Below are 105,025 nucleotides of genomic sequence, written 5' to 3'. Positions count from 1 at the left end.
CCTTTGACGTTTTCAGATTCAACACCCTTACAATTAATGAAAACGATGAAATTATTAATCCAGGTATAATCGGACCAGAAATTGAAGGTTCTGTAGAAATGGCCTATAATTTATTGAAAGGGGAACGGGGAAATTCAATGCCTGATCATATTTTTTCCAGAAAAATTTATGAAGCTTGTGGTGGCTTTGTATTTACTGAATATGCACAGGGAGCTGACTGGGCCACTTCCATTTTATTTTCAAAAGACACTGGTATTTGTGTTATTCAAAACGCAAATATGTACTGGCGTTATAGTGGCATTAATATTTCTTCGATAGCGTCCGCCAACAAGAACAGCATGATCAATGGTCATCTGCAATTTATATCATGGGCACTGAAGCATTTTGAATATTTAAAAACAGCTTCCTTAAATATTTCTTATGAAATGATGAAAGAAGTATTACGGACAAATTTAAAAACGGTTTTGATATACCATTATAAAGGATTTGATTTAAAGCAAACGCTGCCATTATTAATATTTCAAAATAAAAACTTCAAATTATCATATTATGACTCGTTGAAGGAATTAATTGAAATTAAGTTTTCAAATGTTCCGCTTGTCATAAATTTAAAACATCTGAATTTTAGAATTAAACATAAACTGTATAGGATTAAACATAAATTAAATCTAATCAGAGCTGAAAACGATTAAAAAAACACCTCTTACAACTAGCTTTTAGCGCAAAAAATAATGTTACTGGTTAAACTTCAGGGCGGCCTCGGAAATCAAATGTTCCAATATGCATCAGCTAAAGGAATATCAAAAATAAACGAACCTATTTATCTTGATCATCAATTTCTGGAAACCCACAACACTGACAAAGAATATTTTACAGCCAGAAAATATGAGTTGGGTATTTTTGAAAACATCAAAACCCAAAAGGCTTCCACGTATCAATTGAAACTATTTAAGAGCCAATCTCTTTATTTCAGGTTTTTAAGATCCGTTTTCAAGGTTTGCTTCATTAAACAAAAAGAAAATGAGTTCATTTTTCCTCAGGAAATATCTAAATCCACCTATCGTTACATGGACGGCTATTTTCAATCAGAAARATATTTCAAACACATACGAAAGCAGTTGACTGAAGAATTGGAGTTTCCCCCCTTAGATGCCTGTAATGAGCAGTTGAAAAATAAAATAATAAATACCCCCAATGCGGTAAGCATTCATATCCGCAGGGGGGATTATTTAAAATCTCCGGTAACTTATGATATTCACGGGGTTATGCCACCCGGCTATTATGAAAAAGCTCTGAATATTTTAAAATCAAAATATAATAACCTGACCTTGTTCGTTTTCTCTGACGACACGAATTGGGCGCTGGCCAATATAAATGTAGCCGACGCAGACACCTGTTTTGTTACCTGTAACCAATCTGCTGACAGTTGGAAGGACATGGCGCTGATGAGTTTTTGTAAACACCATATCATCGCCAATAGCAGCTTCAGCTGGTGGGGTGCATGGCTTTCTCCCAATGAAGGTGATACTTTTGCACCCGTTAATTRGTTCAACCCGGCAAAGGTTAAGTTCAATATAAATGATTTTGTGCCCAATAGCTGGAATATAATTCAGTATGATTAACCCCTTGGTCTCCGTAGTAATGCCCGCTTACAATGTAGAAAAATATATTGCTGCGAGTATTGAAAGCGTGATCAATCAAACTTATTTGCATTGGGAACTATTGATCGTTGATGACGGCTCAAGTGATAATACAGCTTTAATTATAAAAAAATATCAACTTCAGGATCAAAGAATAAAGTATTTCCATCAGAAAAACAGCGGACAAAGTCAAGCCAGAGATTTAGCCCTTAAAAACAGCACAGGTAAGTACATTGCATTTTTAGATGCTGATGACCTGTGGTTAACAAAAAAACTGTCGATATCTGTTGAGGAAATTTGTAATAATAATTTCGATCTGCTATTTACGGACGCGTATTATTTTGAAGACGGCTGTACTGATGATGTATCTAACCTAAAAGTTCTGGGAGTTCAATCGAATATTTACCAGGGTCAAACGGGTTTATCAGCCTTTTTGGAAAGCAATAAAATACCTCATCTTACCGTACTGGTGAAAAAAGAGGTATTATTGGCAGCTGGTGATTATTTAGAAATAATGGTAGCTGAGGATTATGAAATGTGGCTGCGACTTTTATATAATAATGCCATTTTCAGATCAATAGATTCCCCCCTCTCTATCTATCGCATACGGAAAGAATCGCTCACTGCCAATGACAGGTTAGCGATATTCGAAACTATGGTTATAATTAAATTATTCGCCAAACAGCATATTGAATACAAAAAAGAAATCAATAAGATTTTAAAAAACAAACTTAAATATTGGTTATATAACGGATATAAGCCTACAAAAATCAACTACAGAAAAATATTACTGGGTATGTCTCCAAACCTGATTACGTTTTTTTTATACCTATTAAGTTTTGGGCTATCCTTTAAATGGATAAGAAAAATAACTAATAAAATTTATTTTACCGCTAATTGATATAAAATAATTACCTGATGCCACCCATTTTAGTTTCTATAATTGTCCCTTGTTATAACCAGGGTCAATACTTACCGGAAGCGTTAAACAGCGTATTAGGGCAAAGCTATACAAACTGGGAATGCATCATTGTCAATGATGGCTCAACTGATGGCACGGAGGAAATATCTACTGAATATTGCAGGAAGAACAAACAATTCAAATACATTACAAAACCGAACGGTGGCGTAAGTTCCTCCAGAAATGAAGGAATGAAGCATATCAGAGGAGATTATGTGAAATTTTTAGATGCTGATGATTGGCTGGCTCCCACATCGTTGGAAAAGAGCATCTTGTGCAATAATAACAACGATTTAATCATCAGTAAGGTAAAATCATTCATTGAAGAAGAAAAGGAATTTGTTGATTACTACTTCGATCTGTCAACAATTGAGATTACCTACCAAAAAATACTCTTAAACTGGGCTGTAAACTTTGACATTCCTATACACAGTGCACTCATATCGACAAAATTGCTAACAAATTTCCACTTCAATGAGGAATTAGATATAGGTGAAGACTGGCTAATGTGGTTGCATATTTTCAAACAGAAACCTGCCATTTTCATCATTAATGAGCCATTGGTTTTTTATCGTAAGTGGCACAATAGCGCGACAACCCATTTGAATAAAACGCTGATCAATGAGTTTTGGGCTTATCAATATGTTATAGCACATTTCAATTTAGATCAAACCGAATCAGACATACTTAACAACCGCATTTTAAAAAAGTTAACTGATAAAATCGAGTTCCTTGAACAGAGCAATAATTATATAAAGAATTCTACCTCATTTAAACTTGGGTATTTCTTTGTCAGCCGATTTAAATTTCTTCATAATCTTTTAACGATTAAAAAGAAATGACTATTTATACAAATTCCATCTATAGATATCAATTTTAATGAATATAGCCTTTATTACTGAGATGGCCGGACATCCTTGGGGTGGCAGTGAAGAGCTGTGGTCACGAACAGCAGTCCGATGTAGTAAAAATAACCATAAGGTCTTGGCATGTGTTTATGATTGGGACCCTGAGCCTATTCAAATAAATAATTTGATTGCCGAGGATATCCAGGTTATAAAATTAAAACCTACTTTAAATGCCCCAAAAAGATTCTACAAACGTCTATTCAACCATTTTGCAGGCACTTCCCCCCGTCACGCGCAGGAAAATACGTTAAAAAAAATCCAATCTTTTAAGCCGGACATAATTTGCATATCTCAAGGTGGAACATTTAATATCAGCGCGAATAAATATTTATATAATTTTCTAATGGGTTTGACCACCCCGTTTGTGATCATTTGCCATCACAATAGTGAATATGGCGGGGGATTTTCCGATCAGCAAGCTCGCTATGAAAAATCGCTGTTTAATAAAGCACGATCTGTTTTATTTGTAGCTGAACGAAATCTGGAAACGGCCGAAAGGCAGCTGGGGTGTAAAATCCAAAACGCAATGGTCATCGGCAATCCGGTAAACCTCAAAAATAAAGGCATAAAAAGTAATCATAACAATACGGATCAACTTAAAATGGCCTGCGTAGCCCGTTTGGAAACTGCTTTTAAAGGCCAGGATATATTATTGCAGGCGTTAAATGAGGATCTATGGAAGGATAGGAAATTTCATCTGAAATTATATGGAGCGGGACCAGATATGGAGTACCTCAATCGCCTGATTAAATATTATGATCTCCAGGATAATGTCACCATTGTTGGCCACACCATGGATATTGACAGCATCTGGCAAGAAAATGACCTGTTAATACTTCCATCGATCAGTGAAGGAACTCCTTTAAGTTTGGTAGAAGCAATGTTAAGCGGAAGACCGGCATTAGCAACGGATGTGGGCGGAATATCAAAATATATTATAAACGGCGTTACGGGGTTTTTAGCTCCTACCGCATCAGTTAAGTGTCTGTCAGCCGCAATGGAAGACGTTTGGAACAATAGAGAAAAGTTAAAAAAAATGGGAGAAGAGGCCTATATACATGCCCTGTCCATTACAGACCACGAACCAGAAATGACCCTATTAGGCAAACTGATCTGAAATACCGAACCGGATTTCCACTTATCACAAAACTATGATTAAAGAAGGCATATCTGTTATTATTTGTTGCTACAACAGTGCGGAAAGGCTGCCGGAAACCTTAAAGTATTTGGCTTTGCAGCAAATTCCGCCCGATACGTCATGGGAAATCATCGTGGTTGATAATGCTTCTGTTGATGATACAATGAAAGTTGCAAGGGAGCAATGGAACACATACACTGTACCATATGTTAATTTTAAAACACTGGAGGAATTACGCCCGGGTAAAAATCATGCGTTAGAGACCGGTATCATTAACGCAGCTTATGAACTTATACTCATTTGCGATGATGACAATTGGCTTAGGGACGATTATATCGACAGGGCTTTGCGTATTATGCGAAGTGCTCCTGCAATTGGAGCCGCAGCCGGCCAAAGCGTAGCGGTAACCGATGGGGCGATACCCGATTGGTTTGAAACTGTGCAATACTCATACGCGGTAGGCAAACAAAGCGAGACAACAGGGTATATAGATAAAAAAAAAACGCTTTGGGGTGCAGGCATGGTTTTTAAAAAAGCTCTATATAACAGGGTTTATTTAAATTCCCCATCCTTTTTAACAGGGCCTAAAGCAAACACCCTGGCGCGCGGGGAGGATGTGGAATTTTGTATGCGCTTAAGAATACTTGGTTATGATCTTTATTATGACGAAGACCTTTTTTTTAAGCATTACATGCCACAGGAACGGCTAACGTCGGCGTACCGGCAGCGTTTTTTTGAGGGATCGGATTACGAAAAACGGATCCTAGGTTTATGCGGGTTGCAATTATCAATAAGTAATTTATCAACGCTTAACAGTGCTATACTCCTGTCCGCCAGTATTTTGCGTTACATACTGATCAAAAGCAGCTTTAAAAGCCGCTGGAGCAGCAAACATGAATCGGAAGTCATTTATTTGTTAACCGGAATTAATTTAGAAGCTGTTCCAGAGGACATCAAGCAAATCAGAAAGCTATACCTCGATTTATCGTCGGACAAAAAAAAACAAATGTTTAATATAATATATACCTGAATTTTTACCGGATGCTTTTGGACACCGGGCAATAAGCCTAAGAATACAAGATAAGCAGCGCCATAAAGTATGATACTCATATGTTAAACATATATAAACATTCTCATTTTTTGCCTAACCAATTTGGACATGGAGGCGAAAAACGAACTGCTCAAATCAGTGAAATTGTGAGTAAGGCCGGTATCCCGTTTACCGAAGCCGACTTTTCTGCCTATGCGCCATCAACCAAAAGCGTGCTTCATTATTTAAGAGGAGTAGTCTACAGCAAAAATATTATCATTGGCCTTAAAAGTAACTACGCTATAGGCCGGTATTTAAAACAGTTTGAAGATTTTGTAGCTGATACAAGACCCGACTTTTTTATATGGGAATCAACCGTTGAGTATAATTTATTGCTTGCCGAGGTTTTGCATAAACACAGGGTTCCGTTTGTAGCTATACCTCATAATATCGAATCGTTGGTAAAAGGTGCAACCAGCAGGCTTTCAAAAAAAAAGTCATTTAGTTGGTTAACCGAAGAACTTGGATATTTAAAATATGCCGACCATATCTTCGCTATATCAAAAGAGGAGCAATGGCTTTTGTCTGTGTACGGTATTAACGCCAGCTACCTTCCTTATTATCCCCCCGAGGAATTAAAAACAAGTTTATTAGCTACACGGAGCGAAAGGGGCAAACGCCCACAAATTCAGCAACCCGTAAAACAAATTTTGTTATTAGGTACTTTTTATAATAAACCCACCTACAACGGGTATGTTGAAATTATAAACCAGGTTAAAAAATATCCATCCATACAAATACAGGTTGCGGGCTTAGGCTCCGAGCAGTTAAAGGGAACTTTCAACCGGGATAATATAAAAATATGGGGGAGCGTAAGTAACCAGGAGCTAAATCATTTACTTATTAATTGCGATTACGCCCTGGTGCACCAGGAACCAAGCTCGGGTGCGCTAACCCGCATACCCGAATTACTGCTTGCCGGCTTACCGGTAATAGCAAATAACAGCGCGTCAAGAAGCTATCACGGGCAGCAAGGGATATACACATATCATAACTATACCGAATTAGCTGATTTTATTAACAGTGAATTGCCCGTGCCGCCGGCACCAGACCGACCGGCCGGCGAAAAATATTTCATTGATTATTTAAAAAGCGCCATCGGCCACCTATAAAAACAATTTATTTTCATCAACCAACCTTTGCATATAGCTTACATTTCCTATGAACATCCCTTAGGCATTGCCAGTGGTGGCATTGGCACTTATATAAGCCATGTGAGCAAACTGATGGCGATGCGCAGCCATGATGTAGAAGTTTTTAGCGGAAGCCCAAATGCTACTTCTTCGGTTATAGAATTGGATGGTTATAAGCTACATCTAATAGCTACACAAGATAAAGCCACATTTAAAACAAGCGTTTTGCCTGTTTTTGCCGAATCACATGAGGTGTTACCGTTTGATATTATTGAATCTCCGGAATTTGGGGCAGATGGGTTAGAAATAAAAAAAGCTTTTCCAGCATTACCACTTAGTTTAAAACTTCATACACCCTCTTTTTTAGTAGGCAAATTAAACTCAAATAAAATCACCATTCTTGATAAGTTACGGTTTATAGTAGGCGGTTTAATTCGATTGCAGCGGGTAAAATTTTACTGGCGATACAACAAACACAACGATCCTGAATACGAGTTATTCAATTTAGCCGAATCTGTTGTAAGCCCGTCGGCAAATTTGTCGGCTATTGTAAGGGCCGAATGGAAAAGCGACAAAGAGATACAGGTAGTGCCAAACCCTTTTATCTATAGCAATCACAATTTTAAGGCTGTTATGGCCTCCCCAAAATCAAACACAGTAATAACCTTTATTGGCAAACTGGAAAAAAGAAAAGGAGTATTAGATTTGATGAACGCGATACCACAAATTTTAAAATCATTTCCAGATACGGAGTTTGTTTTTGTTGGCAGCCCCTCTCCATCTCCCAACCGGCACCTGAATATGATTGACTATATGAGCGAAAAATTAAGTAAGTATAGGCGTTCATTGAATTTTTTGGGGTTTCAACCCCACCACAAAATTTCGGCTATAATTGAAGGAAGCGATATTTGCATATTTCCCAGCCTATGGGAAAACTTTCCATATGTATGTTTAGAAGCCATGGCAATGGGAAAAGCTGTTATTGGAACAAACAACGGCGGCATGGCCGAAATAATTAACGATAATTTTAATGGGCTGCTTATTCCGCCCAGGTCGCCAAAAGACATTGTAATAGCGGTAAAAAAACTTATTACAAACCAGCACCTGATAGTTTCATTAGGCAATGCGGCAAGGGAAACACTTGCAACCCGATACAGCGCCGACATCATCGGAAAGCAAACAGAAGATGTTTATTTTAATACTATCGCTCATCAATGATTAAGGTTACAGTAATAGTTTGTACTTATAACCCCGATCCGAAAATATTAAAGGAGACATTGCTTTCTCTTAAAAATCAAACTTTAGATAAGCGGTACTGGGAATTGATAGTTGTTGACAACAATAGCGCTTTTCCCATACCAGAGTTGAATCATCTTGACTGGCACATCAATTCGCAGGTAGTCATCGAACAAAAACCTGGATTAGTTTATGCACGTTTGGCTGGTTTTAATTTATGCCAGCCTGGTTCCCTGATCGTATTTGCCGACGACGATAACATACTCAATGAAAATTATTTAGAAAACTGCCTGGCATTTAGTTTAACCCACCCTCACGTAGGTTGTTTTGGCGGCCGGTCGTTACCTATGTATGAAACCACTCCGCCTGATTGGTTTTTTACCCTCGGCATTAATTTGGGCTGCCAGGATTTTGGCGACAAAGAATATATTTCCCGTTATAATGACATCGATTATAAGCTCAGCCATTATCCTGAAAAGGCCCCTATAGGAACAGGCTTAGTTGTAACCTACGATGCTTTTTTGGCCTATGCAAAAGGGGTGAATGATGATAAATTAAAGTTAGGGAGAAAAGGCGCGGATTTAACATCGGGCGAAGACAACGATATTATATTAACAATAGTAAGCAATCAATTTGAAATAGCCTACGTTCCCACGCTAATTGTTAATCACATTATCCCCAAAAAACGATACAGTTTTACTTACCTTAAAAACATGGCCTACAAAAGTAATATATCATGGATTAAGGTTTTAGAAATGCACCATATCAACCCCCACCTAAGCATCCCCAAATGGACTGTTCCGCTTAGGCAGGCCAAAGCTTGGATTATGCTTAGCGCGTGGAAAAACAAGGCAAATTATATTAAATGGGAGGGTGCTTGCGGAGTTTTCCGGGCTTTATCAGAAATAAACAATGGCTGAAAACACGCCTCTTAAACCAATACCACTACCAGATTATAGTTCATATCAGTCGCGGTTATATGAGTTATATCCTCATGCCTTCCCGTTAAAAGACGTGCCTTTTAGTGCAAAAGGGAATCTAAAACATATTCCATCCCCGCTCCATCAGCAAAAAAATGGCTGGCCGTGGACTATTGAATCAACCGTAAAATTTCAAGACAAAAATAACTGTCCAAAAGTATCAGTTGTTGTGCCCAGTTATCAACAGGGTATGTTCATTGAGGAAACCATCAGGTCTGTGCTTTTACAAAATTACCCCAATCTCGAACTCATCATTATGGATGGCGGATCAGGTGACAGCACGGTTGATGTTTTAAACCATTATAAAGATTTCATAAGCATGGCGGTCAGCGAAAAGGACAGAGGCCAATCGCATGCAATCAATAAAGGTTTTTCAATAGCTACCGGCGAAATATTTTATTGGTTAAACAGTGATGATTATTTAACCATCAACGGCCTTAATAACGTTATACCACATTTTATAAGCGACGCAAACCTTGATATAGTTTACGGCGATGGATTAACATTGGATGACATTACTGGTGATGTAAAAATTCAATATGCCCCGCTTGTATTAGAACGCTATTTGCGTTTCGGCGGTATTATACTTTCGCATTCGGTTTTTTGGCAAAAAAAAGTGCATGCCCAAATATGGGAAGACTTAAACTGTGCCATGGATGCCGAATTATGGCTGCGTTTATTTCCCGGAAGAGCAACCAAGCACATTCGCATCCCTATAGGAACCGCCCGAAAACACGCTGATCAAAAAACCACAGATACTGCCACCTGGTTTAAAGAATGGCAGGATGATTATGACAAATACATTTGGCAATATTATAGCCCGATAAGTAAATCAATTTGGAAATATCGGGTTTACGAATACAGGATCGTTCAGAAACTGTATCATTTATTATATTACAAATCCCTCAAAAGTTAAAACAGTTTGCTTAATAAGATTCTGCCTCAACCTGTTACAGATTTTGCATGCGGTGGCACAGAAGACTTTGTAGCAGCCTATCACCAGGAAGTTATAATGGCACAGGCAGCAACTTATATGATTTGTATAAATTCAATGCCGGGTTATTATATGTTTTCCCAGGAAATTAAAGCTATGCCATTGGATAATGTTGTAGCAAGGCACTACACCAGTAACGTAAGACACCTATGGCGGGATGTTTTTTTCAGGATATAATTTGCCTTTGATACAGTTAATCATTAATGTTTTATACCGTTACCCTAAAGCCAACTTAAAAAGGCTGGCGCGCTTCGGTGGATATTTTGCTTATCGTAAAATGATGCATGGGCAAAAATTAATGATGCAGGCATCAAAGAATCTCCCCCCCGTTCACTCACCTGCCGATGGCTTACCAGTTTACTTTTTAACCGGGAAAAAGTATTTATACCAAACCCTGTTTTGTATTCAATCATTAGTAAAAGTTAGCCGGGCTTCATTTAAATTCATATTGGTTGATGACGGCAGCTTCGACGATCAATTAATTGAACAGATAAACACACAATTGCCCGGGGCAGAAATTGTGACGCGGCAAATGATCAACCAAAACCTCAACAATTCATTGCCAAAGCATCAATACCCGGCTTTACACCACAAACGCGAAGTTTATCCGCATATTAAAAAACTGACGGATGTACATACCATTCCCGGTAAAGATTGGAAACTCGTTTTAGATTCGGATATGATGTTTTGGGGTAATCCGCTGGCTTTAGTTAATTGGCTGCAAAAGCCTGAAAAACCGGTATATATGCAGGATTGCCAGGAATCATATGGCTACACCAGGCAATTGATGGAAGAACTTTGCAAAAACAAGATTCCGGCATTGTTAAACGTAGGCGCTATTGGCCTCAACAGCAATGCAATAAACTGGCACAATTTAGAAAGCTGGACAAAAGGGTTGGAAGACAAAGAAAGCAGCTCATATTACCTCGAACAGGCTTTAACTGCTATGCTATTAGCCAATGTTGAAGCAGTTGTTTTACCGGCAGATGAATATATTGTTAATCCGGATACGAACAGGATTAACCATCATATTGGGGCACTTCATCATTACGTAGATTTATCAAAAAAAGGATACTTTAAGAAAGCATGGAAAGCGATATAAATAAAAATATCCAATCCTTATGGATAGGCGGCCAGTTGTCGAAGGTTGAACAATTATGCATCCAATCGTTTATTGATCACGGGCACAATTTCCAATTGTATGCCTATGAAGAAATAACCAATGCACCTAAAGATACCCAAATTCACGACGCAAGGAGTATTATTGGCGAAGATGCTATTTTCAAATACAAAAACCGGCTGGGGCGCGGGATCAGTATCGGGTTTTGCCGACCTGTTCCGTTTGCTGATGGTTCAGCAAAATGGGGGCTGGTGAGTTGATATGGATATCATTTGCCTCAAAAAATTCGATTTTGAAGCCGATACCGTTTTTTGTTCAAGCTACGAAGGCGAATATGACCAGTTGGTAAATAATTGCGTTTTTAAAGCGCCAAAGGGCAGCGATTTTGTACAATACTGCCTTAACCAAATTGAGCAGATTGATCTTAAAACAATGTCTTTCGGTTTAGCTGGTCCGTTTTTATTTCAAAAAGCGGTAAAAGAGCTGCAACTGGAAAAATTTGTACTTTCGTATCGCTACTTTAACCCCATCGCCTGGAAAAACGTAAGCGAACTGATTTTAGGAAAAATGACCCCGGTTAATAAAATCAAAGAGGTGTTAAGACCTGTATTAAAACCTGATACTATGTCCGGAAGAAAAATAAGCACGGAGTCATATAGCATCCACTTTGGGAACGAGATATGGAATACCGGAAAACTTGATAAAAACGGCCGGTACGATAAAAACTCGTTGTTTGAAAAATTAAAACACAAACTCGGTATAAAACAAAGATGTCAGCGCAAAGTCCATTAGTTTCGGTTTGTATCCCGGCTTACAATTGCGAAAATTATATCAAGGATACCATTGAATCTGTAATAAATCAAACCTATAAAAACATCGAAATAATTATAGTTGATGATGGTTCTACGGATAACACTAAAACAGTATTACAAAAACTCAATTACAAGCATATAAGTATATTCCGTCAAAAAAATGCAGGAGCTGCCGCTGCACGCAATGCAGCCTACAGTAAAGCAACCGGGCAGTATATTAAGTTTTTGGATGGGGATGATCTTATAAATCCGGAGATGATAGAAAGCCAGGTAAAACTTGCTAATGAAAACCAGGGTTGTATAATTTCTGCTAAATGGGGCCGGTTTTATAATAACGACCTGGGAACTTTTAAACTAAGTCCCGAAGATTGTTGGAAAACGCTACCTGCCTGTGAATGGATTTGCTCGTCATGGAAAAACGGCCATTCGATGACCCAATCAGGTATGTTTTTATTACCGAGACAGGTAATTGAAAGCGCCGGCTACTGGGACGAACAACTCACCTTAATTGACGACCTGGATTTTTTTACCAGGGTAATACTAAAAAGTAAATTGGTAGTGTTCGATCCGGGATCGATTTTATATTATCGTTCAGGAAATAGTGGCAGTTTATCGGGGCGTACACAACAGGAAGCTATGCTTTCTGCATCCAGATCATTAGATAAAGCAACAAAAAATTTATTAGCTGTACATTCAACTCCCGAAGCTAAATTGGCTTGTGCTAATGTTTGGCAACATTTTATTTACATTATTTATCCAAGGTACCCGAACCTGGTAAAAACTGCACAAATAAAAGTTAATGAGCTTGGTGGTTCATCGCTTAAATTTATGGCTGGTGGATCAACAAAAATTATGGTCTCCTTTGTAGGATGGAAAATTACCAAGCTGGTGAAGCATTTTATTAATCGTTCATAACTTCACCTAAGCTATCCATGAACCTTTCTGTTGTATACAATCCCTATAAACTTATTAAAAGGTTAGCACTTGAATTAAACAGGAAACGAAGACTTGCAAAACTCCGAAACACTCCGGGGCTCAATCCTAAGCCCGGTCATCTCAATTCGCTTGAATTGCTTGAAAATATCTGCAATGGCAGATTGATAAAAGCTAATCCTGCAATATTTGATATCGGCAACAATACAGGTACCTGGACTCTGTTTGCAAAATCAATTTTGGCATCAGCTATTGTATATACCCAGTTCTTAGACATCGCCAATTGCCTTACCGGTTTTAAATTTCAGCTTTTTGCATTAGGTAATAATACACCTGTGGGTACCGAGCTAAACCAGATCGACGTTTTGTTCAAACGTCTGCCATGAGAATACTGTTATCGTTTTTACAGGATATTGACACTAAACCGCATGCCATACCTGCATACCGTTTCTGGCCCTATTATATCAAAAATGGCATTGAAGAAGCCGGAATGCAATGGCTTGAAGTACCAGGGCTTGACTGGGCCGCTGGTTTAGTCCCCTACGAAAACGATCCGGCGCTACAAAAATGGAAAGAGCAAGCCTGGGAAAAAACCTTAACTTATATTAAGGCAAACCGCCAGCACATTGATATTTTCCTTTGCTATTTATACCCTAAACAAATTGATCTGCAGGCCATAAAACAAATAAGGGCATTAGGGATTCCATGCGTTAATTTCTATTGTGATAATGTTCGGTCGTTTGCCAAACTGCCGCATGAATTTAAAGTGTTCGATCTGGTTTGGGTTCCCGAGTTTGAAGCTTTGGACATGTACAAAAAAGCAGGTGTAGTCCATATCAATCTGCCTATGCCCATGTGGGTTGATTCCCGCTACCGGACCAGCCCTGAACAGGAAACAAACAGCATTTCATTTATTGGTTCAAAAGATTATTTAAGGGCGCAGCTTTTGGCAGATGCCATCAGTAAGGGACTGCCAGTACAGATCAGGGGAACTGGCTGGGATAACTCAACAGTACAGGCAACAACATTGCAGGTGTCAAATTTTTCATCCAAAATTAAAAACCAGGTAAACCTCATCCGTAATTCGGGGGTCAAGGGTTTTGCGGCTTACCATCTTAAACGTTACGAAAAAGTAACACCGGCAAACATACCCGGTGAAAATATATTTGAAAAGCCCGGTTTTGAAGAATACATGAGGCTTACCCGCGAAAGCAGCATAACCTTGGGTATAAACAGGGTGCCGACATTCAATACTTTTAATAAAAATATTTTAACCTATAGCAGGCTCCGCGACCTGGAAGCCCCTATGCTGGGCGCATGCTTTTTAACTGAATATACCGCAGGTTTGCCCCATTTATATGAATTGGGCACCGAGATTGAAACTTATTCCAATGCAGATGAGTTAGTTCTCAAATACAGGGAACTGGCAGCTTCAAAAAGCAAGCGGAAAGAACTGAGAATAAAGGGACAACAAAAGGCACTTAGCGCGCATTCCATCCCTCAATCATTACAAAAAATTAAATCCAGGCTATTCAACTAACAGTAAATCATTGCCTAAAAATATCTGTATTATAACCCAATCGCACCTCTGCCGTAACCCAAGGGTTTTAAAAGAGGCCACTACTTTGGCCACAGCAGGTTATGAGGTTTGTATTTTAACGGGTATTATTTCGGCAGATTTGTACCAACAGGATCTTGACGCCATCAAAGCCTTTCCCAATTTAAGTTTACAGGTAGTGTCTGATCTTTCGGCATCAACAATTTACTCATTTACAGATAAGCTTTTCAATAAGCTCGGCCGCTTGCTTACCCGTAATTTCAAAATAGAAACTGGCTTATCGCTCGGTTATGGGGCTGTCCGTTATTATAACAAAGCTAAAGCCATTAAGGCCCAACTGTACATCTGTCACCAGGAACTGGCTACCTATATTGGCACTAAATTATTAAATGCGGACCTTAAAGTTGCTTTTGATTTTGAAGACTGGTATTCTGAAGATCTGTTACCCGATGCACGCGCCGAAAGACCAATCAATTTACTGCACCGGGCTGAATTGGTAGCCTTAAATAGAGGTGTATTTTGTATTACTACTTCAAATGCATTGGCAAAAAACCTTTCAGCTGTTTATGCATGCCCAACACCACAGGTTGTATACAATGTATTTACATCACCCGGTATTCCATTTAAAAAGGAGTTTTCAAAACCTTTAAAACTGTTCTGGTTCTCCCAAACGATAGGACCAGGCAGAGGGCTGGAGCAATTCATTAAATTGTTAGGTTCAATTAAACCCAGGCTTGAAATACACCTGCTTGGTAATATTGATAATGGATATCGTGAAAAACTGAATGCACTGTTGACAAAACAACACCTTCTATTTTTTCATGACACGGTTGAGGCGCATAAACTGGCCGAAAAAATTGCAGAATTTGATGTAGGGCTGGCTTTGGAACTTGATACCCCCATGAGCCGTAATTATACAATTACCAATAAGTTTTTTCAATACATTCAATCTGGTTTACCTGTTATTACCAGCGAAACCGAAGGGCAAAACGAGGCGTTTGAAATGTTTAAACCCGGCTTTAAGTTACCACTGCAACCAGGCGATGTGCAAATAGCCGGGCTGGAAAAATGGCTTAATGACCCTGTAGAATTACAGGCCGCAAAAAACAGGGCAATTAAAGCGGCCGCCTTTTATAATTGGGAAAATGAATCAAAAAAATTGCTTGCTTTAGTAAAAGATGCTCTTGAAAAATAAGGTTAGCCTCCGGATCAATCTTGCGCCAGGTGATTATCCCCATGCAAAACACATCCTAAAACACCAGTTAGATATACTTTCAAATCAGGTTGATGAGATTATTTTGACTGTAGATACCCGGCAAAGTAAAGGTAAGTTTGCGAAGGTATGGGATGCAAATAAAGATCTGTTAAACCAGTTTCTTTCTGTATTGGTTTTATCACTTATGATATATGTTCCTTTATCAGGCGGCCACTGGACAGGGCTTTGTGGCAAACGGATATACTGTTCATTAAAAAAACTCACCAGCTAAATCAGAATAAATATTGGGATTGAAAAAGTTGCTCATCATTTCACCCTACTTCCCCCCGGTAAACGGCGCTGATATGCAGCGGGTGCGCATGAGCCTGCCCTATTTTGCGGCTAATGGCTGGGATGCCGAAGTAGTTATGGTTGATGAAAAGTATACTGATTTGAATATGGATGGACTGTTAACGCAAAGTGTACCGGCAAATACAAAGATCCATAAAGTTAAAGCATTCAAAAAGCAATTTACCTCTAAATTAGGTCTGGGCAGTGTCGCTTTACGCTCGTTATGGTTTTACAAACAAAAGGTAAGCAAACTTTTAAAAGCTCAAAAATTTGATCTTATCTATTTTTCCACCACTCAATTCCCGGTTTGTATTTTAGGGGTCTACTGGAAAAAACGTTTCGGCATTCCTTATGTGATCGATATGCAGGATCCATGGTTTTCCGATTACTACCAGGATAAGCCAATAACTCAAAGACCACCTAAATATTGGTTCTCCTATCGCCTTAACAAATACCTGGAACCAATAGCCATAAAAAATGTAGATGGTTTAATCAGTGTATCTGATGATTACATCGATGATTTGAAAAACAGGTATCCTAAAATTAAAAACATACCTGCTGCTACCATAACTTTTGGGGCGTTTGAACCAGATATGCAGATAGCGGGGGCAAATAACAAAACATTCGATAACCTACTTACAGAAGGATTAGTCAACATAGTTTATATAGGCCGGGGTGGGGCAGATATGCATAAGGCCATAACGCCTTTATTTAAAGCGCTTAAAACTGCATTACGAAATGAAAATGAGGCTTTTAAATTGCTAAAATTTTATTTTATCGGCACAAGTTACGCTCCAAATGGTCAGGGCAATCCAACTATCCTTCCACTTGCCAAACAGTATGGTGTAGGGGACCAGGTAATTGAAATTACCAATCGGATTAGCTATTATCATACGCTGGCTACTTTGCAACAGGCCGACGCTCTTTTTATTCCAGGGTCTGATGATCCTAAATACAGTGCTTCAAAAATATATCCATACCTGCTAACTCAAAAACCAATATTGGCTGTTTTTAACCCGGCAAGTTCAGCAATAAATATTATGAAGGAATATGGAGTTAAGCATGTTTATGATTATGATACCATATCAGATGCAAATATTAACGCGTTCTTATCAGCTTTGCTTAATGGCAATCCAGAACTGCCCCAATATCACGCCGTAGCTGTAAATAAATATTCGGCAGAGCAAATGACCGTAAACCAATGCAAACTTTTTGATAAGGTTATTAGTGGAAAAAATTAAAAGAACGTTTGGCTTTATATTTAACCACAGTTTAGCTAAAAGGCATCCGGTTAAGGCGCTCACCCGGTTTTTATGGTGGCAAATCCAAAGCAGCTTCAGGCCATCAAAGCTAATTGTAAAGCCTTATTTGGCAGGAATAAATTTTTATGCCCGCAAGGGTTTAACCGGTATTACCGGCAATATTTATACGGGCTTACATGAATTTAATGACATGGCCTTTTTACTGCACTTTTTAAGGCCCAATGATATTTTTTTTGATATTGGCGCCAACGTAGGCTCTTACACTTTATTAGCATCCGGGGTATGTAAGGCCAAAACCATCGCCATTGAGGCCTCTGCAAACACTGCGGTTATTACCAATAAAAATATGGGGCTAAATCGGCTTCAGGATAAAGCTACCCTGATTAACGCTGCAGCCGGGGCAAAAGCGGGTGTACGCACATTTTCAAAAAACGAGGATACTACCAATCATATCATCAGCCCGGACGAGTCCCAAAATACCGAAGTAGAAACAGTAAACGTAATCAGCGTAGATTCACTTACCGTAAAAGATAAACCCGCATTAATAAAAATTGATGTAGAAGGTTTTGAAACCGAAGTATTGAAAGGGATGAATAATACACTAAAACAGGAATCGCTTAAAGCTATCATCATCGAACTTAATGGCAGTGGCACGCATTATGGATTTAATGAAGAGCGTATCCATCAGTTACTCCTGGCAAATGGATTTAAACCTTACCAGTATGACGCTTTCAAAAGGGATTTAAATTTGATTTCCTCATTGGGTATTTATAATACCATTTACTGCAAGGATCCCGACTATATTAATGCGCGGTTAAAAACTGCCAAAGGATTTAAAATTATGGGCGAAACCATCTGATATGCGCCTGGCCATTATAACCACTCATCCCATCCAATATTACGCCCCGGTTTTTAAACTAATGAATGAACGGCAAGGGGTTGAGATTAAAGTATTTTACACCTGGGGCGAAAAAGCTCAGGAAAAATTTGATCCCGGTTTTGGAAAAACTATATCCTGGGATTTACCGCTAATGGATGGCTATCCGTATGAGTGGATGAAAAATATTTCCACCGACCCGGGTTCACATCATTTTAAGGGCATAGTTAACCCCGAACTTAATGATCAAATAAAAGCCTGGCAGGCCGATGCAATATTGATTTACGGCTGGGCATATGACAGCCATTTAAAAGCAATAAGACATTTCAAAAACAAATTGCCGGTTTATTTCAGGGGCGATTCAACTTTGCTTGATGCTCAAAAGGGATTTAACGTGTTATTAAGGTTTGCTTTTTTAAGGTGGGTGTATCATCATATTGACCATGCATTTTATGTGGGCAGCAATAACAAAGCCTATTTTATGAAACATGGTTTAAAAGAACGGCAGCTTAGTTTTGCTCCACATGCAATAGATAACGAAAGATTTGCAGCGGATAGCGCTATTGAAGCCGGCAAACTAAGGCAAAACCTGCGCATTAATGCCGGTGATACATTGATATTATTTGCGGGTAAGCTCGAAGAAAAAAAATCACCTCAATTATTGCTGGATGCTTTTTTAACTTTGAACATGCCAAACACGCATTTACTGTTTGTTGGTAATGGTATTTTAGAAGTTTCACTAAAAACCAATGCCGGCAAAAACAACAATGTTCATTTTATGGGATTCCGGAATCAATCATTAATGCCTGCAGTATACCAGTCCTGCGATTTATTTTGCCTGCCCTCAAAAGGACCTGGCGAAACCTGGGGGCTCGCAGTAAATGAAGCTATGGCCGCAGGTAAGCCTGTACTGGTTTCTGATAAATGCGGCTGTGCTATTGATTTGGTAATACCCGGCTCTACCGGAGAAATATTTGAAGCCGGAAATCTCGCAGATATCACCACAAAACTAAGCGGGCTTGTTAATGATAAATCAACGCTGAAGATTTTAGGCAACAATGCTAAGGATAAAATAGCCTCCTGGAGCTTTAATAACCAGGCCGATGCGATTTTAAACGTAATAAATAATAGCGATGCAAAGTAAACAGGCGCCTGTAGAACGCATCCTGGTATTATTCATCCCCTGGGTTTTAGCTGCTTTGCTGAAGAGTGATTATGAATTATCATACATAATCGCCTGGCTTGGATCATTCCTGATATTTTTTCTGACGCAAACTGGTTGGGTTAAGCCCTTGCCTGATGACAGGAGTGTTGCCGAACAATTAATGCGACCAATTTTTTTAGTACAGATAATTTTTGCCGGATATATGGCCTGTACCTCTATATTCTATTTCATGGATGTATTAGGGTATCAAAACTTTGAAAAAGTAAGCACTACGTTAGTTGACCAAAACAGGCTGCAATTGACGGCGCAATGCCAGCGGTATTACTGTTTAGGGCACGCGGCCTTTATCTCTGGCGTTTTGATCTTTATGGATTATTCGGCAAAACCTAAATATTATGTTGCAAAAGATAAACTGGCAAACTTATTAATGTTGTTAGCTATTTTCAGTTTCCCTGCTTCTATATTGTTTATTAAAATTCCTGGTTTATCGCAATTTGCAAATCAGTTCAGTTCATTGAGTTTTATAGCAGGTACATTAGCTCTTGCATTTGCTATACCACTTAAAAAAATTGGTAATACATTAATTTGTATTTGCTTTTACTTTTTTAACTTTTACCAGGCCCTCATATCGGGTTTTAAAGAACCCATTATTATAAGTGTTTTGGTTTTGGGCGTTTTCCTTTACCCCAACTATAAAAAGTTGGTGGCGGGTATTTTCATCCCCCTGCTACTTCTTCTGTTTATGTTTTTGCCTACTTATAACCGCATATTCAGGCAAAATGCCTGGTCGGGTGAGACTTCCGCAGATGAAGCCAGTCAACTGGCTCTGGATGCCGCATTAGGAAATAATTCCGGAGAGGAAGACAATTCAAACTGGGGCTTCCTTGCTTTCAGGTTAAGCGAGATTGATATGTTTATAAAGTTTACGCAATCAACACCAAAAAACGTCGACTTTTATGGTGCAAAATTGATTAAGCAATCGGGCATGGCCATTATTCCACGTATTTTTTGGCCAGGCAAACTAAGTACCGAAGATTTGATCATGGAACGTGTTTATGATGCCGGTGTGGTAAACAGGGCATCAACCGTATCAGCAAAGCCGGCTTTTGTTGTTGATGCATACCTCACTTACGGTACCGTGGGGGTATTTTTATTCATGTTTATTTATGGGGCAGTAGCACAGCTGATCTCTGTTAAAGCTGAAAAACTTTTTGGCGGGTATATTTTAGGAACGGCCCTCGTGTTTAGCGGGCTATTCCAGGTCATGTGGCGCGGCCTCAGCTTTGAGTTCCTGGTCAATAGCGTATTTTGGAGTTACATCAGTATGCTGCTTATCCATAAAATACTTGTATCGTCTAATATATTAAAAGAGGTTTGAGAATTTTACAGATTTCGCCCTCATACAAACCAGCCTATATTTATGGCGGGCCAATTATGTCTGTAGCTATGCTTTGCGAACAGCTTGTAAAAAGCGGCAACGATATCAGTATGTACGTAACCACAGCTAATGGCCCTCACGAACTCGAGGTAATCCCTAATCAAACGGTGATGGTTGATGGTGTAAGCGTTACCTATTTTAAGCGTATTACTAAAGACCATAGCCATTTTTCTCCCGCATTGCTAAATGCAGTTTGGAAAAACTCCCGGGCCTATGATTTGGTGCATGTACATGCCTGGTGGAACCTTGTTTCGGTACTATCCTGCCTTATCGCAGTAATCAGAGGGGTGCCTGTTTTAGTTTCAACAAGGGGTACGTTAAGCCCTTATTCGTTTCAAAATAAAAACCAGGGTATCAAATCAATCATTCATAATTTATTAGGGAGGCCGGTATTAAAGCGTTGCCATATCCACGCAACATCTCCAAGAGAAAGCGATTCGGTTAACTGTATTATTAATCCAAAAAGTACTACCATAATACCCAATTTTGTAAAACTGCCTTTTTTTCACTCATCTTCTCAAACCGCGATTTCGTGGCCAATTAAACTGATCTTCTTTTCAAGGATCGAGGAGAAAAAAGGACTGGATATCCTGTTCAATGCCCTCGGGATGGTTAATGCCTCTTTTCATCTTACCATTGCCGGCAATGGCAATGAACAATATGTTGAAAGTTTAAAATCACTGGCCATAATTAATGGTATTGCCGATAAAATAACATGGACCGGCTTTATTAATGAAGATAAGTTTAAAATACTACAGCAGCACGATCTGTTTATATTACCGTCGTACGATGAAAATTTTGGCAACGCGGTAATTGAAAGCCTGAGTGTGGGCACCCCTGTTTTGATCAGCGAGGAAGTTGGATTAGCTGACTACGTAAATAAAAACAATTTGGGTTGGCTTTGCAAAACAACCGCAGCATCTGTTGCAGAAACGATTGATCAAATTGCAAACAAGCAGAGTGAACTTTTAAGCATCAGGGAAAGTGCACCCATTATTATTTACAATGATTTTTGTATCGACAGCTTAGTTGAAAAATATATAGGTTTGTACAATAAAATAATCAAGCAGTATTGATCCCGGCATACTCATTCATCATCCTTACTTACAATGAAGAGCAGCACCTGCCGCGTTTGTTGGCATCCATCAGTGAGTTGAATGCACCTCTTTTTATTTTGGATTCGGGCAGTGATGACGCCACTATCGCGATAGCAAAAAAAGCAGGAGCAACAATCTTGCAGCACACTTTCGAGAATCATCCTAAACAATGGGACTTCGCACTTAAAAACTTCGATATTAAAACCCCCTGGATTATTTGTTTGGATGCCGACCAGGTTGTTACCCCGGAACTGAAGGAGAAACTGATCAATTTTAAAGAAGATGAGTACCGCGATGTTAATGGGATTTATTTCAATCGTAAAAATTTTTTTAAAGGCCGCTGGATAAAACATGGCGGTTATTATCCTTTTTACCTGCTTAAAATGATCAGGTACGGGGTTGGCTATTCTGATTTGAATGAGAATATGGATCACAGGTTTATTGTTCCCGGCAAAACCGAAGTATGGAAGAATGGCTATATCCTGGAAGAAAATCTGAAGGAAAATAACATCAGTTTTTGGATAGCCAAACATAATCGGTACAGCGATCTGCTGGCCCAGGAAGAGGTAGAGCGAATGCAAAACATGCGGCAACAAACTATTAAGCCGTCATTATTCGGCCCGCCGGATGAGCGTACAGCCTGGTTAAAGAAACTCTGGTGGCAACTACCACGCTATGCAAGGCCGATGCTTTACTTTATGTACCGCATGATTTTTCAATTAGGTATACTGGAAGGGCGCGTTGGCGTAATATTTCATTTTTTACAGGGATTTTGGTTTAGGCTGATTGTTGATGTTAAAATTGACGAGATTCTGAAAAGCAAGCAAGAAACGGCACAGACAAATCAAACCAACATCTCCCCCTTCAAATTTGTATTTACATTTCTACTCCTGTTCCTGCTGTTCTATTATTTTAATATTTTGTTTTTTGGCATCACCAGCCCGGGCAGCCACTATTATCCTTTTTTGGCTGATTATTTAAACTACATACAAGGGCTGCGATGGATATTGTTAAGCGCTAGTTCACAGGTGCTCGGCTGGCTTGGTTTCACAGCTATACACAATGGCACCGAATTATTGGTAGCCGGCAAGGGTACCATCGTATTGGTATACTCCTGTCTTGGGCTTGGGTTAATCAGTTTCTTTTCGGCATTTGTAATAGCTTATCCCAAAAAGCCGAAACAAAAAATGTTTTTTTTGATTGCCGGTATTTTAAGCATCGAACTCTTAAATGTTATTCGTTTTGTGCTTTTAGCTTTGTTCTGGAACAAAAAGGCTAACCAGATAGTTGATCATCATACCATTTTTAACATCACTTTGTACATCATCATCATGATAACCCTGTATTTTTGGGTAAAAAAAAATGATAATACAATCAATAAACATGCTTAAAACCAACCTTTCCGCCTATAATAACTACCCTTTCCACCCTGGTGGGAATGCGATAAAAAGGCTTTTATGGTTTTATGTGAACGCTATCTTTTTAAAGACAAGTATTATCCCATCCAGTAGCTTTAAGGTGTTTTTATTGCGGATATTTGGCGCGAGGATTGGCAAAAACGTAACTATTAAACCCTGTGTAAATATCAAATACCCCTGGTTCCTGCAAATAGGCGATGAAACCTGGATAGGCGAAAATGTATGGATCGACTGCCTGGTGATGATTAACATTGGAGCTAATGCATGTCTTTCGCAAGGGGCTATACTGCTCACTGGGAGTCACAACTATAAAAAAACATCCTTCGACCTGATAACCAAAGGGATCATTTTAGAAGATGGTGTTTGGATTGGTGCGGGGGCCATAGTAAACCTCGGTATTACTGCTGCAAGCCATTCGGTACTTAACAGCGGCTCTGTAGCAACCAAAAACCTGGAGGCTTACGGCGTTTACCAGGGAAACCCCGCTATAAAGATCCGCGAACGTGAGATAGGCTCATAAAATACTTCAAACATATGATATTAAAAAAATCACAAACCCATCGAAATATCCTGATAGCATTAGGTATAATGGTATTGGTAATGGGTGTACTGATATTTATTGCCCCTACGGCTATCTTCCCTGACCCAAGCTGGGGCTTCCACGTTTTGCAAAAAATGCAGGCTGGTGGGGGCTTTAATATGGCAACCAAACCAGATCCGGCCGACATCAGTAAAAACTATACCGAATTTTTATCGTGGTGGTCGCCGGGACAGTATTTGGTTCCTTACCTTTTTAAATCTGTTTTTGGTATTAATACCGGGCAGGCATCGGCAATTACCATTACCGTATTTAGTTTATTGGGAATAGCCGGATTTTATATTTTTTTTAAAAAAGCTGGATTTTCTCAGCTTCTGGCAGCGGTTAGCGTGCTGGTAATTGTAATTCAACAGGCTTTTTTTATTCCTTACGTTTTTTATAATGGTGGCGAAGTTTTACTTTTTGGCTTTATTGGGTGGTTCTTGTATGGTTGTATAAGTGTTGATAAAACCACCTGGAAACTTGCACTCTTCCTGCTGCTTTCAGGATGGATAGGCTTTTTCTGCAAATCATCCTTTTTGTGGATGTATGCTGCTGGCTGTTTGTATATCTGGATCAAACTATCCCAAAAGCAATTAAATTTAATGGTGTGGATTAAGAACGGCGCCTGGATTGGAATTCCTGGTATAATATCGATAGGTACTATTATTATTTGCTACCTGTCTAAGGGGGCAAACCCGGCATCAGATTCATCAGGATTATTGCTAAACTGGGAAACTTTTAGCTTCCCGCTGGCCTCCCCTATTTTAGCCGGTTTCTCTTTAGATGATATGGTGAACGGGTTACTGTTCCACGGTAATGGATCTGTATTGAGTCCTTTTTGGTCGTTAATTGTACTGTTATTAGCGGCACTATTAAGTATATTGCTCATCATCAATGTCATCCGTACCGTACCAAGTAAGAACTATACCTTATTGCTTTTTATTTTTTATGTGCTTTCGGTACTGTTTTTTGGTTATAGCTTTTTGCGACAGGCAAATATTTCGTACGAAGCAAGGCATTTTAGGATCATAGGTTTATTGGTAACACCGGGCGTGGTTTACCTGGTAAGCCGGTGGAAACAACCTTTTAAAATAGCGTTCACCATTGTATGCCTGTTTATTGCATTCTGGAGTATCAGGTATTTTGTACCCAGTTACCATCAAAATAAAACATTAAACGCGAGGGGCACATCGGGTATAGCGCAACTATTTATAGATCAGCAATCTCTGGATTATATTATGGATCTGGATAGAAAAACAAAGAATGCGCTATTCGTTTTCATCAGCCCCGACCTGGGCCTGGAGATTAACCATAATCGTTATATCATCTTAGATCCTATCGATTCGGATATCAAAATTGAATATGACAGCTATGTACACTATGGCCATGCCGGACCGATCTACATCCTGCTCCCGGCAGGCTACATGGGGCCAAAATCAAACATTATACGTAAATGCTTCCCAGGTTACAAGGGTTTCCGAATGGATATGCTGAGTAACAAATACGTGCTTTATTCGGCTAAGTAAGTATAGTTTTATTGCAAAAAAAAGAAGTTTTAATCACTTTTAAACAGGTTTTATTTACAAATATTAAACCCGTTTAAATTTTACTTATTTATCTCGGCCCAAAGCAGGTCCTTCAATCCCATCAAGTTTTTTTGTGCTACTGATGAAATAAATATCGAAGGAATACCTTCCGGTAATTCGTTTTGCATTTCTGCCTGCAGTTCATCATCCAGCAGGTCTGTTTTGGTAACAGCTAAAACGCGGGGCTTATGCATTAGTTCGGCATTGTACTCCTGCAGTTCGTTCAATAGTATTTCGTATTCCTCTTTGATGGTGCGGGTGGTATCAGCAGGTACCATAAATAACAATACCGAGTTACGCTCGATGTGCCTCAAAAACCTAAACCCTAAACCTTTTCCCTGCGAAGCTCCTTCTATGATCCCCGGAATATCGGCCATCACGAACGATCGGTTATCACGATAGGATACAATGCCCAGGTTAGGTACTAATGTGGTAAAGGCATAGTCAGCAATCTCAGGCTTGGCAGCAGATACAACAGACAGCAGTGTTGATTTACCTGCGTTAGGGAAGCCAACCAAACCAACATCGGCCAGTATTTTAAGTTCAAGTACGTTCCAGTCCTCTCTGCCGTCTTCGCCGGGTTGGGCAAAGCGGGGGGTTTGCTGGGTTGGCGTTTTAAAATGCCAATTACCTAAACCGCCACGACCGCCCGGTGTTAATATTTTAGTTTCGCCATCCTGGGTTATCTCGAAGATGATTTCCCCGGTTTCGGCATTTTTAATGGTTGTACCAAGGGGCACTTCCAGTATCTCATCCCTGCCGGTTTTACCACTCCGTAATGAACTTCCACCCGAATCGCCATCTCCAGCAATTACGTGCTTGCGGTATTTAAGGTGCAGCATGGTCCACAACTGGGCATTGCCCTTTACGATCACATGACCGCCGCGACCGCCGTCGCCGCCATCAGGACCGCCTTTTGAAGTTAATATATCACGATGTAAATGCGCTGAACCCGCCCCTCCGTGACCACTCCGGCAACAGATCTTCACATAATCAACAAAATTGGAACCTTGCGACATAGTTTTTATTTTTTTGTCGAAAAGTCTGAAAGTCAGTAAAGTCCGGAAGTTTAAGAATTTTAACGTTCTTAACTTTCGGACTTTACTGACTTTCGGACTTTCCCGACTCTTTAATACGCTTCAATAACTTCACCTATCTGACCAAAAATATGGTCGATAGGGCCGATACCGTGTACGCTTTTAAATTTCTCCTGGTTTTTATAGAAATCGGCAACAGGGGCCGTTTTATCATTATACTCTTTAATACGTTTACGGATCACCTCCGGATTGGCGTCATCAGGCCTGCCGGATGCTTTACCCCGCTGCAATAAACGCTGCTCCAGTTCATCATCATCTACCTCAAGCGCTATCATACCAGATATGGCATCACCTTTACTGGTCAAAAGCCTGTCTAAAGCTTCGGCCTGCGCAACTGTACGCGGGAAACCATCAAAAATAAAACCTTTTGCATCCTTGTTGGCATCCAGCTTATTGCTGATCATACCTATAACAACCTCATCCGGAACCAGCATTCCCTCGTCCATCAGCTTCTTAGCTTCTAACCCAAGTGCTGTTCCCTGCGAAATTTCGCCTCGTAAAAGGTCACCTGTTGATAAATGGATCAATCCATGTTTTTCAATAAGCTTTTGCGACTGAGTCCCTTTCCCGGCTCCGGGAGGACCAAACAATACCAGGTTTAGCATGCTCGTAATAAATTAAAAGCCTTTCGGTACAACACAGAAAGGCTTAACGTTATGGGTGCACTTGAAGGGAGTCGAACCCCTAACCTCCTGATCCGTAGTCAGGTGCTCTATCCAATTGAGCTACAAGTGCATTATTTCATCTATCCACACAAAACCGGGTAATCTCCCACTTATGGTGCTTTTTGAAACGGAATGCAAAGATAGGATTTTATATTACCGATGCAAAAAATTTATAAAAAAGTTTATTAAACAACAAAGTTTAGCTGCCCTATACCCAACCTTGTAATCAACAACCTGGTCAATTAAAACTACTTTACAACTGCTGCAATTGCTTCAAAATTTGGCAAATCGGTGGCTACTTCCAAAACTTCGGCATAAATGATGTTCTGTTCCTCATCAATTACAAAAGCGGCACGTTTAGATACCCCTTTTAAACCCATCACAAAATCAGCATATATAGCCCCGTAAGCGGTGGATACTTCTTTATTAAAATCAGACAACAAGTCGAACTGGTAATTATTTTCTTCCTTAAACTTAGCCAGTGTAAAAGGCGAATCAACCGAGATCCCTAATATAGTGGCGTTTAAACCATCATAATAGCCAAAGCTATCGCGCATGGTACATAACTGTGTAGTGCAAACACCTGTAAATGCTAAGGGGAAAAAGTGCAGCACTACTTTACGACCCCTGAAATCGGCCAGTGATGAGCTTTGCAATGATGATGATACTAATGTAAATTGTGGTGCCGCCTGGCCTTCTTGTAATAACATAGCGAATTTATTTTTTGCAAATAAATTGTATTTATGGCGGAGTTGCTAATTACACAGATAATTGAAATGTCAATTTTAGTCCTTTAAATACCCGGCTTGCCTAAACTAACTAATTAGTTTAACTTTATTTAACAAATAGATTACTATTGATTAACTAACTTGGAGCTATAAAACTACTTATGTATAACCGTTTTACAATGTATAGGTTATATATATGCATTCAACCTGTAAAAACTTTGCGGCCATGATTAAAACCTTTATCAAAATAGCACTCAAAAGCCTTCTAAAAAACAAAGCTGTTACCATTATCAACATTTTAGGGCTGGCCATGGGCCTGGCTACCTGCCTGCTGATTGTGTTTTACGTAGTTGATGAATTAAGCTACGATAGGTTTAACGTTAAGGCCGATCGCATATTCCGTGTTAATGCCGACATAAAATATGGGGGCAACAGCAGTTCATATGCGGTAACACCTCCCCCCCTTGCCGCGGCGCTTGGCAATGAGTTTCCTGAAGTTGAGAAAGCCGTAAGGATGATAGCAGCTACCGATATCCGGTTTAAAAAAGGCAATGAGCATGTGAACGAAAGCAAGGTAGTTTATGGCGATGCCGGCATATTTGATGTTTTTACCCTCCCCCTGCTTGATGGCGACCCGAAAACTGCTTTAAAAGAGCCCAATACTGTTGTACTAAGCGAGACAGCAGCCAAAAAATACTTTAACCGCACCAATGTTGTTGGGGAATACATTACTTTAGTTAACAGTAATATCAACTATAAAATAACCGGAGTAGTACAAAACATCCCGGCACAATCGCATTTTAATTTTGACTTCTTCCTGTCAATGTCATCGTTGGAATCGAGCAAGGCCACTAACTGGAATGGTTTCAGTTTTACTACTTATGCTTTACTTAAGCCGGGCGCAGATACTAAAGGATTTGAGAAAAAGGTTGATGACTTGTTCCGCAAATACTTTGCTCAACAACCCGGTTTCAACTGGCAAAACTTCGAAAAAAATGGCAACGCTATCAGCCTGAATTTAACTCCGCTTACAAAGATCCACCTTACCTCAAACCGGCAATACGAACTTGGGGCCAACAGCAGCATGGATTATGTATACATCTTCTCGGCCATTGCATTGTTCGTACTGCTTATTGCCTGTATAAACTTCATGAACCTTTCAACAGCCCGCTCAGCAAACCGGGCACGGGAGGTAGGGGTACGTAAGGTATTAGGCTCGTCACGCAAAAATCTCATTTTTCAGTTTCTGTCCGAGTCCTTATTGATTACATTATTTGCAACAATAATTGCCATTACAGTAGCTTGGTTTCTTTTGCCATTATTTAACCAGGTATCGGGCAAGGAACTTACAATTTCGGTTCAAACAATCCAATGGCTTTTCCCTGCGCTACTTGCAATTATTATAGTGGTTGGGGTAATTGCAGGATCATACCCTGCATTTTACCTTTCCAGCTTTGAGCCCATAACTGTCTTAAAAGGCAAACTATCTACTGGCTTTAAGGGCGGTGGTTTTCGTAACTTTTTGGTAGTAGTGCAATTTTCCATATCGATATTTTTGGTGATAGGCACATTGGTGATCTATAACCAATTAAACTTCATTCAAAATAAAAACCTGGGCTTTGATCGCAGCCACGTATTGGTAATCAGGAATACCATAGGGCTTAACAATGCCAAACTATTTAAGCAGCAGGTTAAGGAAATTACGGGGGTTACTAACGCCTCGTTAAGCGGCTTTATACCAACCAGCAGTCTCAGGCAACCAAACTCGGTGTTTACCAATAAGGTACCGAATTCCAGGAATGCACTATTTACCGAAGTCTGGCCTATTGACGGGGATTATTTAGCAACAATGGGTATGAGTCTTTCAAAAGGGCGCAATTTCTCAGATCAAATGACCACTGATTCGGCAGGTATGATCATCAACGAAACCGCCGCCCGCATGCTTGGTTTTAGTAAAACCCGCTGAACCGTTCATTATATTACATAGCCGACGGCTCAAAAAAAGGTGTACAGGAATACCATGTTATCGGGGTTGTAAGGGATTTTAATTTCAGCTCGTTAAGAGACAATATAACACCGGTGGTAATGATACTGGAAAATAACACTAATGCTTTAAGCATCAGGTTGAATGGAAATAATGTGAAACCATACATACCACAGATAGAAAACAAATGGAACGCAGTATCACCCAATCAGCACATGGCTTACTCATTTATGGATGATGATTTTAATTCGGCATATCATACCGAACAGCGCACTGGCTCATTATTTTTAATTTTTACAACTTTAGCGGTAATCATTGCCTGCCTTGGCCTGTTTAGTTTAGCCGCTTACGCGGCCGAGCAGCGCAATAAGGAAATAGGCATCCGTAAAGTATTAGGCGCAAGTGTTTCAGCCATAGTTACTATGTTATCAAAGGATTTTATTAAACTGGTAGCTATCTCGTTTGTAATTGCCTCCCCCCTGGCATGGCTAACTATGCAAAAATGGCTGCAGGGTTTTGCCTACCGTGATAATGTTCAATGGTGGGTAATAATTATATCAGGCTTAGGCGCTATAACTATCGCATTCATCACCATTTTTACGCAATCATTCAAAGCGGCCATAAGCAATCCCGTTAAAAGCTTAAGAAGCGAATAATCCGCTGTTTTACCGGCTCATTGACAGGTCTTCACCAAGATAGGGAGCTGGTTGCCTGGTATAAATATAACAACGCGATAGCAGATATATGTCCTGTTGACAAATAAAAACACCGTTGAATAAAATTTAGGTAACTTCTTAGCGTTTAGGAGTTGAGTTTACATTTTTCAAGTTAAGAATACATTTGCCGCATATTTATTACCTCTATGAAAGCCGTAATTATAACACAGCCCGGCGGGCCTTCTGTTTTGCAAATAGCCGAAAGACCAAAGCCTGCTTATGGCGATAATGAAGTACTTATACAGGTGATGGCGGCAGGCGTAAACCGCCCCGATGTTTTTCAGCGTAAAGGTAATTATCCGCCGCCGGCAGGTGCACCTGTTGATATCCCCGGCCTGGAAATTGCCGGTATTGTAATTGCAATTGGCTCAACCGTTACCCAATTAATGGTTGGCGATAAGGTTTGCGCACTTGTTGCAGGTGGTGGCTATGCCGAATACTGTAACGCACCCGAAGCACAATGTTTGCCTATACCTGATGACCTTTCTTTTGCCGAAGCGGCATCACTGCCAGAAACATTTTTCACGGTATGGAGCAATGTATTTGACAGGGCTGCTTTAAAACGAAAAGAAACCTTGCTGGTTCATGGCGGCTCGAGCGGCATTGGTGTGGCTGCCATACAAATGGCAAAAACGCTGGGACATAAAATTTATGTAACAGCCGGATCGGATGATAAATGCCGCTTTTGCGAAGCTTTGGGCGCAGTAAAGGCCATCAACTATAAAACAGAAAATTTTGCTGATGTTATTATGGAACTTACCGGCGGCAAAGGCGTTGATGTGATACTGGATATGATAGGCGGCAGTTATACCGAAGGAAATATCAGGTCGCTTGCAGTTGATGGCAGACTGGTATTAATAAATACCATGAATGGCAGTAATGTACAGATTGACCTGGCCCAGGTGATGAGGAAGCGACTGGTAATTACCGGCTCGACGCTGCGTTCACGGGAAGTGGAATTTAAGGGGAAGATAGCCCAAAATTTAAAGGCGACCATTTGGCCGCTTTTAGCATCCGGTGATATTAAGCCGGTTATCCATTCGGTTTTCCAGGCCGCTGATGCCTGCAAAGCCCATGAGCTGATGGAAAGCAGCACACATATTGGCAAAATTATACTCAATTTTGACCATCAGTAACAATAATTAAAGCCGGTATAAATTATCATGCAAAAATGTTGTCTTTGCTATTTAAATATTTGGATAGAAATCATAACTTTGCGCCTCTGAAATAGCATCTTATATTTTTTATATAGAGTTATTAAAAAGGAAAATTTTTTAAACACCAGGTTATATATGCCAAACATTGGAAAAATATCACGGATCATCGGTCCGGTAGTTGACGTAAGTTTCGCTGATGACGCTCATCTTCCCAAAATTTATGATGCGTTAGAGATCACGAAAGATAATGGCCAAAAAATCATTTTAGAAGTTCAACAACATTTAGGCGAAGATCGTGTGCGCGCGATTGCGATGGATTCAACAGACGGATTGCTACGTGGCATGCCGGTTGTGGATCTGGAATCGGCTATTAAAATGCCGGTTGGCGAAAACATTAAAGGCCGTGTATTTAACGTAGTAGGCGATGCTATTGATGGCATCCCTGATCTTGATAAAACCAATGGTCGCCCTATTCACAATATTCCTCCGCGTTTCGAAGATCTGTCTACCGAAACTGAAGTATTGTTTACAGGTATCAAAGTTATCGATTTATTAGAGCCTTATGTAAAAGGTGGTAAAATTGGTTTGTTTGGTGGTGCTGGTGTAGGTAAAACAGTATTAATACAGGAGCTGATCAACAACATCGCGAAAGCTTATGCCGGTCTTTCGGTATTTGCGGGTGTTGGCGAGCGTACACGTGAAGGTAATGACCTTTTGCGCGAGATGCTTGAAGCAGGCATTATAAAATATGGTGATGCATTTATGCATTCAATGGAAGAAGGTGGCTGGGATTTGTCTAAAATAGACAGGGAAGCCATGAAGGATTCTAAAGCGACATTTGTTTTCGGACAGATGAACGAGCCTCCCGGTGCCCGTGCACGTGTGGCCTTATCGGGTTTAACTATTGCCGAATATTTCCGTGACGGAGATGAGGACGGTAAAGGCCGCGATATCCTTTTCTTTATCGATAACATTTTCCGCTTTACACAGGCAGGTTCTGAAGTATCGGCGTTATTAGGTCGTATGCCATCTGCGGTAGGTTACCAGCCAACACTGGCAACAGAGATGGGTACCATGCAAGAGCGTATCACTTCAACCAAACGTGGTTCAATTACATCTGTACAGGCCGTTTACGTACCTGCGGATGACTTGACCGACCCTGCACCGGCAACAACATTTGCCCACTTAGATGCTACAACCGTACTTTCACGTAAAATTGCCGAGTTAGGTATTTATCCTGCGGTGGATCCTTTGGATTCTACATCACGTATCCTTAGCCCCGCTATTTTAGGTGACGAGCACTACAATACAGCTCAGCGTGTTAAAGAAACTTTACAACGCTACAAAGAGCTGCAGGATATCATCGCGATTCTTGGTATGGACGAGTTATCTGAAGAAGATAAACTGGTTGTATCACGTGCGCGCCGTGTTCAGCGTTTCTTGTCACAACCATTCCACGTTGCCGAGCAGTTCACCGGTTTAAAAGGTGTATTGGTTGACATTAAAGAAACCATTAAAGGTTTCAACATGATCATGGATGGCGAAGTTGATGAATACCCTGAGGGTGCATTCAACTTAGTTGGAAGCATTGAAGATGCCATTGAAAAAGGCAAGAAGTTATTGGCTGAAGCCAATAACTAAGATATGAGATTTGAGATATGAGATTTGAGATTTAACATTTCAAATCTCATACTCATATTAAAATAACAAGAGGTATCAGGTATTAGATCGAAGACATTCCAGTCTCACATCTCACATATCATATCTCACATCCAAAAAGAAATGACTTTAGAAATTCTTACTCCCGATAAAAAAATCTATGAGGGCGAAGCCACATCGGTAACTGTTCCTGGTATGTTGGGATTATTTGAAATATTAAACCACCACGCCCCTATCATATCAACCCTTCAGGATGGTAAGCTAACCGTTCGCGGTGGCAGCGCTGTTAAAGAAGAAGTGTTTTTTATAAAAGGCGGTGTTGTTGAAGTACTGAACAATAAGGTCATTATTTTAGCTGAAGGCATTCAGCATAAATAAACTATACCCTTATTTTTAAAAACGTCCGGGTATATTGCCCGGACGTTTTTTTTTGATCATTTTTTGAACAGTGAAACCCTATTGTAACTCTCTTAAAAAAACATAAATTTGTATATAAGCTAAACTAATGGCAACAACATTAAGTATCCGCCAAAAATTAATGACCTATCTCGCCGATGCAGATGATAGTAAAGTAAAGGCTATTTATACCCTCTTGGAAAGAGAGATTAAAGAAGAAGGCGACTTTAAACTAACTGATGAGCAACTTGGTATATTGGATAAAGAACGCGCTATGCATTTAAGTGGGAAAACTAAATCTTATACCCGCCAGGAGGCTACTCAAATTATTAAAGGACAGCGCAGTTTTTAATGTACCAGTTGACTATTAAGCCGCGTGCTATTGAAATGGCCAAAGATGCCTATGAATGGTATGAGGAGCAACAAATAGGCTTAGGCGATTTATTCTTAAAGGAATTGGATCGCTGTTATGACAAGATAGAAGTGTGGCCAGCATCGTACGCCAAAATCAAAAACAACTTTCGTCAAATTATCTTAAGAACATTCCCTTATGTGGTCGTCTTTGAGGTTTTTAAAAATGACGTTGTTGTTTATGCCGTTTTCCATACCAGCCGTAGCCCTAAAAAGAAGTTCAAAAAGTAAGCCTGTATATAAGTTATTGATCTTCGTGAAAATATTAAAGAAGCCGGACAGATGCGTGGGCTTCAGATGTGCGGATATTACTTTTTAAGTCGTGAATTTTAGAATAAGACCTGCGAATTTTGACTTAAAGCAACTGCGTCATCATCTGCATATCTGCACATTTGAAATCTGCACATATAAAGGCATATCTGAACAAACTTTTCCCGTCATCTACCCCATTTCAGGAAGAAAATCGGCAACTTACTATGCATGCATAAAATATGTACCGAATACCGTTTTGAACTTTGGTCTATTCTATTAAAATTTATATATCGAATAAACATGTAAATACATAACTTTGTATCGTTAAAACATAAAATTACAATATAATATACTTTTTTAAAAAATAAATCTTAACTATTGTTATTCCTTGCTGCTATATCTACCTTACGTATATTGATTCAAGCAATCAAATAAACCTGGTCAACAACAAGAATAATTTATAAAGTTAGTTTATCTAAACAAATAAAATGAGTTCATCATCAGATACCATAGCGGCTATAGAATTGAATAAGTATAGCAAGAATTTAACGCAAGACCCAACCCAGCCGGCAGCGCAGGCCATGCTTTATGGCATTGGCTTAACTGATGATGACATGCAAAAAGCACAGGTTGGTGTGGCCAGTATGGGTTACGATGGTAACACCTGCAACATGCACTTAAACGACCTTGCCAAGATAGTTAAACAAGGTATCTGGGATGAAGATTTGGTAGGCCTTATTTTTCATACCATTGGTGTAAGCGATGGCATGAGCATGGGTACCGAAGGCATGCGCTATTCATTGGTAAGCCGCGATGTAATTGCAGATTCAATTGAGGCGGTTTGCGGAGCGCAATATTATGATGGATTGATCACCCTTCCGGGCTGTGATAAAAACATGCCAGGCTCTGTTATAGCCATGGGCAGGCTTAACCGCCCGTCGATTATGGTTTACGGCGGCACTATAAAGCCAGGCCACTATAAAGGTGAAGACCTTAACATTGTATCGGCGTTTGAGGCCCTGGGCCAAAAAATAGCCGGCAACATTACGCCCGAGGATTTTATGGGCGTGGTAAAAAATGCCTGCCCAAGCGCAGGCGCCTGCGGCGGTATCTATACAGCAAATACCATGGCATCGGCAATTGAGGCTTTGGGCATGAGCTTGCCTTACTCTTCTTCGAACCCTGCATTAAGCCCCGAGAAAAAAGCGGAATGCCTTGCAGCCGGTAAAGCGATAAGGGTATTGTTAGAGAAAGATATTAAACCATCAGACATCATGACCCGTGCGGCATTTGAAAATGCTATAGTAACCATCATGGTTCTTGGTGGCTCAACCAACGCCGTACTGCACCTGATAGCCATGGCAAAAGCCATTGGCGTTAAAGTAACCCAGGATGATTTCCAGGCGGTAAGTAACCGCATCCCGGTATTGGCCGATATGAAGCCAAGCGGTAAATACATGATGGAAGACCTGCATAAAGTAGGCGGTGTGCCTGCGGTAATGAAATACCTGTTAAAATTAGGCTGGATAGATGGCAGCTGTTTAACAGTAACCGGCAAAACCATAGCAGAGAATTTGGAAGAAGTTCCTGAAATGGAGTTTGAAAACCAAAAGATCATATTCCCGGCAGAAAATCCTATAAAAGCCACCGGTCACCTGCAGATCTTATACGGAAACCTTGCCGAAGGTGGCAGCGTTGCCAAGATCAGCGGTAAAGAAGGCGAACGTTTTGAAGGCCCTGCCCGCGTATTCGACGGCGAGTTTGAACTTATCCACGGAATCACAAGCGGCCATGTACGTGCCGGCGATGTGGTGGTTATCCGCAACATTGGCCCTAAAGGCGCACCGGGAATGCCCGAAATGCTGAAACCAACAGGCGCCATTTTTGGTGCAGGCTTAGGCGCTTCGGTAGCGTTAATTACCGATGGCCGCTTTAGCGGTGGTACGCATGGTTTTGTGGTTGGCCACATTACACCCGAGGCTTATGATGGTGGTTTGATTGCCTTTGTTAAGGATAATGACACCATTGAAATTGATGCCACAACAAACACCATGACGCTGAAGGTATCCGAAGAAGAAATTGCGGCACGCCGAGTCAACTGGGTACAGCCCGAGCTAAAAGCGAAAAGAGGGTTACTGTACAAATACGCCAAAACGGTAAGCACAGCTGCAGAAGGTTGTGTAACAGATGAAATGTAGCCCCACCCCCTAAAGGGGGAACAGGAAAAAGGGCAAAATATAAACAAAAAATATACACTTAACACTCCCCCTTTAGGGGGCTGGGGGGCAAAAAATGGAGACGCAAACAATAATTCAGGAAATTGGTGAAATCACAGGAGAATCTGAGAAAGCACCAGTAGTTGAAGTTTCAGGATCGGTAGCATTATTGGAGGCATTGATTGTTGAAGGTGTTGAAACCATCTTCGGTTATCCGGGTGGCGCAATTATGCCTATCTACGATGCCTTATTTGATTACAATGATAAGCTGAACCATATCCTGGTCCGCCATGAGCAAGGCGGCATCCACGCCGGCCAGGGTTATGCACGTACATCCGGCAAAGTGGGTGTAGTGTTTGCTACCAGCGGTCCCGGTGCAACTAACCTGGTAACAGGCTTAGCTGATGCACAAATAGATAGCACACCATTGGTATGTATTACCGGCCAGGTTTTCGCGCACCTTTTAGGTACCGATGCTTTCCAGGAAACCGATGTGATTAATATTACTACCCCGGTAACCAAATGGAACTACCAGGTAACCGATGCCAATGAGATCCCTGAAGTGATTGCCAAGGCGTTTTACATTGCCAAAAGCGGCCGCCCCGGACCAGTATTGATCGACATTACAAAGAATGCGCAGATCCAGCTGTTTAACTATAAAGGTTATACACCCTGCAACCATATCCGCAGCTACAGGCCAAAACCTATAGTTCGCCCGCAGTATATCCAGGAAGCCGCCGCTTTAATTAACGAAGCGAAAAAACCATTTATCCTTTTTGGACAAGGTGTAATTTTGGGCAGCGCCGAGCAGGAGTTTAAAACTTTTGTTGAAAAAAGTGGCATCCCGGCAGCATGGACTGTTTTAGGTGCGGGCGCTATCCCAACAGATCATCCGCTAAATGTGGGCATGCTGGGGATGCACGGTAACTATGGCCCAAATGTGTTGACCAATGAATGCGATGTATTGATAGCTATCGGGATGCGTTTTGACGACCGTGTAACCGGCCGCCTTGATAAATATGCAAAACAGGCTAAGGTGATCCATTTGGACATCGACCCGGCCGAGATAGATAAAAACGTAAAATCAACCGTACCGGTTTGGGGCGATTGCAAAGAAACCCTGCCGTTGCTTACTGCATTGGTTGAGGCCAAACAACATACCGAATGGCTTGCTAAATTCAATGAATACACCCGCCAGGAAGTAGAACAGGTGATTGAACCTGAACTAAACCCAACATCGGCAGAAATGACTATGGGCGAGGTGATTAAGCAACTTAACGAAATAACCAAAGGCGAAGCTGTAATAGTTACGGATGTAGGCCAGCACCAGATGGTGGCCTGCCGTTATGCCAAACTTAATAAAACCCGCAGCAATGTTACCAGCGGTGGTTTAGGTACCATGGGCTTTGCCCTGCCGGCTGCCATTGGTGCTAAATTTGGCGCACAGGACCGCACGGTTGTTGCCATTATTGGCGATGGCGGTTTCCAGATGACCTGCCAGGAATTGGGTACTATAATGCAATGCGGCATCGATGTAAAAATCATCATCCTGAACAACCGTTTCCTGGGCATGGTAAGGCAATGGCAGGAGCTGTTCAACTCACGYCGTTATTCGTTCGTTGATATCCAAAGCCCCGATTTTGTGGCGCTGGCAGCAGCATACCGCATCCCCGGTAAGTGTATTGATGACCGCAAAGATCTGCCATCGGCATTAAATGAAATGCTGAGCAACAAAGGGTCATTCCTTTTAGAAGTAATGGTTACCAAAGAGAACAACGTGTTCCCGATGGTACCGCAAGGATGCAGTGTAAGCGAGATCAGGTTAAAATAGAGCCCCTAACCCCCGTTGGCTAACGGGGGAACTTAAAAAAAGAAATCATGACCCAGGATACAGAAAAACAGGAATTTAACATAACGGTTTATACCGAGAACCAGATTGGTTTGTTAAACCGGATAGCTATTATATTTACCCGTCGTAAAATCAATATTGATAGTTTGAATACTTCTCCATCGGAGATAGAGAGCATTCACCGCTTTAATATCGTGATCAACGAATCGGAAGATGTGGTGCGCAAACTTACCCGCCAGATAGAAAAACAGGTTGAGGTATTAAAATGCTATTATCACACCAACGAAGATGTTATTTGGCAGGAAATGGCGTTATATAAAGTATCAACCGATGTTATTGCCGAGAAGGTGAGCGTTGAGCGTTTATTGCGCGAGAACGGAGCCCGTGTAGTAGTGTTGCGCAAGGATTATACCGTGTTTGAAACCACCGGCCACCGCGAGGAAACGGATAACCTGATCAGCATTTTGCAACCTTACGGCCTGATAGAATTTGTTCGCAGCGCACGTGTGGCAATTATTAAAGATAGTGACGGATTTAACCGTAAATTGCGCGAGTTTGAGCGCCTTGAACCGGGCGAAGACGTTATTGAGAACGAATTTTTAAACCAGGGGCAAAAAGTATTTACGATGTAAAAGCCCCCCGGCCCCCTGAAGGGGGAGTGAGAAGCGTAACCTTAAATTAATAATAATCAAAATCGGTGAAATCATCTTTAATCGGTGAAATCCCAACTTTAATATAAACTTTAACAATAAAATCGGTGAAATCATCCTTAATCGGTGAAATCACAAAAAATCAAAAAACAATGGCAAAATTAAATTTCGGCGGTACCGAAGAAAATGTAGTTACCCGCGATGAGTTCCCTTTATCAAAAGCTCAGGATGTTCTTAAAGACGAAGTTGTAGCAGTAATTGGCTATGGCGTTCAAGGTCCAGGTCAGGCGTTAAACCAAAAAGACAATGGTATCAATGTAATTGTTGGTCAGCGTAAAGGCACCAAAACATGGGATAAAGCTATCAGCGATGGCTTTGTACCGGGCGAAACCCTTTTTGAAATTGAAGAAGCTTTAGAAAAAGGAACTGTAATTTGCTACTTATTAAGCGATGCAGCGCAGATTGCCTTATGGCCAACTGTTAAAAAACACCTTACTCCAGGTAAAGCATTATACTTCTCTCACGGTTTTGGTATTACTTTTAACGAGCAGACAGGCATCGTTCCACCTGCTGATGTTGACGTATTTTTGGTTGCCCCTAAAGGCTCCGGTACTTCATTACGTCGCATGTTCCTTCAGGGCCGTGGCTTAAACTCAAGCTACGCCATCTTCCAGGATGCAACTGGCAAAGCATTTGATCGTGTTATCGCTTTAGGTATCGCTGTTGGTAGCGGTTACTTATTCGAAACTAACTTCAAAAAAGAAGTATTCAGTGATTTAACCGGCGAGCGTGGTACGCTGATGGGTTGTATCCAGGGTATTTTTGCTGCTCAGTATGATGTACTGCGTGCTAATGGCCACTCACCTTCTGAGGCTTTTAACGAAACCGTTGAAGAGTTAACCCAATCATTAATGCCTCTTGTTGCAGAAAACGGGATGGATTGGATGTATGCCAATTGCTCAACTACAGCACAACGTGGTGCTTTGGATTGGTGGAAAAAATTCCGTGATGCCACTAAACCGGTATTTGAAGAATTATACAAAAGCGTTGCAACCGGCAAAGAATCACAACGTTCAATTGATTTGAACAGCCAGCCGGATTACCGCGAAAAATTAGATGCCGAACTGAAAGAATTACGCGAAAGCGAATTATGGCTTGCAGGTAAAACTGTACGCAGCTTACGCCCTGAAAACCAGGTTGTAGAAGCGTAATAAAAAGGTGAAAGCCGAAAGGCGAAAGCCAAAAGCCCCCATGTCATTGCGAGCGTAGCGCGGCAATCGCGAACTATGCATAACTACATGCAAGGTTTGCGATTGCTTCGTTCCTCGCAATGACATATTTAATAAAGAAATACTATCATGGGACAAACATTATTTGATAAGATTTGGGATGCGCACGTCGTCAGTAGCAACGAGGGTTTTCCTGATATCTTATACATCGACACACACTTCATTCACGAGGTAACCAGTCCGCAGGCATTTGATGGTTTGCGTGCAAGGGGTTTACCTGTTTTCAGGCCAAAACAAACCGTGGCCACTGCTGATCATAACGTTCCTACAATTAATCAGCACCTTCCCATAAAAGAAGAACTTTCCCGCTACCAGGTTGATATGCTCACCAAAAACTGCAAAGAGTTTGGTATCGAGCTTTATGGTTTAGGTCACCCTTTCCAGGGTATCGTACACGTAATAGGGCCCGAGTTGGGTATCACCCGTCCGGGTGGCACTTATGTTTGCGGCGATAGCCATACTTCAACACACGGCGCCTTTGGTGCCATAGCGTTTGGTATAGGCACCTCACAGGTTGAGCAGGTAATGGCAACGCAGTGTTTGCTGCAATCGCGCCCAAAACGTATGAAGATTGAGGTTAACGGCAAGCTGCAAAACGGTGTTGGCGCAAAGGATATTATCCTGTATATCATCTCCAAAATTTCGGCAGCCGGCGGTACAGGCTATGCGGTGGAATATGCCGGCGACACCATCCGTGCATTAAGTATGGAGGGCCGTATGACCATCTGTAACATGAGCATCGAAATGGGTGCCCGCTGCGGATTGATAGCACCTGATGATACAACCATTGAATATGTAAAAGGCCGCGAATTTGCCCCTAAAGGCGAAGAGTGGGACAAAGCAATAGCTTACTGGAAAACTTTATACTCAGATGCTGATGCAGCTTTTGATGAAGTATTATCCTTTAAAGCCGAAGATATTGAGCCAATGATCACGTACGGAACAAATCCGGGTATGGGTATTGGCGTTACACAACACGTTCCCGAAACTGCTTCGTTCGAGGCAAAAGAACAGGGATCATATAAAAAAGCCCTTGATTACATGGGCCTGCATGATGATGAGCAATTATTAGGTAAACCTATTGATTATGTTTTCATCGGCAGCTGCACCAACTCCCGCATAGAAGACCTGCGCCAGGTAGCCGAATTTGTAAAAGGCAAACACAAAGCAGATAACGTAGTGGTATGGGTAGTTCCCGGCTCCAAACAAGTACAGCAACAAGCCATCCGCGAAGGTCTGGACAAGATCTTTGATGCCGCAGGTTTCCCGCTTCGCGAACCGGGCTGCAGCGCATGCCTTGGTATGAATGAGGATAAGATTCCCGCAGGTAAATATTGCGTATCTACCTCCAACCGCAACTTCGAAGGCAGGCAGGGACCAAACAGCCGCACCTTCCTGGCAAGCCCCTTAACAGCGGCAGCAAGTGCTATTACCGGGAAGGTAACGGATATCAGGGAGTTTTTGTCTGAATCAGAATTAGTTTGAATAGATATGAGACGTGAGATATGAGATTTGAGACAGCTTCAAAAACCTCATATCTCACATCTGATATCTCAAATCTAAATAAAATGATACTTGAAGTTGCCATACTGAATGTGATACCCGGGCAGGAGGATGACTTTTTAAAAGCGTTTTCACAAGCACAGGGCATCATATCAAAAATGATCGGTTACCATTCCCATCAATTGAAAAGATGCATTGAGCACAAAAGCCAATTCATTTTACTGGTAGAATGGGAAAAACTTACCGATCATACAGTGGGCTTCAGAGAATCAAAAGAATATCAGGAATGGAAAGGTCTATTGCATCATTTTTATAACCCTTTCCCTACTGTAGAACATTATACGGATATTGAGATAGCGGGCGAAAATCTCAAATCTCATATCTAACATCTCAAATCTAAAAAAAGATGGCAACCAAAATATTCAAACATATACAAACCAGCGTGGTGCCTCTGCCTATCGAGAACATCGATACAGACCAGATCATCCCCGCAAGGTTTTTGAAAGCCACTACCCGCGATGGTTTTGGCAATAACTTATTCCGCGACTGGCGTTTTGACGGAGACGATAACCCTAAACAGGATTTCGTACTCAACAACCCAAACTACAGCGGTAAAATACTGGTTGCAGGCAAAAACTTTGGTTGCGGCAGTAGCAGAGAGCATGCTGCCTGGGCCATTGCCGATTATGGCTTTGATGCCGTAGTAAGCAGCTTTTTTGCCGATATTTTTAAAGGCAACGCCCTTAATAACGGCTTGCTGCCGGTACAGGTGAGCGATGAGTTTTTAAAGAAGATCTTTGATGCGGTTCATGCCGATGAACATGCAGTTGTAGAGATTGACCTTGTTGACCAGTTCATTAAAATTGTAGCCACCGGCGAGCAGGAAACCTTTGAGGTTAACCCCTACAAAAAAGCCTGCATGACCAACGGTTATGATGATATCGACTACATCCTGAGCAAAAAGGAGCTGATACAGGAATTTGAAGACCAGAGGTAAAAGGTTAAAGCTGAAAGGTTAAAGGCGAAAGGTGAGAAAAACCATACCCGACTGCAAAGACCAATGAACTAATGAACCAGTGAACTAATGAACCAAAATAAAACAATTCAAAGAGAAGGTAAAGGTACGGCGAAGTTGTTTGACGAACGTAGTTTGGCGAATGATTATGCAACGCTCGCATCTGCCCTTAAACCTGGGTTGAAGGTTTTGGACGTGGGTTGCGGTACTGGCGCTATCAGTAAAGATATAGCTGCCAAAGTTGGTTCAACCGGTCATGTTACGGGTATTGATAATACGGAGTATTTTATACAAAGCGGTAAGGAAACTTATGCTGATATTAAAAATCTTGATTTGATCTATACCGACCTGTTTGCTTTTGAACCTGAAGAAAAGTTCGACCTGGTTGTAGCTGCAAGGGTTTTGCAATGGCTGAACAACCCTGTTGAAGCTTTAAAAAAGATGTACTCGCTGTTAAAACCGGGTGGCATAGTGTCTATTTTGGATTATAACCACGAGGCACTGGAATGGCAGCCGCAACCGCCGCCAAGCATGCTGCGGTTTTATGCTACCTTTTTAAGATGGCGCGGTGATGCCGGCATGAACAACCACATAGCCGAAGACCTGCCCGGATATTTTGAAGAAGCCGGTTTTGCCAACATCGCGGAGTTTAACGCCGACGAGGTTTACCAGAAAGGCGAGGAGAACTTTACCAACAAAGCAGGCATCTGGGCAAAAGTGGCCATGTCAAAACAAATGGTTGAGGAAGGTTATATTGATGATGAGCTGCGCTTGTTAGCGATAGACGAGTATACCGAATGGGTAGAAACCGACGCCGAGCGCATGACAATGAAATTAAAAGAAATACGCGGCACAAAACCGCATAATATCTAACTATAAAAAACATTCCTCCGACTACTGGCGGAGGTTAGGGGGCGCATGAAAAAACACATTTTAGTAATACCCGGCGACGGGATAGGTCCCGAGGTTACCACCTGGGGTAAAGCAGTTTTAGAGAAAATCGGTCGGGATTTTGGTCATGAGTTTACTTTCGATGAGGCCCTGATGGGTCACGCGGGTATCGAGGCTACAGGCAATCCACTGCCCGACGAAACTTTAGCAAAAGCAAAAGCCAGTGATGCCATTTTATTTGGCGCCATCGGTCACATAAAATATGATAATGATCCATCTGCAAAGGTTCGCCCCGAGCAGGGATTATTAAAGATTCGTAAAGAACTGGGCTTGTATGCCAACCTGCGCCCCATCATGTTATTTGATGAGCTGCTGGATGCTTCAAGCCTGAAACCGGAAATTTTGAAAGGAACCGACATTCTTTTCTTCCGGGAACTTACCGGTGATGTTTACTTCGGCGAGAAAAAACGCAGCGAGGACCGCAATACAGCGTCCGACCTGATGATCTATTCACGTTACGAGGTTGAGCGCATCGCCATAAAAGCATATGAAGCTGCCATGGTACGCGGTAAAAGATTATGCTCTGTTGATAAAGCCAACGTGTTGGAGGCTTCACGCCTGTGGCGCGAGGTGGTGCAGGAGATAGCAAAAAACTATCCCGAGGTGGAAACCGAGCACATGTTTATTGATAACGCCGCCATGCAATTAGTTAAAAACCCTAAAAAGTTTGATGTGGTATTAACCGCCAACCTTTTTGGTGATATTTTAACTGATGAAGCATCGCAGATTGCGGGCTCAATGGGCATGCTGGCATCGGCATCAATTGGTGATGGTACCGGCTTTTTTGAACCTATCCATGGTTCGGCACATGATATTGCGGGCATGGATAAGGCTAACCCACTGGCATCTATATTATCCGTAGCTTTGATGTTAGAAATTAGTTTCGGCCTAAAAGACGAAGCAAAACTAATTACAACAGCTATTGATAAAACGCTGAAAGACGGTTACCGCACCGGCGATATCGCGGATGCAAATACCGATAAAAGCAAAATTTTAGGCACTAAGGCTATGGGGCAAAAAGTGCTGGAATATTTGTAGCCCCCCAGCCCCCTGAAGGGGGAGCCGGAAAACTTAAATCGGTGAAATCACGTTAAATCAGTGAAATCACCCTAAATAAAATCGGTGTAATCAAAAAACATCGGTGTAATCATAATAGATATGAAGTGGAACGCAGATTTATACGACCAGAAACATTCTTTTGTATTTCAATACGGGGAGGATGTATTGGCTTTGCTGGATGTTAAACCCGGCGAGCATATTCTTGATATAGGTTGCGGCACGGGCCATTTAACCAAGCAGATACAGGATAAAGGTGCGATAGTAAAAGGCACCGATTCTTCGCCCGAAATGATAGCCCAGGCAAAAACTTTATTCCCTGGCGTTGATTTCGCGGTAGAAAATGCTGCCGATTTTTTTACCGAAGAAAAGTATGATGCCGTATTCAGCAACGCGGCCCTGCATTGGGTATTGGATGCCAACGGTGCTATCAAAAGCATTTATAATGCCTTGAAACCCGGCGGCCGCTTTGTTGCCGAAATGGGCGGCAAAGGCAACGTTGCAAAATTATTGGAAGCCATCCGTTTAGTACTGCAAAACCATGGCTACTACCAAAAAGCCGATACCAAAGTGTGGTTCTTCCCATCAACCGGCGAATACGCCAAAATGCTGGAAGAACATGGCTTCAGGGTAACCTTTACATCCCATTATGACCGTAAAACGCCGCTTGAGGATGGCGACCAGGGTGTAGCCAAATGGGTAACCATGTTTGGTGCACAATTTTTGGAAGGCATCCCCGAAGACGAACAAGAGCAAATATTAAAAGAAATAACCCGCAAACTTAAACCCTACTATAACGAAGGCGGCCAATGGTACGCCGATTATAAAAGGCTTCGTTTTGTGGCAGTGAAAGAATAGATATGAGATGTGAGATTTGAGATATGAGATTTTTTTTCTATCTTAACTCAGATGTGAGATTTAAGATATGAGACGTGAGATCTCTCCTTAAATTCAAACTTCTATCTCAATAATAAATTAATAAATACAAAATCAGATAAAACTGACGCAACGTATGAGTCTCAAATCTCATATCTCACGTCTCAAATCTAAAATAAAAACTGATGAAAGAGATGAGTCTCAAATCTCATATCTCAAATCTAAAATCTAAATAATATGTTACATGATCCCAACCGCGTTTATGTTTTTGATACCACGCTTCGCGACGGCGAGCAGGTACCAGGCTGCCAGTTAACCACTCCCGAAAAGATTGAGATAGCTAAAGAACTGGAACTACTGGGCGTGGATATTATTGAAGCCGGTTTCCCGGTTTCAAGTCCGGGAGATTTTCAGAGCGTTGTCGAGATTTCCAAGGCTGTTAAAAACCCTACCGTTTGCGCCTTAACCCGTGCCAACAAAGGTGATATTGATGCTGCTGTCGAATCATTAAAATATGCCAAATATCCACGGATCCATACCGGTATCGGCTCATCAGATATGCACATCAAACATAAATTCAACAGCACCCGCGAGGAGATTCTGGAGCGCGCCGTTGAAGCAGTGAAATATGCAAAAAAATCTGTTGAAGATATCGAGTTTTATGCCGAAGATGCCGGCCGTGCCGATGTGGTGTTTTTAGCGCAAATGGTTGAGGCCGTTATTGCCGCCGGCGCCACCGTGGTTAATATCCCCGATACCAATGGTTATTGCCTGCCAGATCAGTACGGCAGCAAAATCCGTTTTTTGAAAGAGAACGTTAAAAATATTGATAAAGCCATCATCTCGGTACATTGCCATAACGATTTGGGCCTGGCAACTGCCAACTCCATAGCCGGCTTACAAAACGGCGCCCGCCAGATTGAAGGTACCATTAACGGCATTGGCGAACGTGCGGGCAATACAGCTATCGAAGAAGTGGTGATGATTTTGAAAGTACACCAGGTGCTGGGCCTGCATACCCATATCGATGCTAAAAAATTCTTCGAACTTAGCCATATGATCAGTACGCAGATGCGGATGCCGGTGCAGCCTAATAAAGCCATTGTGGGTCATAATGCCTTTGCACACAGCTCGGGCATCCACCAGGATGGTTTCCTGAAAATGCGCGAAAATTACGAAATCATTCGCCCTGAAGATGTAGGCTTTCCGAGCGCCACAATAGTGCTAACCGCGCGCAGCGGCAGGCATGCTCTGAAGTTCCATTTGGAACGCCTGGGTTTCACCTTAGATAAAGTAGAGCTGGCCCTGGTATACAGTAAATTTTTAACGCTTGCCGATGCCAAGCTTAATATAAACGATGAAGACCTGCAGGGCTTAATGGCCCACAGGCTGGTAAAAAATTAATAATGGAAACCGAAACTAAAAACCTGCTCGATTTCGATTCGGCATACGAACGACTGAAAGGGGTTGTTAAACGCACACCACTGGAGTACAACGCCGGATTATCGGCAAAGTACGAGTGCGAAATATATTTAAAACGTGAGGACCTGCAAATTGTACGCTCGTACAAATTACGCGGTGCCTACAACATGATAAGTCAGCTAACCCAGGACCAGCTCGACCGCGGCGTAGTTTGCGCCAGCGCCGGTAACCACGCGCAAGGTGTAGCTTTTAGCTGTAGCCGCCTGGGTACCAAAGGCGTAATTTTTATGCCCGAAATTACCCCGAAGCAAAAGGTTACCCAAACAGAAATGCACGGCAAAGGCAATATCGAGATCATTTTAACCGGTGATACTTTTGACGATTGCCTGCGCGAGGCTTTGATATATACCGAAGCCCACCAGATGACCTTTATCCCTCCTTTTGATAATTACCGCATCATTGAAGGCCAGGGAACAGTGGGCGTTGAGATTTTACAGGACCTGCCCGACATCGAAGCCATCATTATGCCCATAGGCGGTGGCGGCCTGGCAGCCGGAACCGGAAGCTACCTTAAACAAAACGTACCCGGCATTCACCTTATTGGTGTTGAGCCCGAAGGCGCCCCATCCATGCTGCAGGCTTTGGAGCAGGGCGGCCCCGTTGCACTTAAAGAAATTAACCGTTTTGTAGATGGCGCGGCCGTAAAATGTGTAGGCAAGCTCACCTACAACCTGTGCCGCGAAGTATTGGACGAAATGCTGCTGGTACCCGAAGGTAAAGTTTGTACCACCATACTAAAACTGTACAATGAGGATGCCATTGTAGTTGAACCCGCAGGCGCCCTATCCGTAGCGGTACTTGATGCCTGTAAGGATAAAATAAAAGGCAAAAAGGTAGTTTGCGTTATCAGCGGTGGTAACAATGATATTGCCCGCATGCAGGAGATCAAAGAAAAATCGCTGCTGTACGAAGGGTTGAAACATTACTTCATCGTTCGTTTTCCGCAACGCCCGGGAGCGTTAAAGTTGTTTGTAAATAACGTGTTAGGTCCGCATGATGATATTACCCGTTTCGAGTTCATCAAAAAAACCGAAAAAGAAAACGGCCCCGCCCTGGTAGGCATCGAGCTAAAAACAGCCAGCGACTACCCCGCCCTGTTAAACCGCATGGCCGCCCACCGCTTTGAAGTAATTGAGCTGAATAAAGATCAAACGTTGTTTGAGTATTTGGTGTAGGTTTGAGGTGAGGGGTGAGTAGTGAGTAGTGAAAGGTGAATGGTGAATAACGAAAGGTGAATGGTGAAAAGGGCCGGTCATGCTGAGCCTGTCGAAGCACGCGGGCAAGGGCCTCGCCGCCATGTATAACCGCCATGCTTCACCCACCCGTCATTGCGAGAGGAACGAACCAATCACCAACTTACAGAGCAACGCTGCAAATCCGGGATCACCTCCCTCACCGACATTGCGAGGAACGAAACAATCCCCGACTATGCGCCACAGCACATCGGTTACCCCAAATAAAAAAGCCTCCCGAAGCCAAAAACTCCGGGAGGCTTTTGTTTATCGCCATCATCCTCCCCCCAAGTCATGCTGTCCGCTGGCCAGCGGATCAGCACCCCACAGGACAATTCCCCAACATGCAAATCCTTTTGACTTTTGAATTTTAACTTTTGAATTTAAAAACTGCGGGCCGGGTTTTACGTCTACACAGGATAGAGGCACTCGAAATTGGTTTACAATCAAACGAAAACACCTGACTGGCTGAGACCTCAAATCTAAATTTCGTTCAATTTTGGAAAATTGGGGCTATAAATAAGTCGAACCAAACAAAGATATAGTGAAAATTAATTTATAATTTTATTGAAGACTATTTTTAATAAGCATTCTAAATACTTAAGTTTATTGAATTAAAAGTTGCCTAACCTTATTAAACAAAGATTACCATGCCTGACCCACTGAAAAAGCCACTCGATGATGCCTTTGTAAAGGTTATTGTAGGTGTTAATGCAACGGCACAATGGTACGCAGATAAAAAAAGCAAGCAAAGTAACTGGTCGCAATCAATTCGTTTTTTATCCATCATACTGATAGGGCTTGGCGGAATATTTCCTTTAATTGGCAAGATCGAATCTGAAAAAACAATAATTGTCGATTTTACAAATTGGGGCTATGTAACCATTGCCGCCGCCGGAACTTTATTATTTCTGGATAGATTTTTTGGCTTCTCGTCAGCATGGATCAGATATGTTACTACTGAACTGGAAATACGAAAACAAATAAGGGAGTTTGAAATATCGTGGCAAATTGAAATGGCTAAAATTGATTTATGCCTCATTGAGCTTACCTGCGATAAGATGGTACAACTGCTTACTATGCTAAAAGATTTTTCGACAGTGATTGATGAACTGGTAAAGCAAGAAACCACTAATTGGGCTACAGAGTTTCAAAATAATATTTCCGAGCTGCAAAAAATGGCGAGCGCTAAACTATCTGAACTAAAGCCGGGCTCTGTTAAAATAGTGATGAAAAATGCAGCGAAATATAAAAAGATAACCATAAAGGTTGACAATATAGAGCGTAAAATAATTGTAGGAGCCGAAGCCCTGATTGATAACATTAGCCCTGGTTCGCATACCATACTTGCCGAGGGCGAGCCTATTTTAGCAGGGGTAAATAATTTGATCACATCGGTAATTACTGTTGAGGGCGGAAAATTGAATACAGTTGAAATGTCCATGCCCTAATCCCCCTTTACTTTCATTTTTAATAATAATATAATGACTTTACTGGAAATACACCAGCGGCATAAAGAGGAATTACAGCAAGAACTTGTAGATCTGTACAAAGGAAAGATAAACGCCGGCATTGGTACCGTTGGCGACTTTAAAAATAGAATATCGGAGCTTGAAAAGCAGTTTAAAGAGATAGATGAGAAAATTGACAATGAGGCATGGAGCACGTACCCGAAATCCAACAGCCTACCGATGATTTCCAGGTCATTAAAATCTTTCTTGCATCCTCTTCCGAGTTGCGAAGTGAAAGGGATCAGTTTGAGATTTTCATTAACAGGGAAAATAATAACCTCGTTAATAAAAAAATATTCCTTCGGTTAATAGTGTGGGAAGACTTTATCGATGCCTTGTCGCAAACCCGGTTACAGCAGGAATATAATAACCCTTGCTCTCTGAAGTATCCCCGCTGTTCGATTTCTGACTTCGAACGATTATGCCTGTAGTTTACAAAACCGAATTGTATGGTTAAAGCAACGGCACAAGTAGTCTGGAAACTACCTGACATATTGGTTCGAAGTCGGAGGCATTCGAACAGCGTCGGTTTATTTCTGCTAGCTTATTCACGATCAAAAATCAAAATGTTATCGCGGATCTGCCTATTTCAAATATACATTATAGAGCGAACTAAGCGAAGCTAATAATCGCGCAGGAAGGCGTAAACAGCCAATTAACCGAAGGCTATTTTTGCGCATTCTTCGCAAATACTTCCAAGATTTAAATATCTTTATCCGTACCCTATCCCAAATGACACAATGAAAATAATACTAATTGCCCTCATTGCCATATGTCAAGTTTTTATAACAATCATTCCCAACAAGTTTAAAATATCTGATAATAGGCGAAAATTCCCTAAAGACTTTACCTGGACTGGATGGGGTCTTATTATTTTATGTTCCTTGACTATGATCAGCTCTGTATGGTTATTTTTGATATCTGACAATGAACAAAACGCCTCTCAAGCCAGGTTAGATACGAAATTAAAAACGAGGGACTCACTCCATGAAGTTAGTATAAAAACATTAAGTAAAAACTATTCAATTAAGGTCGATAGCAGTTACAAAAAAAGCGAAGAGACTTTTATAACAGTCACAGCCAAATTTGGCCTGCACTATGACTCGGTTAACCAAAGGCTTGAAAAGAAAATTGATACAAGTAAAGTTGAAATTCAACCGGATCTGTCGTTGAGAAGTAGTGATGGCATGATTTTGGACTCCATCAAACGAAATACTTACTTTCTAACAATATATCTACAATCTAAGGACGCTGTTTCTAAAAATATTGATGTTAAAATGTATGTGATTGGTGAAGATAGAAGCAGCAATTTAATTCTACCCTTTAGTTATGTTAACAAAAATAAGTTGATTTCAAAAGGTCAGTGGGTTGGTATTCCTGTTCATTTTGAAGCACATGATTTGCAAATAATTAATTTGTATGTTAAAGGACATTATACAAATTATAATGGAAATAAAATCCACCAAATTGATGAATTTTATTCATGTACTACTGAAAAAAAAGGATCATTTGGCGCACCAGGAAACGCTTACGAAGCCGCATTAAGAAAATTCTTAAAGGACAATCAAGTGCTTTGATATATTATCAATCTTATCCATCGTAAGTTACTCCGCGGTTGTTGGAGTTGCTCTCCAACAACTTGCTTATCAGCCACAAACCCACTGAAACGTAAAGTAAAAAATAATTCTTTTTCTACAGTAATTGGCCTGTTGGTAACAATACCAACAGGGAGCGGGTGATTAGGCCATTAATAGATTAATTGACAATGGTTAAGTTATCGTAATTACAAGCTTAAGTTCGTAAAACCATATCCCTGCTACAATTACTAAACTGTAAGATGTAGCCCAGGCAATAGTTGACGGATAACCTGAAGGATCGTCGTGCCCGAATATTAGCGCGAAGGGTAATGCAGTGAGTACGGTACCAACTATGCTAAGCCATAACTTAGTCGCCATTATATTTAATTTCAACCTGCTGACGCCATATGTAGTAATCCAAAGGATAACGGCGCTTGGTACCGAAAGTATTAAACCATAAGGCACCGAAAGTGCAATAAAAAATAAGGTGCCAGAAAAATCGTCTGAACTCTTTGGCACAAACAAAATATCCGACAAGATGTATATTACCGGCCCTAAAACCACACTGCTAATCCACACTTTAAGTGTATAAAATAAGGTTTCCTTCATTTTAATATTTAATAAACGCATATCCACTCTCCGAAGTCTCCCCGCTGTTCAAAGCCTTCGAACGATTTACCTGTAGTTTGCAAACTACACGTAAATATAACTAAAGCAACGGCACAAGTAGTCTGGAGACTACCTTACATATTGGTTCGAAGTCGGAGGCTTCAAACAGCGCAGGAGGAACACCTATCTGCATTATTTAACAAGGCTCATCATATATGGGCCGTACCTACGGTACTCAATCATCTGCTGTTTTTTATTACCACGGTTAAAACCCGTGGCTACCATACCAGCCGAACCTACAGTTCTGTTTTATTTTGCATTTAATATCAAGAGGGCATAGTGCTGCCGCGATATAAGCCAGGCTATGGCTTTGCTCGCCGGGTTTCAACCCGGCGATTAAAATTAACAACAGCATAGAGTACTGTAGGCACGGTCCATTTTAGTAACCGATACATGTAATTATGTTGAAAATAAAAGAGAGGGTACTTAACTTATATTGTTTGCTTGAAGTTGGCAAATTAATTTAAATTATTGTTGCATAACTTAAAAGAGAGCGTTAAATTTATGTCAATCGCTGTTAAAAAATATATGAATAAAACAGCGAGTAGCGCTAAAAATCATTCATCAACTCACTGATAAATAAATATTTGCGAAAAGGGGGACTCGTTTTGCCATGTGGATAAAGGCTGGTACAGATGCTTTACCCGGCGGATAAATGGATAACATTTCTTATTTTTATTAAGGCTAAACTAATGATGGATATTAAAGCACCGCGTCTCCTTATTTTTATCTTCATGATACTTTATAGCTGTTCATCGCCCCAAAGCAATAATGTAACCGCTGATAAAGTTGCGCTGCAAAAAACCAAAATGGCCATGGGCGCCGCTTTTGCCCGCGGCGATGTGGCAGCAATAGTAGCGCTGCACCATCCGGATGTTGTTAAGTACTTTGGCGGCGACAATGTAGTTACCGGCCGGGCAGCATTGGCTAAACAATTAACGGCAATGTTTCATGCATCCAAAATGGAGCTTATTAAAAACCAAATTGAAAGCACGGAATTCAATGGTAATACAGCGATAGAAACCTGTATTTTTGCTTTCAAAGTAACCCCGGTTAATGGTGGAAAATCATCAATTGCCCGCGGCAGGTCAATGACGGTTTTCGCGAAGTATAAAGACAGCCCTTACGGATGGGTCTCTTTACGGGAGATGACCCAGGCTGCTCCCGCCGCCCCACAATAAAGGCGCCCGGATTCCCCTTTATTGGTCAATTTATATTATTGTTAATCTCCGGTAACCAAGGCTATCGGCCGCCACCCCAAATGTGGCCCCATTCGGGTAACAATTGAATAATACAGCAAATTATTTTCAAGCATCCTACCCATCCCAACGCCTTGCTGTCTGAAGTATTCCCGCCCTTGCTGTCCGACGTCTCCCCGCTGTTCGAATATCTCTGAACGATTATGCCCGTAGTTTACAAACTACCCGTAAATATAGCTAAAGCAACGGCACAAGTAGTCTGGAGAAACCTTACATATTAGTTCGAAGTCGGAGGCTTCGAACAGCGTAGAGTGCAGTGCTTTTTTGTGGTTATCCTGAAAGCTCTCGTGTTCCCTCCCCGTCGGCAGTGGAGCTTCGGGCGAAAGCGGTCAGAACCATGGTGGGCTGTGCGGCTGCAGGGCATAGGGAGTTTTTGCAGAAGTGGGCAAAGCGGGCGAGGGCAAAATAATCCCAGCCCAGGTTCTGGCCGGTTTGCGGGGTAAAGGCCTGTGCGGCAAAGAAGCATTTCTGCCGACAGCCGTTTGGTTACTTTGCGGCTTCAAAGTAACAGCGCTCCCGCGGCGATTGAGCGGGCCAATGCTTGTTGGTTACTACTTAATAACGTTAGTACCTGTACAACTACCCTGTATAGCTTCAAGATTGCCACGCAATCACTTATAATGACGCACTTGCAAATCACTGATTGTCAATGCTATTTTTCAATATAATCTATGTCATTGCGAGGCACGAAGCAATCGCATGCTATACAGGGCGGACCTGCACAGTTCGCGATTGCCGCGCTGCGCTCGCAATGACATGGTTGTTGTTGAGTCCTAAACCCTACACGTCATCCCCATTTTTTCCAGGATTATCCTGGTCGTACTTCTCAACAACATATTTTTGATTTCGAACTTTAGCTTTTTTCTTCCCAACCGCCTATATTCGAATAATCAAAACCATGCTTAATTTACCAATAATACCATGACTGTAGCAGAGATCCTTACAAAATTGGAGGCACTTGGCAACGAGAAGATGCGTGCCCATAACACAAAATTCGGGGCGCATGAAAACCAATTGGGCGTAAAGATGGGCGATATCCGCGCCCTGGCTAAAAAAATAAAGCCTAATAATGAATTCGCTAAAGCCTTATGGGAAACCGGCAATATTGAAGCAAGATTTTTGGCAACACTCATCATGGTTCCAAAGGCATTGTCTGCCGACGAAATAAACAGCATGGTACGATCCGAAACGTTTGCGCAGGTTATCGACTGGCTATATGCCAACGTGATAAAGGAGTATCCCGATAAAGAGCTATTACGCCAGCAATGGCTGTTTGCCGACCACCCCATGGCTGCCCGCTTAGGCTGGAGCCTTACCAGCGGCAGGATAGCCAGGAACCCCCAAGGATTGGATATCCCCGGCATTCTCGACCGCATCGAGACCGAAATGCCCGTTGCCCCTCCCGAAGTGCAGTGGACCATGAACACCACACTGGCGCAAATTGGCATATACCACGCCGCTTACCGCCAACGTGCATTGGATATAGGCGAACGATTGGGCATATACCGCGATTACCCCGTATCAAAAGGCTGTACCTCGCCCTTTGCCCCCATTTGGATCAACGCAATTGTGAAAAGGCAGGGCTAAGCTTAAGTAGTTTAAAGGGCAGCTTTACCAGCGATGATTCCAAATATTTAATAATTGATTTTACCGAATGGGATATATCAATACTCAGTAGCCCCAATGTCAAAAGCTCCGGCATCGGGGCGTTGGGTGCCATAATAATCAAATCCTACGCCGTATGATAAAACGTTTGCCCCGGCATTGATAAGCGGTGAAGATGATTGTAAATGGAAATTATTTGCGTTATAATTTACAAATTTACATGCGCTTACAGCCTTGCCTACATAATTATTTGAAGCTGTAAGCATAACATTACTGCTTATTTTAATTATCGGCTGTACCGATGCCGATTGGATAAAAACATTATTAATAACGGTATTCATGGGGATAGTTTCGGAATTTAGTTTGATACCGCCTAAAACTGAAGCAATAATGGTATTATTGATAAACTGGAAATTAGGGCCCGGCGTATACCTTGAATCTGCAAAAATACCATAGCCTTTTGAGTTTATGATATAGTTGTTAAATACCAGGTTATCCCCAAGCCCCAGAACAATAATGCCATTGCCGGGAGCATCCTTAACCAGGTTGTTATAGCATTTCCCCCCGGTACCTTCGCCTATTTGTATACCGTTATTTTGATAGGCCGAAAAAGGGCTTATTCCCGGCTTCCTGACCGTGTTATTATAAACTTCACATCCTAAAATGGCACTGCCAACCTGGATACCTTCGGCGCCCGTAGAGTCGGTAACGTTTTTGTATATTTTTACATTAACCATATCATTAGGCAAAACCTTACCGCAGGAAAGCGAAACGCCATCGGCATAAAACGAATTGCCGACATAAAGTCCTTCGCCGCCTGTTTTGTGAACATAGTTGTCGTGAATAATTATATTTCGCATCGTAAAGTGGCCGCGCCATGTTGCCGTATCACAAGATGGATCTGTTTTGGCCATAATACCTGCAAAGCCGCTATTACGGACTTCAACATTTGCTATTTCGAAATCTGAGCTCAGATCGTCCATCGTTATACCGATGTTGCCGCCATTTACATCAAAGCCATATTCGATATTCGGATCGCCATTTCCCAGCATCTTAAAATACCGGCAGTTTTGTGTTTTAAACCCGTATGAAGCTGTAACAGATGTAGAAAAGGTTACTTTACCGCCCTTGTTAATAATAACAATGGGGGCAGCCGCAGTTCCTTTAAAGTTTTTAAGCAGCAACGCGCCTCTTGTTCCGGCCGGGATGCACACGATAGAACCTGCAGGTAAATTAGTTCCGTCGACCATCCACTCAGAGGGCTGAACCGTATACGTGCAATCGGTGGTAGCTAAGGTCGAAAATTTGCCATTTGTAACCGTGGGCGGGCTTAGCGTCTGGTCAATTTTATTTTTGGTACACATCGCAAACGATGATAAAACTAATACACCGGCGATGGTGCGCATCAGGTAACCTATATTTTCCATGTATAAATGTATTGGAGCGTTAAATATGACAGATTCAAAGAATCGCCACATACCAGGCTTTCAAAATAAAGCTGTTATACGTTGTTTTTGGAATATAGTTACCGAGGGGCTGGAGGTTCCCAAAATCCGAAATCAAAAATCCCAATTCCGAAATGGCTTCAGGTCACCCATCGCTCAAAAGGTAATTGTCTGAACCGGAATTCACAGAATTAAAGAATTAACAGAATGCATAGCGAAACATTTTATACCCTCCAGGGAACCCAGGCGGGAGGACGTCGAAAGCTCTTGTGTTCCCTTCCCGTCGGCAGAGCAGCTTCGGGCGAAAACGGGCAGAACGATGCGGGGCTGTGCGGCTGCAGGGCATAGGGAGTTTTTGCAGAAGTGGGCAAAGCGGGTTGTTCGATTTATCTCCTTAGTTGTGCAACGGCCACGGCACGTGTACACCAGCGGCGAAGTCCGAAAAGCCGCAACTTGAAATTTTAAGAAATTACATCTAATGATTCGTCTATTAGCCAATTGATTTTTTCAAACTCTTTAAACATCTTTAATCCATTTATTTTATCAATCGAATAAATAAAGGATATCTTACCTATTAACCAGTCCTGAAATCCATAGTGCTGTCTTCCATTTTGATCGTTAGTATTAGCTAAATGCTTCAAATGGTTGATTGGTCCATATTTTTTACAATAATATAAATGTTTAAAAATTTCTTTCCTCTCATGTTTAGAAACATTCGTTCCATGTGTGACGGTCAATCCTGTAACATACTGTTTCATGCCCCTTTTATAAAACTTTACTTTCGACTGATTTATAAAAAAACCTTCATCATGAATAATTTTTTGAATGATGTTTAAATTCGGAAATTCGCCTTCATTTGTAATGGAAAACGTAAGATCATCCGCATACCGAGTATATCGAAATCCTAATGCTCGTGATAAACTTATAAATCGCTCATCCATTCTTGAAGCAATAATATTCGCTAAAGCAGGACTCGTGGGAGCTCCCTGTGGCAGCACATTAGGATTAGTTTTTTCAAAATGTTTTAATTTCGATATTCCAGTTTCATTTACAAAGGCCCAATAACTTTTTTTATGTCTTGATGTGCATATTTTTGCCAAATCATATGCGAGATTCTCAATATATCCAAGTGATTTAAATACTCCAAAAACTCTTTTATCAGTGATTGTGTCAAAAAATCTTAGTAAGTCCACTTTATATATCGCTTTGGCATTCTCATGGACGATTGCATTTTTCAAAATAGAAAAGCCGGGCCTAAAGCCGGTACATGCATCTGACAGATGAACTTGTTGAAGAATGTTATAATTAATCCATCGCTGTACATATTTTAGCTTTTCATTTGGCACCATTATTTCTCTGACACCAGTTCCTGATTTTTTGCTTAAATTAAAATAAGTATAATTATATGATTCTATCAGATTTGATAAGATATCCGAAGGTATATTGAGATGAATAGCTAAATGAATAGTTGAAAAAATAACGGGTAACTTTTTTTGATCTAATTTTTTTGCATAGTCAATAGTAACATCTAAATATTCTTGCGTATGATTTTGTTCCAAAGCATTTTTTCGAAACTCTTCAAAATTAAAGGGCATAATGAATTACTTTTTCCGGTTTACCGGTCTATTATGAATATACATGAATGTTAAACTCATAGTGTATTTTGAAAGCTTGAGTTTTGTTTTTCCTTCCTTTAAAAAACAAATTACAAAAAACAAAAATTAAGCTTTTAAAATGTTGTTAAGTGACTTTAGTATCTCTCAGCCAACTTGCCCGAGAGTAATTATCAATATGCTAATTCATTATGCTTGACCCTTAAATTGCTTTGGAACGAAAATTAAGTTTTTTAATTCAAAATTTTCCCTTTTTTTCGATCTAAATGTCTGCTTATTTGCATTTTTAAGTAACGTTGTAACGAACACATTACCGGCATAAGTCAATGTGTTATCCTTATCGATTAATTTTTTTTCGATGCCATAATTAAAAATCGACTGTAATTCTGACATTGTTATACCTATGATTTGACATATTAATATTTTATCGTATTTTCTTGAAAGCAAGCACATTACAGTTACCAAAGAGTGATCTGATCTTGAGTTATACGTATATGTTCTATCTCCAATCGTTAAACTTTCATCGTCATAAAGGTCTAATTTCAGCATTTTCATTACCCCTATATAAAATGCCACACTTTTTTTTATTTCTTTGGCTTGTTTTATTTTATCATTTGCAAGCCGTGGAAATATTGGATGCCATTTATCTCCAGACCATATTATAGGAATAGTGTTATTGGGAGGACCGTAGTCAAATGAGACAAGTGCTTCAGACATTCCATAACCAAGAGGGTAAAATATTTCTTTCCCTTCTCTTTTAAGAATTACTAGCTTTTGGCCATACTTTAATGCCAATGCCCGCATTTTTCGAGGCCCGTGCGAAATGATAAATGGTGAGTTTTTTTGACAAAAAGCATTGAATCTTACCTCCGCAAAAACCCTTAATTCTGGAATTTTAAAACTTAATAAAACAGTAGCTCTATTCATTACAATTGCGGCCAATAAATAACATTCATAATATATATTAGAATTATTTCCCATAAAAACATCAATATGATGTTCTTTGTAAGCAGTTAAAAATGAGTCTCCAGTTCCGATAAAATCATCTATAAACACAAGGACCGTCTCTTTTTGATACTTATAATCTTTAAAATCTCTAGTTATATCAATTTTTCCTTTTTTTTTCATATCTTGAAAAATCATCGTTTTAGAAATTAAGTAGGCTATTATATCATTGCTCTTTACATATTTAGCAAATGGGATTAACAACATTTTCTGATTTTCAGGAATTGTCTTATTTAATAGTGATAGCTGCTCGGTTAACCTCAATTGAAGTTCATTTAATGTGATAAATTCAAAAAACATTAAAAAATCAATCGCATAGTCAACTTCACTTTCTTCAAAGTTTTCTAGCCATTTTATTATATTACCTATATAACTGGAATATTTTATTTTAGGAAGTACATATTCAATTTTCCGGACATTTTCCGGGGTAAAAGAAAATTTATGTTGGGACATGGTTTAATTATTATGTCTAAATATAATATATAGTTTGAACTTTGTTGCGGTGAATATTAAGGCGTTTTTTGTTGAATTGATACAATACCGCCTTGCTTAGCGCAAGTCTTGAGTGGTCGCCCGGTGGGCGGATGACTTGTGATTTATTTAGAAAAAAATTCCGATCTCCATCAATATAATTACCCGCACTTCGCACGGTCCTGAGCACTACGTCAGGCCGGTATTGTAAACTGATAATTACAATTTTTACAAGTGCAATCATTGGTCTTTCGTACAGCACCTATAAAGGTGTGTAATCCACCATATACAATAAATGGCAATGACAATAAGCTTAGACCGCTTCCATCGCCCAGCCCGATACCCAATAGTACAAGACCAACTACATCGGCAATTATGCCTTTATATAAATGTTCTTGTTTAGCTATTAATTTAACAAAGTATGCTTTACAGTTGGGGCATTGGATTTGACTCATGATAATGGTTTAAGAGCAGCTAATATAATAATTTACTTTGGGCCTTATAAATGCTTACCCTTGCTATCTGAAGTCTCCCCGCTGTTCGAATGTCTCTGACCTCGAACGATTATGCCTGTAGTTTGCAAAACCGGTATATATAGCTAAGGCTGCGGCAACAAGTAGTCTGGAGACTACCTGACATATTAGTTCGAAGTCGGAGGCTTCGAACAGCGCAATGCGTGTTTGCATAACCGCGAGGCCCGGCTTTACAAACACGAACCCCACTCCCCGCAACCCGCTCCCCAAAAAAAACCAAACCCACTTCCATAAACCTCAACATTTGTTGATATTTATTGATTTTTACCAATAGATGCCGGTAATACTAAGGCATTTAAGCATTAAAATAGATGCTGTAGATTTTATAGTGTAAACCTATTTCAGGACAAGACACAAGACATTATTCAAAAGCGAAAAAACGTAACAATTTGATAATCAATACAAATGGCGTTCCATGCTATATTTTGATAAAATCTAAAGAACTGATAATCAGCACGAATGCGTTCCAGACCGTTCCATGCGTACCACCCGTTCCGTTGGAACACCCGCATGTTAATTCAACACCCATATTTTTACCTCATTATCCGGCATTGGGTATTCAATGTTGAATAGGGCCGCCAACAGGCTAAAGATAATTCATACCTTTAGCCTTTAGCCTTTAGCCTTTAGCCTTTAGCCTTTAGCCTTTAGCCTTTAGCCTTTAGCCTTTAGCCCTAAACCCACACATAACCGTCATATTGTTGCAATTAGAAATAATTCGTGAAATTCATGTACCTTATCATCCTTATAAAAAATTAAATTTGCACCTGCAAAACAATCATTCTTTTGGACAGAAAACTGATAATAGGAACAAGGGGTAGCGATTTAGCGCTATGGCAGGCCAATTTTGTTAAGGATAGCCTTGCTGCTTTAAACATAACTGCCACACTAAAGATCATTAAAACCCAGGGCGACCGCATACTAAACCTCAGCTTTGATAAGCTGGAAGGCAAGGGTTTTTTCACTAAAGAATTAGAAGAAGAATTATTGGCCGGCACTATTGATCTTGCGGTTCACTCGCATAAAGACCTGCCAACCGAAAACCCTCCGGGACTCATCATCGCAGCAGTTTCAGAACGGGAAGACCCCTCTGAACTGTTGCTGATATTGAAGGATTGTGTAGATGTGCACCAAAAGCTGTCGGTTAAATATGGCGCAACTGTGGGTACATCATCAAACAGGCGCAAAGCACAACTGCTGGCCTACCGTCCCGACCTGGAGATAGAAGACCTGCGCGGCAACGTGCCTACCCGCATAGGCAAGCTGCGCGATGAAAAATATGATGCCATTATGCTGGCCAAAGCCGGCGTTAGTCGTTTAGGTATTGATCTGAGCGAATTTCATGTAGAAGAACTTACCCCCGCCGAGCTGATCCCTGCACCTGCGCAGGGCGCTTTGGCTATCCAGATCCGCGAGTCAGACCAGGAGCTTTTTGAGGCCCTGCAAGCCCTGCACCACCCCGATGTGGCTGAGGAACTGGCTGTTGAGCGTACGGTACTTAAATTATTTGGCGGTGGCTGCCACCTGCCCCTGGGCTGCTATTGCCGCCGGGACGAGGGCATGTTCCAGGTGTTTACATCCAAAGCTAATGAGGGCGATCAGTTTCCCGACCGCCTGTTTGTAGAGGCCCCAACTACCGAAGGACTGGCGCAAAAGATAGTTGCAAAATTTGCTAAAAACAGGAAATTTCCTTTGAAGGTTTTTATATCAAGGGAACTATCCGAACAGAGCTATTTCAAAAAATCGATGGAAAACCGGGGGATAAAGGTTGAGGCACGTTCGCTGATCCGTACCGTGCCGGTGATGACCAAACTCGATCCTTATATATTAAAAAATATCGACTGGGTATTTTTCTCCAGTAAAAATGCGGTGGAGTACTTTTTCCAGTTGAAACCAACTTTCCCTAAAAAAGTAAAGTTTGGCGTTATGGGCAGCGGAAGTGAAGAGATGCTGCGCCGCAAAGGTTACTTTACCGATTATGTAGGCGAAGGTACAGATACAGCCGAGGTGGCCGAGGAGTTTGCCAAACTGGCCAACGGCACCATAGTATTGTTCCCCGGCGCCGAAAGTCCGATGAGGAGTATACAGCAAGGATTATCTGCCGATACAAAAATTATTGATCTGCCGGTTTACGAAACCGTGCTTGAGGAAGATGTTGAAGCCAGCGGCGCGGATGTGATGGTGTTTACCAGCCCATCAAACGTAGAAGCTTATTTTGCCGGTAACCTGCTCGATCCATATCAGAAAGTGGTGGCGATAGGTAAATCAACCGGCAAAAAATTTGATGAAATGGGTGTAAAATACACACTGCCCTACTCGCCCGACGAAGTTGGCCTGGCAGAGGCGGTGTTTGGATTGTAAGCCCCCTAACCCCCTAAAGGGGGAACATTTAGTGGGTTAATAATATTATAAAAAGAAATTTAAAAACTCCCCCTTTAGGGGGCTGGGGGGCTTATGTTACAAAGACCACGTAGAAACCGGAAAAGTGAAGTGATACGCCAGATGGTGCAGGAAACGCATGTTAGCGCGGCTAACCTGATTTTCCCACTGTTTATTGTTGATGGTACATTCCAGAAAACTGAAGTATCATCGATGCCGGGAATTTACCGTTATTCGGTTGATAATTTGCTGCGCGAGATTGAGAGCTGCCTTAAATTAGGGTTAAACTCATTTGATCTTTTCCCTAATATCGAGGAATCTTTAAAAGACCAGATGGCTACCGAAAGTCACCGTGAAGAAAGTTTGTATCTACGGGCTATCCGCGAGGTAAAGAAGAATTTTCCGGAAGCCTGCATTATTACCGATGTAGCTATGGATCCATACAGCAGCGACGGCCATGACGGTATTGTAAAAAATGGCGAGATCCTGAATGACGAAACGCTGGAGGTATTGGGTAAAATGGCACTTGCTCATGCCCAATGCGGGGCTGACATTATTGCCCCCTCGGATATGATGGACGGCCGTGTAGGTTATATTCGCCACGTACTGGACGAAAACGGCTTTACAAACGTTTCTATCATGTCGTACTCGGCCAAGTATGCAAGCGCGTTTTATGGACCGTTCAGGGATGCCTTAAATTCGGCACCCAAATTTGGCGATAAAAAAACCTACCAGATGAACCCGGCCAACCAGCGCGAAGCATTGATAGAGGCCAACTTAGACGAACTGGAAGGGGCCGACTTTTTAATGGTAAAACCAGCGCTATCTTATTTAGACGTAATAAAACTGATAAAAGATAATACCGAACTCCCTGTAGCTGCCTACAATGTAAGCGGCGAATACGCCATGATAAAAGCCGCCGTACAACGCGGCTGGCTCAACGAGCAGCGTGCCATAACCGAGGTACTTACCAGTATCCGCCGGGCTGGAGCAACAGCTATTTTGACGTATCATGCCAAGGAAGTATTGGAGAATAAATGGATTTAAAAAGCTAAAAACAGAAGGCTTAAAAGCCGAAGCTTTTGCTAAACGATTATAAACAAGCTTTAAGCCTTGTGCTTTTAGCTTTACGCTTAAAAAATGTTAGATTCAATAAAAAAGATGTTTTCGGGTGATACCAATGAGCCGGTAAACACCACGGGTAAGCCAGATATCAGCAGGGAAAAATCTGCCGAATTGTATGCCAGGGCAAAAACCTATTTCCCAGGTGGGGTTAACTCACCGGTAAGGGCGTTTAAATCGGTTTACGGTACACCTTTGTTTATACAAAAAGGCGATGGCAGTCACATTTGGGATGCTGATGGCAATGAGTTTGTTGATTTTTGCTGCTCCTGGGGCCCGCTCATCCTTGGTCACAACAACGTCAAGGTACGGGAAAAGGTAATTGAAGTAATGCATCATGGCATGTCGTTCGGCGCACCAACTGCCCTTGAGAACGAACTGGCCGATCTGATCCTGAGAAACAATAAATTTATTGAAAAGATCCGTTTTGTAAGCTCCGGCACCGAAGCCGTTATGTCGGCCATCAGGTTGGCAAGGGGTTATACCGGGCGCGATAAGATCTTAAAGTTTGAAGGCTGTTACCACGGCCACGTTGATGCATTATTGGTTAAAGCAGGTTCGGGCCTGGTAACCTTTGGCGAAACCTCATCCGCAGGCATTCCAAAAGCCTTTGCCGATGAAACCATCGTAGTATCACTGAATGACAAAGAAGCGCTTACAAAGGCTTTTGAGGAGTTTAAAGACCAGATAGCAGCTGTGATCATCGAACCTGTACCTGCCAATAATGGCTTGCTGTTGCAGGAAAAAGAATACCTGCAATTTTTACGCGAGATCTGTACCAAAAACGGCACCTTATTGATATTTGATGAAGTAATCTCGGGGTTCCGTGTTGGTTTTGAAGGTGCGGCAGGATATTTCCAAATCAAACCCGATATTATTACCTACGGCAAAATCATTGGCGGCGGTATGCCGGTTGGTGCTTATGGCTCATCTGCAGTAATCATGAGTAATATATCGCCCGAAGGTCCGGTTTACCAGGCGGGCACATTATCGGGCAACCCGGTGGCTATGGCCGCAGGCATTGCCCAGCTAAACGAATTGTTACGCATGGGTTTTTACCGCGACCTGAACAACAAAACAGAAGAATTTACCGAGGCCATACAGCGTTTTGCCACGGCCCGCAATTATAAATTCAAGGTGTTTGGCATCGGCTCAATATTCTGGTTTGCTTTTACAGATAAACAGTATATTCGTAAAGCCGAAGACATTGATGCTTCAAGTATGGAGAAGTTTAAAAAGTTTCATCGTGAATTAATTAACCGGGGCGTTTACCTCGGTCCATCGGGTTACGAGGTTGGCTTTATATCATCTGCACATACTAAAATTGATTTAGAAAAAGCTAAAAGGGCTATTTTTGATAGCCTTGATTTGGTGTTTAAGGGTAAGTAGTGGGGATTTTTCAGTGGGCTGATAAAAAACAAGTTGCGCACTGAACACTGCAAAAGCAAACTAAAATGAAGAGGACATTTGTAATTTTTTACGCACTTATTATTTACGCCATTGCCGAGCTGATCTGGTGGGGTTATATGCTGGTTTCGTTGCAGCCAAAGCGCACCGGGATGATAGTGAGCGAGGGTTGCATGTTTATAACGGTATTTATAATTGGTGCTTATAATCTGCACAAATCTTTTAATCGCCAGCAAAAACTATCTGAGCAAAAAAAGAACTTTTTGCTCTCGGTGACACATGAGTTAAAATCGCCCCTGGCATCCATCAAAATATTGCTGCAAACCATCCAAAAGCGTAATCTTTCTAAAGATCAGATACTCGATTTTATTGATAAATCATTGAATGATGTGGAACGCCTGGACGACATGGTAGAGAACATGCTGCTGGCATCAAAAATTGATAACCGTTCATATTCGTTCCCTAAAGCGAGTTTTAGCCTGTCGGTTTTGGTAGATAGTATAGTTAACCGGCTACAGATAACCAAGTGCGATTGCAACCAGCAGATCATCGACGCCGAAATTGAACCTAAGATCGAGATCACCGGCGATAAGTTCGCGCTTACATCGGTGGTAACAAACCTTATAGAAAACGCGGTAAAATATTCAAGCCCATGCTCGGCTGTTGCGGTTAAACTCTTCAAAAAAGAAGAGAAAATTTACCTTGAAGTTGCCGATCACGGCATTGGGATAGCCGACCATGAAAAAACCCGTATTTTTGATAAATTTTACCGGGTGGGCAGCGAGGATACCCGTAATACCAAAGGCACCGGTTTGGGCCTTTATATAGTAAAAGAGGTGCTGGATAAGCATCATGCCAGCATAAGGGTGAAAGACAACCGCCCGGCAGGCAGTATTTTTGAAGTTGTTTTTGATGGATAACATGAATTTATTGAATAACACGAATTTCACGAATGGAGCTAATTTTCATCAATCTGCTTCTATAATTTGCGAGAATTAGTGTTTTAGTTAATTAAAATTGCTTTGTGCAATCCGATATAATTCGTGAGAATTAGTGTATTTAAATTAAAGTCATATGCTTAACAAGAAGAGAATTTTATTAGCCGAAGACGAAGAACATTTGTTAGAAGCCATCAAACTTAACCTGGAGCTGGAAGGTTATAAAATTTCTACAGCTAAAAATGGTAAAAAAGCTTTGCAGTTATTTAAAGAAGAGCGTTTTAACCTGGTGATATTGGATGTAATGATGCCCGAGATTGACGGCTTTGTGGTTGCCGAAACCATCAGGCTGGAGAATACCGAAGTACCTATCATGTTTTTAACTGCTAAAAACACCAATGAGGACAAAATTGCCGGTCTTAAAAAAGGCGCCGACGATTATTTAACCAAGCCATTCAACCTTGAAGAATTAATTCTAAGGGTAAACAACCTTATAAAACGCAGTTTGAAAGGTGATGATCTTAAAGAATTTAACAGCTACAAGATAGGCGAAAAAACCATTCACTTTAACTCTTTTGAACTGGTTAATGAAGACGATTCCATCACTCCGCTTACAAAAAAAGAAACCATGCTGCTTAAGCTCTTAATTGAGCGCAGAAACGATGCAGTATCGCGCGAGCAGATCCTGGAAACAGTTTGGAATTATGATGTATACCCATCAACCCGTACCATTGATAACTTTATCCTAACCTTCCGTAAGTATTTTGAACCAGACCCTAAAAACCCGGTTTATTTTCATTCTATTCGTGGTGTAGGCTATAAATTTACCGATAATCAACATTAATGTTCAGTAATAGGGTACGCATATTCATCGCATTTGTTTTCCTGTTATCATTGGGTTTGCTGCTGTACCTTCGTATTTACGAATTGGCCACAGTAGCAGTATTGATGATCATTTTATTGGTCTGGGATTACTTTAAGCAGGGCACCCTTGTTATTGCCGCCCGGTATTTTCACCATAAGGCTTTTGATAAAGCCGAGGCATCGTTAAAAGAGATCAGCAATCCGCGATGGCTTAGTAAAAAACGCCGTGGTTATTACGAGTATATCTACGGTGGCATCTGCATTCAAAAGCAGGATTTTGAAGCAGCCGAAAAGCATTATGAAATTGCTGCACAATATCCATTACAATCATTAAATGATCATGTGGCTGCACTGGTTACCGTAGCCAACATCAGTATAAGGTTTGGCAATTATGAAAAAGCCAAGGCCTACCTGGAGTTAGCCGAGCAGCATGCCGATAAAATTACCGCCAAAATGAAGGATGTTATTAACAAGCTTCACAAGGAATTAAAAAAACACTATAAAAAGAGTTCAGAATCAAGCGTAAAGAATTAAGATAAGACCAGGTGGTTTAATGATAAAATCGTCCTTAGGATATACTGATGCCGTAAAGCCATCGATCCGATTACAAAAAATCTTAATTCCTTACTCTTAATTATTGGTTCTCTTCCAAAGATATGAGAGATTCGTTATTAATAAAGGCAGCTTTTTCCGAAAAAACAGAACGCCCGCCGGTGTGGATGATGCGCCAGGCAGGTCGTTTCATGAAAGAATACTGGGACATTAAAAACAAGTATTCGTTTTTAGAAATGTGCAAAACACCAGAGCTTGCTGCTGATGTTACCATGTTGCCGGTTAATTTACTGGGTATTGATGCTGCCATCCTGTTCTCGGATATATTGGTTACAGGCGAGGCAATGGGCGGCGACTTAAGCTTTAACCAGGGAGTAGGCCCTAAGTTTGCCAACCCGGTACGTACACAAAAAGATATAGATAACCTGCAAACTGATGTGGGCGATAAGCTGCAATACGTGGCTGATGCCATTAAAGTAATTCAGCAACGTTTAAATTGCAGTATCCCGCTGATAGGTTTTGCCGGCGCGCCATTTACGGTAATGAGCTATTTGGTTGAAGGCGGGTCATCAAAAGATTTCAAGCTTACCAAACTAATGCTGCATAATGAGCCGGAAATGGCTCATCAGCTGTTGTCAAAAATTGCTGTTGTTACGGCAAATTACCTTAATCTGCAAATTGAAGCCGGTGTAAATGCCGTACAGATCTTCGATAGCTGGGCACAGGCCCTGGCCTGGGATGATTATAAAGAATTTAGTCATCACTACATCCAGGAGATCATCAGCAAACTAAACAGGAAAGATATCCCGGTGATATCGTTCTGTAAAGGCAGCTCGGTATTCGCGCCGCTAATGGCCGAAGCAAAACCGGATGTAATCTCGATAGACTGGAATGTTGACCTGTTGAATATTAAAAAGTGTTTACCTGAAGGCATAGCTGTACAGGGCAACCTTGATCCGCATATATTATATGCGGATAAAAAAGTAATTAAAGACCGCATACACCGCTTGTTCGACCGGATGAAGGACGAATCTGGCTTCATCTTCAACCTGGGCCATGGCATTATGCCAGATATCCCGTTTGATAATGTGAAGTATGCGGTGGAAGTAATTAAAGAATACAGGAACTAATAAAACCTTACATGTCATTGCGAGGAACGAAGCAATCGCGAATTTGCATATCAGATTTGCTGAGTCTGCGATTGCTTCGTTCCTCGCAATGACATACTTGATATATGTACGAATACGTTCTTGCCATACATATCATTTTTGTAGTCTGCTGGATGGCCGGGCTGTTTTATATGGTGCGCCTTTTTATTTACCATACCGAAGCGCAAGACAAGCCCGAACCAGATCGTAGCATCCTATCTGCCCAGTTCGAGATCATGGAGAAGAAGCTGTTTAATATTATAACGGCTCCATCGATGCTGATAGTAATTGTTGCCGGGTGTACCATGGTTTACTTGCGTCAGGCATATCTGCATATGGCCTGGCTGCAGATTAAGTTACTATTTGTGTTGGGCCTGGTAGCTTATCACCACATCTGCGAGCACAAAATGAAGCAGATGCGTAAAGGTATTTTTAAATGGACATCAACCCAATTGCGCCTGTGGAATGAATTAGCTACAATCCTTTTGTTTGCTATCGTTTTCCTGGCCGTATTAAAAGATGGTTTCAGCTGGATATTTGGTGTGGTGGGGATAGTATCATTAGGCGTGATATTGATGATTGCGGTGAAAATTTATAAGCGGTTTAGGGAGAAAAAGTGATTTATCCATCAAAGCTCATTACCTTTAATGAAGAGTGTTGGGCTATAAATTGAAAATCTCTGTCATCATTCAATAAAGTAAGCTTATTGCTCATGGCGTAAACAGCAATTAAGCAATCATTTGGTTTACGAATCGTCACACCTTTTTTTCGAAGGTCTCTATACAAATTTGCGGCTTTAACAGCCATATCATAAGAATTTTCGTGGAGTTTAGTCAGGTTGTCAAAATGTGATTTTACTATGCGCTCACTAACGTCAGAGGTTATACCTTGCAATACCTCCTGAACTATAGTTGGGCAGGTGGCAATTACTATATTAGCCAAATTACTCCTTAGAAACTTGCTGGATTCCGTTTCAATACCTTTAAAAAAGTTGATCCATACCGATGTATCAACTAAAACAATCTCCCTATTCAAAAGCCTTGTCATCTATTTCAACCTTGCCCCACAAATCAGCAAGTTTTTGTTGATTTTCAAGAGTTACATAAAGTTTTAGTGCCTCTTCAATTATTGCCTTTTTAGTTTTTAAACTACTTAACTTTTGAGCTTTTTGCATCAGTTCATCGTTTATATCGATATTAGTCCTCATACACACAAATTTTAATAAATATACACATTTTAATTTGAATACAAATGGTTACTTTGCTTATCTGTTTAAAATTGCTTTACATAACATCAGGTTCCAATAATTAAAAAAATATTTCACACCCCATGCAACCATTTAACCTCCACTTTCATCTTGCTATTAAATGATGTTTTTGGAACCTAAATATACTTTTGAACAATTGGTCGACCGCTGCAAAGCCGGCGAACGCAAAGCACAGGAATTGTTGTATAAACAATTAGCTGGCAAAATGCTGGCTGTGTGCATGCGCTATGCTACCGACAGAATGGAGGCCGAAGATATGTTGCAGAATGGGTTTATAAAGGTGTTTCAAAAAATGGTTGATTATAGAGGCGATGGTTCGTTTGAAGGCTGGGTAAGGCGTATTATGGTACACAGCTCTATCGGATACTATCGCAAGCACCATAAAATGATGCAAATGGTTGACATGGGCGATGCGGGTACAGAGCCTTCGGTTAACCCGATAGCAGCCGCAAACCTGGATGCCAGGGTACTGATGGGATTGATACAACAATTGGCGCCGGGTTATCGCATCGTATTTAACCTGTACGCTTTAGAAGGTTATACACATAAAGAAATTGCCGATATAGTGGGCATTACCGAAGGTGCTTCAAAATCGCAGCTATCAAGGGCACGCACAATATTAAAAGAACAAATTGCAAAAATGGAGGGTAAAAGTTATGGATATGCAGGATAAGGATCTGGACAAATTATTTCAATCGGCATTAAACGATTATGAGATAGAGCCATCTGCAAAAGTGTGGGAAGGAATTACCGAAGAATTAAAAGCCGGTAAACGTAAAAGGTCGTTGGCGCCTTTCTTAAGCATTGCTGCGGGCGTAATATTATTGGTAACCGCAGGTATCCTGTTTATCCCTAAGGAAGTCAAGGTAATAAAAACTAAAACTGATGGAATCGTTGCAATTAAACAACCCGTAAAATCCACCCCGATTGCAAAAACCGTCGCAGATGTGCAGCCTGTTAATCAAAGCAAAGCAGACGCAGTTATAGACCCGGTTAATAGTATGGCAGGCATAAAAATAAATAAAACACATAAAGCAATAATTGTTGAAAAGCCAATTATAAATCAGCCGGTAAAAGATGTAGTACGGCCCGAAGATCAGCCGGCATTAGCCTCGGCCACGCATAAGCAGGAGGTAATTAAACCGGTTGCGCCAGATACTGCTACCCAAATAATGATAAAGCATATTGATGAGACCCCTGTTTTTGCAAATGCGCCGCAGATCCAGCCCATACCAACACAGATCGCCGCCACAAACAACAAACAGCCCCCGGCCAAAAAACATAAGATCCGCAGCCTGGGAGATGTATTCAATGTAATGATAGCTGCTGTTGATAAACGCAAAGACAAGATCATTGAATTTAGCAATACCGATGGGGATGATGCCACTATAACGGGCGTAAACCTGGGCATCATCAAAGTGAAAAAAGAAAAATAAAATCTAAAGGATATATATACACAAATAATATGAAACGCTTAATTTTCACAGCAATGCTATGCGTTGCCGCAAGCTACAGCTTTGCCCAAACCACCACAACCGACTCAACCAAAACTACCACAGATACTGTTGTCACCAAAAAAGGATTAAAAGTAAAATTTGGTGTTGGCCAGGATGTGCCTTACGTATCGGTAAATGATAATGATACCACTATCCGTTACCATTCAAAAGCACCCGGCTTTTCCTTCGGTATCACCTTTTCCAGGATCGACCTCGGTTTTGCTACCTTAATTGATAACGGCAGCTTTACATTATCTGATAAAAACAAATTCCTGAGCTACCGCCAGGCGAAAACCGCCAACTTTGGGTTTGACGTTGTACAATTTGGGTATCGTTTTAACAGCGCTTTCAAGATCTATGTTTCGGGAGGGTTCGACTGGACCAACATCCGCCTGCGCCAGGATATCACGATACAACGCAATGCGCCGGTTTTAACCTACGTGCAGGATAGTATCCACTTTAGCAAAAACCGTTTTTCGTCAAGCTACCTACGCATCCCGTTGTCATTTTATTATCGTAGTCATGAAGATAGCCGCGGTAACTACTTCCGCCTGGTTGCCGGCCCCGAAGTTGGGATCTTGCTAAACGGCCGTGTAAAACAGATAAGTGACGAGCGGGGCAAGCAAAAGTTTGATGATGATTACCACTTTGCCAAACTGCGCAAAGGCGTTTTCGTTCGCATGGGCTATGGCATCATGGGCATCTACGCCAAGTACTACTTTAATGATATGTTTGAAAACAGCCCTGAACAGGAGGGATTAAAGAACTTCTCGTTTGGGTTGACGCTGGGATTCTAATAAACACGAATTTCACGAACCAAAACGAATTGCACAAATTTTAGCTACAAGCGGATTTGTGGAAATTCGTCTTCATTCGTGAAATTCGTGTCAATCAAATTCGTGGGATTCGAAATAATTCGTGGCAATTAGTGTTTATGCTATCTTTGTAACACAATGTCAGATACTCCTTTTTTGCAGGCTATTGCGGTAAGTAAAATATATCCCGGCAAGCAGATGGCCGGTGTTAAAACAACAGATATAGCTATTGAGCAGGGCAAAATAACGGCTATTATAGGCGAGAGCGGCAGTGGTAAAAGCACTTTACTACGATTACTTTATGGTTTGCTCTCTCCTGATACAGGTGAGGTTCAATTTAAAGGCGAACGCATCTGGGGGCCCGAAGAAAAGCTGATCCCCGGCCATGACGCCATGAAAATGGTTACCCAGAATACCGATGACCTCAACCTGTTTGCCAAGGTTTGGGATAACGTGGCGGCTATGCTGCCCGCAACCGATTTGAAAGCCAAACAACAAAAAACAGAGCAGGTACTGCAACAACTTAATATGGCCCACATGGCCGATAAGCGCGTGGCCGACCTAAGTGGTGGCGAGAAGCAAAGAGTAGCCATTGCAAGAGCAATAATAACCCGTCCGCAGGTATTATTGCTGGATGAGCCTTTTAACCAGGTTGATACATCGTTCAGGGAAGGCTTACAACACGATATCAGGGAGATAGTAAAGGAAATTGGCCTTACGGTGATCATGGTATCGCACGACCCCGCCGAAGTACTATCTATGGCTGATAAACTGGTGGTGATCAAAAATGGACAAATTGTAGAGCAGGGTCCTCCTAAAACACTCTACCAGCAGCCAAAAAATCTGTATACTGCGCAACTATTAAGTAATTGCAGTGTACTTACCGCTCAGGAAGCCAAAAGCTGTGGTATTAAAGCCATTAGAGATCATGTGGTTATATACCCGGAATGGATCAAAATAAAACTCATTACCAAAACAAAAAAATGGACTGTTAAACAGGTACTTTTTAAAGGTTCTTATGAGGATCTGATCCTCCAAAACGGAAGTATCCTGTTACGCGTAGCCAATGAAGAACCAGGCAGTTATGTTGAGGGAGATATGGTATCGGTACGGGCCGGGAAGTGGCTGGAGTATTAACACATAAAAATCACCTGTGAATACTTCATTTTACACGTTACTGCTACCGTGAGTTTAACGAAGCTGCAACTTGTAGCAGCTATATTAATTGAAGTTATAAGAATTAGTTTTCATTGATCAATATATCCTTAGCCATTATCATAGGCACACTGATATATTTTTTCTCCATGTAATTCATCACCTTTTCCAGGATCTCGCGCGATTGTTGATCCATACCTTGTACCTCATCGGCGAACACAGAATTGATAGCGGTATTACGAATCTCTTTGATCTTTTCGGGCACCTGGCGCATGGCTACTTCAATACGGCGTTGTTTTAACTGGGTTAAAAACTCGGCAATATTTTGTTCAATAATACCTTCGGCGTGTACCAGCTCATGATAACGTTCCTGCAGGTTATGTTTGGCTACCTCGTTTAATGAATGCACCTCGATGAAGTTAACCGGGAATTGCTCCAGCACTTCCGGAGCAGTATCATTGGGAATAGCAAGGTCGACTATAGTTTTCCTACCGGCTTCACCATTTAACAGTGATTTGTATATTTCGGTAGTAATGATGGGCTCAACTGCTGATGTGCAGGTGATAATAGCATCAAAACCTTTATTATATGTTTTAAGCGCTTCGAGGTCATAAGCTTCACCATTCAAATCATCAGCCAGTTGCTGTGCCTTTGAAACTGTACGATTAAAGACTGCAAAGTTGCTAAACTTATGCTTTTGCAGGTATTTGGAAATATTACGGTTGGTTTCGCCGGCACCAATGATGAGTACCCGGGCATTTGAGCAAAGGTTAAGATCTTTAAGCTTGCGGTAAGCCAATGATACAACCGAAATTGGATTTTTTGAAATATTGGTATGTGTATAAACCTCTTTGGCTGTTTTTACCACGCAGTTCATGATCATACGCATAGCATCACCCGTAAGACCAGCCGCTTTGCAATGCTCATAAGCTTTACGCAACTGTGCCAGTATTTCCTTTTCGCCAACTATCAAACTCTCCAATGAACAGGAAGTACGCAGCAGGTGAACCATAGCTTCCTGATCTTCATAAATAGAAGCGCCATCCATAAAAGTACTTAGCGAATGTTCACACAACTCGGTATTAAAAGCTTCAATGAAACGTTTGGCAAAATCCTTATCAACCACCTGCGGGGTAGTCATAACAAATTCCACACGGTTACATGTAGCCAGGTAAAAGATCTCTGGTATCCCAAATTGAGTTTTAACCTGTTGAAGTTTTTCTGTCAGATTTTCCTGGCATACCACCAATCTACCTATTTCCTTCAGTTCAATCTGTTTGTGTGTAAAAGCAATAACCTTTAAATACTTCAAAGCAGTTTTAAATTTGACCGAACAAAAATATCACTATAAAAGCGCAGCAATGTCAACACTTTGTCAAACAGGAGTATTTAGAATGGTTATAAATTAGGAGAAATGACCGGAAAACAACATTTAAACTGCTTAAAACAATATTTAGCAAAATATTGTATATTGACAAAATACCGGGCGGCTTATGGTATCATATTAATGCTGGCAGCCTTTTTGCCGGTTAATATTATGATGACCACTCATACACCGTTTAAATTAGGTAACATAACTATAACGCCATTTATTACCTGCTATTACCTGGGCACAATTAGCTTTACAGCCGGTATTGATGTTGTGGGCCGGAATAGAAAAACATAGTCCAAACAAATAATAAAATATGATCTCATAAAGACTCCGGCAGTTATTAAATCACCTTTATTTATTCTTTGCGACTTCGGGTCTTTGCGGGGAAAATAAAAAACGACAAAACACAAAAACACAATATGGATCTGCAAAGTGTTGAAATGCGAAACCTGGAAGTACAGGATTACCAGGAACTAAAAAAATCGATGAAATCGGCCTATATGGATATGGATGAGGATTACTGGGATGCCAATTCCATTAAAAGGCTCATCCGGATATTCCCCGAGGGACAAATTTGCGTAACCGTTAATGATGTGGTGGTGGGTTGTGCCCTTGCCATTATGGTTGATTACCAAAAATTTGGCGATAACCACACCTACAAACAGATCACCGGCGATAGTACCTTTAAAACCCATACCGAAAAGGGCGATGTATTGTATGGTATTGATATATTTATCCACCCTAAATATCGCGGTTTGCGTTTAGCACGACGCCTTTACGACGCCCGTAAAGCGCTGTGCGAAAAGCTGAATTTGAAAAGCATTATAGCCGGGGGGCGCATTCCCAATTACCAGAAATACCAAAACGATCTTACCCCCCGCCAGTATATTGATAAGGTAAAGTATAAAGAGATCTATGATCCCACCCTATCCTTCCAGTTGGCTAATGATTTCCACGTGCGTAAGGTGCTGAAGAATTATTTGCCCGAGGACAGTCGCTCAAAAGGTTTTGCTACGCTGATAGAATGGAATAATGTGTATTACGAGGAAGTAAGCACCGCCATTAACCAAAAAACCGTTGTACGTATTGGCCTGGTTCAATGGCAAATGCGCCCCTATAACAACATTAGCGAATTGCTGAAGCATGCCGAATATTTTGTTGACGCGGTGAGCGATTACCAGTCGGATTTTATTTTATTTCCCGAATTGTTTGGCACGCCGCTGATGGCAGATTACAACCACATGGATTCGGCAAAGGCTATGCGCGAGCTGGCTAAATACACACAACCCATCATCGAGGAATTTTCTAAACTTGCGGTATCGTACAACGTGAACATCGTAGCGGGCAGTATGCCTACCATCTTCGAAGAATCGCTGTATAATGTATCCTACCTTTTCAGGCGCAACGGCAGTATGGAAGAGGTTTACAAGATCCACCCTACCCCATCTGAAATCAGCTCATGGGGCATCCGCGGCGGCGATGAGGTAAAGGTATTTGAAACCGATGCCGGTAAAATAGGCATCCTGATCTGTTATGATGTGGAGTTCCCCGAGCTATCGCGCATCCTGGCCAGCCAGGATATGCAGATCCTGTTCGTTCCGTTTTTAACGGACACGCAGAACGGCTATAACCGGGTTAAATTTTGTTCACAGGCACGTGCGGTTGAAAATGAATGCTACGTGGCCATAGCCGGCTGCGTAGGGAACCTGCCCAATGTAAATAATATGGGCATCAGCTATGCGCAATCGGCAGTATTTACACCGTCGGATTTTGGGTTCCCTACCAATGGGATACAATCAGAAGCTACTCCCAATAGTGAAATGATAGTAATTGCCGATGTGGACCTTTCATTATTAGACGAATTGCACGAATACGGCAGTGTACAAAATTTAAAAGACAGGCGCACCGATCTGTATAATATTACTTTCAACGGGAAAAAAGTGTAATATTATTTCATTGAAATTACTACGGTTGAAGCGAGAGTTTTAATCTTCCCTGGATCCTTTCCCTTGCACTTATTGCAAACGGGCCCAGGTTACACATTCGCTTATCTGTAAATCAATTCACTATCTTTGCAGCACAATGCAATTAACAGGAGAAACAACACAAGTGTGGGAGAAGGGCTACAACAATTACGGCCCGTGGCTTAAAGAAAAATATAAGGGCCATCGTGTATTTAAAGTGATTGTTGATGGCGGCTTTACCTGCCCCAACCGTGATGGCTCAAAAGGCTATGGCGGTTGTACCTATTGCAATGTAGATTCCTTTACCCCATCGGTTAGCCGTAACGCGCCAACTGTACGTGATCAGGTGATACAGGGGATGGAGCGTGCCCGTACGGGTAATAAGGCTGATAAGTTTATCATATACTTTCAGCCCAATACCAATACCTACGCACCGGCGCATTATTTAAAAATGATGTACGACGAAGCGTTGAGCTATGGCACCGAAGATATTGTGGGCCTAAGTATTGGCACACGCCCGGATTGTATTGACGCCGAAAAGATAGCTTTGCTGGAAAGTTATACCGACAGATTTGACGTTGACCTGGAAATGGGGATGGAATCTATTTATGACGAAACTCTTGCCCAGATAAACCGCGGATGTAACCACGAGGAATTAGTAAAGGCCCTTAAATTGGTTGAAAATAGCAAATTGGATGTTTGTGTACACACCATTTTTGGTTTCCCCTGGGAAACACATGAGATGATGCTGAAATATGCCGATGAGATCAACCGTTTTCCACAGATAAAATTTGTAAAATTTCACCACCTGCATATTGTAGAAGGCTCTGTAATGGGTGTTAAATACAAGCGCGAACCTTTCAAAGTGTTCAGCATTGATGAATATGCCGACTTTTTATGCGAACTGCTGCCTCGAGTTCGCCCGGATATCGTGATCCAGCGCCTGTTTGGACTTAGCGACCGCGAATTGCTGATAGCTCCCAACTGGGGCCTCAAAAAATCGGAGATCCAATACTATATCGACCAAAGGATATTGAGCAGAGGTGTGGTTCAGGGGAGTGCTCTTTCTGTCTGAAACCGGGATTAAACGAATTAAAGAATTTTTAGAACCAATTGATATGATTTTGAGTATAACTGATATACAGGCAAATTCTGTTAATTTCATTAATTCTGTAAATTCCGGTTACAGAAAATGATTCAGACATCTTGGCCTCAATTTTGTAAACCGAAAGTTGAAAAACTTGACTGGAATCTTTAACTTACATCCATTTTGTCACAAAGAGCGCAACAAAACTACATTCCCGCATTAACTGGTGTACGCGCAATGGCAGCTTACCTGGTATTCATATCGCATTTCGCTTATATTTTTGATGAAAAATTTCCTCACTCTGTGCAACGTTTTTTCAATGAGTTCCATATAGGGGTTACCATTTTCTTTGTGCTTTCGGGTTTTTTAATTGCTTTCCGTTATTTTGATAGTTTTAAACTTACTAAAGATTGGTTTAAACAATACTTAAAAAACAGGGTAGCCCGTATTTACCCTATGTATGCCATTTTAACCATCGGGGCTTTCATCTCATTTTATTTTACCAATAACCAAACCGTTACCGCCGATCATAACCCCATAGTGCTGTTTTTCATGAACATCGTTTTTCTGCGGGGCTTTTTCGATCAGCTTAAATTTACAGGAATAGCACAGGGCTGGTCGCTTACGGTTGAGGAATGTTTTTACTTTTCGGCACCGTTCATCTTTCTTATAGCTGCCAGGTACAAGAAGTTTTATATCCAACCTATTGCTATTACCGCCCTGGGCGCTGTGCTGGTATTGATATTCAGTCATGTAAACTGGTATGGCTTTTTCGGCAATTTTACGTTTATGATGCTGTACACCTTTTTGGGCCGGTGCTTTGAGTTTTTTGCCGGAATCCAACTGGCACTCATTGTACGCAAACAAAAACTGGATGGGAGCAGCAATAAAAAACTCACATACTTAGGCTTTTTCATGATCTTCTTCTGTGTTTGGATCATGTCTGTTCTGCCCATACCGGCCGGACAGGAAGCCGGTTTACATAATCCTTTGGGCATCATTACCAATAATTACCTATTGGCTTTATCAATAGCACTATTCTTTTACGGTATACTTACCGAAACTACCATACTTAAAAAAATACTGGCCAATCCGTTTGTGGAACTGCTTGGCAAAAGCTCATATATATTTTACCTGGTACACCTGGGCTATATGTATACCTTTTTGCACCATAGCTTTAACTGGCTTAATGATTACACATTTGAACTTTATGATAAGTGGGGGGTCGATTGGCATTCGCCCTTTGAATACGATAGTTTAAACCTTCTGTATGCTTTTATCGTTTTAAATGTAATTTCAATCACTTTGTTTAAGCTTATCGAGGAGCCGCTTAACCATTATATTCGCAGATCAAATTTCCTGATCAGGAATAAACGGTATAACCCCGAAAATGAGTCGGCAAAGATCATTGCATAATAATTACTTATGACGACCAACTTCAAAAAATATTTACTCTTAGTGGTTACAATAGTCTCCTTTCAGCATGCCTTGGGTCAGCATGTTTCTGCGCATGCTAAAGGCGATACCTCCCCTAAAGAAGATGAAGAAACTATATCAACCGTATTAAACATCAACAATAAAGAAGGCATTTTTAGCTCAACAGCCTCATTCTCCTTTGACGTAAAAAACAGTTACGATACCGAGCAGGTCGGCACTATATCATATGCAATTACCACTGAAAAAGGGGTAAAGGTTAAAACCCTCGTTAAGCCCGTAAAAATTGGCAGGAAAAGCGAGGAACATTACAACTTTGAGATACCATCACTAAAAACCGGGTTTTATAAACTGAATATGATGATCAACGTATCTGATTATGATGATACTACCCGCCGTGCTTTTGGTATCAGAGCCGATGATATTAAGTCCGCCTATCCAAAACCTGCAGATTTTGATAGTTTTTGGAAAACGGCCAAAGCCGAGTTGGCAAAGGTAAAACCCCAGTTTAAATTAACCGAACAACCATCGCAAAATACTGATAACCGTAGGGTTTTTCTTATCGAGATGAAATCTTTGGATAACCTTACCATCCGTGGATGGATGACCATACCCAAAAACAGTAACAAAAGCAAAAAATTCTCGGTATTGCTGGGTTTGCCGGGCTACCAGGTGGTGCTTAAGCCAATTGTAGGTAAAGATGACGACCTGGCTATTATCACTCTTAATACCCGCGGACAAGGCAACAGCCGCGATGTGATCCATACCGAGCGCGATGCATTTATCTCCTATAATATTGAGGATAAAAATAAATATGTGATGCGCGGTGTAATTATGGATTGCGTGCGTGCTGTGGATTTCATTTACTCGCGCCCGGAGCTACGGCACAACCAGATTATGGCTACCGGTGGTAGTATGGGTGGATATTTGGCCATAGCGCTTGCAGGTTTAGATAGCAGGATTACCATTTGCTCGGCGCAAAACCCCATTTTAAGTGATGTACACAACCTTGTTGGCACGGCTGACTGGCCTATTAATGATATCAAAAAATATGTTGCGGGTAAACCAGATGTAACTTTCGACCAGGTTTTACGCAATATGGAGTATTACGATACCAAAAACTTTGCTACCGATGTTAAATGCCCCACGCTGCTGGGTTTAGGTTTGCTTGACCCGTATGTACCGCCCGGCAATGGTTATGCAGTTTATAATTCTTTAAATACCGATAAAAAAGTAATGGTTTATAAAGACCTTGGCCACGAGGTAAGCCAGAAATATAAAGATTATGAGGGCAACTGGATGCGCGATACCTTTGGCCTATTTTAACCTATACCTATGAATAAAACTATGACCCTCAATAATAACGCATTAAAATACCTTTTTACCACTGTTATGTTGCTAACATTAGCGCGCAACAACAGCTTTGCCGATGGCTTCCCTGTAAGGCCGGGCAGGTTTGTGTTATCGCCATCGGTAAGTTACTTTTTTGCCAATAAGCAGTTTGATTCCACCAGTCATAGAACGACTTTTAAAGATAACGGACGCTTCCATGCTATAAGCTGTGCATGGTATGCTGAATATGGTATAAGCAGGAAATTTACAATATCGGCCCTGGTGCCTTACTCCATAAATTACTTTAAAACCAATAGTATCCCTAATGCTATTACTACCTCGGGCCTGCAGGATATTGAAATAGGTATTAAATATTACCTGGCTAACATTAATTACAAATACTATTTTAGTATAAAAGCTACAGGCATTATACCTACGTACAAAAACAATCCGGGTTTGGGTTATAGTCAATACGGATCGGAGCTTAAACTTGCCTTTGCCGGTAGTGGCCACCTGTTTGGCAGGCAAAGTTATTTTGTTGCAGAGAATGCTGTGCGCGAGTATTTTGGAGGCGAATCTGTTTTCCAGGATAGGTATAACCTTACCTATGGTTTAACGCTGGATAAAAACTTTCACGAGCAGGTATCGGTAAGCGTTGGCGGTTTTTATGCAACCAGCGGTAATTCATTTATTAACCCAAATCCCATTATATCTGCCAACCCCAGCACCAGTAAAAACTTTGCTTTTAACCAGGTATCGGTAAGTTACGGGCATGCGTTCGCCAAAAACCTGTCGTTATTTTTAACAGGCGGAACTTTCATTACCGGGCGTAATACAGGTGCGGGTACCAGTCTTTCAGCATCATTAAATTACCGAATCGATACCAGGTAATATTGATTTCATATCAGCTTTTATATAAAAGCTAAAAGGGGATACCCGAATTGAAAAGATAATACATTGACTATCAATTACATTCATTATATGAATTATTTAATAGCCTTAATATAAGTAATCATGACCAGCCTAAAACCTTATATCACTCTAAAAACTTATATCACTATACTTGGCATAATCTGCCTTTTAGCTATAAATGGCGTTAGCGCGAAAGTTCCTGTTCATAAAGATGATGGGGAGCTGTCAACCATGCTTACAGCAGGCAGTAAAGATGCCATTTTTAGCAGCCGTGCCAGCTATACCTTCAATGTTAAAAATGCCACCGATGCCACCCAAACGGGTACGGTATCTTATATTGCAATGACCCCGGCAGGTGTTATTGTTGCTAAAGAAACCAGGCCGGTAAAACTATCTAAGCACAGCAGTGCGGGCTATGATTTTACAATACCATCTCAAAAACCAGGATTTTACAAAATAAACTTCATGGTGAATGTATCTGATTATGATGATACCACCCGCCGTGTATTTGGCATCAGGCCCGACGAGATTCAATCAGAACACGGCCGCCCGGTTGATTTTGATAGCTTTTGGCAAAGCACCAAAGCCGAATTAGCCGCGGTTAAGCCCGATTTTAAAATGACCGAAAAAGTTGATCAATCAAGCAAAAACCGAAAGGTGTACCTGATCGAGATGAAATCATTAGATAATATTACCATTCGCGGGTGGCTTACTATTCCTAAAACAACAGTTAAAAATAAAAGGTTCACCACGCTTTTGGTTTTACCTGGTTACCAGGTTGATTTGAAACCCATGCTTGGCCAGGATGATGACATTGCCATATTTGCCCTTAACATACGCGGGCAGGGCAACAGCCGCGATGTGATCCATCCTAAAAGGCTGGAATTTATCAGTCTGAATGTTGAGGATAAAAACAAGTATGTACTTCGCGGCGCCATTATGGATTGTATCCGTGCGATTGATTTTATCTGTTCGCGACCCGAGCTTGACTCTAAACGCATTGAAGTATCCGGCGGCAGTATGGGCGGTTTCCTTGCTGCAGCCGTAGCCGGGCTTGATAGCCGCACCCAGCTGATATCATCACAAAACCCAATCCTCAGCGACATCCGCAACCTTACCGACCAGGAAGACTGGCCGACGTACGCCCTGTGTAAGTATGCCGGAGAAAAAGGGTATAAATTTGATAAGATCCTGGATAACCTGGATTACTTCGACATCAAGAACTTTGCACAAAACATTCAAACGCCTATCCTTTTAGGAATCGGACTGCTTGATCATCTTGCACCACCCAATAACGAGTACGCGTTTTACAACCTCATCCCCCGGAAATACCGCGACATTATGGTTTTTAAAGACCTTGGCCACGAAGTACCTATGGTTTATGTATTGGAAGACGGACATAGGATGAGGGATAAGTTTGGGTTGTTTTAGGAATACGGGAGAAATAATAAAAAGGGACCTGTAATTGTATTTTTTCTCTATTCTATATTCTTTTTATACCTGCGTTTAACAGCCTCTCTACCAGCTGGTCTGCAATTTCTTTGCCATATTGTTCGGCTATTGTTACTATACAGTCATCATATGTTATAAACCAAACCCGGTATTGTTACAAGAGTTTTTAAAATTGTAAAATTGCTTCATCAAACGCTCAACAATTATGGGACGCATAGTAATAGTAGCCTACAAACCCAAACCCGGTAAAGCCGAAGCATTAAAAGAACTGACCAAAACCCACGTACCGCGCCTGAAAGCGGAAGGGCTGGTAACTGACAGGGAAGCCATAATTATGGAAGCTGCCGATGGTACAATTGTAGAAGTTTTTGAATGGCTGTCTGCCGAAGCTATTCAGCAGGCCCACCAAAATAAAGTGGTGCACCAGCTATGGGCAGAGTATGCCGAAGTGTGCGATTATGTGAACTTAAGCAGCCTTGCCGAAGCCGGGAATATGTTTGCAGAGTTTAACGCGGTGTATTAACAAATCTATCAAAACGCATCAGGTTGTGTTGTTGGGTTTCTGTATTCACAAATAACACGAATATTAACAAATAAATATTACATACAATGAAATTTAAACTTGTATTAATTTGGGGAATTTTTACCCTTTGCGGCTCAGAACAGCGGGCACTTGCCCAACGCCCAAAAAAAACTGCTGATACAGTAGTCTCCGCAACGCCCAAAGAAGTATTGCCGGAGTTTCCGGGAGGGCAGGCAAAACTGGATGAGTTTATCAAATCAAAATTACACCCGGTAAAAGGGTTATCCGGAAAAAAGGTAATTGTTTACTTTGTGGTAGAAAAGAATGGGCAGTTAAACCACGTTAAAGTTATAAAAGGACTTACTGTAGAGGCGAATAAAGAAGCGGTGCGGGTTATTAAGCTTTTGCCAAAGTGGAAGCCTGGTTCGTTAAATGGTGTTATCCGGAGAGTTTCTGACAGTGCATCGGTTGTTTTAATTTAGCGAAGGTTTTTAAACTAAAAAGGCAAACTCAATAAAAGTCTGCCTTTTTTTTCATATGTCTGTTTATATATTGAAGCCGCAAACGGCTGGTTGTTTTTGTAGTGTTTGTTACCTATATAGTTGGGTTTGCATTCTCCCTAAATCATTTACCTGTAAATGATGGTCAAAATCTGGAAAGTTCCAAAGTAAAGTTGAAGTAACCTGCCTTTTATTAACTCTATGTTTTGCTTTTTCATGGCTGTTGTTATTTGATTGACATGTCAAAGGTACTGCCGATACCGCGGCTCATCAATCTCAATAAATCGGTTTTAACAACCAATTTTTCCGTTTAGTGATCATTACCGTCAGGCAATAGTCATAACGGAGGCACGGAAAGATAAATGGAGATTTTTTATTGGAGCTGCTTAAACTCCGAAGGATTACTGCCGGCAAAACGTTTAAAAAAACGGCTGAAATGCGAACTGTTATCGAAGTTAAGCCGCTCGGCAATTTCCTTAATGCTGAGGCCTGATGAGGATAACAGGTATTGCGCTTCAAGGTAAAGGCGGTTATGAATAACATGCAAGGCATTTTGCCCGGTTTCGCCCTTTACAATTTCGGTTAAATATTTACTGGAGATGAATAGTGCATCGGCATATTCCTGCACCGTTTTTAAGGTTAAAAACTGATCTTCAACCAATTTTTTAAACTTATATACCAATTGGTACTGTTTACTTAGGTGGCGCGTGGAGTGCAGCAAACAGTTTTCGCAGGCCCGGTTCATTTCGTACAGCAGATCTGTTAACAACAGGCGAAGGATCTGCAAATGGAAAGCGCCTTGCTCCCGGCTCTCGTCACTTATTTTTTCGTAAAGCGACTTTAAGGATGCGCAACTTTTTTGCGACAGACCATAAATTGGCGGATAATCAGGATTTATCTCCAAAAGATTATCCAGGATGTTTTCTTTAAGAAAATTATTGGTCAAAAATTCTTTTTTAAACAGTACCTGGTACAAAAGCAGGTCGGGAGAAGCATCCTCAAAAGAGGTGATAAACTGGGGCGATACCAAATGAACCGAGTTGGTATAAACTTCAAATACAAAATGCCCTATTGTTTTTTTACAGCTGCCCCTAAGGCACAAAATAACCGAGTAATAATCGGTTTTAATCGGTAAGCTATGGTTTACACCTGGCTCGTTGGTTAATACAGCAAAATCATCCTGGTTCCAGCCATCATTAATTATTCCAAATTCTGCATAGATATTGCCGGCCAGTTCCAGGTGCCGCTTAAGGGTTAAAGGAATAGTTGAAACGGTGATCTTGTCGCTCATAAATATGGCTTGCCGGGTTATTCCTGTTCTATCCAGTTACCATCTTCCTTAATAATCCCAATCAGTTCATCAAGGGCGTTTGCCGCGCTAATGTTTTTCTTTACAGCTTCCTTACCGCGGTAAAGGGTGATCTTATCAGTACCCGAACCTACATAACCATAATCGGCATCAGCCATTTCGCCCGGACCATTTACAATACAACCCATAATACCGATTTTTAGCCCTTTAAGGTGACTTGTACGGCTGCGGATCATCTGCGTAGTGATCATCAGATCGAACAAAGTACGCCCGCAGCTTGGGCAGCTGATATATTCGGTTTTGGAGATGCGTGACCGGGTAGCCTGCAAAATACCAAAAGCAGTGGAAGTAATCACATTGGAAGGAACTTCAGGCGCATCAATCCAGATCCCGTCGCCAAAACCATCAACCAGCAAAGCGCCTAAATCTGTAGCGGCGTAAAGTTGTAGTTTAGATGTGAGATATGAGATTTGAGATATGAGACCTGCCTCACTTTCGGACTTTCCGACTTCCGGACTTTCGGACTCAAACTTATAGCCTCTTTTCACAATCACCGGAACATCTAAGCCCAACTCTTCCATTTTGAAAAAGAAACCACGCTGATCGGCCATGCCATGAAGTTGGTTTGTTTCCAATACAAATACCAGGGTGTTATCAAAAGGCAATGAGCCAAATTCTTCCGAATCTATATCTCCAGGTACTATTTCCACCAGGTTTAATGCCGATGTACGATCTGTTGCCCCGATGTATTCCTTTAGGGTGAATAACGGATGGCAATTGGTTTTATCGGCAAGTTTTTGCCAGGTATTGTAGTTATATAGCTGTTTTAAATTAGCCGGAAAAGTAAACGACGGTAATTCATCTGCCAGGTAAACAAAATCAACCGATTGCTCGGCCATGTTGTATTTATCCAACAATGGAGCGTACAGGTACCCTGCATCTGCCAAAATAGACGGATCTTTCAGGTTTTTTGCAGATAGATCGATCACTACCCTTGGCACCATATGCCCGCCGATGAAGGCATTGGCCTCATAAGTATGACGTTTTTTGTATTCGTAAGGATTATAAGAAGGCGAAAGGCGAAAGGTGAAAGGTGAAAGGTTTTCTTTATCTTCTACTTCAAGGCCTTTCACCTTTTGCCTTTCGCCTTTAACCTCTTCCGTTCTCAAAGTATATCGTTTCACCAATTCAATAGCCACCGGAGCTTCAGCCTCGGGTTCCTCGGTTAGGGAAACGCGGACGGTATCGCCCAGGCCATCCTCTAATAAAGTGCCTATACCAACAGCAGATTTTATACGACCGTCCTCGCCGTCGCCGGCTTCGGTTACGCCAAGGTGCAGCGGGTAGTTCATGCCTTCGGCAACCATGGTTTCTACCAGTAAACGGTAGGCCTGCACCATTACCTGCGGATTGCTGGATTTCATGCTGATCACCAGGTTATAGTAATTCAGCGCCTCGCACATCCGCATAAACTCCATGGCCGATTCAACCATACCCTGCGGGGTATCACCGTAGCGGCTCATGATACGGTCGCTCAGCGAACCGTGGTTGGTACCAATGCGCATGGCAGTACCATATTCTTTACAGATATTAACCAACGGCGTAAATTTCTGGTAAATACGGTCGAGCTCACCCTGGTATTCCAGGTCGGTATAATCTATCTGGTCAAATTTCTTTTTATCGGCGTAATTGCCGGGATTTACGCGCACCTTTTCAACAATACGGGCGGCTACCTCGGCAGCGTTAGGGGTAAAGTGAATATCAGCAACCAGGGGTACATTATACCCGCGGGCGCGAAGCTGCTTTTTAATTTCGGCCAGGTTTTTTGCTTCTTTGATGCTGGGCGCAGTGATGCGTACATATTCGCAACCGGCATCAACCATCCTGATAGACTGCTCAACGGTACCAATAGTATCCATGGTATCGGTAGTTGTCATGCTTTGAATACGGATAGGGTTATTGCCGCCCATAGGCACATCACCAATGTTCACCTCGCGGGTAACAAAACGCGAATATTCGGTTAACGAATTACAATAACGGCCTTGCAGCAATTTAACGGCATCAGTATTCATGCAGCGGATAATTAATGAGATGCAAATTTAATGAATATGTAGGGGAATAAGTTGTTTGGATGTAAATGATAAATTAATAGGCGGTTATTTTATTGTAAGGTTAAAGTAGTTTTTATTTAAGATAAAGGGCGATTCTTTAAATATCTACAATGTAAATAAAAACACCGATTCGATACACCTGGAGTGGGGTAAGCTTAAATATAAATTGGAAAAGAAAAGATAGTTGAATAATTAAAGATTTAATAATGACCTTTTAAAGAATATACATTGATGATATCATCCTMTATGCCATAAATTATCCTGTGTTCGCCATTGATCCGTCTTGACCATTTGCCAGATAATTGGTGTTTTAAAGGTTCTGGTTTACCAATGCCTTTAAACGGCGATTCTCTTATAGAAACAAGAAGTTCACGGATTTTATTTTGAATGCCAACATTGCCGGTTTGTCGCCATTCATTAAGATGAGTTAAAGCTTTGGGAGTAAAAACTACTTCCATAAATTATCAATATCCACTTTAACCCCTTTTCCGGCTTTTAAATCCTCATCTCCCTGGAGAATCATTGCCACAAATTCAGGATCATACGGCTTTTCTTCTTCAAATGAAATTTTAAAAGCTTTCATAAAAGTTTTTAAAGCATCCAGTTGCTCTTTGTTTTGGGGATGTACAATCAGCGTTTCCATATTCAAATTTAAGCATTTATGTTTTAAGCATCAACCGCTATTAAAACAACCGCTCCTTAATTACCACTGTGCCGGCCATCATATCATGCAGGCACTGCTGCTGCTTGTTAAAAAAAGCGAACAGGTAACCGATAAAAAATGTCAATACCGAAAATATTTTACACAGGTTGCGGGCTATAGCCTTACCTACGCTGATGCGATCGCCGTGCATATCCGCTACTTTTATTTTGAGCATTTGCTTGCCAAAGGTGGCCTGGCTTGCAGAGCTTTCCATCACAACATGGTAAATGATCTTGGCAAAGGGCACACATGCCAATAAGCTAAAACTCACTATCATGCGGCTCTCTTTATCCTGCATAAATATAATTACTACCGCAAAAATGATGAGCACAAATACCCCAAACACAATAAACCAATCTAAAAACGAGGCTAATAGCCGCTGGTCAAAACTGCCGAAGTATTGCATCAGCAAAGCTGGTTTGGCAAAGCCTAAAAGCTCCCTTAGTTCGGCAATTTCCTGGGCTTCCTTGTAATCGTCCATTTCGGGAGTTTTCACAAAATCGCCCGGCTTTATTTTTTTGGCCTTTAGCTCATCCATGCTGAAAGGGCCTTCGGGCTTGCCGTTAATAACCAAAATATAGGATTGTGACATGTTACAGGACTTTTTTATTGGAATAAGGAAAAGGAGAAATGTTACAAGCCCCTTCTAAATCTCCCCCGCCGATTGGCGTGAAGGCTTTTTAGCCCCCTTCCGGGGAGGGTTGGGTGGGCCTACATAAACCTCTTCCACCACTCCGAATTATATGCTCCCTTAACCTCAGTTGGTTTACCTGGCTCGGGTACAAAAAGGCTTATTTTTTTGTCTTTTGCCATTTTTTCCAATCGTTCAACAGGCTCGTACCAGGCATGGGGAGCCAGGTTGAAGGTGCCATAATGTATCGGCATCATCAGGTTGCCTTTAAGTGCGATGTGGGCATTTGAAGCATGATCGGGCCCCATGTGGATATCCGGCCAGAACTTGCCGTAAGCTCCAACTTCCAGCATGGTTAAATCAAAAGGGCCAAATGCCTCACCAATCTCCGCAAAACTTGGCGACCAGCCAGAATCGGCCCCGAAGTAGATATTATGTTTTGGGCCTTTTATTACAAAGCTTGCCCACAAGGTTTCGTTACGATTAACTATCCCCCTGCCCGAAAAATGCCTTGCGGGGGCCGAAGTTACTACTACATCATTGCCTATCATTACGCTATCGCCCCAATCCATTTCGGTAATAAAGTTTTTCAATATTCCCCATTGCACAAGGTATGGCCCAACACCTGTGGAACAATAGAACGGTATAGACTTACCGGCAAAGAATTCAATAGTTTCCTTATCCAGGTGATCATAATGATCATGCGACACGATCACCGCATCAAGCGGCGGCAGATCATTTAAAGCGATGGCGGGCTTAAAAAAACGTTTAGGTCCGAAGAGCCTGGAAAAAGAAGCCCGCTCGCCCCAAACTGGGTCGGTAAGGATGCGTTTGCCATCAATCTCTATCAGTATACTGGAGTGGCCCACCCATGTAATACGCAGGCCGCTTGCCGACGGAGTATTATAAACAGTAACATTGGTTTTAAAAGGCCCTATTTGTTTTTTTGGCGAGTTTTCGGCTTTGCTGTTCATGTACTCCCTCATAATAGGGACCAGTTTGCCAAAGCCGGCTTCGTCGGTAGGTATAACATTGATGTACTTTTTCTCTTTTTTGCGGGATCCTGCTAAACTCATAGAACAATTATAGTGCTTATCTTTATTACGATATAATTAACGCAATAAAGTTACGTTTGATTGGCCTGCTGTGACTTTTATTACGCGGGAATGATATTAGTATCAAGTCGTGAGTATCTGGTATCAAGAACTTTTATGCTTGGTTTAGCAGGAATGTTCTGTTTGAGCGGCAAGGCAAATCTTAATAAAACAAAAACTTAATACCTGATATTAAAAAATACCTGATACTTGCAAAATGCAACATATCGAGGACGAAACCTTCACCAAAACCCCGGCTGCACAGCTTACCGGCCGTAACCGCACTTATGAAAACTGCAAATTCATCTCCTGCGATCTTTCCCATGCCAACCTCAACGGTGTAATTTTTATTGATTGTGTGTTTGATGGCTGTAACCTGGCTCTTGCCGATGCGGCCGACGCAGGTTTCCAGAACATCCTGTTTAAACACTGCAAACTCAGCGGACTAAACTTTGGCAAAGCCCGCGATTTTTTGTTCGAGGTACATTTTGAAAGTTGTATACTTGATAATGCCATCTTTTACAAAAAGAAAAACAAAAAGGCCCGCTTCGCAGATTGCTCCATGACCGAGACCGACCTTACCGAAGCCGACCTTACCGAAGCTAAATTCATCAACTGCAACCTTAACCGGGCGTTCTTCAGCCACACGATATTGAAAGGCGCCGATTTGCGCAGCTCTTATAATTACACTATCGATCCGGACGATAACATGATTAAAAAAGCCATGTTCTCTATTCATGGCCTGCCCGGCCTGCTGGCTAAATACGATATTAAAATTGAAGGATAATATTCTGATGGATATTTAGTTATATTTATTCTTCAGAATAAACCTTATGCGCAAAATTGTACTGCTTGTTGGAATGTTAATTATAATGATTGGGGTACATGCTCAAGATTATAAAACTATTTGTAACCACATCAACGAACTTAATACTGCCGTGCTAAACGCATCAATAAAAAAACCTGATGCAGCTAAACAATTTAAATTACTCATCGGGCAGCTTAGACAAAACAGACATGTGCCTGAGGCTTTGGATAACTGGGTATTTCCCCTCCGCGGTTATAATTACCATGCAATAGGAGGCAACGGCAGTGGCTATTACGATAAGGGTTACAATTACCTCGATGGAAACAAACATGCAGCGCATCCAGCCCATGACATATTTATTAACGATAAAAACCAGGATTGCATAGACGATAAAACCGGCAAAACTGTTGACGTGGTATCTGTTGATTATGGCATTGTAATAGCCTGCAGCGATACCTGGCAACCTAATAGCAGTTTACGCGGCGGCAAATATATTTGGATATACGACAATTATGGTAACATTACCTACTACGCCCATAACAACACCATATTTGTAAAACCCGGCGACGAAGTAAAATCCGGCCAAAAAATTGCCGAGGTTGGCCGCACTGGCTATAACGCTTACAAAAAACGCTCGCCAACGCATTTGCATTTTTCTGCGTTCAGGCTGGTTGATGATATGCCTGTACCTTTCAACCCCTATCGGCAACTAAAACAAGCCAAAACCTTATGAAAGTTTTCTTAATGCTAATAGCCTCAATGCTGATGGCCGGTCCGGTAAAAACGGATAACGTGGTAACCCGTTTTAAAATACCCGCAGGTTACAGGCAAAGCCCTGTAATTCCCGGTAGTTTTGGGGCATGGTTGCAGGCATTGCCACTTAAACCTTATGGTTCGCAATGTTTAACCTACCAGGGTAAGATAGCCCGTACCGATGCCTATACCGCCGGGATACTGGATATAAGCGTTGGTAAAACCGACCTGCAGCAATGTGCCGATGCTGTAATGCGCCTGCGTGGCGAATACCTGTACAGCCAAAAGAAATATCAGGATATTGCGTTCAACTTTACCAGCGGCTTCCGTTGCGATTTTGTGCATTATGCTGATGGCTACCGTTACAATAATGACCGCTGGGTATTGAAGGCAAAAAAGGATTACGGCTATGATAACTTTCTCCGGTATATGACTTTAGTATTCAGCTATGCCGGTACACTATCTTTGCAAAAAGAATTGAAAACTGTAATTAACCCGGCTGCCTTAAAAACAGGCGATGTATTTATCAAAGGCGGATCGCCGGGGCATTGTTTTATTGTAATGAATGTGGTGGAGAATGCCGCTCACCATAAAAAGTTCCTGTTAGCGCAAAGCTATATGCCCGCCCAAAGCATCCAGTTGCTTCAATACCAGCAAGATCCCTGGTTTAGCATTGATGAGCCTGCCTATATCCTGTACGGCGAATTGGTTAGCCCTGTTTATTTAAAACAGTTTTAGTAACGCGAAGCCCCTTAACTGTTTGGCATAGCGATTGCCTTGTTTGATACCATGATAGAATTCCTAACAACCGGACTGCACATATTTGTTATTGTAATGATAGGAGGCTTTATCATATTCAGCACCATGGCATTAACCGGAAAGTTTGACCATTGGGATTCCCGTTTTATTCAAAAAAGCCAACATATTTTCCGCCGGGTAAGACGGTATTTTAGCCGTAACCGTAAAAGAGAAAAGCTTCACAAAAAGGAGGATTATGAAGGCAGCCGCCATGAACACTATGTACACCACAGAACGAAGACAATTGAATAAAAATTACAAGGTAAAATTATAATTATCCCGTTTAAAGGCACCGTCTATACTATCGTGGCGAATGCATCAATATTGTTCTCAACATATTCTCTAATGATTTTGGTTTCGTCATCCATTATTTCATAAAATTCGTTGTCGATATATTCAAATTCAGGGTACTGTTTATACATATTTGAAAAATCTTCCTTAGTATTCAGTTTAAGTAATTCATCCTTTTTAAGCAAAAAAAAGTCTGTGGCTTTATCAACTGTTGCAGCAAGTTTTTCGGCCCCCCAAAGCCGGATGTTATTACTGAATGCTTTATTTAAAATATCACTATGACCATTAAATATCAACTGCAAAAAGCCTCCGTTAACTACCTGCCCATATAAATTGTTAAATAATATCAGCGTTTGTTGTTTTAGGTAAAAAAGTCTGGCAATTTCCGAAACTTCTCCGGTTTGCATTACTTCATAATACTTGTCAATAAAAAGGAACAAAAAATCCCAGGCATCATCGCCAGCATTTTCAAGTTCAACCTTTGTAACAATAGGTAATATTTTTTCACTCATAACATTATAATTACCTTTTCTCCACCCTATCATAAAATCCGCCGAAGCTATTATTTTTAACAGCTTCCTCGTTAAAAAAGTCGCCGGGAAAACCTAACTCAATAGCGCTGGCATCGCTCAGGCGTTTCATCTGATCGGCGTTTAAAGTAACATCAACGGTTTTTAAATTATCCAGCAGCTGATCTACTTTGGTAGCGCCCACAATCGGGATACACGAAAAATATTGCTGGCGGGTCCAGTTCAGGGCCACGTGGCTTTCGGATACACCAAGTTCGGCGGCTACTTCCATTACTACTTTTGTAATCTTTTCCGCACGGGCATTCAGTCGGTTGCTTTCGGGTTTTATACGTCCTTTATCACCTTTTAAATATTTACCGGTAAGCGCGCCTCCTGCAAGCGGGGCCCATGGCGTAACCGTCATCCCAAAATGTTTGGCCATTGGTATCAGTTCGCGCTCGGCGGTACGGGCAAGCAGGCTGTACTCTACCTGTAAGGCAATAAACTGGCTCCAGCCCATCAGCTCGGCCATGGTGTTCCCTTTGGCTACCACCCAGGCGGGTGTATCGCTTATGGCAGCATAAGTTATTTTGCCTTGCTTAATCAGGTCTTCCATAGCGCGCAGTACCTCATCAACCGGGGTAATATTATCCCAGATATGCAGGTACAAAACATCAATAAAATCAGTTTTCAGGCGCTTCAGGCTTTCCTCCACACTACGCATCATATTTTTACGGTTATTGCCCGATGCATTAGGGTTGGTTATGTTATCCTTTAGGGTGTATTTGGTAGCCAGCACAAAATAATCACGGTCATGGTTACCAATATAATCGCCGATGATCTTTTCGCTGGTGCCCAGTTTGTAAATATTGGCAGTATCCAGGAAGTTGCCGCCGGCATTGGCGTAGGCGTCCATAATAGCAAAACTGGTTGCCGCATCGGCACCCCAGCCTCCTTCGGTACCAAAACCCATGGTACCCAGGCATAGTTCAGAAACTTTAAGGCCCGAGCGGCCAAGTAATTTGTAGTTCATATAAGCCCCCTCTAAATCTCCCCCTGAAGGGGGAGACTTGTTGTTTTTTTAGATTGATATTTATTAACAATTGCCCCGATATACCTTCATAATGGCATTTTAAAGCCCTCTCCATTGGGGAGGGTTGGGTGGGGCTCAAACAATAACAAATTTGCTTTGTAATATTAAACATTGCAAATGTATTATCATGAAAATTATAACACTCCACTCGCCTATTCATATTCATGAGTTATTTAATATCCTACAGCATAAGCTAAACCCGCTTTTTCATGAGTGCCGGCATAGTGATATTAACTTTACCATAAGCGGGAAGGATGATGTTCTTGAAATAAGTCAGCCGGATTTGTATGAAGGTGTTTTGTTCAGCCTGCACATCAATGGCAACGAACTTTGGATAACCCGAAATGAGCATTATGTAGATGATGTGAACTCGCTGACAATTGAATCAATCCTGAACAGATTGTTTGCCGATGTTGCCGGCAGCCGGGGTACCGACCTGGTGCGGGAAGGCTAATGCCGATGTATACCCAAAGTACGCTAAACAAAAAAAGACGCATTTCCATGCGTCTCTCCTTAAATATCTTTTAATAAACCTTACCCGTTTATCCAGCTAAATTTATATTCCAGCATAGGGTTTTTCATACGGTCGGCTACACGTATCAGGCGGCCGGGCAGGTTCATGATATAATCACGGGCCTTTTCGCCGCTTTCATTAAGGTCGGTAACACTTTCAATATGCCAGTCTTCTATAAGTTCTTTCAGTATATCCACATAGTCGATAGCTGTGTAGATACCCAAACGCTGGGCAGCATCGGTAAAGTGGCCAAAGGTTTGGCCTATTTTTAAACCAACTTCGCGCAGGAAATGGGCCGGCATTACAATTTTTTTACGCATCATATCCTCAAAGGCTATCATAGCCTCATTAGGATCAACTTCAAATATCTTTTCAATAAAGTATTTGTATGCTTTAGCGTGGCGGGCCTCATCACCAGCAATTACACCACACATTTTTGATAGCAGGGTATCACCATCTTTTTTAGCCTGCGATGCTACGCGTCTGTGCGATACGTTTGTTGCCAGTTCCTGGAAAGAGGTGTATATAAAGTTGCGGTAAGGATCGGTTCCGGTACCAATATCAAAGCCATCGGCAATTAAATACTGGGTTGATACCTCCATCATACGCATATTAACACGACCAGAAAGATAAAGGTATTTGTTTAGCAGATCGCCGTGGCGGTTCTCTTCGGCGGTCCAGTGGCGGGTCCATTTCATCCAGCCACCAGCTTCATCTTTTGATACGCCATCAACCATGGTAAGCCATGATTCATAAGTTGGCAGTGCTTCTTCGGTAATTGTATCACCAACTAAAACCGCTATCAAATCATAGCTAAGTCCCTGGGCGCTTTCCTGTAATTCTTTGATCTCGTTAAAAAAAGTATCTCTTGAAGAATCAGGCAAAAAATCTGATGGCTGCCATATCGTGTCAACAGGTTTTAAAAAATCATACATCTTTTCGAGCATGAATTTTTCTATGTGGCTCATTACTTCCCTGCGCTTTTCTACAAAAAATTCCATAACAAATTATTAGTCTTCAAAGGTAACATTTAAAGCACAATAATGTTACATCATTTTAAGGCTTTATAACCTATTGCGTCTTTCATACAGGCCGGTAAATTATCCATTGATGGCTTGCCTGTAAATATAGAAAACGTGTCGTTATAATCCCAAAGCATACCCGGTATATGAAGTTTTTTTAACGCTGTTCTTACGGCCTTAATATACCTGCAGCGGCTATCAATATCAGCATATTTATTATAGGCGCCATATTCGCCGCATATAACCGGCACGTCATACTTAACAGCCCAGGTCTTTACTATCTGCAGTTTATCGTTCACCGACTGTTCGTTGCCATCGAGTTTATACAATTCATAGTTAATTTCGCCGCTTGTGCCCTTAGCCTTCGGGTTAAGCACTGGAAAATTTTCCGCACTATAAGGAAATGATACCCCGGTTGTTGCAACCTGGTTGCCTACCCACGCTGCACCCTGGTGGGTAAAAAAGAAAGGTTCATAAAAGTGAAATGTATAAATAATGTTCTCATCGGCAAGTCTTACAAACCGGCTCAGCTCATATATGCTGTTATAGTTTGATGCTCCAATAATAAACGTGCGTGTTTTATCAACTTTGCGTACGGCAGTTACTATATTATATATTGCGTCTTTCCACACATTGGGGTTCATATGGGGCGGCTCGTTATACAACTCAAAAAAAACATCATCGGCACTTGCATATTTATACCTTTTAGCCAATTTTTGCCATAAACTGATAATTTTAGGAGTTTCGGTATTGTAATTGGTATCTGTTAATTTCCCGTAATGGTAATCCAACACCAATTTAAATCCGTATCTATGACATTGCTTAATTACTTTATCAATGTACCCCTGTATTTGCTCAGACGATACGTGTTCTGATTCGAAAAATTTAAATGCTACAGGTAACCTTATGCTCCTGAAACCAAGCTTTTTTAACAGCAAAAAATCGGCATCTTTAATAGCCGCCTGCCCCGGTATGTTTTTATTCCAGGTTTGCTCCAGCCATGAAAAACTGATACCATTATTTAGGGTATATGCTCGTTTAAAGGCCAGCGCGCGCAAGCCGCCGTTTTTTGGACTACTTTTTGCAACACGGCAACCTGTTGTAATAAATAATAATATTAACAAAAACCTTAACATGTTCGTAAAACATATTGTTTTGTTCTTCCACCTATTTTGTTTAAAACAGTCAACCAGCATAGGCCTTAATTTATAATTTCAAGATAACGAATAATGTTTGTTCAAATTACAAAAGAAGAATTAATAAAAGAGACCTCAAAAAAAGCCTGGTATCAAACCAATAATATTGTTTGGACTATTATATTTCTTTACCCTCTTTTTAGCATAGTTGATTTTATATATGCCGAGGATATTTGGCTCCAGTTTTTTATTGTGCGTATAATTATATGCTTAATAATTTATGCTTTGCATAGTTTTATTCAATATAAAAAGTATAATTATCGCATATTACTTCATATTACAATGTTGTTGTTATCTGTAACATCGGCATTCCTTTGTAATATAGTAAATGTTCAAAATCTAAATATATATTACTCGCTTTTTGCCACACTTATATTATTTTTTAACCTGCAGGTGTTTTGGGAGCCTGTTAACTCCATCATCCAGCTTTTATTAGCAATATTATTGCTTGCCATATTTTTTAATATGCAGCATGAATATAATCTTGATATTGCCATCAGCAATGGAGGGCAATTGTTTTTTATTATTGCTGTTATATCATGCCTTATTCCTAATACCCGTTACAAGGTAATGCAGCGCGACGTTAAATCACAGCTAATGATTGAAAAATCAAATGACCAGCTAAAACAGCAAAACACCTCTATCAACGAGAAAAACAACCTTATTGATATGCAATATGAGCAATTACGTAAGCTTGACGGGCAAAAGAATAGCTTTATTAATATTGCGGGCCATGATCTTAAAAACCTCATCGGCTCGATAGTGATGAGTAATAACATGATAAAAGATGAAGATTACCGGCTAAGTAATGATCAAAAAGAATATGTGGGTTATATAACCGAGTCGACCGAGAAGATGCAGTACATGCTTAATAAGCTGATGGATGTTAAAGAAATCGAATCGCCGGAAATGAAATTTAACCTGGAAATATTTGATATAAATATTGAGGTTATGCAAGTTTTTAAAAGCTTGTTTGAAACCGCCCAAATGAAAAACATCCACCTTATTGATAATATTTTAAAGCTGCCGCTTAATGTAAGGCTCGATAAGGTATTTGCAGGGCAGGTATTTCAAAATCTGTTATCAAATGCCATAAAATTTTCGCAAACCAATAATACTATAAAAGTTGTAACCAGCCTTCAGCGCCAACGTTTTGTATTTGAATTAATTGACGAAGGTATTGCTATTGGACAGGATGAATTGGATATGATGTTCAATAAATTAAAAACACTTAATGATACATCGGGCGTTACCGAAAGCCGACTGGGGCTTGGCCTTTCGATAGCCAAACTCATGACCCAGGAAATGGGTGGCGAACTATCATACCGCAGTGACGAGAATGGTAATTATTTCAGAGTAGAATTTTACGTTATAAATTAATTATTTACAACCAGATGAATAAACTTTTATCCCTCTTAGCCTTTTTATTTCTCTTCAGCACGGCATCAAGAGCACAAAACATGGTAACCTTTAAATCGTTGGGCCATGATGACGGCGTAATATATGGCATGAGCGGCGCCAATTCATTTTATTTTAAAATCACACCGCTTACCGAGATGAATGGCAGCAAAGTGGTTTTATTTTTTGAACCATCACAAGCTTTGTTAAAAGAACGCTCGTTCATCAACGTTATTATTAATAATAAGCCGGCATATAGCGGCAGAATGACCAAAGATTCTATCCAAAAAATAGCCCTTAACTTAACCAGGGCCGATCTGTCGAACGATAAATTCCTGAAAGTACAGATAAAAACCCTCCTCACTATAACAGATGATGAGTGCCGCGACCTGGATAATCCTGCCATGTGGATAAAAGTTAAAAACTATTCATACCTGTCGCTGGTGCGCAGCAATAAAAGCTTTTTTAGTAACGTAAACATCAGCAATTGCTTCGATTCAAAAAAAGCGATCGTTTACCCCGCCAATCCATCACTGCACGACCTTAAAGCGGTAGCATGGGCTTATTCAAGACTGAAAAAGACCCAAACAAGAGACATCATGGTGTATGACGAATCTCATGTTCCGGATAGTCTAAGAAACTACATCAGGGTTGGCAATATATCATCACTGCCGGCAGCAGCGCGCGATCTTATAAAAATATCGCCGCAAAGCGATCAGGGTTTATTTTACCTGCACAAATCAATTAGCCTGGTTACCGATACCAATACCCGCATGGTTGAATCAAGGGGCGTACTTGTGCCCGTTAAAGTAGCATCACAGGAAAATGTTATTAAAGAAATTTTATTTGTAACCGGCGGCGACGATAAAGGGTACGAAAAAGCCATCACCGCTTTAGGTAACATGAATGTTTTAAATTCAACTTATGGCGATTACCTGTTGATTGAAAAAGCGCAAAACACCTTTTCCAAAACAATTGATGAAAACCGCTCAAAGCTTTCTTTAAAACAAATTGGCGGTGTTGGCGACTTTCTATCGGGCATAGGTTCATTAAAAAGCGCTTATACCTTTAAAAACAGCGATTTTAGCTTTACACCAAAAGAGGTTGAGATAAGGTTTATAGCCAATTACAGYGCTTTAAGCCCAGGCGACCGCGGTTTCTTCAACATCTATTTAAATGGCTTGCTCATCAGCAGCGAAAAGCTGGATGCAACCGGCAAATTAAATACAGCCATAACCATTAACCGTTACCAACACCATAAATACAACACCCTTGAGGCCGAATTTAGGTTTTACCCAACAAGCGGGCATTGCAAGGATAGTTTTACCAACTTTTTTGCCGAAGTTGATGTAGATAAATCATATCTGGAATCAAAAAACCCTTTTGTAACCAGCGACCTGAGCTTTTATCAGTATCCGGAAGCATTTAATACCGGTACTACCCGCATAGTAGTTACCAAGGACTATGCAAAATATGCCGCCGGCGCAATGGGCGAAATCATTTATGAACTAAACAATAACATTAACGCCAACAATTTCCCTGAATTTGTTTACTCGAGCGATATTCCATCAGCCGATCTTAAAAAATATAACATTATTGCCCTGTTATCAAAAGATGACCCGCTATTAAAGGACTTCGCTGATGCGCCAATTCAGTTCGACAGGGACTTTAGGCTATACAATACCGATACCAATACTCCGGTATATTCATTATCAGATACAGTATCAAACGGCCTGGCCCAGATATTTTACGGGCGCAGCAATAACGCCACGCTGGTTATTACGGCAACCGGAAAACACATTTCCGAAGCGTTCCTGGCTGCTTCAAAATCAATTACCGAGCAGCTTTCAACACTATCAAGTAACGTATGTATATCTGATGTTAACTCAAACAAATACTTGTTTAACATCAATAAATCAAGCGAGAACCTGGAGTATATTGATACCAAAAGCGACCTTACCCGTTTCTGGGACACCTATAATCTTTACATACTGTTAGGCATACTGATATTGATATTATTATCGTTCCTGTATGTGCGGTCAAAAGTTCAAAAATCACAGGATCTGTTTAACGATTAACCTTTTAAAGTATCAAGTAGTTAGTATCAAGATTTTCAGACCGGTACCGGCTACTTGATACTCGATACTAACTACTTGATACTAACCAAACGTAACTTATATTATATATAATGAGTATTTCAATTCCTGAACTTTTGGTTAACGACAGGTTTATATCACCAGGCGATCAGGAAAAGATCAAAAAATTTTCAGAAAGATCGGGGATGTCATACGTTAAGATTGCCCTTAACTTTGGTTATATCTCCCGCAAAAACTACGACCGCTCATTAAGCAACGCCGGTTATCAATTTGCACAAATAAGGGACGAGGCTTTTGACCCCGAGGTGCTGAAAAAGGTAGAACTGAAATTCGCCAATGACCATCTTGCCCTGCCGCTGCGGATACAGAACAACCGGGTGGTAACCCTCATGGCAGATCCAACCAACCAGTTATTTTTGGATTTTATAAGGTTCAACTATGATATGGAACCCGAAATTATTGTAGCCTATGACCTTGACATCACCTGGCTAAGCCATAAGCTGCTTGGAGAAAAATATGTTAAAGCCTCGGTATACGAACTTTTAAGGCGCGACCCAAAAAGTTCGGCATCCATCACCTTTACAACCCCGCAACTGGTTTTCATTTTTAGCCTGCTGGCTTTCATTGCGGTTGGGATGGTATTAAACTTTAAAAATACATCTATCGCTATAAACGTAGTTATCAGCATGTTTTTCCTGGTGGCTATTATATTTAAGCTGTTCCTGGCATTGGTGGGTTCGCGGTTCGAGCTGCACCAGGCGGTTTCCAAAGAAGAGGTACGCAATGTTGTTAATGATGATTTGCCGCCCTACACTATACTTTTACCGGTTTACAAAGAGGATAAGCTGATCAAAAAACTCATCTGGAACCTGCAAAGTTTAGATTATCCGCGCGAGCAGCTTGATATTAAACTACTGATTGAAGAGGATGATGATAAAACACTAAAAGCTGTTCAGAACCTCGATTTCCCGGGTGTTTTTGAAGTGATTGTTGTGCCTTTTCACATGCCAAAAACCAAACCGAAGGCTTGTAACTACGGTCTGCATTTTTCAAGGGGAACGTTTTTAACCATTTACGATGCCGAGGATATCCCGGATACAGATCAGCTAAAAAAAGTGGTAGCGCTGTTTACCAAATTACCGGAGCATTACATCTGCATCCAAAGTGCGCTCAACTACTTTAACCGTAACGAGAACTTTCTTACCCGCATGTTTACCCTTGAGTATTCCTATTGGTTTGATTACATGCTGCCCGGACTGGATACCCTTGATATCCCCATCCCCCTGGGCGGCACCAGTAACCACTTTAAAATGGACGCGCTGATTGAGCTGGGCGCCTGGGATCCGTTTAATGTAACCGAAGATGCCGACCTGGGCGTACGTGCATATGCCAAAGGATATAAAGTAGCCATCATCAACTCTACTACTTACGAGGAAGCCAACAACGAACCATTTAACTGGATCCGTCAGCGGTCCCGGTGGATAAAGGGATATATGCAAACCTACCTGGTGCACATGCGCAACCCGGCTGCCCTTGTAAGAAAAATTGGCTGGAAAGGTTTCCTGGGCTTTAATTTTTTTATTGGCGCCACATCGGCTACATTTTTAGTTTATCCCCTGTTGCTGTCTATTTTTATTTGTTATCTGGTATTTGATTTTTCAACCATCCGCAGCCTGTTTCCGGATTGGGTTTTGTTTATGGCCATATTTAACCTGATGGTGGGCAACATCCTGATGATATACGTAAACATGATGGCCGTATTTAAACGCAGGTATTTTGAACTGATATTGTTTGCCATTGCAAATCCTATTTACTGGTTAATGCATTCGGCGGCGGCATACATGGGTTTATACCAGTTAATAACCAATCCGTTTTACTGGGAAAAAACAAACCATGGTTTAAGTAAAGTTAATAACCCCACAAACGTTGTTAAATGATCATATCAAAAAACCAATTTGTGTTTATAGTAACTGTAATGCTTGCCGCTTATTATATGGTGGTGGGTGTTTATATGAACCATTGGGGCTACTATAACCAGGAAAGTATTTTTTACATCGAAAAAACCAAAATCATTTTTGATGGCCTTGGCAACCGCATAAAAATAATGGGCCTTACGGCACCGCTTTTACCTTTTTATGGCGCCATCATTTTTAGCTCCATCAATACTTTCCTGGCGCCGGTAATAGCATCGGCAATAGGCACGGCGGCTCTGTTTTACGTTATTGCATCGGCAATGAACTCCCGTATAAAAGACGACGACTTTTACCTGTGCATGGTTGCGTTATTGTTCTTTTTTCATCCGGGGATGCTGTATGTAGCTACATCTGGTAAGGCAATTTACCTGGTGCTTATCTTTTTTTTCCTGTTCTTTTATAACCTGTTGAAGTTTTACCGGTCAAACACTACGTTTCACGTTTCACTGGCCAGTATCTCGCTGGTTACATTAATTTTTTGCGATTACAAGTTTATATGGATCTGCCTGTTTTTTATCCCGCTGGTATTGGCCATTACCCTGCAAAGCTTAAACCTTGGCGAAAAGGAGTCCATCTTCAGGTTGTTTTTGAGTTTCAACAATCCATCGCTGCGCCGTAAGCTTGTGGGTAAAACGGCCGCTATTTACATCATCCTGTTTATACTGCCAATAGCATCGGTTATATGTTATAAGCTGCTCAATTTAACCCATGCCAGCGATCTCAACTACTTTATCGAAAGCCCATACGCCACCTGGAATGTACTGGTAGATAAGCTTAATTACGATATGACCACCGCGGCCGTCAACTACCAGCTGCCCGATGTTTCCATATTGGTTTCGGCAAGGGTTATTTATTTTTGCCCGCTTATTTTGGTGGGTATTTACCTTTTCAGGGAAAGCACCTACCAGGCTTTAACCATTTTAACGCCATTTGCGTTTGTGGAGTTTTTGCACATGAAGTATGATAAGCTGTTTATTACTTATGAGTACTACCTCATCTTTCTTATTCTTGCCATATTATGCCTGGTGTTTAAAGCCAAAACCGTCCGTAACCAAAAACTGTTTAAAATTATCATCGTGTTTGTGGTTTTGCTGCAATTATATACCGGGTACATTTTTCTGTCCAGGTCATTTATACATGATGAGAAGAGCTTTATCACAACGCTTATAAACCGAGGCTCCAATACCGACCAGGTCGAAACGATAGAAATGGCTACCTACATTAACAGCCTGCCACAAAATACACATGTACTAATGGACGATGCGGTATCGTACCCTGTTGCAGCATTTACTACTGATATTAAAAGGTTAACCCTGCCCTACCAGAACATTTTTTTAAGCGCCATAGAAACCCCGTACCATTACGCCGACTATATACTTATTGCCACACCTAAAAATCCATTCACAGGCTATACACAGCTCAACGATAAATATATTCCCCTCATCAGGAAGGTTAACAGTGGTATCAACTACAAACGTGCTTACGAAACCGATAACTGGATCCTGTACAAGATCATCTCTATAAATTAACTTTTAACTGTCCTATAACTGAAGCAAAGACTTGTCCTCAACGGCAGTTTTTTTTGATCTGTATTAAAGGCATCCTAATCCGTCAATTGCAAGTGGCAAAATCCGGAGACCCTGAAGGAGGTGAATATCAAATCGACGAAAGACTAAGTTTAACTGATAATATTGCTTTTGCTATCCTTCCCCATCCAAAACCGGCGAGCCCATAATAAACCAGGCTTTCGCAATTTTTTCATTTGCAACTTCATAAATACAAAGCGCATCAATATGCCCAGGTCCATCCGCAAAAGTGCGCGAAACAACCTCAAAGTCCACAACCTTATTGTTGAGCACTGTACGGGTAATCAGTTTGCCAAATAAATTGGGTTCTTTAAACCGGGTAATATGGCGTTCGCGAATAGCTGCCGCGCCGCTGGCTAACAAGGTATCCGGAAACTCATAATACAAAGCATCATCGGCCCAGTAAGTCATAAACAAATCAATATCACGGGCATTGTAAGCATCCAATTGTTTTTTCACTACTTCTTCCATAGTACTTAGGGCGGTATTTTCCATCGGGAGTTTATTTAGATGGGCTAATATAGGGGATTGGATGGTATTTGGAGTTATGCGGCTGCATGAATATGGAGTGTCGAGGGTACAAAGGAACCCTGCAAATATACCACCCGCCATTCCACAAAGTGGTGACACTACTTTGTCAGTACCCCGGAGGGTGTTCCAAAGGGTAACCGGCGGAGCATTTCAGGGTCCCGGCAGGTAGCCGGTAGGGTGGGTTAAGGGATCAAAAAGGGATGCTTAATAATCTTCACACAAACCTCGATATTTCTGCATTTTTCTGCACTTTTTCTCTTTAAAATAACCCTAAAAGTCCCCCTTTTCTGATCATTTATAGCACGAAACTGCTTGTTATAAGCTATTCGCCCATTTTTTGAATTTTGACTTTGACTTTTGACTTAAAGGTTTACCCTGGAAACAAAGGCACACAAAAAAGCCCTTGATCCGTCAATTGACGGACAAGGGCTTGATTTAAGATTGGGCACCGACCTACTCTCCCACGTTTTACCGCAGTACCATCGGCTCTGGCGGGCTTGACTTCTCTGTTCGGAATGGGAAGAGGTAGACACCGCCGATATAGGC

The 105,025-nt window shown here is 41.2% G+C and carries 103 protein-coding genes, 1 tRNA gene and 1 rRNA gene; 81 read left to right on the top strand and 24 right to left on the bottom strand.

What is annotated here, in order from left to right; genetic code table 11:
* The 27 genes from AC1DQW_RS13810 to AC1DQW_RS13680 all read left to right on the top strand — a co-directional run.
* A partial coding sequence (locus tag AC1DQW_RS13810; protein ID WP_477454609.1) for a hypothetical protein occupies positions 1–692 on the top strand: 692 nt, incomplete at its 5' end.
* A 39-nt stretch (positions 693–731) separates the two neighbouring features.
* Positions 732–1,622, top strand: coding sequence for an alpha-1,2-fucosyltransferase (locus tag AC1DQW_RS13805; protein WP_477454608.1), 891 nt, complete (start codon positions 732–734; stop codon positions 1,620–1,622).
* Positions 1,615–2,541 (top strand): glycosyltransferase family 2 protein, encoded by a 927-nt coding sequence (locus tag AC1DQW_RS13800; RefSeq protein ID WP_477454607.1) that lies wholly within the window; start codon positions 1,615–1,617, stop codon positions 2,539–2,541. The genes AC1DQW_RS13805 and AC1DQW_RS13800 overlap by 8 nt, the downstream gene beginning before the upstream one ends.
* Positions 2,542–2,558: 17 nt before the next feature.
* Positions 2,559–3,443: a glycosyltransferase family 2 protein gene (locus tag AC1DQW_RS13795; protein WP_477454606.1), complete on the top strand. Its 885-nt coding sequence runs from the start codon at positions 2,559–2,561 to the stop codon at positions 3,441–3,443.
* Positions 3,444–3,480: 37 nt separating this feature from the next.
* A complete protein-coding gene (locus tag AC1DQW_RS13790; RefSeq protein WP_477454605.1) occupies positions 3,481–4,626 on the top strand; it encodes a glycosyltransferase in 1,146 nt (381 codons plus the stop codon).
* Positions 4,627–4,660: 34 nt separating this feature from the next.
* Positions 4,661–5,677 (top strand): glycosyltransferase family 2 protein, encoded by a 1,017-nt coding sequence (locus AC1DQW_RS13785; RefSeq protein WP_477454604.1) that lies wholly within the window; start codon positions 4,661–4,663, stop codon positions 5,675–5,677.
* Between the two features lie 110 nt (positions 5,678–5,787).
* Complete coding sequence (locus AC1DQW_RS13780; RefSeq protein WP_477454603.1) at positions 5,788–6,849, top strand: glycosyltransferase family protein; 1,062 nt, start codon at positions 5,788–5,790, stop codon at positions 6,847–6,849.
* 27 nt (positions 6,850–6,876) lie between these two features.
* Positions 6,877–8,088 (top strand): glycosyltransferase family 4 protein, encoded by a 1,212-nt coding sequence (locus AC1DQW_RS13775; protein WP_477454602.1) that lies wholly within the window; start codon positions 6,877–6,879, stop codon positions 8,086–8,088.
* Complete coding sequence (locus AC1DQW_RS13770; RefSeq protein WP_477454601.1) at positions 8,085–9,026, top strand: glycosyltransferase; 942 nt, start codon at positions 8,085–8,087, stop codon at positions 9,024–9,026. The genes AC1DQW_RS13775 and AC1DQW_RS13770 overlap by 4 nt, the downstream gene beginning before the upstream one ends.
* The gene (locus tag AC1DQW_RS13765; RefSeq protein WP_477454600.1) at positions 9,019–10,002 is read left to right on the top strand and encodes a glycosyltransferase family 2 protein; all 984 of its coding nucleotides are present in this window, start codon (positions 9,019–9,021) and stop codon (positions 10,000–10,002) included. Before AC1DQW_RS13770 ends, AC1DQW_RS13765 begins: the two co-directional genes overlap by 8 nt.
* A 6-nt stretch (positions 10,003–10,008) precedes the next feature.
* Positions 10,009–10,257, top strand: a complete 249-nt coding sequence (locus AC1DQW_RS13760) for a hypothetical protein (RefSeq protein ID WP_477454599.1) — start codon at positions 10,009–10,011, stop codon at positions 10,255–10,257.
* 7 nt (positions 10,258–10,264) lie between these two features.
* Positions 10,265–11,182, top strand: coding sequence for a hypothetical protein (locus AC1DQW_RS13755; protein ID WP_477454598.1), 918 nt, complete (start codon positions 10,265–10,267; stop codon positions 11,180–11,182).
* Entirely contained in the window at positions 11,167–11,460 is a 294-nt protein-coding gene (locus AC1DQW_RS13750; RefSeq protein WP_477454597.1) for a hypothetical protein, read from the top strand. The genes AC1DQW_RS13755 and AC1DQW_RS13750 overlap by 16 nt, the downstream gene beginning before the upstream one ends.
* Position 11,461: 1 nt before the next feature.
* On the top strand, positions 11,462–11,992 hold the full coding sequence (locus tag AC1DQW_RS13745; protein ID WP_477454596.1) for a hypothetical protein: 531 nt from the start codon (positions 11,462–11,464) through the stop codon (positions 11,990–11,992).
* Positions 11,971–12,927 carry a glycosyltransferase family 2 protein gene (locus AC1DQW_RS13740; RefSeq protein WP_477454595.1) on the top strand — a complete coding sequence of 319 codons (957 nt, stop codon included), beginning with the start codon at positions 11,971–11,973 and terminating at the stop codon, positions 12,925–12,927. Before AC1DQW_RS13745 ends, AC1DQW_RS13740 begins: the two co-directional genes overlap by 22 nt.
* Positions 12,928–12,944: 17 nt before the next feature.
* Entirely contained in the window at positions 12,945–13,331 is a 387-nt protein-coding gene (locus AC1DQW_RS13735; protein WP_477454594.1) for a hypothetical protein, read from the top strand.
* The gene (locus AC1DQW_RS13730; RefSeq protein WP_477454593.1) at positions 13,328–14,485 is read left to right on the top strand and encodes a glycosyltransferase family protein; all 1,158 of its coding nucleotides are present in this window, start codon (positions 13,328–13,330) and stop codon (positions 14,483–14,485) included. The genes AC1DQW_RS13735 and AC1DQW_RS13730 overlap by 4 nt, the downstream gene beginning before the upstream one ends.
* Positions 14,486–14,495: 10 nt before the next feature.
* A complete protein-coding gene (locus tag AC1DQW_RS13725) occupies positions 14,496–15,698 on the top strand; it encodes a glycosyltransferase family protein (RefSeq protein ID WP_477454592.1) in 1,203 nt (400 codons plus the stop codon).
* The gene (locus AC1DQW_RS13720; RefSeq protein WP_477454591.1) at positions 15,688–15,990 is read left to right on the top strand and encodes a hypothetical protein; all 303 of its coding nucleotides are present in this window, start codon (positions 15,688–15,690) and stop codon (positions 15,988–15,990) included. The genes AC1DQW_RS13725 and AC1DQW_RS13720 overlap by 11 nt, the downstream gene beginning before the upstream one ends.
* A gap of 19 nt (positions 15,991–16,009) precedes the next feature.
* A complete protein-coding gene (locus AC1DQW_RS13715; RefSeq protein ID WP_477454590.1) occupies positions 16,010–17,290 on the top strand; it encodes a glycosyltransferase in 1,281 nt (426 codons plus the stop codon).
* Complete coding sequence (locus tag AC1DQW_RS13710; RefSeq protein WP_477454589.1) at positions 17,277–18,170, top strand: FkbM family methyltransferase; 894 nt, start codon at positions 17,277–17,279, stop codon at positions 18,168–18,170. The genes AC1DQW_RS13715 and AC1DQW_RS13710 overlap by 14 nt, the downstream gene beginning before the upstream one ends.
* 61 nt (positions 18,171–18,231) lie before the next feature.
* A complete protein-coding gene (locus AC1DQW_RS13705) occupies positions 18,232–19,332 on the top strand; it encodes a glycosyltransferase family 4 protein (RefSeq protein WP_477454588.1) in 1,101 nt (366 codons plus the stop codon).
* On the top strand, positions 19,322–20,731 hold the full coding sequence (locus AC1DQW_RS13700; protein ID WP_477454587.1) for an exosortase Y-associated Wzy-like protein: 1,410 nt from the start codon (positions 19,322–19,324) through the stop codon (positions 20,729–20,731). Before AC1DQW_RS13705 ends, AC1DQW_RS13700 begins: the two co-directional genes overlap by 11 nt.
* Positions 20,728–21,867 carry an XrtY-associated glycosyltransferase XYAG1 gene (locus AC1DQW_RS13695; protein ID WP_477454586.1) on the top strand — a complete coding sequence of 380 codons (1,140 nt, stop codon included), beginning with the start codon at positions 20,728–20,730 and terminating at the stop codon, positions 21,865–21,867. The genes AC1DQW_RS13700 and AC1DQW_RS13695 overlap by 4 nt, the downstream gene beginning before the upstream one ends.
* A complete protein-coding gene (gene xrtY / locus AC1DQW_RS13690) occupies positions 21,864–23,279 on the top strand; it encodes an exosortase Y (RefSeq protein WP_477454585.1) in 1,416 nt (471 codons plus the stop codon). Before AC1DQW_RS13695 ends, xrtY begins: the two co-directional genes overlap by 4 nt.
* On the top strand, positions 23,272–23,826 hold the full coding sequence (locus AC1DQW_RS13685; RefSeq protein WP_477454584.1) for a WcaF family extracellular polysaccharide biosynthesis acetyltransferase: 555 nt from the start codon (positions 23,272–23,274) through the stop codon (positions 23,824–23,826). The genes xrtY and AC1DQW_RS13685 overlap by 8 nt, the downstream gene beginning before the upstream one ends.
* Positions 23,827–23,840: 14 nt before the next feature.
* Positions 23,841–25,412, top strand: coding sequence for a hypothetical protein (locus tag AC1DQW_RS13680; protein ID WP_477454583.1), 1,572 nt, complete (start codon positions 23,841–23,843; stop codon positions 25,410–25,412).
* A gap of 80 nt (positions 25,413–25,492) precedes the next feature.
* On the opposite strand, the gene obgE is transcribed toward AC1DQW_RS13680, so the two are convergent.
* The 4 genes from obgE to AC1DQW_RS13660 form a co-directional block, all read right to left on the bottom strand.
* Positions 25,493–26,491 (bottom strand): GTPase ObgE, encoded by a 999-nt coding sequence (obgE, locus tag AC1DQW_RS13675; RefSeq protein ID WP_477454582.1) that lies wholly within the window; start codon positions 26,489–26,491, stop codon positions 25,493–25,495.
* Positions 26,492–26,601: 110 nt separating this feature from the next.
* The gene (locus AC1DQW_RS13670) at positions 26,602–27,174 is read right to left on the bottom strand and encodes an adenylate kinase (protein WP_477454581.1); all 573 of its coding nucleotides are present in this window, start codon (positions 27,172–27,174) and stop codon (positions 26,602–26,604) included.
* A gap of 56 nt (positions 27,175–27,230) precedes the next feature.
* A tRNA-Arg gene (locus AC1DQW_RS13665) sits at positions 27,231–27,304 on the bottom strand.
* A gap of 178 nt (positions 27,305–27,482) precedes the next feature.
* Positions 27,483–27,944 (bottom strand): redoxin domain-containing protein, encoded by a 462-nt coding sequence (locus AC1DQW_RS13660; protein ID WP_477406341.1) that lies wholly within the window; start codon positions 27,942–27,944, stop codon positions 27,483–27,485.
* 244 nt (positions 27,945–28,188) lie between these two features.
* Between AC1DQW_RS13660 and AC1DQW_RS13655 the strand changes: the two genes are divergently transcribed.
* From AC1DQW_RS13655 to AC1DQW_RS13550, 22 genes are all read left to right on the top strand, one after another.
* Positions 28,189–29,928 carry an ABC transporter permease gene (locus AC1DQW_RS13655; protein ID WP_477454580.1) on the top strand — a complete coding sequence of 580 codons (1,740 nt, stop codon included), beginning with the start codon at positions 28,189–28,191 and terminating at the stop codon, positions 29,926–29,928.
* Between the two features lie 119 nt (positions 29,929–30,047).
* The gene (locus AC1DQW_RS13650; RefSeq protein ID WP_477454579.1) at positions 30,048–30,602 is read left to right on the top strand and encodes an ABC transporter permease; all 555 of its coding nucleotides are present in this window, start codon (positions 30,048–30,050) and stop codon (positions 30,600–30,602) included.
* A gap of 206 nt (positions 30,603–30,808) precedes the next feature.
* Complete coding sequence (locus AC1DQW_RS13645) at positions 30,809–31,798, top strand: NAD(P)H-quinone oxidoreductase (protein ID WP_477454578.1); 990 nt, start codon at positions 30,809–30,811, stop codon at positions 31,796–31,798.
* A gap of 156 nt (positions 31,799–31,954) precedes the next feature.
* On the top strand, positions 31,955–33,460 hold the full coding sequence (gene atpD / locus AC1DQW_RS13640; protein ID WP_477407234.1) for a F0F1 ATP synthase subunit beta: 1,506 nt from the start codon (positions 31,955–31,957) through the stop codon (positions 33,458–33,460).
* 141 nt (positions 33,461–33,601) lie between these two features.
* A complete protein-coding gene (atpC, locus tag AC1DQW_RS13635) occupies positions 33,602–33,856 on the top strand; it encodes an ATP synthase F1 subunit epsilon (RefSeq protein ID WP_477420136.1) in 255 nt (84 codons plus the stop codon).
* A gap of 127 nt (positions 33,857–33,983) precedes the next feature.
* Positions 33,984–34,226: a hypothetical protein gene (locus AC1DQW_RS13630; RefSeq protein WP_477454577.1), complete on the top strand. Its 243-nt coding sequence runs from the start codon at positions 33,984–33,986 to the stop codon at positions 34,224–34,226.
* On the top strand, positions 34,226–34,516 hold the full coding sequence (locus AC1DQW_RS13625) for a type II toxin-antitoxin system RelE/ParE family toxin (RefSeq protein WP_477454576.1): 291 nt from the start codon (positions 34,226–34,228) through the stop codon (positions 34,514–34,516). The genes AC1DQW_RS13630 and AC1DQW_RS13625 overlap by 1 nt, the downstream gene beginning before the upstream one ends.
* A 509-nt stretch (positions 34,517–35,025) precedes the next feature.
* Positions 35,026–36,735 (top strand): dihydroxy-acid dehydratase, encoded by a 1,710-nt coding sequence (ilvD, locus tag AC1DQW_RS13620; protein ID WP_477402890.1) that lies wholly within the window; start codon positions 35,026–35,028, stop codon positions 36,733–36,735.
* A gap of 94 nt (positions 36,736–36,829) precedes the next feature.
* Complete coding sequence (gene ilvB, locus AC1DQW_RS13615) at positions 36,830–38,584, top strand: biosynthetic-type acetolactate synthase large subunit (RefSeq protein ID WP_477454575.1); 1,755 nt, start codon at positions 36,830–36,832, stop codon at positions 38,582–38,584.
* A 47-nt stretch (positions 38,585–38,631) separates the two neighbouring features.
* On the top strand, positions 38,632–39,234 hold the full coding sequence (gene ilvN / locus AC1DQW_RS13610; protein ID WP_477402888.1) for an acetolactate synthase small subunit: 603 nt from the start codon (positions 38,632–38,634) through the stop codon (positions 39,232–39,234).
* Between the two features lie 170 nt (positions 39,235–39,404).
* A complete protein-coding gene (ilvC, locus tag AC1DQW_RS13605; protein ID WP_477402887.1) occupies positions 39,405–40,463 on the top strand; it encodes a ketol-acid reductoisomerase in 1,059 nt (352 codons plus the stop codon).
* Between the two features lie 147 nt (positions 40,464–40,610).
* Complete coding sequence (gene leuC / locus AC1DQW_RS13600; protein ID WP_477454574.1) at positions 40,611–42,026, top strand: 3-isopropylmalate dehydratase large subunit; 1,416 nt, start codon at positions 40,611–40,613, stop codon at positions 42,024–42,026.
* 83 nt (positions 42,027–42,109) lie between these two features.
* The gene (locus AC1DQW_RS13595) at positions 42,110–42,430 is read left to right on the top strand and encodes an antibiotic biosynthesis monooxygenase family protein (RefSeq protein ID WP_477454573.1); all 321 of its coding nucleotides are present in this window, start codon (positions 42,110–42,112) and stop codon (positions 42,428–42,430) included.
* Positions 42,431–42,450: 20 nt separating this feature from the next.
* On the top strand, positions 42,451–43,041 hold the full coding sequence (leuD, locus tag AC1DQW_RS13590) for a 3-isopropylmalate dehydratase small subunit (protein ID WP_477454572.1): 591 nt from the start codon (positions 42,451–42,453) through the stop codon (positions 43,039–43,041).
* A gap of 87 nt (positions 43,042–43,128) precedes the next feature.
* The gene (locus AC1DQW_RS13585) at positions 43,129–43,932 is read left to right on the top strand and encodes a methyltransferase domain-containing protein (protein WP_477454571.1); all 804 of its coding nucleotides are present in this window, start codon (positions 43,129–43,131) and stop codon (positions 43,930–43,932) included.
* A gap of 45 nt (positions 43,933–43,977) precedes the next feature.
* A complete protein-coding gene (gene leuB, locus AC1DQW_RS13580; RefSeq protein ID WP_477402894.1) occupies positions 43,978–45,048 on the top strand; it encodes a 3-isopropylmalate dehydrogenase in 1,071 nt (356 codons plus the stop codon).
* Between the two features lie 120 nt (positions 45,049–45,168).
* Entirely contained in the window at positions 45,169–45,924 is a 756-nt protein-coding gene (locus AC1DQW_RS13575; protein WP_477454570.1) for a class I SAM-dependent methyltransferase, read from the top strand.
* A gap of 255 nt (positions 45,925–46,179) precedes the next feature.
* A complete protein-coding gene (locus AC1DQW_RS13570; protein WP_477454569.1) occupies positions 46,180–47,346 on the top strand; it encodes a 2-isopropylmalate synthase in 1,167 nt (388 codons plus the stop codon).
* Positions 47,347–47,348: 2 nt separating this feature from the next.
* Positions 47,349–48,599 carry a threonine ammonia-lyase IlvA gene (ilvA, locus tag AC1DQW_RS13565; protein ID WP_477454568.1) on the top strand — a complete coding sequence of 417 codons (1,251 nt, stop codon included), beginning with the start codon at positions 47,349–47,351 and terminating at the stop codon, positions 48,597–48,599.
* A gap of 707 nt (positions 48,600–49,306) precedes the next feature.
* On the top strand, positions 49,307–50,107 hold the full coding sequence (locus AC1DQW_RS13560; protein WP_477454567.1) for an SLATT domain-containing protein: 801 nt from the start codon (positions 49,307–49,309) through the stop codon (positions 50,105–50,107).
* Positions 50,108–50,140: 33 nt separating this feature from the next.
* Positions 50,141–50,476 carry a hypothetical protein gene (locus AC1DQW_RS13555; protein WP_477454566.1) on the top strand — a complete coding sequence of 112 codons (336 nt, stop codon included), beginning with the start codon at positions 50,141–50,143 and terminating at the stop codon, positions 50,474–50,476.
* Positions 50,477–50,907: 431 nt separating this feature from the next.
* Complete coding sequence (locus tag AC1DQW_RS13550; protein ID WP_477454565.1) at positions 50,908–51,744, top strand: hypothetical protein; 837 nt, start codon at positions 50,908–50,910, stop codon at positions 51,742–51,744.
* Positions 51,745–51,936: 192 nt separating this feature from the next.
* Here the strand turns inward: AC1DQW_RS13550 and AC1DQW_RS13545 are convergent, their stop codons facing one another.
* Positions 51,937–52,353: a hypothetical protein gene (locus AC1DQW_RS13545; RefSeq protein WP_477454564.1), complete on the bottom strand. Its 417-nt coding sequence runs from the start codon at positions 52,351–52,353 to the stop codon at positions 51,937–51,939.
* Positions 52,354–53,105: 752 nt separating this feature from the next.
* On the opposite strand from AC1DQW_RS13545, the gene AC1DQW_RS13540 reads away from it, so the two are divergent.
* Complete coding sequence (locus AC1DQW_RS13540) at positions 53,106–53,594, top strand: YybH family protein (RefSeq protein ID WP_477454563.1); 489 nt, start codon at positions 53,106–53,108, stop codon at positions 53,592–53,594.
* A 999-nt stretch (positions 53,595–54,593) separates the two neighbouring features.
* A complete protein-coding gene (locus tag AC1DQW_RS13535; protein ID WP_477454562.1) occupies positions 54,594–55,259 on the top strand; it encodes a DNA alkylation repair protein in 666 nt (221 codons plus the stop codon).
* A 77-nt stretch (positions 55,260–55,336) separates the two neighbouring features.
* On the opposite strand, the gene AC1DQW_RS13530 is transcribed toward AC1DQW_RS13535, so the two are convergent.
* The 4 genes from AC1DQW_RS13530 to AC1DQW_RS13515 form a co-directional block, all read right to left on the bottom strand.
* Positions 55,337–56,704 (bottom strand): right-handed parallel beta-helix repeat-containing protein, encoded by a 1,368-nt coding sequence (locus tag AC1DQW_RS13530; RefSeq protein ID WP_477454561.1) that lies wholly within the window; start codon positions 56,702–56,704, stop codon positions 55,337–55,339.
* Between the two features lie 479 nt (positions 56,705–57,183).
* Positions 57,184–58,317, bottom strand: a complete 1,134-nt coding sequence (locus AC1DQW_RS13525; protein ID WP_477454560.1) for a reverse transcriptase family protein — start codon at positions 58,315–58,317, stop codon at positions 57,184–57,186.
* A gap of 207 nt (positions 58,318–58,524) precedes the next feature.
* Positions 58,525–59,793: a phosphoribosyltransferase-like protein gene (locus AC1DQW_RS13520; RefSeq protein WP_477454559.1), complete on the bottom strand. Its 1,269-nt coding sequence runs from the start codon at positions 59,791–59,793 to the stop codon at positions 58,525–58,527.
* Between the two features lie 212 nt (positions 59,794–60,005).
* On the bottom strand, positions 60,006–60,266 hold the full coding sequence (locus tag AC1DQW_RS13515) for a hypothetical protein (protein ID WP_477454558.1): 261 nt from the start codon (positions 60,264–60,266) through the stop codon (positions 60,006–60,008).
* A gap of 864 nt (positions 60,267–61,130) precedes the next feature.
* Here AC1DQW_RS13515 and hemC point away from each other — a divergent pair.
* From hemC to AC1DQW_RS13475, 8 genes are all read left to right on the top strand, one after another.
* On the top strand, positions 61,131–62,705 hold the full coding sequence (gene hemC, locus AC1DQW_RS13510; protein WP_477454557.1) for a hydroxymethylbilane synthase: 1,575 nt from the start codon (positions 61,131–61,133) through the stop codon (positions 62,703–62,705).
* A gap of 93 nt (positions 62,706–62,798) precedes the next feature.
* Positions 62,799–63,770 carry a porphobilinogen synthase gene (hemB, locus tag AC1DQW_RS13505; protein ID WP_477454556.1) on the top strand — a complete coding sequence of 324 codons (972 nt, stop codon included), beginning with the start codon at positions 62,799–62,801 and terminating at the stop codon, positions 63,768–63,770.
* A gap of 93 nt (positions 63,771–63,863) precedes the next feature.
* Entirely contained in the window at positions 63,864–65,234 is a 1,371-nt protein-coding gene (gene hemL, locus AC1DQW_RS13500; RefSeq protein WP_477454555.1) for a glutamate-1-semialdehyde 2,1-aminomutase, read from the top strand.
* A 65-nt stretch (positions 65,235–65,299) separates the two neighbouring features.
* The gene (locus AC1DQW_RS13495) at positions 65,300–66,172 is read left to right on the top strand and encodes a sensor histidine kinase (RefSeq protein ID WP_477454554.1); all 873 of its coding nucleotides are present in this window, start codon (positions 65,300–65,302) and stop codon (positions 66,170–66,172) included.
* A 154-nt stretch (positions 66,173–66,326) separates the two neighbouring features.
* Entirely contained in the window at positions 66,327–67,034 is a 708-nt protein-coding gene (locus AC1DQW_RS13490) for a response regulator transcription factor (protein ID WP_477404942.1), read from the top strand.
* A complete protein-coding gene (locus AC1DQW_RS13485; RefSeq protein ID WP_477454553.1) occupies positions 67,034–67,588 on the top strand; it encodes a hypothetical protein in 555 nt (184 codons plus the stop codon). The genes AC1DQW_RS13490 and AC1DQW_RS13485 overlap by 1 nt, the downstream gene beginning before the upstream one ends.
* A gap of 122 nt (positions 67,589–67,710) precedes the next feature.
* Positions 67,711–68,736, top strand: coding sequence for a uroporphyrinogen decarboxylase (gene hemE, locus AC1DQW_RS13480; RefSeq protein WP_477454552.1), 1,026 nt, complete (start codon positions 67,711–67,713; stop codon positions 68,734–68,736).
* Positions 68,737–68,840: 104 nt separating this feature from the next.
* On the top strand, positions 68,841–69,374 hold the full coding sequence (locus tag AC1DQW_RS13475; protein ID WP_477404936.1) for a CopD family protein: 534 nt from the start codon (positions 68,841–68,843) through the stop codon (positions 69,372–69,374).
* A gap of 1 nt (position 69,375) precedes the next feature.
* Here AC1DQW_RS13475 and vapC read toward each other — a convergent pair whose 3' ends face one another.
* On the bottom strand, positions 69,376–69,789 hold the full coding sequence (gene vapC, locus AC1DQW_RS13470; protein WP_477454551.1) for a type II toxin-antitoxin system VapC family toxin: 414 nt from the start codon (positions 69,787–69,789) through the stop codon (positions 69,376–69,378).
* Positions 69,782–69,961: a type II toxin-antitoxin system VapB family antitoxin gene (locus AC1DQW_RS13465; protein WP_477420114.1), complete on the bottom strand. Its 180-nt coding sequence runs from the start codon at positions 69,959–69,961 to the stop codon at positions 69,782–69,784. Before AC1DQW_RS13465 ends, vapC begins: the two co-directional genes overlap by 8 nt.
* 163 nt (positions 69,962–70,124) lie before the next feature.
* Here AC1DQW_RS13465 and AC1DQW_RS13460 point away from each other — a divergent pair, with 163 nt between their 5' ends.
* The 4 genes from AC1DQW_RS13460 to AC1DQW_RS13445 all read left to right on the top strand — a co-directional run bounded on the left by AC1DQW_RS13460 (position 70,125) and on the right by AC1DQW_RS13445 (position 73,469).
* A complete protein-coding gene (locus AC1DQW_RS13460; RefSeq protein ID WP_477454610.1) occupies positions 70,125–70,694 on the top strand; it encodes an RNA polymerase sigma factor in 570 nt (189 codons plus the stop codon).
* Positions 70,678–71,457, top strand: a complete 780-nt coding sequence (locus AC1DQW_RS13455; RefSeq protein WP_477454550.1) for a hypothetical protein — start codon at positions 70,678–70,680, stop codon at positions 71,455–71,457. The genes AC1DQW_RS13460 and AC1DQW_RS13455 overlap by 17 nt, the downstream gene beginning before the upstream one ends.
* 29 nt (positions 71,458–71,486) lie before the next feature.
* The gene (locus tag AC1DQW_RS13450; protein ID WP_477406547.1) at positions 71,487–72,314 is read left to right on the top strand and encodes an outer membrane beta-barrel protein; all 828 of its coding nucleotides are present in this window, start codon (positions 71,487–71,489) and stop codon (positions 72,312–72,314) included.
* Between the two features lie 156 nt (positions 72,315–72,470).
* Positions 72,471–73,469, top strand: coding sequence for an ABC transporter ATP-binding protein (locus AC1DQW_RS13445; protein ID WP_477454549.1), 999 nt, complete (start codon positions 72,471–72,473; stop codon positions 73,467–73,469).
* 103 nt (positions 73,470–73,572) lie between these two features.
* Here the strand turns inward: AC1DQW_RS13445 and hemA are convergent, their stop codons facing one another.
* Complete coding sequence (hemA, locus tag AC1DQW_RS13440) at positions 73,573–74,799, bottom strand: glutamyl-tRNA reductase (protein ID WP_477454548.1); 1,227 nt, start codon at positions 74,797–74,799, stop codon at positions 73,573–73,575.
* Positions 74,800–74,958: 159 nt separating this feature from the next.
* On the opposite strand from hemA, the gene AC1DQW_RS13435 reads away from it, so the two are divergent.
* From AC1DQW_RS13435 to AC1DQW_RS13395, 9 genes are all read left to right on the top strand, one after another.
* The gene (locus AC1DQW_RS13435; protein ID WP_477454547.1) at positions 74,959–75,153 is read left to right on the top strand and encodes a hypothetical protein; all 195 of its coding nucleotides are present in this window, start codon (positions 74,959–74,961) and stop codon (positions 75,151–75,153) included.
* Positions 75,154–75,278: 125 nt separating this feature from the next.
* On the top strand, positions 75,279–76,805 hold the full coding sequence (locus AC1DQW_RS13430; protein WP_477454546.1) for a GNAT family N-acetyltransferase: 1,527 nt from the start codon (positions 75,279–75,281) through the stop codon (positions 76,803–76,805).
* A 136-nt stretch (positions 76,806–76,941) separates the two neighbouring features.
* Entirely contained in the window at positions 76,942–77,898 is a 957-nt protein-coding gene (mnmL, locus tag AC1DQW_RS13425) for a tRNA modification radical SAM protein MnmL/YtqA (RefSeq protein WP_477454545.1), read from the top strand.
* A gap of 195 nt (positions 77,899–78,093) precedes the next feature.
* Positions 78,094–79,326: an acyltransferase family protein gene (locus AC1DQW_RS13420; protein WP_477454544.1), complete on the top strand. Its 1,233-nt coding sequence runs from the start codon at positions 78,094–78,096 to the stop codon at positions 79,324–79,326.
* A 9-nt stretch (positions 79,327–79,335) separates the two neighbouring features.
* Positions 79,336–80,670 carry an acetylxylan esterase gene (locus tag AC1DQW_RS13415; protein WP_477454543.1) on the top strand — a complete coding sequence of 445 codons (1,335 nt, stop codon included), beginning with the start codon at positions 79,336–79,338 and terminating at the stop codon, positions 80,668–80,670.
* A 9-nt stretch (positions 80,671–80,679) separates the two neighbouring features.
* Positions 80,680–81,567 (top strand): hypothetical protein, encoded by an 888-nt coding sequence (locus AC1DQW_RS13410; protein ID WP_477454542.1) that lies wholly within the window; start codon positions 80,680–80,682, stop codon positions 81,565–81,567.
* 123 nt (positions 81,568–81,690) lie between these two features.
* Positions 81,691–83,019: an acetylxylan esterase gene (locus AC1DQW_RS13405; protein ID WP_477454541.1), complete on the top strand. Its 1,329-nt coding sequence runs from the start codon at positions 81,691–81,693 to the stop codon at positions 83,017–83,019.
* A gap of 226 nt (positions 83,020–83,245) precedes the next feature.
* Positions 83,246–83,563, top strand: coding sequence for a hypothetical protein (locus tag AC1DQW_RS13400; protein WP_477454540.1), 318 nt, complete (start codon positions 83,246–83,248; stop codon positions 83,561–83,563).
* 86 nt (positions 83,564–83,649) lie between these two features.
* Positions 83,650–84,045, top strand: a complete 396-nt coding sequence (locus AC1DQW_RS13395; protein ID WP_477420101.1) for an energy transducer TonB — start codon at positions 83,650–83,652, stop codon at positions 84,043–84,045.
* A gap of 391 nt (positions 84,046–84,436) precedes the next feature.
* On the opposite strand, the gene AC1DQW_RS13390 is transcribed toward AC1DQW_RS13395, so the two are convergent.
* From AC1DQW_RS13390 to AC1DQW_RS13365, 6 genes are all read right to left on the bottom strand, one after another.
* Positions 84,437–85,354, bottom strand: a complete 918-nt coding sequence (locus AC1DQW_RS13390; RefSeq protein ID WP_477454539.1) for a helix-turn-helix domain-containing protein — start codon at positions 85,352–85,354, stop codon at positions 84,437–84,439.
* Between the two features lie 17 nt (positions 85,355–85,371).
* Positions 85,372–87,444 (bottom strand): (E)-4-hydroxy-3-methylbut-2-enyl-diphosphate synthase, encoded by a 2,073-nt coding sequence (gene ispG / locus AC1DQW_RS13385; protein WP_477454538.1) that lies wholly within the window; start codon positions 87,442–87,444, stop codon positions 85,372–85,374.
* 239 nt (positions 87,445–87,683) lie between these two features.
* Positions 87,684–87,941, bottom strand: a complete 258-nt coding sequence (locus AC1DQW_RS13380; RefSeq protein ID WP_477454537.1) for a Txe/YoeB family addiction module toxin — start codon at positions 87,939–87,941, stop codon at positions 87,684–87,686.
* Positions 87,932–88,126, bottom strand: coding sequence for a DUF2683 family protein (locus AC1DQW_RS13375; protein WP_477454536.1), 195 nt, complete (start codon positions 88,124–88,126; stop codon positions 87,932–87,934). Before AC1DQW_RS13375 ends, AC1DQW_RS13380 begins: the two co-directional genes overlap by 10 nt.
* Positions 88,127–88,166: 40 nt before the next feature.
* On the bottom strand, positions 88,167–88,778 hold the full coding sequence (locus tag AC1DQW_RS13370; protein ID WP_477454535.1) for an RDD family protein: 612 nt from the start codon (positions 88,776–88,778) through the stop codon (positions 88,167–88,169).
* Positions 88,779–88,897: 119 nt separating this feature from the next.
* A complete protein-coding gene (locus AC1DQW_RS13365) occupies positions 88,898–89,893 on the bottom strand; it encodes an MBL fold metallo-hydrolase (RefSeq protein WP_477454534.1) in 996 nt (331 codons plus the stop codon).
* A gap of 235 nt (positions 89,894–90,128) precedes the next feature.
* Between AC1DQW_RS13365 and AC1DQW_RS13360 the strand changes: the two genes are divergently transcribed.
* Genes AC1DQW_RS13360 through AC1DQW_RS13345 form a run of 4 tightly spaced genes read left to right on the top strand, consistent with a single transcriptional unit; the run spans position 90,129 to position 92,522 of the window.
* Positions 90,129–90,698, top strand: coding sequence for a pentapeptide repeat-containing protein (locus AC1DQW_RS13360; RefSeq protein ID WP_477454533.1), 570 nt, complete (start codon positions 90,129–90,131; stop codon positions 90,696–90,698).
* 46 nt (positions 90,699–90,744) lie between these two features.
* Entirely contained in the window at positions 90,745–91,452 is a 708-nt protein-coding gene (locus AC1DQW_RS13355) for a M23 family metallopeptidase (protein WP_477454532.1), read from the top strand.
* Complete coding sequence (locus tag AC1DQW_RS13350) at positions 91,449–92,210, top strand: DUF4846 domain-containing protein (RefSeq protein ID WP_477454531.1); 762 nt, start codon at positions 91,449–91,451, stop codon at positions 92,208–92,210. The genes AC1DQW_RS13355 and AC1DQW_RS13350 overlap by 4 nt, the downstream gene beginning before the upstream one ends.
* Positions 92,211–92,261: 51 nt before the next feature.
* On the top strand, positions 92,262–92,522 hold the full coding sequence (locus tag AC1DQW_RS13345; RefSeq protein ID WP_477454530.1) for a hypothetical protein: 261 nt from the start codon (positions 92,262–92,264) through the stop codon (positions 92,520–92,522).
* Positions 92,523–92,566: 44 nt separating this feature from the next.
* Here AC1DQW_RS13345 and AC1DQW_RS13340 read toward each other — a convergent pair whose 3' ends face one another.
* Positions 92,567–93,073, bottom strand: coding sequence for a DMP19 family protein (locus AC1DQW_RS13340; protein WP_477454529.1), 507 nt, complete (start codon positions 93,071–93,073; stop codon positions 92,567–92,569).
* 10 nt (positions 93,074–93,083) lie between these two features.
* Positions 93,084–94,103 carry an aldo/keto reductase gene (locus tag AC1DQW_RS13335; protein WP_477454528.1) on the bottom strand — a complete coding sequence of 340 codons (1,020 nt, stop codon included), beginning with the start codon at positions 94,101–94,103 and terminating at the stop codon, positions 93,084–93,086.
* Between the two features lie 187 nt (positions 94,104–94,290).
* Between AC1DQW_RS13335 and AC1DQW_RS13330 the strand changes: the two genes are divergently transcribed.
* Complete coding sequence (locus AC1DQW_RS13330) at positions 94,291–94,617, top strand: hypothetical protein (protein WP_477407664.1); 327 nt, start codon at positions 94,291–94,293, stop codon at positions 94,615–94,617.
* A gap of 80 nt (positions 94,618–94,697) precedes the next feature.
* Here the strand turns inward: AC1DQW_RS13330 and AC1DQW_RS13325 are convergent, their stop codons facing one another.
* Both AC1DQW_RS13325 and AC1DQW_RS13320 read right to left on the bottom strand, forming a co-directional pair.
* On the bottom strand, positions 94,698–95,678 hold the full coding sequence (locus AC1DQW_RS13325) for an acyl-ACP desaturase (protein WP_477407660.1): 981 nt from the start codon (positions 95,676–95,678) through the stop codon (positions 94,698–94,700).
* A gap of 50 nt (positions 95,679–95,728) precedes the next feature.
* Entirely contained in the window at positions 95,729–96,835 is a 1,107-nt protein-coding gene (locus AC1DQW_RS13320) for a glycoside hydrolase family 5 protein (protein ID WP_477454527.1), read from the bottom strand.
* A gap of 342 nt (positions 96,836–97,177) precedes the next feature.
* Here AC1DQW_RS13320 and AC1DQW_RS13315 point away from each other — a divergent pair, with 342 nt between their 5' ends.
* The 4 genes from AC1DQW_RS13315 (at position 97,178) to AC1DQW_RS13300 (ending at position 103,891) form a co-directional block, all read left to right on the top strand.
* A complete protein-coding gene (locus AC1DQW_RS13315) occupies positions 97,178–98,275 on the top strand; it encodes a sensor histidine kinase (protein WP_477454526.1) in 1,098 nt (365 codons plus the stop codon).
* 14 nt (positions 98,276–98,289) lie between these two features.
* On the top strand, positions 98,290–100,371 hold the full coding sequence (locus tag AC1DQW_RS13310) for a cellulose biosynthesis cyclic di-GMP-binding regulatory protein BcsB (protein ID WP_477454525.1): 2,082 nt from the start codon (positions 98,290–98,292) through the stop codon (positions 100,369–100,371).
* 110 nt (positions 100,372–100,481) lie between these two features.
* Positions 100,482–102,326 (top strand): glycosyltransferase, encoded by a 1,845-nt coding sequence (locus AC1DQW_RS13305; protein ID WP_477454524.1) that lies wholly within the window; start codon positions 100,482–100,484, stop codon positions 102,324–102,326.
* The gene (locus AC1DQW_RS13300) at positions 102,323–103,891 is read left to right on the top strand and encodes a hypothetical protein (protein ID WP_477454523.1); all 1,569 of its coding nucleotides are present in this window, start codon (positions 102,323–102,325) and stop codon (positions 103,889–103,891) included. Before AC1DQW_RS13305 ends, AC1DQW_RS13300 begins: the two co-directional genes overlap by 4 nt.
* A gap of 171 nt (positions 103,892–104,062) precedes the next feature.
* Here AC1DQW_RS13300 and AC1DQW_RS13295 read toward each other — a convergent pair whose 3' ends face one another.
* Together AC1DQW_RS13295 and rrf are read right to left on the bottom strand one after the other, a co-directional pair.
* Positions 104,063–104,443 carry a nuclear transport factor 2 family protein gene (locus AC1DQW_RS13295; RefSeq protein ID WP_477454522.1) on the bottom strand — a complete coding sequence of 127 codons (381 nt, stop codon included), beginning with the start codon at positions 104,441–104,443 and terminating at the stop codon, positions 104,063–104,065.
* Positions 104,444–104,919: 476 nt separating this feature from the next.
* Positions 104,920–105,025: ribosomal RNA gene (rrf, locus tag AC1DQW_RS13290) — 5S ribosomal RNA — on the bottom strand; the annotation flags it as partial.

The sequence above is a fragment of the Mucilaginibacter sp. P5_A4 genome (assembly GCF_056400605.1).
Note: the sequence above shows the minus strand (reverse complement) of the source record. Positions and strands in the feature narration are given on the sequence as shown.

What these genes read in the sequence shown, in the direction of transcription:
- AC1DQW_RS13645 (WP_477454578.1), top strand. Translation starts at nt 30,809, where the DNA reads ATGAAAGCCGTAATTATAACACAGCCCGGCGGGCCTTCTGTTTTGCAA.
- AC1DQW_RS13655 (WP_477454580.1), top strand. Translation starts at nt 28,189, where the DNA reads ATGATTAAAACCTTTATCAAAATAGCACTCAAAAGCCTTCTAAAAAAC.
- leuC (WP_477454574.1), top strand. Translation starts at nt 40,611, where the DNA reads ATGGGACAAACATTATTTGATAAGATTTGGGATGCGCACGTCGTCAGT.
- AC1DQW_RS13405 (WP_477454541.1), top strand. Translation starts at nt 81,691, where the DNA reads ATGACCAGCCTAAAACCTTATATCACTCTAAAAACTTATATCACTATA.
- AC1DQW_RS13360 (WP_477454533.1), top strand. Translation starts at nt 90,129, where the DNA reads ATGCAACATATCGAGGACGAAACCTTCACCAAAACCCCGGCTGCACAG.
- hemE (WP_477454552.1), top strand. Translation starts at nt 67,711, where the DNA reads ATGAGAGATTCGTTATTAATAAAGGCAGCTTTTTCCGAAAAAACAGAA.
- AC1DQW_RS13390 (WP_477454539.1), bottom strand. Translation starts at nt 85,354, where the DNA reads ATGAGCGACAAGATCACCGTTTCAACTATTCCTTTAACCCTTAAGCGG.
- AC1DQW_RS13490 (WP_477404942.1), top strand. Translation starts at nt 66,327, where the DNA reads ATGCTTAACAAGAAGAGAATTTTATTAGCCGAAGACGAAGAACATTTG.
- AC1DQW_RS13795 (WP_477454606.1), top strand. Translation starts at nt 2,559, where the DNA reads ATGCCACCCATTTTAGTTTCTATAATTGTCCCTTGTTATAACCAGGGT.
- AC1DQW_RS13745 (WP_477454596.1), top strand. Translation starts at nt 11,462, where the DNA reads ATGGATATCATTTGCCTCAAAAAATTCGATTTTGAAGCCGATACCGTT.
- AC1DQW_RS13770 (WP_477454601.1), top strand. Translation starts at nt 8,085, where the DNA reads ATGATTAAGGTTACAGTAATAGTTTGTACTTATAACCCCGATCCGAAA.
- AC1DQW_RS13325 (WP_477407660.1), bottom strand. Translation starts at nt 95,678, where the DNA reads ATGGAATTTTTTGTAGAAAAGCGCAGGGAAGTAATGAGCCACATAGAA.
- mnmL (WP_477454545.1), top strand. Translation starts at nt 76,942, where the DNA reads ATGCAATTAACAGGAGAAACAACACAAGTGTGGGAGAAGGGCTACAAC.
- AC1DQW_RS13545 (WP_477454564.1), bottom strand. Translation starts at nt 52,353, where the DNA reads ATGAAGGAAACCTTATTTTATACACTTAAAGTGTGGATTAGCAGTGTG.
- AC1DQW_RS13685 (WP_477454584.1), top strand. Translation starts at nt 23,272, where the DNA reads ATGCTTAAAACCAACCTTTCCGCCTATAATAACTACCCTTTCCACCCT.
- AC1DQW_RS13705 (WP_477454588.1), top strand. Translation starts at nt 18,232, where the DNA reads ATGAATGAACGGCAAGGGGTTGAGATTAAAGTATTTTACACCTGGGGC.
- AC1DQW_RS13535 (WP_477454562.1), top strand. Translation starts at nt 54,594, where the DNA reads ATGACTGTAGCAGAGATCCTTACAAAATTGGAGGCACTTGGCAACGAG.
- AC1DQW_RS13395 (WP_477420101.1), top strand. Translation starts at nt 83,650, where the DNA reads ATGAAATTTAAACTTGTATTAATTTGGGGAATTTTTACCCTTTGCGGC.
- AC1DQW_RS13650 (WP_477454579.1), top strand. Translation starts at nt 30,048, where the DNA reads ATGATACTGGAAAATAACACTAATGCTTTAAGCATCAGGTTGAATGGA.
- AC1DQW_RS13460 (WP_477454610.1), top strand. Translation starts at nt 70,125, where the DNA reads ATGTTTTTGGAACCTAAATATACTTTTGAACAATTGGTCGACCGCTGC.
- AC1DQW_RS13400 (WP_477454540.1), top strand. Translation starts at nt 83,246, where the DNA reads ATGGGACGCATAGTAATAGTAGCCTACAAACCCAAACCCGGTAAAGCC.
- AC1DQW_RS13475 (WP_477404936.1), top strand. Translation starts at nt 68,841, where the DNA reads ATGTACGAATACGTTCTTGCCATACATATCATTTTTGTAGTCTGCTGG.
- AC1DQW_RS13485 (WP_477454553.1), top strand. Translation starts at nt 67,034, where the DNA reads ATGTTCAGTAATAGGGTACGCATATTCATCGCATTTGTTTTCCTGTTA.
- ilvC (WP_477402887.1), top strand. Translation starts at nt 39,405, where the DNA reads ATGGCAAAATTAAATTTCGGCGGTACCGAAGAAAATGTAGTTACCCGC.
- AC1DQW_RS13595 (WP_477454573.1), top strand. Translation starts at nt 42,110, where the DNA reads ATGATACTTGAAGTTGCCATACTGAATGTGATACCCGGGCAGGAGGAT.
- obgE (WP_477454582.1), bottom strand. Translation starts at nt 26,491, where the DNA reads ATGTCGCAAGGTTCCAATTTTGTTGATTATGTGAAGATCTGTTGCCGG.
- AC1DQW_RS13785 (WP_477454604.1), top strand. Translation starts at nt 4,661, where the DNA reads ATGATTAAAGAAGGCATATCTGTTATTATTTGTTGCTACAACAGTGCG.
- AC1DQW_RS13730 (WP_477454593.1), top strand. Translation starts at nt 13,328, where the DNA reads ATGAGAATACTGTTATCGTTTTTACAGGATATTGACACTAAACCGCAT.
- AC1DQW_RS13555 (WP_477454566.1), top strand. Translation starts at nt 50,141, where the DNA reads ATGACTTTACTGGAAATACACCAGCGGCATAAAGAGGAATTACAGCAA.
- AC1DQW_RS13575 (WP_477454570.1), top strand. Translation starts at nt 45,169, where the DNA reads ATGAAGTGGAACGCAGATTTATACGACCAGAAACATTCTTTTGTATTT.
- AC1DQW_RS13320 (WP_477454527.1), bottom strand. Translation starts at nt 96,835, where the DNA reads ATGTTAAGGTTTTTGTTAATATTATTATTTATTACAACAGGTTGCCGT.
- AC1DQW_RS13625 (WP_477454576.1), top strand. Translation starts at nt 34,226, where the DNA reads ATGTACCAGTTGACTATTAAGCCGCGTGCTATTGAAATGGCCAAAGAT.
- AC1DQW_RS13800 (WP_477454607.1), top strand. Translation starts at nt 1,615, where the DNA reads ATGATTAACCCCTTGGTCTCCGTAGTAATGCCCGCTTACAATGTAGAA.
- AC1DQW_RS13345 (WP_477454530.1), top strand. Translation starts at nt 92,262, where the DNA reads ATGATAGAATTCCTAACAACCGGACTGCACATATTTGTTATTGTAATG.
- hemB (WP_477454556.1), top strand. Translation starts at nt 62,799, where the DNA reads ATGTTACAAAGACCACGTAGAAACCGGAAAAGTGAAGTGATACGCCAG.
- AC1DQW_RS13340 (WP_477454529.1), bottom strand. Translation starts at nt 93,073, where the DNA reads ATGAGTGAAAAAATATTACCTATTGTTACAAAGGTTGAACTTGAAAAT.
- AC1DQW_RS13530 (WP_477454561.1), bottom strand. Translation starts at nt 56,704, where the DNA reads ATGGAAAATATAGGTTACCTGATGCGCACCATCGCCGGTGTATTAGTT.
- AC1DQW_RS13750 (WP_477454597.1), top strand. Translation starts at nt 11,167, where the DNA reads ATGGAAAGCGATATAAATAAAAATATCCAATCCTTATGGATAGGCGGC.
- AC1DQW_RS13455 (WP_477454550.1), top strand. Translation starts at nt 70,678, where the DNA reads ATGGATATGCAGGATAAGGATCTGGACAAATTATTTCAATCGGCATTA.
- AC1DQW_RS13680 (WP_477454583.1), top strand. Translation starts at nt 23,841, where the DNA reads ATGATATTAAAAAAATCACAAACCCATCGAAATATCCTGATAGCATTA.
- AC1DQW_RS13515 (WP_477454558.1), bottom strand. Translation starts at nt 60,266, where the DNA reads ATGAGTCAAATCCAATGCCCCAACTGTAAAGCATACTTTGTTAAATTA.
- AC1DQW_RS13570 (WP_477454569.1), top strand. Translation starts at nt 46,180, where the DNA reads ATGTTACATGATCCCAACCGCGTTTATGTTTTTGATACCACGCTTCGC.
- AC1DQW_RS13330 (WP_477407664.1), top strand. Translation starts at nt 94,291, where the DNA reads ATGAAAATTATAACACTCCACTCGCCTATTCATATTCATGAGTTATTT.
- AC1DQW_RS13305 (WP_477454524.1), top strand. Translation starts at nt 100,482, where the DNA reads ATGAGTATTTCAATTCCTGAACTTTTGGTTAACGACAGGTTTATATCA.
- AC1DQW_RS13450 (WP_477406547.1), top strand. Translation starts at nt 71,487, where the DNA reads ATGAAACGCTTAATTTTCACAGCAATGCTATGCGTTGCCGCAAGCTAC.
- ispG (WP_477454538.1), bottom strand. Translation starts at nt 87,444, where the DNA reads ATGAATACTGATGCCGTTAAATTGCTGCAAGGCCGTTATTGTAATTCG.
- AC1DQW_RS13740 (WP_477454595.1), top strand. Translation starts at nt 11,971, where the DNA reads ATGTCAGCGCAAAGTCCATTAGTTTCGGTTTGTATCCCGGCTTACAAT.
- leuB (WP_477402894.1), top strand. Translation starts at nt 43,978, where the DNA reads ATGAAAAAACACATTTTAGTAATACCCGGCGACGGGATAGGTCCCGAG.
- atpD (WP_477407234.1), top strand. Translation starts at nt 31,955, where the DNA reads ATGCCAAACATTGGAAAAATATCACGGATCATCGGTCCGGTAGTTGAC.
- AC1DQW_RS13585 (WP_477454571.1), top strand. Translation starts at nt 43,129, where the DNA reads ATGAACCAAAATAAAACAATTCAAAGAGAAGGTAAAGGTACGGCGAAG.
- AC1DQW_RS13765 (WP_477454600.1), top strand. Translation starts at nt 9,019, where the DNA reads ATGGCTGAAAACACGCCTCTTAAACCAATACCACTACCAGATTATAGT.
- AC1DQW_RS13355 (WP_477454532.1), top strand. Translation starts at nt 90,745, where the DNA reads ATGCGCAAAATTGTACTGCTTGTTGGAATGTTAATTATAATGATTGGG.
- AC1DQW_RS13315 (WP_477454526.1), top strand. Translation starts at nt 97,178, where the DNA reads ATGTTGTTGTTATCTGTAACATCGGCATTCCTTTGTAATATAGTAAAT.
- AC1DQW_RS13630 (WP_477454577.1), top strand. Translation starts at nt 33,984, where the DNA reads ATGGCAACAACATTAAGTATCCGCCAAAAATTAATGACCTATCTCGCC.
- AC1DQW_RS13445 (WP_477454549.1), top strand. Translation starts at nt 72,471, where the DNA reads ATGTCAGATACTCCTTTTTTGCAGGCTATTGCGGTAAGTAAAATATAT.
- AC1DQW_RS13790 (WP_477454605.1), top strand. Translation starts at nt 3,481, where the DNA reads ATGAATATAGCCTTTATTACTGAGATGGCCGGACATCCTTGGGGTGGC.
- leuD (WP_477454572.1), top strand. Translation starts at nt 42,451, where the DNA reads ATGGCAACCAAAATATTCAAACATATACAAACCAGCGTGGTGCCTCTG.
- AC1DQW_RS13335 (WP_477454528.1), bottom strand. Translation starts at nt 94,103, where the DNA reads ATGAACTACAAATTACTTGGCCGCTCGGGCCTTAAAGTTTCTGAACTA.
- AC1DQW_RS13415 (WP_477454543.1), top strand. Translation starts at nt 79,336, where the DNA reads ATGACGACCAACTTCAAAAAATATTTACTCTTAGTGGTTACAATAGTC.
- AC1DQW_RS13670 (WP_477454581.1), bottom strand. Translation starts at nt 27,174, where the DNA reads ATGCTAAACCTGGTATTGTTTGGTCCTCCCGGAGCCGGGAAAGGGACT.
- AC1DQW_RS13700 (WP_477454587.1), top strand. Translation starts at nt 19,322, where the DNA reads ATGCAAAGTAAACAGGCGCCTGTAGAACGCATCCTGGTATTATTCATC.
- AC1DQW_RS13365 (WP_477454534.1), bottom strand. Translation starts at nt 89,893, where the DNA reads ATGAGTTTAGCAGGATCCCGCAAAAAAGAGAAAAAGTACATCAATGTT.
- AC1DQW_RS13495 (WP_477454554.1), top strand. Translation starts at nt 65,300, where the DNA reads ATGAAGAGGACATTTGTAATTTTTTACGCACTTATTATTTACGCCATT.
- AC1DQW_RS13410 (WP_477454542.1), top strand. Translation starts at nt 80,680, where the DNA reads ATGAATAAAACTATGACCCTCAATAATAACGCATTAAAATACCTTTTT.
- AC1DQW_RS13370 (WP_477454535.1), bottom strand. Translation starts at nt 88,778, where the DNA reads ATGTCACAATCCTATATTTTGGTTATTAACGGCAAGCCCGAAGGCCCT.
- AC1DQW_RS13540 (WP_477454563.1), top strand. Translation starts at nt 53,106, where the DNA reads ATGATGGATATTAAAGCACCGCGTCTCCTTATTTTTATCTTCATGATA.
- AC1DQW_RS13375 (WP_477454536.1), bottom strand. Translation starts at nt 88,126, where the DNA reads ATGGAAACGCTGATTGTACATCCCCAAAACAAAGAGCAACTGGATGCT.
- AC1DQW_RS13560 (WP_477454567.1), top strand. Translation starts at nt 49,307, where the DNA reads ATGCCTGACCCACTGAAAAAGCCACTCGATGATGCCTTTGTAAAGGTT.
- atpC (WP_477420136.1), top strand. Translation starts at nt 33,602, where the DNA reads ATGACTTTAGAAATTCTTACTCCCGATAAAAAAATCTATGAGGGCGAA.
- AC1DQW_RS13520 (WP_477454559.1), bottom strand. Translation starts at nt 59,793, where the DNA reads ATGTCCCAACATAAATTTTCTTTTACCCCGGAAAATGTCCGGAAAATT.
- AC1DQW_RS13735 (WP_477454594.1), top strand. Translation starts at nt 12,945, where the DNA reads ATGAACCTTTCTGTTGTATACAATCCCTATAAACTTATTAAAAGGTTA.
- AC1DQW_RS13660 (WP_477406341.1), bottom strand. Translation starts at nt 27,944, where the DNA reads ATGTTATTACAAGAAGGCCAGGCGGCACCACAATTTACATTAGTATCA.
- AC1DQW_RS13550 (WP_477454565.1), top strand. Translation starts at nt 50,908, where the DNA reads ATGAAAATAATACTAATTGCCCTCATTGCCATATGTCAAGTTTTTATA.
- ilvN (WP_477402888.1), top strand. Translation starts at nt 38,632, where the DNA reads ATGACCCAGGATACAGAAAAACAGGAATTTAACATAACGGTTTATACC.
- AC1DQW_RS13295 (WP_477454522.1), bottom strand. Translation starts at nt 104,443, where the DNA reads ATGGAAAATACCGCCCTAAGTACTATGGAAGAAGTAGTGAAAAAACAA.
- ilvA (WP_477454568.1), top strand. Translation starts at nt 47,349, where the DNA reads ATGGAAACCGAAACTAAAAACCTGCTCGATTTCGATTCGGCATACGAA.
- AC1DQW_RS13525 (WP_477454560.1), bottom strand. Translation starts at nt 58,317, where the DNA reads ATGCCCTTTAATTTTGAAGAGTTTCGAAAAAATGCTTTGGAACAAAAT.
- AC1DQW_RS13300 (WP_477454523.1), top strand. Translation starts at nt 102,323, where the DNA reads ATGATCATATCAAAAAACCAATTTGTGTTTATAGTAACTGTAATGCTT.
- AC1DQW_RS13430 (WP_477454546.1), top strand. Translation starts at nt 75,279, where the DNA reads ATGGATCTGCAAAGTGTTGAAATGCGAAACCTGGAAGTACAGGATTAC.
- AC1DQW_RS13350 (WP_477454531.1), top strand. Translation starts at nt 91,449, where the DNA reads ATGAAAGTTTTCTTAATGCTAATAGCCTCAATGCTGATGGCCGGTCCG.
- AC1DQW_RS13465 (WP_477420114.1), bottom strand. Translation starts at nt 69,961, where the DNA reads ATGAGGACTAATATCGATATAAACGATGAACTGATGCAAAAAGCTCAA.
- ilvD (WP_477402890.1), top strand. Translation starts at nt 35,026, where the DNA reads ATGAGTTCATCATCAGATACCATAGCGGCTATAGAATTGAATAAGTAT.
- hemL (WP_477454555.1), top strand. Translation starts at nt 63,864, where the DNA reads ATGTTAGATTCAATAAAAAAGATGTTTTCGGGTGATACCAATGAGCCG.